At 63.0% G+C, this 112,704-nt stretch carries 110 protein-coding genes and 1 tRNA gene (2 of these 111 cut by a window edge); 49 read left to right on the forward strand and 62 right to left on the reverse strand.

Features of this window, described 5'->3' with window-relative positions; genetic code table 11:
• Positions 1-906: the 3' portion of a calcium-binding protein gene (locus OHD62_RS15330; protein WP_263783615.1), read on the forward strand. It extends 825 nt beyond the left edge of the window; the window shows 906 of its 1,731 coding nt (coding positions 826-1,731); its start codon lies beyond the left edge, outside the window; it ends in the stop codon at positions 904-906.
• Between the two features lie 607 nt (positions 907-1,513).
• Positions 1,514-3,454 carry a calcium-binding protein gene (locus tag OHD62_RS15335; RefSeq protein WP_263783616.1) on the forward strand — a complete coding sequence of 647 codons (1,941 nt, stop codon included), beginning with the start codon at positions 1,514-1,516 and terminating at the stop codon, positions 3,452-3,454.
• Positions 3,455-3,762: 308 nt separating this feature from the next.
• On the opposite strand, the gene OHD62_RS15340 is transcribed toward OHD62_RS15335, so the two are convergent.
• Positions 3,763-4,617 (reverse strand): LysR family transcriptional regulator, encoded by an 855-nt coding sequence (locus OHD62_RS15340; RefSeq protein WP_263783617.1) that lies wholly within the window; start codon positions 4,615-4,617, stop codon positions 3,763-3,765.
• On the opposite strand from OHD62_RS15340, the gene OHD62_RS15345 reads away from it, so the two are divergent.
• On the forward strand, positions 4,616-4,897 hold the full coding sequence (locus OHD62_RS15345; RefSeq protein WP_318528600.1) for an Atu4866 domain-containing protein: 282 nt from the start codon (positions 4,616-4,618) through the stop codon (positions 4,895-4,897). The two genes, OHD62_RS15340 and OHD62_RS15345, sit on opposite strands and share 2 nt — an antisense overlap.
• A 41-nt stretch (positions 4,898-4,938) precedes the next feature.
• Here the strand turns inward: OHD62_RS15345 and recQ are convergent, their stop codons facing one another.
• The 9 genes from recQ to uxaC all read right to left on the reverse strand — a co-directional run bounded on the left by recQ (position 4,939) and on the right by uxaC (position 14,128).
• Positions 4,939-6,768 carry a DNA helicase RecQ gene (recQ, locus tag OHD62_RS15350; RefSeq protein WP_263783619.1) on the reverse strand — a complete coding sequence of 610 codons (1,830 nt, stop codon included), beginning with the start codon at positions 6,766-6,768 and terminating at the stop codon, positions 4,939-4,941.
• 243 nt (positions 6,769-7,011) lie between these two features.
• Positions 7,012-7,350, reverse strand: coding sequence for a cupin domain-containing protein (locus OHD62_RS15355; RefSeq protein ID WP_263783620.1), 339 nt, complete (start codon positions 7,348-7,350; stop codon positions 7,012-7,014).
• An 18-nt stretch (positions 7,351-7,368) separates the two neighbouring features.
• Positions 7,369-8,127: a 2-dehydro-3-deoxy-D-gluconate 5-dehydrogenase KduD gene (gene kduD / locus OHD62_RS15360; RefSeq protein WP_263783621.1), complete on the reverse strand. Its 759-nt coding sequence runs from the start codon at positions 8,125-8,127 to the stop codon at positions 7,369-7,371.
• Complete coding sequence (gene kduI, locus OHD62_RS15365) at positions 8,124-8,981, reverse strand: 5-dehydro-4-deoxy-D-glucuronate isomerase (RefSeq protein WP_263783622.1); 858 nt, start codon at positions 8,979-8,981, stop codon at positions 8,124-8,126. The genes kduD and kduI overlap by 4 nt, the downstream gene beginning before the upstream one ends.
• 21 nt (positions 8,982-9,002) lie before the next feature.
• Positions 9,003-9,779, reverse strand: coding sequence for a FadR/GntR family transcriptional regulator (locus OHD62_RS15370; protein ID WP_263783623.1), 777 nt, complete (start codon positions 9,777-9,779; stop codon positions 9,003-9,005).
• 9 nt (positions 9,780-9,788) lie between these two features.
• The gene (locus OHD62_RS15375) at positions 9,789-11,069 is read right to left on the reverse strand and encodes a TRAP transporter large permease (protein WP_263783624.1); all 1,281 of its coding nucleotides are present in this window, start codon (positions 11,067-11,069) and stop codon (positions 9,789-9,791) included.
• 4 nt (positions 11,070-11,073) lie between these two features.
• On the reverse strand, positions 11,074-11,601 hold the full coding sequence (locus tag OHD62_RS15380) for a TRAP transporter small permease (protein ID WP_263783895.1): 528 nt from the start codon (positions 11,599-11,601) through the stop codon (positions 11,074-11,076).
• A gap of 102 nt (positions 11,602-11,703) precedes the next feature.
• Positions 11,704-12,681 (reverse strand): TRAP transporter substrate-binding protein, encoded by a 978-nt coding sequence (locus OHD62_RS15385; protein ID WP_263783625.1) that lies wholly within the window; start codon positions 12,679-12,681, stop codon positions 11,704-11,706.
• Between the two features lie 37 nt (positions 12,682-12,718).
• On the reverse strand, positions 12,719-14,128 hold the full coding sequence (gene uxaC / locus OHD62_RS15390) for a glucuronate isomerase (protein ID WP_263783626.1): 1,410 nt from the start codon (positions 14,126-14,128) through the stop codon (positions 12,719-12,721).
• A 178-nt stretch (positions 14,129-14,306) separates the two neighbouring features.
• Between uxaC and OHD62_RS15395 the strand changes: the two genes are divergently transcribed.
• Positions 14,307-15,821 carry a mannitol dehydrogenase family protein gene (locus OHD62_RS15395; protein ID WP_263783627.1) on the forward strand — a complete coding sequence of 505 codons (1,515 nt, stop codon included), beginning with the start codon at positions 14,307-14,309 and terminating at the stop codon, positions 15,819-15,821.
• Positions 15,822-15,870: 49 nt separating this feature from the next.
• Here OHD62_RS15395 and OHD62_RS15400 read toward each other — a convergent pair whose 3' ends face one another.
• From OHD62_RS15400 to OHD62_RS15435, 8 genes are all read right to left on the reverse strand, one after another.
• The gene (locus OHD62_RS15400) at positions 15,871-16,278 is read right to left on the reverse strand and encodes a F0F1 ATP synthase subunit epsilon (protein ID WP_263783628.1); all 408 of its coding nucleotides are present in this window, start codon (positions 16,276-16,278) and stop codon (positions 15,871-15,873) included.
• A gap of 110 nt (positions 16,279-16,388) precedes the next feature.
• Positions 16,389-17,969, reverse strand: coding sequence for a F0F1 ATP synthase subunit beta (atpD, locus tag OHD62_RS15405; RefSeq protein WP_263783629.1), 1,581 nt, complete (start codon positions 17,967-17,969; stop codon positions 16,389-16,391).
• A gap of 71 nt (positions 17,970-18,040) precedes the next feature.
• A complete protein-coding gene (locus tag OHD62_RS15410) occupies positions 18,041-18,925 on the reverse strand; it encodes a F0F1 ATP synthase subunit gamma (protein WP_263783630.1) in 885 nt (294 codons plus the stop codon).
• A gap of 33 nt (positions 18,926-18,958) precedes the next feature.
• Positions 18,959-20,488 (reverse strand): F0F1 ATP synthase subunit alpha, encoded by a 1,530-nt coding sequence (gene atpA, locus OHD62_RS15415; RefSeq protein WP_263783631.1) that lies wholly within the window; start codon positions 20,486-20,488, stop codon positions 18,959-18,961.
• Complete coding sequence (locus OHD62_RS15420) at positions 20,488-21,048, reverse strand: F0F1 ATP synthase subunit delta (RefSeq protein ID WP_263783632.1); 561 nt, start codon at positions 21,046-21,048, stop codon at positions 20,488-20,490. Before OHD62_RS15420 ends, atpA begins: the two co-directional genes overlap by 1 nt.
• A 248-nt stretch (positions 21,049-21,296) precedes the next feature.
• Positions 21,297-21,692 (reverse strand): DUF4345 family protein, encoded by a 396-nt coding sequence (locus tag OHD62_RS15425; RefSeq protein WP_263783633.1) that lies wholly within the window; start codon positions 21,690-21,692, stop codon positions 21,297-21,299.
• Between the two features lie 97 nt (positions 21,693-21,789).
• Entirely contained in the window at positions 21,790-22,485 is a 696-nt protein-coding gene (locus OHD62_RS15430) for an aspartate/glutamate racemase family protein (protein ID WP_263783634.1), read from the reverse strand.
• 28 nt (positions 22,486-22,513) lie between these two features.
• Positions 22,514-24,697 carry a primosomal protein N' gene (locus OHD62_RS15435; protein ID WP_263783635.1) on the reverse strand — a complete coding sequence of 728 codons (2,184 nt, stop codon included), beginning with the start codon at positions 24,695-24,697 and terminating at the stop codon, positions 22,514-22,516.
• Positions 24,698-24,786: 89 nt separating this feature from the next.
• On the opposite strand from OHD62_RS15435, the gene fsa reads away from it, so the two are divergent.
• Positions 24,787-25,443 carry a fructose-6-phosphate aldolase gene (fsa, locus tag OHD62_RS15440; RefSeq protein ID WP_263783636.1) on the forward strand — a complete coding sequence of 219 codons (657 nt, stop codon included), beginning with the start codon at positions 24,787-24,789 and terminating at the stop codon, positions 25,441-25,443.
• 83 nt (positions 25,444-25,526) lie between these two features.
• Here fsa and lptE read toward each other — a convergent pair whose 3' ends face one another.
• Both lptE and leuS read right to left on the reverse strand, forming a co-directional pair.
• Positions 25,527-26,117, reverse strand: coding sequence for an LPS assembly lipoprotein LptE (gene lptE, locus OHD62_RS15445; protein ID WP_263783637.1), 591 nt, complete (start codon positions 26,115-26,117; stop codon positions 25,527-25,529).
• Positions 26,104-28,794: a leucine--tRNA ligase gene (gene leuS, locus OHD62_RS15450; protein WP_263783638.1), complete on the reverse strand. Its 2,691-nt coding sequence runs from the start codon at positions 28,792-28,794 to the stop codon at positions 26,104-26,106. Before leuS ends, lptE begins: the two co-directional genes overlap by 14 nt.
• A 147-nt stretch (positions 28,795-28,941) precedes the next feature.
• Between leuS and OHD62_RS15455 the strand changes: the two genes are divergently transcribed.
• The gene (locus tag OHD62_RS15455; RefSeq protein WP_263783639.1) at positions 28,942-29,604 is read left to right on the forward strand and encodes a YggS family pyridoxal phosphate-dependent enzyme; all 663 of its coding nucleotides are present in this window, start codon (positions 28,942-28,944) and stop codon (positions 29,602-29,604) included.
• A gap of 110 nt (positions 29,605-29,714) precedes the next feature.
• Entirely contained in the window at positions 29,715-30,764 is a 1,050-nt protein-coding gene (locus OHD62_RS15460; protein ID WP_263783640.1) for an aldo/keto reductase, read from the forward strand.
• A 49-nt stretch (positions 30,765-30,813) separates the two neighbouring features.
• Here the strand turns inward: OHD62_RS15460 and OHD62_RS15465 are convergent, their stop codons facing one another.
• Positions 30,814-31,722 (reverse strand): LysR family transcriptional regulator, encoded by a 909-nt coding sequence (locus OHD62_RS15465; RefSeq protein ID WP_263783641.1) that lies wholly within the window; start codon positions 31,720-31,722, stop codon positions 30,814-30,816.
• A 121-nt stretch (positions 31,723-31,843) separates the two neighbouring features.
• On the opposite strand from OHD62_RS15465, the gene OHD62_RS15470 reads away from it, so the two are divergent.
• On the forward strand, positions 31,844-33,022 hold the full coding sequence (locus tag OHD62_RS15470; protein ID WP_263783642.1) for an MFS transporter: 1,179 nt from the start codon (positions 31,844-31,846) through the stop codon (positions 33,020-33,022).
• 40 nt (positions 33,023-33,062) lie between these two features.
• A complete protein-coding gene (locus tag OHD62_RS15475; protein WP_263783643.1) occupies positions 33,063-34,097 on the forward strand; it encodes an aldo/keto reductase in 1,035 nt (344 codons plus the stop codon).
• A 312-nt stretch (positions 34,098-34,409) separates the two neighbouring features.
• On the opposite strand, the gene OHD62_RS15480 is transcribed toward OHD62_RS15475, so the two are convergent.
• Positions 34,410-34,682 (reverse strand): usg protein, encoded by a 273-nt coding sequence (locus OHD62_RS15480; protein ID WP_263783644.1) that lies wholly within the window; start codon positions 34,680-34,682, stop codon positions 34,410-34,412.
• A 305-nt stretch (positions 34,683-34,987) separates the two neighbouring features.
• Here OHD62_RS15480 and acs point away from each other — a divergent pair, with 305 nt between their 5' ends.
• Together acs and OHD62_RS15490 are read left to right on the forward strand one after the other, a co-directional pair.
• Positions 34,988-36,943, forward strand: a complete 1,956-nt coding sequence (gene acs / locus OHD62_RS15485) for an acetate--CoA ligase (protein ID WP_263783645.1) — start codon at positions 34,988-34,990, stop codon at positions 36,941-36,943.
• The gene (locus OHD62_RS15490; protein ID WP_263783646.1) at positions 36,943-37,692 is read left to right on the forward strand and encodes an MOSC domain-containing protein; all 750 of its coding nucleotides are present in this window, start codon (positions 36,943-36,945) and stop codon (positions 37,690-37,692) included. Before acs ends, OHD62_RS15490 begins: the two co-directional genes overlap by 1 nt.
• 1 nt (position 37,693) lies before the next feature.
• Here the strand turns inward: OHD62_RS15490 and OHD62_RS15495 are convergent, their stop codons facing one another.
• From OHD62_RS15495 to OHD62_RS15505, 3 genes are all read right to left on the reverse strand, one after another.
• On the reverse strand, positions 37,694-38,962 hold the full coding sequence (locus OHD62_RS15495) for an SAM-dependent methyltransferase (RefSeq protein WP_263783647.1): 1,269 nt from the start codon (positions 38,960-38,962) through the stop codon (positions 37,694-37,696).
• A gap of 375 nt (positions 38,963-39,337) precedes the next feature.
• On the reverse strand, positions 39,338-40,816 hold the full coding sequence (locus OHD62_RS15500; protein WP_263783648.1) for a TadE/TadG family type IV pilus assembly protein: 1,479 nt from the start codon (positions 40,814-40,816) through the stop codon (positions 39,338-39,340).
• Between the two features lie 326 nt (positions 40,817-41,142).
• Positions 41,143-42,012 (reverse strand): transglutaminase-like domain-containing protein, encoded by an 870-nt coding sequence (locus tag OHD62_RS15505; RefSeq protein ID WP_263783649.1) that lies wholly within the window; start codon positions 42,010-42,012, stop codon positions 41,143-41,145.
• A 172-nt stretch (positions 42,013-42,184) separates the two neighbouring features.
• Between OHD62_RS15505 and OHD62_RS15510 the strand changes: the two genes are divergently transcribed.
• Positions 42,185-42,856, forward strand: coding sequence for an HAD-IA family hydrolase (locus OHD62_RS15510; RefSeq protein ID WP_263783650.1), 672 nt, complete (start codon positions 42,185-42,187; stop codon positions 42,854-42,856).
• 25 nt (positions 42,857-42,881) lie between these two features.
• On the opposite strand, the gene OHD62_RS15515 is transcribed toward OHD62_RS15510, so the two are convergent.
• The gene (locus tag OHD62_RS15515; RefSeq protein ID WP_263783651.1) at positions 42,882-43,103 is read right to left on the reverse strand and encodes a DUF1674 domain-containing protein; all 222 of its coding nucleotides are present in this window, start codon (positions 43,101-43,103) and stop codon (positions 42,882-42,884) included.
• 108 nt (positions 43,104-43,211) lie between these two features.
• On the opposite strand from OHD62_RS15515, the gene htpX reads away from it, so the two are divergent.
• The 5 genes from htpX (at position 43,212) to purH (ending at position 49,500) form a co-directional block, all read left to right on the forward strand.
• Entirely contained in the window at positions 43,212-44,234 is a 1,023-nt protein-coding gene (gene htpX, locus OHD62_RS15520) for a zinc metalloprotease HtpX (RefSeq protein WP_263783652.1), read from the forward strand.
• 86 nt (positions 44,235-44,320) lie between these two features.
• Positions 44,321-44,557 carry a hypothetical protein gene (locus tag OHD62_RS15525; protein WP_263783653.1) on the forward strand — a complete coding sequence of 79 codons (237 nt, stop codon included), beginning with the start codon at positions 44,321-44,323 and terminating at the stop codon, positions 44,555-44,557.
• Positions 44,554-45,900 (forward strand): RsmB/NOP family class I SAM-dependent RNA methyltransferase, encoded by a 1,347-nt coding sequence (locus OHD62_RS15530; protein ID WP_263783654.1) that lies wholly within the window; start codon positions 44,554-44,556, stop codon positions 45,898-45,900. Before OHD62_RS15525 ends, OHD62_RS15530 begins: the two co-directional genes overlap by 4 nt.
• Positions 45,901-46,049: 149 nt before the next feature.
• The gene (locus OHD62_RS15535; protein ID WP_263783655.1) at positions 46,050-47,774 is read left to right on the forward strand and encodes a heparinase II/III family protein; all 1,725 of its coding nucleotides are present in this window, start codon (positions 46,050-46,052) and stop codon (positions 47,772-47,774) included.
• Positions 47,775-47,883: 109 nt separating this feature from the next.
• Positions 47,884-49,500, forward strand: coding sequence for a bifunctional phosphoribosylaminoimidazolecarboxamide formyltransferase/IMP cyclohydrolase (gene purH, locus OHD62_RS15540; protein WP_263783656.1), 1,617 nt, complete (start codon positions 47,884-47,886; stop codon positions 49,498-49,500).
• A 169-nt stretch (positions 49,501-49,669) separates the two neighbouring features.
• On the opposite strand, the gene OHD62_RS15545 is transcribed toward purH, so the two are convergent.
• Positions 49,670-51,046: an MFS transporter gene (locus tag OHD62_RS15545; protein ID WP_263783657.1), complete on the reverse strand. Its 1,377-nt coding sequence runs from the start codon at positions 51,044-51,046 to the stop codon at positions 49,670-49,672.
• A gap of 91 nt (positions 51,047-51,137) precedes the next feature.
• Complete coding sequence (locus tag OHD62_RS15550) at positions 51,138-55,925, reverse strand: NAD-glutamate dehydrogenase (RefSeq protein WP_263783658.1); 4,788 nt, start codon at positions 55,923-55,925, stop codon at positions 51,138-51,140.
• Between the two features lie 138 nt (positions 55,926-56,063).
• Here OHD62_RS15550 and OHD62_RS15555 point away from each other — a divergent pair, with 138 nt between their 5' ends.
• From OHD62_RS15555 to OHD62_RS15565, 3 genes are all read left to right on the forward strand, one after another.
• Positions 56,064-56,627: a peroxidase-related enzyme gene (locus tag OHD62_RS15555; RefSeq protein WP_263783659.1), complete on the forward strand. Its 564-nt coding sequence runs from the start codon at positions 56,064-56,066 to the stop codon at positions 56,625-56,627.
• 137 nt (positions 56,628-56,764) lie between these two features.
• Entirely contained in the window at positions 56,765-58,591 is a 1,827-nt protein-coding gene (locus tag OHD62_RS15560; RefSeq protein WP_263783660.1) for an aromatic amino acid ammonia-lyase, read from the forward strand.
• Between the two features lie 160 nt (positions 58,592-58,751).
• Positions 58,752-59,075 (forward strand): YciI family protein, encoded by a 324-nt coding sequence (locus tag OHD62_RS15565; protein ID WP_263783661.1) that lies wholly within the window; start codon positions 58,752-58,754, stop codon positions 59,073-59,075.
• A gap of 52 nt (positions 59,076-59,127) precedes the next feature.
• Here the strand turns inward: OHD62_RS15565 and OHD62_RS15570 are convergent, their stop codons facing one another.
• Positions 59,128-59,742, reverse strand: coding sequence for a LysE family translocator (locus OHD62_RS15570; RefSeq protein WP_263783662.1), 615 nt, complete (start codon positions 59,740-59,742; stop codon positions 59,128-59,130).
• A 389-nt stretch (positions 59,743-60,131) separates the two neighbouring features.
• Between OHD62_RS15570 and OHD62_RS15575 the strand changes: the two genes are divergently transcribed.
• Positions 60,132-60,758 (forward strand): DUF1062 domain-containing protein, encoded by a 627-nt coding sequence (locus OHD62_RS15575; protein WP_263783663.1) that lies wholly within the window; start codon positions 60,132-60,134, stop codon positions 60,756-60,758.
• Between the two features lie 56 nt (positions 60,759-60,814).
• Here OHD62_RS15575 and typA read toward each other — a convergent pair whose 3' ends face one another.
• Complete coding sequence (gene typA, locus OHD62_RS15580) at positions 60,815-62,644, reverse strand: translational GTPase TypA (RefSeq protein WP_263783664.1); 1,830 nt, start codon at positions 62,642-62,644, stop codon at positions 60,815-60,817.
• 201 nt (positions 62,645-62,845) lie between these two features.
• Here typA and OHD62_RS15585 point away from each other — a divergent pair, with 201 nt between their 5' ends.
• Positions 62,846-63,124 carry a hypothetical protein gene (locus OHD62_RS15585; RefSeq protein WP_263783665.1) on the forward strand — a complete coding sequence of 93 codons (279 nt, stop codon included), beginning with the start codon at positions 62,846-62,848 and terminating at the stop codon, positions 63,122-63,124.
• A gap of 10 nt (positions 63,125-63,134) precedes the next feature.
• Here the strand turns inward: OHD62_RS15585 and OHD62_RS15590 are convergent, their stop codons facing one another.
• Both OHD62_RS15590 and OHD62_RS15595 read right to left on the reverse strand, forming a co-directional pair.
• A complete protein-coding gene (locus OHD62_RS15590) occupies positions 63,135-64,703 on the reverse strand; it encodes an alkaline phosphatase D family protein (RefSeq protein WP_263783666.1) in 1,569 nt (522 codons plus the stop codon).
• A gap of 276 nt (positions 64,704-64,979) precedes the next feature.
• Entirely contained in the window at positions 64,980-66,263 is a 1,284-nt protein-coding gene (locus OHD62_RS15595) for an MFS transporter (RefSeq protein ID WP_263783667.1), read from the reverse strand.
• A gap of 74 nt (positions 66,264-66,337) precedes the next feature.
• Here OHD62_RS15595 and OHD62_RS15600 point away from each other — a divergent pair, with 74 nt between their 5' ends.
• Both OHD62_RS15600 and OHD62_RS15605 read left to right on the forward strand, forming a co-directional pair.
• On the forward strand, positions 66,338-66,952 hold the full coding sequence (locus OHD62_RS15600; RefSeq protein ID WP_263783668.1) for a TetR/AcrR family transcriptional regulator: 615 nt from the start codon (positions 66,338-66,340) through the stop codon (positions 66,950-66,952).
• 97 nt (positions 66,953-67,049) lie between these two features.
• The gene (locus OHD62_RS15605; protein WP_263783669.1) at positions 67,050-67,640 is read left to right on the forward strand and encodes a hypothetical protein; all 591 of its coding nucleotides are present in this window, start codon (positions 67,050-67,052) and stop codon (positions 67,638-67,640) included.
• Between the two features lie 130 nt (positions 67,641-67,770).
• Here OHD62_RS15605 and ppa read toward each other — a convergent pair whose 3' ends face one another.
• From ppa to OHD62_RS15635, 6 genes are all read right to left on the reverse strand, one after another.
• Positions 67,771-68,304 (reverse strand): inorganic diphosphatase, encoded by a 534-nt coding sequence (gene ppa, locus OHD62_RS15610; RefSeq protein ID WP_263783670.1) that lies wholly within the window; start codon positions 68,302-68,304, stop codon positions 67,771-67,773.
• 113 nt (positions 68,305-68,417) lie between these two features.
• Positions 68,418-68,924: a GNAT family N-acetyltransferase gene (locus tag OHD62_RS15615; protein WP_263783671.1), complete on the reverse strand. Its 507-nt coding sequence runs from the start codon at positions 68,922-68,924 to the stop codon at positions 68,418-68,420.
• 122 nt (positions 68,925-69,046) lie between these two features.
• Positions 69,047-69,685, reverse strand: coding sequence for a TPM domain-containing protein (locus OHD62_RS15620; protein WP_263783672.1), 639 nt, complete (start codon positions 69,683-69,685; stop codon positions 69,047-69,049).
• 8 nt (positions 69,686-69,693) lie between these two features.
• Complete coding sequence (locus OHD62_RS15625; protein WP_263783673.1) at positions 69,694-70,581, reverse strand: TPM domain-containing protein; 888 nt, start codon at positions 70,579-70,581, stop codon at positions 69,694-69,696.
• Positions 70,582-70,585: 4 nt separating this feature from the next.
• Positions 70,586-71,485, reverse strand: coding sequence for a TPM domain-containing protein (locus OHD62_RS15630; protein ID WP_263783674.1), 900 nt, complete (start codon positions 71,483-71,485; stop codon positions 70,586-70,588).
• 122 nt (positions 71,486-71,607) lie between these two features.
• Positions 71,608-72,246, reverse strand: coding sequence for a LemA family protein (locus tag OHD62_RS15635; protein WP_263783675.1), 639 nt, complete (start codon positions 72,244-72,246; stop codon positions 71,608-71,610).
• A 175-nt stretch (positions 72,247-72,421) separates the two neighbouring features.
• On the opposite strand from OHD62_RS15635, the gene OHD62_RS15640 reads away from it, so the two are divergent.
• The 3 genes from OHD62_RS15640 to OHD62_RS15650 are packed head-to-tail and all read left to right on the forward strand — an operon-like array spanning position 72,422 to position 74,335.
• Positions 72,422-72,670, forward strand: coding sequence for a hypothetical protein (locus tag OHD62_RS15640; protein ID WP_263783676.1), 249 nt, complete (start codon positions 72,422-72,424; stop codon positions 72,668-72,670).
• A gap of 7 nt (positions 72,671-72,677) precedes the next feature.
• Entirely contained in the window at positions 72,678-73,562 is an 885-nt protein-coding gene (pdxY, locus tag OHD62_RS15645) for a pyridoxal kinase PdxY (protein WP_263783677.1), read from the forward strand.
• Entirely contained in the window at positions 73,559-74,335 is a 777-nt protein-coding gene (locus OHD62_RS15650; RefSeq protein WP_263783678.1) for a DUF429 domain-containing protein, read from the forward strand. Before pdxY ends, OHD62_RS15650 begins: the two co-directional genes overlap by 4 nt.
• A 198-nt stretch (positions 74,336-74,533) precedes the next feature.
• Here OHD62_RS15650 and OHD62_RS15655 read toward each other — a convergent pair whose 3' ends face one another.
• Positions 74,534-74,695 carry a hypothetical protein gene (locus OHD62_RS15655; protein ID WP_263783679.1) on the reverse strand — a complete coding sequence of 54 codons (162 nt, stop codon included), beginning with the start codon at positions 74,693-74,695 and terminating at the stop codon, positions 74,534-74,536.
• On the opposite strand from OHD62_RS15655, the gene OHD62_RS15660 reads away from it, so the two are divergent.
• From OHD62_RS15660 to OHD62_RS15670, 3 genes are all read left to right on the forward strand, one after another.
• A complete protein-coding gene (locus OHD62_RS15660; protein WP_263783680.1) occupies positions 74,694-75,338 on the forward strand; it encodes a carbonic anhydrase in 645 nt (214 codons plus the stop codon). The genes OHD62_RS15655 and OHD62_RS15660 overlap by 2 nt on opposite strands.
• A 9-nt stretch (positions 75,339-75,347) precedes the next feature.
• Positions 75,348-75,761 (forward strand): nuclear transport factor 2 family protein, encoded by a 414-nt coding sequence (locus tag OHD62_RS15665; protein ID WP_263783681.1) that lies wholly within the window; start codon positions 75,348-75,350, stop codon positions 75,759-75,761.
• Positions 75,762-75,844: 83 nt separating this feature from the next.
• Positions 75,845-77,899, forward strand: coding sequence for a M3 family metallopeptidase (locus OHD62_RS15670; RefSeq protein ID WP_263783682.1), 2,055 nt, complete (start codon positions 75,845-75,847; stop codon positions 77,897-77,899).
• Positions 77,900-77,965: 66 nt separating this feature from the next.
• Here OHD62_RS15670 and OHD62_RS15675 read toward each other — a convergent pair whose 3' ends face one another.
• Both OHD62_RS15675 and OHD62_RS15680 read right to left on the reverse strand, forming a co-directional pair.
• On the reverse strand, positions 77,966-78,280 hold the full coding sequence (locus OHD62_RS15675; RefSeq protein ID WP_263783683.1) for a DUF167 family protein: 315 nt from the start codon (positions 78,278-78,280) through the stop codon (positions 77,966-77,968).
• A gap of 7 nt (positions 78,281-78,287) precedes the next feature.
• Complete coding sequence (locus OHD62_RS15680) at positions 78,288-78,578, reverse strand: YggT family protein (RefSeq protein ID WP_263783684.1); 291 nt, start codon at positions 78,576-78,578, stop codon at positions 78,288-78,290.
• Positions 78,579-78,738: 160 nt separating this feature from the next.
• Between OHD62_RS15680 and OHD62_RS15685 the strand changes: the two genes are divergently transcribed.
• From OHD62_RS15685 to OHD62_RS15695, 3 genes are all read left to right on the forward strand, one after another.
• Positions 78,739-78,814 (forward strand) — tRNA-Ala (locus tag OHD62_RS15685).
• 211 nt (positions 78,815-79,025) lie between these two features.
• Complete coding sequence (locus OHD62_RS15690) at positions 79,026-79,298, forward strand: hypothetical protein (RefSeq protein WP_263783685.1); 273 nt, start codon at positions 79,026-79,028, stop codon at positions 79,296-79,298.
• A gap of 353 nt (positions 79,299-79,651) precedes the next feature.
• The gene (locus OHD62_RS15695) at positions 79,652-79,942 is read left to right on the forward strand and encodes a ribbon-helix-helix protein, CopG family (protein WP_263783686.1); all 291 of its coding nucleotides are present in this window, start codon (positions 79,652-79,654) and stop codon (positions 79,940-79,942) included.
• 2 nt (positions 79,943-79,944) lie between these two features.
• Here the strand turns inward: OHD62_RS15695 and OHD62_RS15700 are convergent, their stop codons facing one another.
• From OHD62_RS15700 to OHD62_RS15710, 3 genes are all read right to left on the reverse strand, one after another.
• Positions 79,945-80,241: a hypothetical protein gene (locus OHD62_RS15700; RefSeq protein ID WP_263783687.1), complete on the reverse strand. Its 297-nt coding sequence runs from the start codon at positions 80,239-80,241 to the stop codon at positions 79,945-79,947.
• Between the two features lie 371 nt (positions 80,242-80,612).
• Entirely contained in the window at positions 80,613-81,095 is a 483-nt protein-coding gene (locus OHD62_RS15705) for a hypothetical protein (protein ID WP_263783688.1), read from the reverse strand.
• 207 nt (positions 81,096-81,302) lie between these two features.
• A complete protein-coding gene (locus OHD62_RS15710; RefSeq protein WP_263783689.1) occupies positions 81,303-82,487 on the reverse strand; it encodes a Gfo/Idh/MocA family protein in 1,185 nt (394 codons plus the stop codon).
• Positions 82,488-82,613: 126 nt separating this feature from the next.
• Here OHD62_RS15710 and OHD62_RS15715 point away from each other — a divergent pair, with 126 nt between their 5' ends.
• The 9 genes from OHD62_RS15715 (at position 82,614) to OHD62_RS15755 (ending at position 92,826) form a co-directional block, all read left to right on the forward strand.
• Positions 82,614-83,516, forward strand: coding sequence for a MurR/RpiR family transcriptional regulator (locus OHD62_RS15715; protein ID WP_263783690.1), 903 nt, complete (start codon positions 82,614-82,616; stop codon positions 83,514-83,516).
• Positions 83,517-83,587: 71 nt separating this feature from the next.
• Positions 83,588-84,370, forward strand: coding sequence for an SDR family oxidoreductase (locus OHD62_RS15720; RefSeq protein WP_263783691.1), 783 nt, complete (start codon positions 83,588-83,590; stop codon positions 84,368-84,370).
• Positions 84,367-85,884: a mannitol dehydrogenase family protein gene (locus OHD62_RS15725; RefSeq protein WP_263783692.1), complete on the forward strand. Its 1,518-nt coding sequence runs from the start codon at positions 84,367-84,369 to the stop codon at positions 85,882-85,884. Before OHD62_RS15720 ends, OHD62_RS15725 begins: the two co-directional genes overlap by 4 nt.
• A 42-nt stretch (positions 85,885-85,926) precedes the next feature.
• The gene (locus OHD62_RS15730) at positions 85,927-86,841 is read left to right on the forward strand and encodes a sugar phosphate isomerase/epimerase family protein (RefSeq protein ID WP_263783693.1); all 915 of its coding nucleotides are present in this window, start codon (positions 85,927-85,929) and stop codon (positions 86,839-86,841) included.
• An 84-nt stretch (positions 86,842-86,925) separates the two neighbouring features.
• Positions 86,926-87,960, forward strand: a complete 1,035-nt coding sequence (locus OHD62_RS15735; protein WP_263783694.1) for an ABC transporter substrate-binding protein — start codon at positions 86,926-86,928, stop codon at positions 87,958-87,960.
• Positions 87,961-88,067: 107 nt separating this feature from the next.
• A complete protein-coding gene (locus OHD62_RS15740; RefSeq protein WP_263783695.1) occupies positions 88,068-89,609 on the forward strand; it encodes a sugar ABC transporter ATP-binding protein in 1,542 nt (513 codons plus the stop codon).
• A complete protein-coding gene (locus tag OHD62_RS15745) occupies positions 89,606-90,580 on the forward strand; it encodes an ABC transporter permease (RefSeq protein WP_263783696.1) in 975 nt (324 codons plus the stop codon). Before OHD62_RS15740 ends, OHD62_RS15745 begins: the two co-directional genes overlap by 4 nt.
• Before the next feature lie 10 nt (positions 90,581-90,590).
• Complete coding sequence (locus tag OHD62_RS15750; RefSeq protein WP_263783697.1) at positions 90,591-91,577, forward strand: ABC transporter permease; 987 nt, start codon at positions 90,591-90,593, stop codon at positions 91,575-91,577.
• A 268-nt stretch (positions 91,578-91,845) separates the two neighbouring features.
• On the forward strand, positions 91,846-92,826 hold the full coding sequence (locus OHD62_RS15755) for a lipid kinase (RefSeq protein WP_263783698.1): 981 nt from the start codon (positions 91,846-91,848) through the stop codon (positions 92,824-92,826).
• A 613-nt stretch (positions 92,827-93,439) separates the two neighbouring features.
• Here the strand turns inward: OHD62_RS15755 and OHD62_RS15760 are convergent.
• Complete coding sequence (locus tag OHD62_RS15760) at positions 93,440-93,880, reverse strand: hypothetical protein (protein WP_263783699.1); 441 nt, start codon at positions 93,878-93,880, stop codon at positions 93,440-93,442.
• A 380-nt stretch (positions 93,881-94,260) separates the two neighbouring features.
• Between OHD62_RS15760 and OHD62_RS15765 the strand changes: the two genes are divergently transcribed.
• Positions 94,261-95,220, forward strand: a complete 960-nt coding sequence (locus tag OHD62_RS15765) for a DMT family transporter (RefSeq protein WP_412177375.1) — start codon at positions 94,261-94,263, stop codon at positions 95,218-95,220.
• 7 nt (positions 95,221-95,227) lie between these two features.
• Here the strand turns inward: OHD62_RS15765 and OHD62_RS15770 are convergent, their stop codons facing one another.
• Together OHD62_RS15770 and OHD62_RS15775 are read right to left on the reverse strand one after the other, a co-directional pair.
• Entirely contained in the window at positions 95,228-95,701 is a 474-nt protein-coding gene (locus OHD62_RS15770; RefSeq protein WP_263783896.1) for a VOC family protein, read from the reverse strand.
• Between the two features lie 214 nt (positions 95,702-95,915).
• Positions 95,916-96,104, reverse strand: coding sequence for a hypothetical protein (locus OHD62_RS15775; RefSeq protein ID WP_263783701.1), 189 nt, complete (start codon positions 96,102-96,104; stop codon positions 95,916-95,918).
• Positions 96,105-96,163: 59 nt separating this feature from the next.
• On the opposite strand from OHD62_RS15775, the gene OHD62_RS15780 reads away from it, so the two are divergent.
• From OHD62_RS15780 to OHD62_RS15790, 3 genes are all read left to right on the forward strand, one after another.
• Positions 96,164-96,328: a hypothetical protein gene (locus OHD62_RS15780; protein ID WP_263783702.1), complete on the forward strand. Its 165-nt coding sequence runs from the start codon at positions 96,164-96,166 to the stop codon at positions 96,326-96,328.
• Between the two features lie 236 nt (positions 96,329-96,564).
• A complete protein-coding gene (locus OHD62_RS15785; protein WP_263783703.1) occupies positions 96,565-97,584 on the forward strand; it encodes an LLM class flavin-dependent oxidoreductase in 1,020 nt (339 codons plus the stop codon).
• Between the two features lie 67 nt (positions 97,585-97,651).
• Positions 97,652-97,801, forward strand: a complete 150-nt coding sequence (locus OHD62_RS15790) for a hypothetical protein (protein ID WP_239369110.1) — start codon at positions 97,652-97,654, stop codon at positions 97,799-97,801.
• A gap of 113 nt (positions 97,802-97,914) precedes the next feature.
• On the opposite strand, the gene OHD62_RS15795 is transcribed toward OHD62_RS15790, so the two are convergent.
• The gene (locus OHD62_RS15795; protein WP_263783704.1) at positions 97,915-98,208 is read right to left on the reverse strand and encodes a hypothetical protein; all 294 of its coding nucleotides are present in this window, start codon (positions 98,206-98,208) and stop codon (positions 97,915-97,917) included.
• 107 nt (positions 98,209-98,315) lie between these two features.
• Here OHD62_RS15795 and OHD62_RS15800 point away from each other — a divergent pair, with 107 nt between their 5' ends.
• Complete coding sequence (locus OHD62_RS15800; RefSeq protein WP_412177376.1) at positions 98,316-99,281, forward strand: GlxA family transcriptional regulator; 966 nt, start codon at positions 98,316-98,318, stop codon at positions 99,279-99,281.
• An 84-nt stretch (positions 99,282-99,365) separates the two neighbouring features.
• Here OHD62_RS15800 and OHD62_RS15805 read toward each other — a convergent pair whose 3' ends face one another.
• Positions 99,366-99,890, reverse strand: a complete 525-nt coding sequence (locus OHD62_RS15805) for a hypothetical protein (protein ID WP_263783706.1) — start codon at positions 99,888-99,890, stop codon at positions 99,366-99,368.
• A 296-nt stretch (positions 99,891-100,186) separates the two neighbouring features.
• Between OHD62_RS15805 and OHD62_RS15810 the strand changes: the two genes are divergently transcribed.
• Entirely contained in the window at positions 100,187-100,738 is a 552-nt protein-coding gene (locus OHD62_RS15810; RefSeq protein ID WP_263783707.1) for a cupin, read from the forward strand.
• Between the two features lie 70 nt (positions 100,739-100,808).
• Here the strand turns inward: OHD62_RS15810 and OHD62_RS15815 are convergent, their stop codons facing one another.
• On the reverse strand, positions 100,809-101,957 hold the full coding sequence (locus OHD62_RS15815) for an amidohydrolase (protein WP_263783708.1): 1,149 nt from the start codon (positions 101,955-101,957) through the stop codon (positions 100,809-100,811).
• A 27-nt stretch (positions 101,958-101,984) separates the two neighbouring features.
• Positions 101,985-102,404, reverse strand: a complete 420-nt coding sequence (locus OHD62_RS15820; protein WP_263783709.1) for a hypothetical protein — start codon at positions 102,402-102,404, stop codon at positions 101,985-101,987.
• Positions 102,405-102,564: 160 nt separating this feature from the next.
• Between OHD62_RS15820 and OHD62_RS15825 the strand changes: the two genes are divergently transcribed.
• Entirely contained in the window at positions 102,565-103,008 is a 444-nt protein-coding gene (locus OHD62_RS15825; RefSeq protein WP_263783710.1) for an SRPBCC family protein, read from the forward strand.
• A 69-nt stretch (positions 103,009-103,077) separates the two neighbouring features.
• Here the strand turns inward: OHD62_RS15825 and OHD62_RS15830 are convergent, their stop codons facing one another.
• From OHD62_RS15830 to OHD62_RS15880, 11 genes are all read right to left on the reverse strand, one after another.
• A complete protein-coding gene (locus OHD62_RS15830) occupies positions 103,078-104,082 on the reverse strand; it encodes a murein L,D-transpeptidase catalytic domain family protein (protein ID WP_263783711.1) in 1,005 nt (334 codons plus the stop codon).
• 184 nt (positions 104,083-104,266) lie between these two features.
• A complete protein-coding gene (locus OHD62_RS15835; RefSeq protein ID WP_263783712.1) occupies positions 104,267-105,538 on the reverse strand; it encodes a flavin-containing monooxygenase in 1,272 nt (423 codons plus the stop codon).
• A 229-nt stretch (positions 105,539-105,767) separates the two neighbouring features.
• The gene (locus OHD62_RS15840) at positions 105,768-107,267 is read right to left on the reverse strand and encodes an ATP-binding protein (RefSeq protein WP_263783713.1); all 1,500 of its coding nucleotides are present in this window, start codon (positions 107,265-107,267) and stop codon (positions 105,768-105,770) included.
• 137 nt (positions 107,268-107,404) lie between these two features.
• Positions 107,405-108,631 (reverse strand): MFS transporter, encoded by a 1,227-nt coding sequence (locus OHD62_RS15845; protein WP_263783714.1) that lies wholly within the window; start codon positions 108,629-108,631, stop codon positions 107,405-107,407.
• The gene (locus OHD62_RS15850; protein WP_263783715.1) at positions 108,628-110,016 is read right to left on the reverse strand and encodes an NAD(P)-binding protein; all 1,389 of its coding nucleotides are present in this window, start codon (positions 110,014-110,016) and stop codon (positions 108,628-108,630) included. Before OHD62_RS15850 ends, OHD62_RS15845 begins: the two co-directional genes overlap by 4 nt.
• Before the next feature lie 46 nt (positions 110,017-110,062).
• Entirely contained in the window at positions 110,063-110,383 is a 321-nt protein-coding gene (locus tag OHD62_RS15855; RefSeq protein ID WP_263783716.1) for an ArsR/SmtB family transcription factor, read from the reverse strand.
• A 69-nt stretch (positions 110,384-110,452) separates the two neighbouring features.
• Positions 110,453-110,875 (reverse strand): arsenate reductase (glutaredoxin), encoded by a 423-nt coding sequence (arsC, locus tag OHD62_RS15860; RefSeq protein WP_263783717.1) that lies wholly within the window; start codon positions 110,873-110,875, stop codon positions 110,453-110,455.
• Positions 110,872-111,561, reverse strand: coding sequence for an MIP/aquaporin family protein (locus tag OHD62_RS15865; RefSeq protein WP_318528601.1), 690 nt, complete (start codon positions 111,559-111,561; stop codon positions 110,872-110,874). The genes arsC and OHD62_RS15865 overlap by 4 nt, the downstream gene beginning before the upstream one ends.
• 5 nt (positions 111,562-111,566) lie before the next feature.
• Positions 111,567-112,073 carry an arsenate reductase ArsC gene (locus OHD62_RS15870; protein WP_263783718.1) on the reverse strand — a complete coding sequence of 169 codons (507 nt, stop codon included), beginning with the start codon at positions 112,071-112,073 and terminating at the stop codon, positions 111,567-111,569.
• Positions 112,074-112,089: 16 nt separating this feature from the next.
• Positions 112,090-112,422 (reverse strand): ArsR/SmtB family transcription factor, encoded by a 333-nt coding sequence (locus OHD62_RS15875; protein ID WP_263783719.1) that lies wholly within the window; start codon positions 112,420-112,422, stop codon positions 112,090-112,092.
• 127 nt (positions 112,423-112,549) lie between these two features.
• On the reverse strand, positions 112,550-112,704 hold the end of the coding sequence (locus tag OHD62_RS15880) for an efflux transporter outer membrane subunit (protein ID WP_263783720.1). Its footprint extends 1,330 nt past the window's final position; the window shows 155 of its 1,485 coding nt (coding positions 1,331-1,485); its start codon lies off the right edge, out of view; its stop codon occupies positions 112,550-112,552.

Below are 112,704 nucleotides of genomic sequence, written 5' to 3' on the forward strand. Positions count from 1 at the left end.
ACGACCGACAAACTCTACGGCACCAGCGGCGCCGACGTGTTCCACGGAGATGGTGGCCATACGATGATCGGCTATGGCGGCAACGACGAATATTATGTCGAACACGTCGCCGACAAGGTGGTCGAGGCCGCTGGCCAAGGCCAGGACAGGGTGTGGACCTCTGTGAACTATGCGCTCGACGCTGGCCAGTCGATTGAAGTCCTTGGCACCACGAAGGATGCCGGCACCACGGCAATCAACCTGACTGGCAACGAGTTGGCCCAGACCATCCAGGGCAATAATGGTAATAACATCATCAATGGCGGCGGCGGTGCCGACAAGATGAGCGGCCTTGGCGGCAATGACGATTACTATGTCGACAATGCCGGCGACAGGGTGATCGAGGCCGCTGGCCAGGGTCAAGACAGGGTGTGGACCTCCGTGAGCTATGCGCTCGCGGCCGGCTCGTCGATTGAAGTCCTTGGCACCACCAAGGACGCCGGCACCACCGCAATCAATCTGACCGGCAACGAGTTGGCCCAGAGCATCATAGGGAATGCCGGTAACAACGTCATCAACGGCGGCCGCGGCGCCGACAAGTTGACCGGCTTTGGCGGCAACGACATTTTCGTCTTCAATAGCGCTCTTGGTAACGGCAATGTCGACAGGATCACCGATTTCAACGCGTCCCAGGACAAGATCCACCTCGAGAATGCCATTTTTGCCGGGCTGAGCGCGGGCGCGCTCACATCCGCCGCTTTCTTTGCGGGCACGGCCGCGCACGACAGTTCCGACCATATCATCTACAACAGTTCAACCGGAGCGCTCTCTTTCGACAGCGACGGCATTGGCGGCGCGGCTCAGATACAGTTCGCCACTCTTTCCCCAGGCCTCTCGCTTACGGCAAACTCATTCTTTGTGACTTGACCTAAGCACCGGGCAGGGGACAACGTCCCGCGAGGGCTGCCGTGGTCAAGCAAGACGGGCGAACAGACAGTCCTCGTTGCCTGCCTCAGCCTCCTGCGAGGGTAATTCCAGGAAAAGTCTGTGGCGGTTTCCTGTCCGGAATTGCTTAAAGCAACACTTGGAGCGGGTCAGCGGCTTTATCAAAAGCTGAACCGCTCGAGCCATGTGTGGCTGGCGCTTTCCGCTGTCTTGGCGCCGTGATGGTGGTTCAACTCACCTTGGTGGCGCGGGGCACAAACGGCCTGGCCACGGCGACAGTATCAGTCTGACGACCAGGCATCCGCCCTGGCTAAGTGTGGTTCTTCGTCGACGCCAATCGCAACACGAAAGAGCAGTTGCAGAAGCGCTCAGGAAAGCCAGCTAATCCAAACCGGCCAGCTCCTGGTTATCCAACACTTGCCGCCGTTAAGGTTCTGGTAAGGCCGTACAGTCAAATCGCATGACAATTGCTGATCCATCGAAGATCAATGATTCTATCAACACATGTCACTAATTGATTTGGCGCTAATATAGGCCCTCGCGTAGGCAGGGGTCGGGGCGCTTGCAGAATCATACGAGGGACATTTGCATGGCCACGATGCACTACACTTGGGGCGCCTCAGCTGCCCAGGCCCAGGCCTATGGCTTCAACCTGGTTGATCTTCAATACGCCTCATCGGTCAACGCGTTGCCGGCTGGTTCGAAGGCCCTCATCTGGCTCGGCGAGAGCAATGGCGTCACCCAGTCCTTTATCGACAAGGTAACGCCGCTCCTCAACAATCCGAAGGTTTTTGGGTTTTTCCTGACTGACGAGCCCGATCCGACCGGCAGATACCACACCCAGGTGAGCGCCGCGACGCTGAAGGCGGAATCAGACTGGATCCATTCCCATTTTCCCGGCGCCAAGACCTTCATCACCCTGATGGACATGGGGCCGTACACAGCTTCGAATTATTCCAATACCTACAATCCCGCCAACACCGGCATCGATTATTACGGCATTAATCCCTATCCGGTGCGCACGACCGCGGTCGACTTCAACTACATCGATCGGGCCGTGGCCGCGGCGTTGGCGGCAGGCATCCCGCAGAGCGCGATCGTTCCGGTCTATCAGACGTTTGGCGGTGGCGGCTGGGCGACCAATACGGGCGGCTCGTATGTCATGCCCACGACGTCCCAGATGCAGACCATGATGGATCACTGGGAACGGCTGGTTCCCAATCCTGCCTTTGACATGGCTTATAAATGGAGCTCGCAGAACGGCGAAACCTCGCTTGGCAACACTCCGTCAATGCAAGCCTTTTTCCGGGAACATAACACCACCACGACCACCCCGCCGCCAACCACCCCGCCGCCAACCACCCCACCTCCGACTACCGATACTATCTATGGCACCAGCGGCGCCAATGTCCTTCGGGCCGCCGGTGCTCACACAATGATAGGCTATGGCGGCAACGACGATTACTATGTCGACCATGCCGGCGACAAAGTGATCGAGTCCGCTGGCCAAGGCCAGGACAGGGTATGGACCGCTGTGAGCTATGCGCTTTCAGCCGGTTCGTCGATTGAAGTCCTTGGCACCACGAACGACGCCGGCACCACGGCAATCAACCTGACCGGCAACGCGCTGGCCCAGACCATCCAGGGCAATGCCGGCGCCAATGTCTTCAATGGCCAGGGCGGCGCCGATAAGATGGTCGGCCTTGGCGGCAACGACGGCTACTATGTCGACAATGCCGGCGACAGGGTGGTCGAGGCGGCGGGCGGCGGTCGCGACAACATCGTCACTACGGTGAGCTATGCGCTTGCGGCCGGCTCGGAGATCGAGGTTCTTGCCACGAGGTATTCCGCTACCACGGCAATCAACCTCACCGGCAACGAGTTCGCCCAGACCATCCAGGGTAATGCCGGCGCCAATGTCATAAACGGCGGTGGTGGCGCCGACACGATGGTCGGCTATGGCGGCAACGACGGCTACTATGTCGACAATGCCGGCGACAAGGTGGTCGAGGCGGCGGGCGGCGGTCGCGACAACATCGTCACTACGGTGAGCTATGCGCTTGCGGCCGGCTCGGAGATCGAGGTTCTTGCCACGAGGTATTCCGCTACCACGGCGATCAACCTCACCGGCAATGAATTCGCCCAGACCATCCAGGGCAATGCCGGCGCCAATGTCATCAATGGCGGTCGTAGCGCCGACATCTTGACCGGCAACGGTGGCAACGACACCTTCGTTTTCAACTCCGCCCTTGGCAATGGCAATGTCGACAGGATTACCGACTTCAACCCGTCCCAGGACAAGATCCACCTCGAGAATGCCATTTTTGCCGGGCTGAGCGCGGGCGCGCTCACATCCGCCGCTTTCTTTGCGGGTGCGGCCGCGCACGACAGCTCCGACCATATCATCTACAACAGCTCAACCGGAGCGCTCTCTTTCGACAGCGACGGCATTGGCGGCGCGGCTCAGATACAGTTCGCCACTCTGTCTCCAGGCCTCTCGCTTGCGGCAGCCTCGTTCTTCGTGACCTGAGCACCGGGCAGGGACTACGTCCCGCGAGGGCTGCCGTGGTCAAGCAAGACTGGCAAACAAACAGCCCTCGTTGCCTGCCTCGGCCTCTCCTGCGAGAGTAATTCCAGGAGGAGTGTGTAGCGGTTTCCTGTCCGGAATTGCTTAAAGCAACACTTAGAGCGGGCCAGCACCTCTATCAAAAGCTGAACCGCTCGAGCCAGGTGTGATTGGAACCCCGCTGACGACCAATCTGCTGCTGAGCGTCTCGCAACACCATCGATCGCCGCACGCGTTCAACCACCGTAATCGGCTGCGTGGATTTTTAGAAATTAAGGTCGCCATTCGTAGCGCTTCAAGTGATCGATGAGGGCGCGCAACTTTGGCGCGATATTTCTGCGGCTTGGATAGTACAGATAGAATCCCGCAAAGCGCGGGCAATAGTTCTCAAGGATTGGAACCAGTTCTCCCCGTTCGATGAAGGGACGGAAGCTCTCTTCCATGCCGAAGGTGATACCGGCTCCGGCTACGGTCATCCTGATCATCAGCTCCATGTCGTTCGTCGTGATCTCGGGAGCGACCGCGACCCGAAATTCCTTGCCATGCTCAGCGAACTCCCATCGGTAAGGCGCTGCCTTCGGCCCCGGGCGCCAACCAATGCAGCGATGCGCGACCAGTTGGGTCGGATGCCAGGGCAGGCCGAAGCGGTCGCGATAGGTAGGCGAACAGACGGCCAGTTGCCGCTCGTCGCCCGCAACCGGCACAGCAATCATGTCCTGCTCGATGACCTCTCCCAACCGGACCCCGGCATCGTAGCCTTCGACCACGATGTCGAAATCATCGTCAGTCACCGTGACATCGAGTTGGATCTCGGGATTGGCTTCGGAAAACACCGCAAGAAACGATCCCGACAGGAACCGTTCGGCAATTGACGATACGGCCAGCCGCAATTGCCCGCGCGGACGGTCGCGCAGCGATTGGGTTGCATCGAGGGCCCCGCGCATGTCGGCAATGGCCGGCCCCACTTCGGCATGAAGCCTTTCCCCGGCCTCGGTCAGGCTGAGGCTGCGCGTTGTGCGCCGTATCAACGCGATGCCGAGGCTCTCCTCCAGCCGCCTGATCGTCTGGCTGACGGCCGACCGGCTCACGCCACTGATGCGTGGATCAGTCATCGCCACGTCGCTCATGGCGCTCATTGGCTCAGCAATTGCCGAGGACCAGATGAACAACCAGACTCATCCCTATGTCGGTATGTGGGTCACTGCCGACCGTTACATCCGCCACGAACTCTTGCGGGACGGCCGCTACGTCGAGGCCCGGGGGAAACGCGAGCGTGCCTATCTGGGGCGCTATCGCGTGACGGGGAACCACATCGACTACTGGGACGATACCGGCTTCACTGCGGACGGAGAGTTCATCGACGGGGTGCTGCGCCACGCTGGCATGATCCTCCACCGGGACAAATGAGCCGCGCGGTCCAGCCGTGATCCTTGGCTTGGGCCACTCACCTATTGGTGCGCGGCGATCGCGCTGAGGAACATCTCTCCAAATTCCCGAAGCTTCGCAGCGCCGACGCCATTCACTTCGGCGAAGGCGTCGAGGTCGCGCGGGCGGCGTTCGGCCATGTCGATCAGCGTGCGGTCGGAGAAGATCACATAGGCCGGCACCTGGCGTTCTTTGGCAAGGCGCAGCCGCAACGCCTTGAGCGCGGCCAGCAACGAAGCATCGAGGCCTTCAGTATCAGCGGCGGCACCCCCTGCGGAACGCGGCTTGCCGCGCGCGGCGCGATGCCGCGTCTCGATGCGATACTGGAACGGGATCTCGCCACGGCCGAGCGCATGGCCCTTTTCGGCGATGGCGAGACCGCCATGGCCGGACGGATCCGGCTCCAGGAACCCGCCCGCGACAAGCTGTCGGATCAGCGACAGCCAGAAATCCTTCTTGTGCGCCACTCCGCTGCCGAAGCTGGCGAGCCTTTCATGGCCTCTGGCCAGCACCTTCTCGGTTTCATGGCCGAGCAGAATGTCGATGACATGGGCTGCACCGAAGCGTTCGCCGCTCTGCGCGACCGCCGCCAGGATGAGGCGCGCTTCAGCAGTGCCATCCGCGCGCGGCACCTGATCAAGGCAGTTGTCGCAATTGCCGCACGGCGACGCTTCCTCGCCGAAATAGCCAAGCAGCACCTGGCGGCGGCACTGCGCCGTCTCGCAATAGCCGATCAGCGTATCGAGCCGGCGATGCGCCCGCCTTTTGTGTTCCGCCGATGCGTCCTCGTCGTCGATGAATAGCCGCCGCATGCGGATGTCGCCAAGCCCGAACAGCATATGCGCCACCGCCTCCCGCCCGTCGCGGCCGGCACGGCCGATCTCCTGGTAGTAGGCCTCCAGGCTGCCCGGCATATCGGTGTGGAAGACATAGGCGACGTCAGGCTTGTCGATGCCCATGCCGAAAGCGATGGTCGCCACCATCACCACGCCGGACAAGGTCATGAAGGCGTTTTGATTCGCTTCACGCGCGTCCTTGCTCATGCCGGCATGATAGGCGAGCGCGGTGACGCCGTTCTGTTCGAGGAACGCCGCCATCTCTTCCGTCTTCTTGCGCGACAGGCAATAGACGATGCCGCTGCGACCGGCATGACGCTGCACGAAATCCAGCAACTGGCGCTTGCTGTTCTGCTTGGCCTCGATGCCAAGCTTGATGTTCGGCCGGTCGAACCCCAGCACCAGGCTCTCGACGCGCCCCGCAAACAACCGCGCGGCGATGTCGGTGCGCGTGGCCTCGTCCGCTGTCGCCGTCAGCGCGATGATCGGCACATCGGGGAAAATGCCGGAAAGCCGCGACAATTCCTCATATTCGCGCCGGAACGCGGGCCCCCATTGCGAAATGCAATGCGCCTCGTCGATGGCGATCAAGCTTATGTCGAGCCTGGCCAGCGCCTCGAGCATCCGCTCGGTCATCAGCCGCTCCGGCGCGAGATAGAGCAGGCGTGTCTGACCCGCCGCGACGCGGCGCCATGCCGCGACATTGGCATCGCGGTCGAGCGATGAATTGATCGTATCGGCCGCGACGCCGGCAAGGCGCAGTGCGGCGACCTGATCCTGCATCAGGGCAACCAGCGGCGAAACGACAATGGTGAGCCCACCCAGAACCAGCGCTGGCACCTGGTAGCAGAGCGATTTGCCCGCCCCCGTCGGCATGACGGCCAGCACATGCCCCCCGGCCAGCAGTGTCTCCATCACGGATGCCTGACCGGGACGAAAATCGTCGAAGCCGAACACGTCCTTCAAGACGCGCCGCTTGGGATCCTCTGCCGGGACGCTCATTGGCGATATCTGCATCAGGGAATTTCTACAATCGGCACCGCCCGGAAAGGCGGCCTGGGAACGGTCTGAAGAACATTCCCTTCATTGGCGGATATGGGGCCGTGATTCCAGCCCCTATGGCCGGTTAATCCTATCTTCACCAAGATTCGGCAGGTTCAAATTCTGCGGTGATGTTTCGAGTACCGCGGCGCCCAAAGCGCCCAGGCAACAACCCGCGTCTCTCCGGAGGCGCGGGTCTTTCGTTTGCGCGAAGTGCCGTCAGTCGAGAAAATCGGCGCGGTGCGGCGTAAAGCTGTCGACCAGGCGACCCGCCTCGAGCGCCTTGACGCCGTGGACAAGGTTGGAAGGGACGATGAAGCTGCTCCCGGCTTCCAGGATTTCCGTCCTGCCGTCGATGGTGACCTCAAAGCGACCTTCGGCGACGTAGCTTGCCTGGACATGCGGGTGCGAATGCAGCGCGCCGACCCCGCCCTTGTCGAAGCCGAACTCGACCACCATCAGCTCGTCTGTGTAGAGGACAACGCGCCTGCGATTGCCGTCCGGCGTCGGCGTCCACCCGCCCTGACTGGCATGGGAGAAAATCTTCGTTCCAGTCATCGCCAGATCCTCATCCTCTCATCGCGCCAGCCAGCCGCCGTCCACCGGCATTACCGCACCATGCATGTAGTTCGACGCCGGTGCCAAGAGGAAGACGGCCGCGTCGCCGATGTCTTCCGGCGCGCCCCAGCGTCCGGCCGGAATGCGCGCCAGGATCGAAGCACTGCGTTCCGGGTCGGCACGCAACGCCTCGGTGTTGTTGGTCTCGATATAGCCGGGCGCGATGCCGTTGACGTTGATGCCCTTTGGCGCCCATTCGCAGGCGAGCAGCCGCGTGATGCCGAGCACGCCATGTTTCGAGGCAGTGTAGGAGGCGACGCGGATGCCGCCCTGAAAGCTCAGCACCGATGCGATGTTGACGATCTTGCCCTTGCGTCCGCCGGCAAACGCCCGTCTGGCAAAGCTCTGGCAGAGAAAAAAGACCGTCTTCAAATTGATGTCCATCACCTCGTCCCAATCGGCCTCGGTCAATTCGACCGCATCGGCGCGCCGGATGATGCCTGCATTGTTGACCAGCCCGTCGAGCGGTCCATTCTCGTCCCAGGCGTGCTCGAGCATGTCGGCGGCAGCAGCGGGCTCGCCAAGGTCGGCAACCACCGCCGCGAACGACCCGCCCAGCGCCGCGACCTTTGCGGCCGTGTCGTCCATCGCCGAGCGGCCGACGCCGACCACCATGCCGCCGGCACGCGCTATCGACAGGGCGATGCCCTGGCCGATGCCGGTGTTGGCTCCGGTGACGAGGATGCGCTTGCCGGCCAGGCTGAAAGCGGCGCTCACCGCAGCTCTTCCATCGCCACCGGATCGACATCGGTATAGTCGACATTGTCGCCGGCCATCGCCCAGATGAAGGCGTAGTTGGAGGTGCCGGCGCCCGAATGGATCGACCAGCCTGGCGACAGCACCGCCTCCTCGTTGCGCAGGACGAGATGGCGTGTCTCGTCGGGCTCGCCCATGAAATGGAACACGCGCGCCGCGTCGGCCAAGTCGAAATAGAGATAGGCCTCCATGCGCCGGTCATGCACGTGGCACGGCATGGTGTTCCAGACCGAACCGGGGGCAAGTTGCGTCATGCCGACGACGAGCTGGCAGGTTTTCACGCCGTCGGCATGGATGAACTGGAAGATCGAGCGTTCGTTGCAGGTCGCCTGACTGCCGAGATCGAGCCGTTTGGCGTCACTGATGCGGATCAGCCGGCTGGGATGGTTCTGATGCGCCGGCGCGCTGAGTAGATAGTATTTAGCCGGCTCAGCCGGATTGGCAGAGGCGAACGACACGTCGCTGGCGCCCATCCCGAGATAGAGCATATCGCGCGCCTGCAATTCGTAGGACTGGCCGCCAGCCTTCACGGCACCGGTGCCGCCGATGTTGACGGCGATCATTTCGCGGCGGTCGAGAAAATTCCTGGTCCCCGTTGGCTTGATCGCTTCGAGTGGCAGCGGCGTTTCGGCCGGCATGGCGCCGCCGACGATCATGCGATCATAATGAGAGTAGGTCAGGCTGATGCGGCCGGGCTGAAACAGGCCTTCGATCAGGAAATTGTGACGAAGCTCATCCGTTCCCATCGCCGAAGCGGCGGTTGGATCGATGGCGAAGCGCGAAGTGAAATCCGTTTGATTATGAGTCTGATTCATTGCTGCCCTGACTGGAGATGATCATTCGGTTGCCGCGGCCTTGACGGAGTCGGCATAAAAAACCTGCCTTGCATGCAGGCGCTCGCGATAGCGCTGCTGGCTGGCGCTGAGATGCGCGCGCATAGCCTCGCGCGCGACCTCGGCATCGCCGGCCGTAATGGCATTCAGGATCGCCAGGTGCTCGCGTTGCAGGCCGCGCTGGTAGACATCGGATTGGGCGAGTTCGGTGGACCAGGGCGAGGTCACGTCGCAAGGGATGGCGCGCCGCCCCAGCACGTCGAGCATCTCGACATAGAACGGGTTGTTGGTGGCGCTGGCGATCGCCCGGTGGAAGGCAAGGTCGGCTGGACCGGTCGGCTCGCTGTTGAGCAGCAGCCGCTCGAATTCGAAGAAGGCTTCCTGGATCGCCGCTTCCTGCGCGGCGTTGCGGCGGACGGCAGCAAGCCCGGCGGATTCGATCTCGATCGCCAGCCGCACCTCGAGCACGTTGAGCGCGATCGAATCCTTGGCTCCCATGTCGGCGGCCAGCGCACCGAACATCGTCGAGATATGCTCGGTGGCGAAGACGCCGGCGCCCTGGCGCGGTTCGACCAGGCCGTCGGCGGCAAGCTTGGCCAGCGCCTCGCGGACGACGGTGCGGCTGACGCCGAAGGTTTCGGTCAGCTGGCCCTCGGTCGGCAGCTTCTGCCCCGGCTGGATCTCGCCCGCATGCAACTGCTTTCGAAGCGCCGCTACCACGGTTTCCGAAAGCTTTGGCTTGCGTTCGACCTTCAGGCTGGTCGCTGTATCCGATGCCATTGCCAACCCCTATTTGAAGACGCTCGGCAGCCATAGCGAGATGGCCGGAATGTAAGTGACGAGCCCCAGTACCACGAGGCCGGCCCCATAGAACGGCCAGATCGAGCGCATCGCTTCCCACACCGTGATCTTGCCGACGGCACAGGCTACGAACTGCACCGCGCCCACGGGCGGCGTGTTCAGCCCGATGCCGAAGTTAAGGATCATGATGACGCCGAAATGCACCGGATCGACCCCGTAGGCCTGCGCCACCGGCAGGAAGATCGGCGTGCAAATGATGATCGTCGGCCCCATGTCCATGAAGGTGCCGAGGAACAGCATCAGGACGTTGAGCAGAAGAAGCACCACCAGCGGATCGTCTGAGATCGCGTTCATGGAGGCTATGAGCGCTGCCGGCACTTTCAGGAAGGCCATCAACCACGAGAACGCCGCCGCCATGCCGATGATGAGCAGCACCATGGCCGTGGTGCGCACGGCACCATGGGTGGCATGCACGAACCCTTCCCAAGTCATCTGCCGGTAAACGAAGACGGTAACGAGCAACGCATAGATGACGGCGATGCAGGAGCTCTCGGTAGCCGTGAAAACACCCGATCGTACGCCACCGAAGATGATCGCGATCAGCAGCAGGCCGGGCACCGCGACAGCGAACAGATGCGCGACGGCAGTGAAGCCCGGAAACGGCTCGGTCGGATAGCCGCGGGAGCGCGCCACGAGATAGGCGGTAATCATCAGTGCCAAGGCCAATAGCAGGCCCGGGATGATGCCGGCGGTGAACAGGTCGGCGATAGAGATCTTTCCGCCTGCCGAGATCGAGTAGATGATCATGTTGTGCGACGGCGGCAGGAGCAGCGCGATCAGCGCCGCCATCGACGTGACGTTGACGGCGTAATCCGCTCCATATCCGCGCGCCTTCATTTGCGGGATCATCAAGCCGCCGACCGCCGCTGCCTCAGCCACTGCGGAGCCAGAAATGCCGCCGAACAGTGTAGCGGTCGCGATGTTGACCTGTCCGAGGCCGCCGCGCAAATGGCCGACAAGCGAGCCGGCGAAGGCAACGATCTTGCTAGCGATGCCGCCGCGCACCATCAAGTCGCCGGCGTAGATGAAAAAGGGAATGGCCAGCAGCGAAAAGACGCTCATGCCGGAATTCAGGCGCTGGAAAACGATGAGCGGCGGCAGGCCCATATAGAGGACGGTGGCAAGGCTTGCGACGCCGAGGCAGAAAGCGATCGGCGTGCCGATAAGCATCAGAAGGGTGAAGACGCCGAAGAGGATCCAGAGTTCCATGGCGTCAGACCTTCACGTTCGCTGTGTCGAGTTCGGCTGCGACTTCCGCCGGCGGCAGTTCATCGAGCACATCGTCGATCGGCGCACCAGAGAGGCGAAGCACGATGCGCTCCAGCGTGAAGAGCACGACGAGCACGCCTCCCGCGACAAGCGGAACGTAGTCCCAGCCCCCCGATATGCCGAGCGACGGCAAGGTAGCGCCCCAGGTCAATGCGACCAGCTGGCTGCCATACCAGATCATGCCGACGCCGAAGGCGAGCGCGACGAGGTCCGAGATCATCCTCAGCCAACGCTTGCCGCCTTTCGGCAGCACGTAGAGCAGGACGTCGAAACCGAGGTGATAGTTCTCGCGCACCCCGACGGCAGCGCCGAGGAAAATGAACCAGCTCATCAACATCACCGAGCCCTGCTCGGTCCAGCTCGGCGAGCGATTCAGGACATAGCGGCCGAACACCTGCCAGGCGACGAAGGCGGTCATCAGCACCAGCCCGATGCCGGCGATCCACAGCGCCGCCGTGCTGACGCGCGACATCACGCGCGCAACGCCGGACAGGGGCGGTCTCTGTTCTGGGCTGGAGGTCACCGGTTCTCTCCGCAAGAGGATGGCGGCGCGGGATGCCCGCGCCGCCGCTGATCACTGCACGGCCTTGATGGCCTCGACCATGGCCTTCAGCTTGTCGTCCTTGACGTGCTTCTCGTAGACCGGACCCATCGCGTCGATGAAGGGCTGCTTGTCCGGCGTCGTGATCTGCGAACCGGCCGCCTCGACCTTGGCACGCGATTCCTTGACCTTGGCGGTCCACAGCTCGCGCTGCTTGGCGACGCTTTCCTTGGCGGCCGCCTTGAAGATCGCCTGATCTTCCGGCGTCAGCTTGTCCCAGCTCGACTTCGCCATGACGAAAGCTTCCGGCACCATCGTGTGCTCGTCGAGCGAATAGAACTTGGCGACTTCCGCATGCTTGGCAGTGTCGTAGCTCGGAAAATTGTTCTCCGCGCCGTCGATGACCCCGGTCTCGATCGCCGAATACACCTCACCATACGGCATCGGCGTCGCGTTGGCGCCGAGTGCCGCCACCATGTCGACGAAGATGTCGGACTGGATGACGCGGAACTTCATGCCGGCCAGATCGGCTAATGAGTTGATCGGCTTCTTCGAATTATAGAAGGAGCGCGCGCCGCCGTCATAAAAGGCGAGCAGCACCAGCCCGACCTGTTCGAACGCCGCCGCGATCTGATCGCCGACCGCTCCGTCCATTACCTTGTGCATATGGTCTTCCGAGCGGAAGATGTAGGGCAGCGAGGGCACCGTGGTTTCAGGGATGAGCCCATTAAACGGTGCCATCGAGACGCGGTTGAGGTCGATCACGCCGGCGCGCACCTGCTCGATCGTGTCCTTTTCCTCGCCGAGTTGCGCGGAATGATAGAGTTCCACTGCATAGCGGCCAGCCGTACGCTCCTTCACCAGTTCGCCGAAATATTTGACCGCCTCGACCGTTGGATAGCCGTCCGGGTGCGTGTCGGACGAGCGCAGAACCGTCTCGGCGCTTGCCGTTCCGGCCATCAGTGCGGCGGCAAGTAGCGTAGCTCCCGCCAGTTTTGAAAAATGCAACATGGTTTCCTCCCTTTTGCATTACGGGCGAGTTGCCCCTTCAGAGCCGATAAGCTTTTTTCGCGAGCGTGTAGGCAAGCTCCCGCGCCAGTTCATGCGCCTCGTCTTCACGCAGCCGATGCTCGGCGACGAGGCGCGCCAGATAGGCGCAGTCGACCCGGCGCGCCACGTCGTGGCGGGCGGGTATGGACGGGAAGGCGCGGGTGTCGTCGTTGAAGCCGACGGTGTTGTAGAAGCCGGCGGTTTCCGTGGTCATCTCGCGAAAGCGGCGCATGCCCTCCGGGCTGTCGTGAAACCACCAGGCCGGTCCGAGCTTCAGCGCCGGATAGACGCCGGCAAGCGGCGCCAATTCGCGGGCATAGCTGGTCTCGTCGAGCGTGAAGAGGATGACGGTGAGGTCGCGTTCCAGCCCGACGCAGTCGAGCAGCGGCTTTAGCGCCGTCACATAGTCCGTCCGGGTCGGGATATCGAAGCCCTTATCCCGGCCGAACTTCTGAAACATGGAAGGCGAATGGTTGCGCCAGGAGCCGGGATGGATTTGCAGAACCAGCCCGTCGTCGCGGCTCATCTTGGCCATTTCGGTCAGCATCTGGGCGCGAAACAATTTGCGCTCGCGCTCGTCATCCGAACCCCGGCGGATGCGGTTGAACAGCTCTTCGGCGGCGGCAGCCGACAGATTGGCGGTCTCCGCCGTCGGATGACCATGATCGGATGAGGTCGCACCAAAGCTCTTGAAAAAGGCCCGCCGCTGGCGATGCGCATCGAGATAGCCGGCCCAGTTGCCAGTGTCGCAGCCGGTGATTTCCCCGAGCCGGTCGAGATTGGCCGAGAACCCTTCGAAGTCGGGATCGACCACCGCGTCTGGCCGATAGGCGGTGACGACGCGGCCCTCCCAACCGCTGTCGCGGATCATCTGGTGCCAACTGAGATCGTCGAGCGCGCCCTCGGTCGTCGCGATAACCTCGATGTTGAAGCGCTCGAACAGGGCGCGCGGGCGAAAATTCTCCCACTGCAGCAGCGTCGCAATCATATCGTAGTGGCGGTCGGCCGTCGCCGCGTTCAGCGGCTCTTCAATGCCGAACAGATGGGCAAGCACATGGTCAAGCCACAAACGGGTCGGCGTGCCGCGAAACAGATAATAGTGCTCGGCAAAGCGCCGCCAGATCGCCCTGCCGTCGGTTTCCACCGGTGCGCCGTCCAGGCTCGAAATGCCGAGCTCCTCCAGGCGGACACCCTGGCTGAACAGCATGCGGAAAATGTAATGGTCCGGCACGACAAGCAACTGCGCCGGATCGGGAAACGGCTCGTTCAGCGCATACCAGCGCGGATCGGTGTGGCCGTGCGGGCTGACGATGGGCAGATCCTTGACCCCGGCATAGAGGTCGCGGGCGAGCGAAAGCGGACGCCCCTCGACCGGAAACAGCAGATCCGGATCAGTCAATCCAGTCACGTTGATCCTCCCAATTCAACCATCGGTAGGACTGGAAAGAAATAATGTCAACATACAAAAATTAGATTGTTGTATGATGACTTTTCGACCCATTGTGTAGCAGGAAATCGGGTGATACGCCGCTTGCCGACCCCACCCTTGGGACGATTTCATCCCGCCGGATCGGACATGCCACGTCATGACAAAAAGCCGCCTTTCCAACGCCACTGTGCAAGGCCTGCCAGCTGCCACCGCGGTCCCCTTGTATGACCGCACCGGCGTCGCGCCTGGCATCGTCCATCTCGGCATCGGCGCCTTCCATCGCGCTCACCAGGCCGTCTATGTCGACGATTGCCTGGCGGCGGGTGAGACGGATTGGGGCATTGTCGGCGTCTCGCTGCGCAGCGCCGACACACGCGATGCGCTGGCGCCGCAGGACGGGCTCTACACGCTGGCGGTCAGGGACAGCGGCGGCGAAAGCTTGCGCGTCATAGGTTCGATCCTCTCGTTACTGGTGGCGCCGGACAATCCTGGCGCGGTGCTGGCCGCCCTGACCGATCCGCGCACCCGCATCGTCACTTTGACGATCACCGAAAAGGCCTATCTTCGGGCAGTCGGCGGCGGGCTCGACGCGGCTCATCCCGACATCGTCCACGATTTGGCGAACCCGCAAATGCCAAAGACGGCGCATGGTTTTCTCGCCGAATCGCTTGCGCGCCGCCGCGCCGCCGGCACGCCGCCCTTCACCGTGCTCTGCTGCGACAATCTGCCGGCCAATGGCGCGACGCTGCATCGGTTGCTGGTCGAGTTCGCCGCGTTGCGTGATGCCAGACTCACTAGTGATGCCCGGTTCGCCCGCGAGCGCGATGCCTCGCTCGCCCAACATATCGCCGACGAGGTTGCGTTTCCGTCGAGCATGGTCGATCGCATCGTGCCGGCAACCACCGATACCGACCGGACGCGGATATCTGGCCTGCTCGGCGTCGACGACGCCTGGCCTGTCATGACCGAGCCGTTCTGCCAGTGGGTGATCGAGGACGATTTCCCGGCCGGCAGGCCTTCCTGGGAGAGGTTTGGCGTCACCATGGTCGGCGATGTCGGACCCTTCGAGGACATGAAGCTAAGGCTGCTCAATGGCGCGCATTCGGCCATCGCCTATCTCGGCCTGCTCAGCGGCCACGCGACCGTCGACCGCGCCTTTGCCGATCCGGCGATCCGGCAATTCGTCGATCGATTGTGGGCCGAGGCCATCCCGACGCTGCCGCAGGATGCCGGGCTCGACACGACAGACTACACCGCCCAGCTCGCTCAGCGTTTTTCGAACACCGCCCTCGCTCACCGCACGGCGCAAATCGCCAATGATGGCAGCCAGAAACTGCCGCAGCGTATTGTCGCTTCCGCGATCGAGCGAGCCGAAGCCGGCTTGCTGCCCGAGCATCTGACGCTGGTGATCGCCGCCTGGATCGCGGCGTGCGAGGCGCGCGGCAAGACCTTGCCGGAAAATCATTTCACCGATCCGTTGGATGCGGCACTGGCGGCGCTCGACAGTCGGCATCTGTCGGCCGAGGAGACCGCGACAGCAGTGTTCGATCTGGCTGGTTTCGCCAGGGACTTTGCCGAGCGACAGACACTGATCGAGGCCGTGGCCGCCCATCTCGAACGTCTGCGGCAAGGCGGGCCGGCAGGCGCCTTCGCCGCCCTTGGTATCCAGTAAAAAAGCGGGGCAAGCCCCGCTTTCTCAATCGCTAAATGACAGCGAAACCCTACGCCGGCAGAATAGCGCCTTCGAGCGTGGTGAGCTGGCTAAGGAACTGTTCGGCCTTGCTGCGGGTCTGGTCGTCCTTGGCGTCGGCTGCGTCTTCCTTGGCTTCCTGGATGCGGCGGGCAAGGTCGGCGCGGTCGATGTCGCCGACGGCGACCGCCGATTCGGCGAGCAGCGTGCAGCCTGAAGGAACGATGTCGGCAAAGCCGCCGAACACCACATAGCGTTCTTCCTTGCCGGTAGCGGTCTTCACCGTGACGACGCCCGGCTTGATCGTGGTCATGACCGGCGCGTGATGCGCCATCACGGTCATCTCACCTTCCGCGCCCGGAATGACGACGGATTCGACCTGCTCGGAAACCAGCAGACGCTCCGGCGAGACCAGTTCGAATTGGAAAGCTTCAGCCATGTCAATTTAGTGAGTAGGGAATAGGAATTGGGCAGTAGCAAGTGGCCCTAATCGGCCCATCACGCAGCTGCTATTCCCTACCCACTACTGACTACTCCCTATTCTCTAAATTAAGCCGCTTCAGCCGCGAGGCGCTGCGCCTTCTCGACCGCTTCCTCGATGCCGCCAACCATATAGAAGGCAGCTTCCGGCAGGTGATCGTAGTCGCCGTTGCAGAGGCCCTTGAAGCCCTTGATGGTGTCGGCGAGGTCGACCAGCTTGCCCGGCGCGCCGGTGAACACTTCGGCGACGAAGAAGGGCTGCGACAGGAAGCGCTCGATCTTGCGGGCGCGGGCAACCGTCTGCTTGTCCTCTTCCGAGAGCTCGTCCATGCCCAGGATGGCGATGATGTCCTGCAGCGACTTGTAGCGCTGCAGGATCGACTGCACTTGGCGGGCGACCTGATAATGCTCCTCGCCGACGACCATCGGGTCGAGCATGCGCGAGGTCGAATCGAGCGGATCGACGGCCGGGTAGATGCCCTTTTCCGAGATCGCGCGGTTTAGCACGGTCGTCGCGTCCAAGTGGGCGAACGAAGTCGCCGGCGCCGGGTCGGTCAGATCGTCGGCCGGCACGTAAATCGCCTGCACCGAGGTGATCGAACCCTTGGTGGTGGTGGTGATGCGCTCCTGCAGCGCGCCCATGTCGGTGGCGAGCGTCGGCTGATAGCCCACGGCCGAAGGAATACGGCCGAGCAGCGCCGACACTTCCGAGCCCGCCTGCGTGAAGCGGAAGATGTTGTCGACGAAGAACAGCACGTCCTGGCCCTGGTCTCGGAAATATTCGGCGACCGTCAGACCGGTCAGACCGACGCGGGCGCGCGCGCCTGGCGGCTCGTTCATCTGGCCATAGACGAGCGCCGCTTTTGAGCCTTCGCCGCCGCCCTTCTTGTTGACGCCGGACTCGATGAACTCGTGGTAGAGATCGTTGCCTTCGCGGGTGCGCTCGCCGACGCCGGCGAACACCGAGAAGCCGCCATGCGCCTTGGCAACGTTGTTGATCAGTTCCTGGATCAGCACCGTCTTGCCGACGCCGGCGCCGCCGAACAGGCCGATCTTACCGCCGCGGGCGTAGGGTGCCAGCAGATCGAGAACCTTGATGCCGGTGACGAGGATCTGCGCTTCCGTCGACTGTTCGACATAGGTCGGAGCCGGCTGGTGGATGGAGCGCATCTCGATGCCGTTGACCGGGCCTTCCTCGTCGACCGGCTCGCCGATGACGTTGATGATGCGGCCGAGCATGCCCGGGCCGACCGGCACGGTGATCGGCGCGCCGGTGTCATAGACCTCCTGGCCGCGGACCAGGCCTTCGGTCGAGTCCATGGCGATGCAGCGCACGGTATTTTCGCCGAGGTGCTGGGCAACCTCGAGCACCAGGCGGTTGCCGACATTGACCGTTTCCAGCGCGTTCAGGATCGCCGGCAGATGCTCGCCGAACTGCACGTCGACAACGGCGCCGATGACCTGGCGAACCTTGCCGGCAAGGCCGGTTTTCTTGATGGAAACGCTCGGCGTCTTGGCTGCGGCGGCCTTGGCGGGTGCGGCCGCCTTCTTGGCCGGAGCCGCCTTCGCCGCTGCTGCCGGAGCCTTTGCCGGTGCCGCTTTTGCGCCAGTCTTCGGGGCTGCGGTCTTCGGGGTCGCTGCTTTCGCCATCGTCTTTGCCCTTTTTCGTCTCTCTGTTTCTGACACGATCCGCTCGAAGGTCTCCCCGAGCGAAATCGCGCCTAGAGCGCCTCGGCGCCCGAAATGATTTCGATCAATTCTTTGGTGATCTGCGCCTGCCGCTGGCGGTTGTAGGTGATCGACAATTTGTTGATCATGTCGCCGGCGTTGCGCGTCGCGTTGTCCATGGCGCTCATCTTGGCGCCCATCTCACCGGCTGCGTTTTCGAGCAGCGCGCGGAAGACCTGGACCGAGATGTTGCGCGGAATGAGGTCGGAGAGGATTTCGCCCGGCTCCGGCTCATATTCATAAACGGCGTTGCCGCCATTCGTCGTCTCGGCGGCGGCCGACGGCGCGCCGGCCGGAATGATCTGCTGCGCCGTCGGGATCTGGCTGATCACCGACTTGAACTGCGAATAGAACAGTGTGCAGATGTCGAAGCCGCCCTCGTTGAAGAGATGGATCACCTTCTTGGCGATCGCGTCGGCATTGACGAAGCCCAGCGTTTTCACCTCGCGCAGATCGACACGGTCGATGACCTGCGCCGCGTAGTCGCGCCGCAGTATGTCGTAACCCTTCTTGCCGACGCAGATGATTTTGACCTGCTTGCCGTCGGCCAGGAGCTTGCGGATATGGTCGCGGGCAAGACGGGCGATCTGCGAGTTGAAGCCGCCGCACAGGCCACGCTCGGCGGTGCAGACAACGAGCAGATGCACGTCGTCCTTGCCGGTGCCGGTCATCAGCGCGGGAGCATCGCCGCCGCCGCCGATCGCCTGGGTGATGTTGGCCAGCACCGCGCCCATGCGCTCCGAATAGGGGCGCGCGGCTTCCGCGGCTTCCTGCGCGCGCCGCAGCTTCGCCGCGGCGACCATCTGCATCGCCTTGGTGATCTTCTGCGTCGCCTTGACCGAGGCGATGCGGTTACGAAGGTCTTTTAATGAAGGCATGCTTCAAACCTGATCCCGTGCGTTCGGCTTGTCTCAAGCAAAGGTCTTGGCGAAGGCGTCGATCTCCGCCTTCAGCTTGGCGCGCAGATCGTCCGACAGCGCCTTCTCCTTGCGGATGCCGTCCAGCACGTCCTTGCCGGCCGAGCGCATGTGGCTGAGCAGCCCATGCTCGAACTTGCCGACCTGGTTGATCGCCAGCTTGTCGAGGTAGCCGTTGACGCCGGCGAAGATCACCGCGACCTGCTCTTCGACCTTGAGCGGCGAGAACTGCGGCTGCTTCAAGAGCTCGGTCAGGCGCGAGCCGCGATTGAGCAGGCGCTGCGTGGCGGCGTCGAGGTCGGAGCCGAACTGCGCGAAGGCCGCCATTTCGCGGTACTGCGCGAGCTCGCCCTTGATCGAGCCGGCGACCTGCTTCATCGCCTTGATCTGCGCCGAGGAGCCGACACGCGACACCGACAGGCCGACATTGACGGCCGGGCGGATGCCCTGGAAGAACAGGTTGGTTTCCAGGAAGATCTGGCCGTCGGTGATCGAAATCACGTTGGTCGGGATATAGGCCGACACGTCGTTGGCCTGCGTCTCGATGATCGGCAGTGCTGTCAGCGAACCATTGCCATTGTCGTCATTGAGCTTGGCGGCGCGCTCGAGCAGACGCGAATGCAGGTAGAACACGTCGCCAGGATAGGCTTCGCGGCCCGGCGGGCGACGCAACAGCAGCGACATCTGGCGATAGGCGACGGCCTGCTTCGACAGATCGTCATAGCTGATCAGAGCGTGCATGCCATTGTCGCGGAAATATTCGCCCATCGTGCAGCCGGCGAACGGCGCCAGGAACTGCATCGGCGCCGGATCGGACGCGGTGGCGGCGATGATGATGGAGTAGTCGAGCGCACCGCGCTCTTCCAGCACCTTGACGAACTGCGCGACGGTCGAGCGCTTCTGGCCGACGGCGACGTAGACACAGTAGAGCTTTTCCTTCTCCGGGCCGTTGTCGTGCACCGATTTCTGGTTGAGCATCGTGTCGAGGATGATCGCGGTCTTGCCGGTCTGGCGGTCGCCGATGACCAGCTCGCGCTGGCCGCGGCCGACCGGGATCAGCGCGTCGATGGCCTTGAGGCCGGTCGACATCGGCTCATGCACCGACTTGCGCGGAATGATGCCGGGCGCCTTGACGTCGACGCGCTTGCGTTCGGTCGCCTTGATCGGGCCCTTGCCGTCGATCGGGTTGCCGAGCGCATCGACGACGCGGCCGAGCAGGCCCGGACCGACCGGAACGTCGACAATGGCGCCGGTGCGCTTGACGGTGTCGCCTTCCTTGATGTCGCGGTCGGCGCCGAAGATGACGACGCCGACATTGTCGGCTTCGAGGTTGAGCGCCATGCCGCGGATGCCGCCGGGGAATTCGACCATCTCACCGGCCTGGACGTTGTCGAGGCCGTAGACGCGGGCGATGCCGTCACCGACGGACAGCACCTGGCCGACTTCGGAGACCTCGGCCTCCTTGCCGAAATTCTTGATTTGGTCTTTCAGAATTGCGGAAATTTCCGCGGCGCGGATGTCCATCAGCCGACCTCTTTCAGTGCAAGCTTGAGCGAATTGAGTTTGGTTTTGAGCGACGTATCGATCTGGCGCGAGCCCATCTTGACCACCAGCCCGCCGAGCAGCGACGGATCGACGGTGACGGTGATCGCCACATCCTTGCCGGCAACGCTTTTCAGCGCGGCCTTGAGTTCAGTCTGCTGGGCCGCCGTCAGCGCATGCGCGGAGGTGACCTCTGCAGCGGCCTCGCCACGATGCTCGGCGGCAATCTGGCGGAACGCCTTGATCATGCCCGGCACCGCGAACAGCCGGCGATTGCCAGCCACGACGCGCAGGAAATTGCCGGTCAGGCCAGTGATCCCGGCCTTGTCGGCGATTGCCGCGATGGCCTTGGCCTGGTCCTCGCTGGAAAACACCGGGCTCTTGATCAGCCGGGCAAGGTCTGCGCTGCCGTCGAGCATAGCTTCGAAGCTATTGAGGTCGGCCTCGACCTTGGCGACCGAATTTGCCTGCTGGGCGAGTTCGAACAGCGAACCCGCATAGCGTTCTGCGACACCTGAGATTGGCGATGACGATTGGGCCACGGACCGTCTTTTCTCTTGTCTGACAGGCCGCAGATTGTTGGCGCGAGCAATAAACTCTGGCTAAATCTTTGACCTTACTGCATTTTTCTAAGCACGGAGGCGCGGCTTCCGCTATCCCCGGCCGAAAGTCGATTGCCGTCTAGCACAGGCATTTTAAGACCGCAATGCGTCGTTCCGCATGGTTTTCAGGCACTATTGTCGCATCGGGCCGCTGAGTTTGACCGAAGCCCTTGGATTAGCCTTTGGATTCAGGGCAAAAAGCCGAAGGCGAAGGCAAGCGGCAGCGCCGCCAGCACCAGTTCCACCACGATCGAAACCCAGTTGAAAGGCGTGTTGGCGCCGTCCGACATCATCGACAGCAACCGGCCGAAAGCGGTGAACAGCCAGGAGAAGCCGAGCGCCATGTAGAGTAGCGGCTGCGCCAACAGGATGCAGCACAGGCTGACGCCGAGATAAAAGCCGGACATCCTGCCGCGCCCTTCCGCGATTGCCGCCGCCTTTTCGGGCTTGACCTGCAGCCTGAGAATCCGGAAGGCCAGCCCCGGCGCCAGGAACAGCAGCAAGCCGAGCAGCAAGGTCACGACGGCGCTCGCCCACGCCAGCCACTCGCCCTGGCTCATCGGCCATGGAAACGCAAATTCCATCCTTGTCCCCTCGTAAATCGCTGTCTCGAAATTTCGGGCATTCTAGCGGAGGAAAGGCCACGCGCCAGATGGCGGCCGGCACTTTAGCAAGAACGCATCAACCCAGCGCGAACCCGACCGCGGCCTCGGCATGGATGCGCGTCGTGTCGAACACCGGAATGTCGAAATCCTGCTGGCCTATGAGCATGGTGATCTCGGTGCAGCCCATGATGACGCCGTCGATCTTTTCGTCACGCCGCATGCGGGCGATTTCATCGATATAGGCCGCCTTCGATTCCCCGGTGACGACACCCTGACAGAGTTCCTCGTAGATGACGCGATGAACCATGTCTCGTCCGGCTTGATCTGGCACCACCGGTTGAAGTCCGTATGTGTCGGTGAGCCGACCCTTGTAGAATTCCTGCTCCATGGTGAAGCGCGTCGCCAGCAGCGCCGGGCGGTTGACGCCGGCGCCCCTGACCGCGACGGCGGTGGCGTCGGCGATATGGATGAGCGGTATCGACACAGCTGCCTGCACGGCGTCGGCCAGTTTGTGCATGGTGTTGGTGCAGATCAGGAGGCCTTCCGCGCCAGCAGACTCCAGCTTGCGCGCCACATCGATCAACAGAACGCCGGCACCCTGCCAGTCACCGGCGTGCTGCCGTTCGGCGATCTCGGCGAAGTCGAACGACCACAAAAGCAATCTTGCCGAATGCAGCCCACCCAGACGCTCGCGCACGATCTCGTTGAGCAGACGATAGTAGATCGCTGTCGATTCCCAGCTCATGCCGCCGATCAGGCCAAGGGTTTTCATACGTTCACCGCTCCAATCATGGTCGGTCTCACAAAAAGCTCTGCGGGTCGATATCGACCTGCACCCGGACCGAACCGCGCTGTTTCGGCCCCTCGGCCAGCATGGCGCGGATGAAGCCTTGCATGTCGGCGCGCCGCTCGCCCTGGATCAGCAGCCGGAAGCGATGGCGGCCACCGAGTAGTGACAGCGGTGCTTCTGCCGGTCCCAGCACGAACAGGTCGTTGGCCTCGGGCGCGGCGCGGCGCAGGCCGCGTGCATGGCCCTCGGCTTCCGCGCGCGTCACCGCGCTGACGATGACGCCGGCCAGCCGGCCGAAGGGGGGCAATGCCGCCCGCTCGCGCTCGGCGATCTCGCGCTCGTAGAAAGCTTCGGCATCGCCGGAGACGATTGCCCGCATCACCGGGTGATCGGGTTGGAAGGTCTGCAGCAGGCCCAGGCTCTTCTTGCCGGTGCGGCCGGCGCGGCCGGTCACCTGGCTGAGCAGCTGGAACGTGCGCTCGGCGGCGCGCGGGTCGCCATTGGCCAGGCCGAGATCGGCATCGACCACCCCGACCAGCGTCATGTCGGGGAAATTATGGCCCTTGGCGACAAGCTGCGTGCCGATGACGATGTCGGCCTCGCCCTTGGCGATGGCTTCGAGTTCGAGCCTCAGCCGTCGCACGCCGCCCATCAGGTCGGATGACAGCACGATGGTGCGGGCGTCGGGAAAATGCGTCACCACCTCCTCGGCGATGCGCTCGACACCCGGCCCGCACGCCACCAGATGATCGAGCGTGCCGCATTCCGGACAGGCTTCCGGGCGTTTCTCATTGTGCCCGCAATGGTGGCAGACGAGCTGGCCGCGAAAGCGGTGCTCGACCAGCCAGGCCGAGCACACCGGGCAGCCGAAGCGGTGGCCGCAGACCCGGCACAGCGTCAGCGGCGCATAGCCACGCCGGTTGAGGAACAGCAGCGACTGCTCCTTTCTCTCCAGCGTCTGTTGCATATGGCCAAGCAGCAGCGGCGACAGGAAGCCGCCGCGCGCCGGCGGCGCGCGCCGCATGTCGATCGTCTTCAGGTCAGGGAGAGCCGCCTCGGCGAAACGCGCCGAAAGTACCGCCCTGCTATAGCGGCCCTGTTGCGCATTGACCCGGCTTTCGACCGACGGCGTCGCCGAGGCGAGCACGACCGGGAAGCCGCCAATATGGCCGCGTACCACCGCCATGTCGCGGGCATTGTAAAAGACGCGGTCCTCCTGCTTGTAGGCAGGGTCGTGCTCCTCGTCGACGACGATCAGCCCAAGCTCCTTGAACGGCAGGAACAGCGCCGAACGCGCGCCGGCAACGACGCGCACGCTACCTTCTGCCACTTGCCGCCAGACACGCTCGCGCATCCTTGGCGGCAGGTCCGAATGCCATTCCGCCGGCTTGGCCCCGAACCGCTCCTGGAAGCGCTCGAGAAAGGCATGCGTCAGCGCGATCTCCGGCAAAAGGATCAGCACCTGCTTGCCCTGGCCGAGCGCGGCGGCCACTGCCTCGAAATATACCTCCGTCTTGCCGGATCCGGTCACGCCATCGAGCAGGGTGACGCCGAATGCGCCGGCCGCGACATTGGAGCGCAGCATGGCGGCCGCATCGCCCTGGTCCGGCATCAGCGAAGGCCGAGCAAAGTCCTGATCGGGTGCTGCCACCACCGGCCGTGGCGGGATCATGACGGTCTCGAACACGCCTTGCGCCTTCAGCCCGTCGATCACGGTTGATGACACGCCAGCCGCGTGCGCCAGCCCGGACCGCGTCCAGGCGAGCCCACCTTCGGCCGTCTCCAGAACACGCATCCGTGCGTCCGTCATCCGATCGGGTTTGGCAAGGGTGCGTTGCAGCCCTTCGATCCACGGTTCCGGATCGAAAGCCTCCGGCGCCCTGAGCAGCATGCGCGCCACCATGCCCGGCGCAGACAGCGTATATTGTGCGATCCAGTCGACGAAACGGCGCATTGCGCGGTCGATCGGCGGACAGTCGAAGACCTGCTCGATCGGGCGCAATTTCTTCGCATCGACCTTTTCCACGGCGCCGTCCCAGACGATGCCGGCCACCTGGCGCGGACCGAGCGGTACGCGTACGATCGAGCCCGGCACCACGCGCATGCCGGCGGGCACGGCATAGGTATAGGGCCGTTCGGCCGGCATCGGCACCAGCACCGGTGCGGCTGCGACAAAGGGCGAATCTTCGATCATCAGGCGTGACCTTGCCCCGACTTTGGTCTAGAGCAAAGGCCGACCCCAAATGTGCATGGCATGCACGTGAAAATCTTCAGGAGACCGCCATGAAATTTTTTGTCGACACAGCCGACGTCAAGGATATCCGCGAGCTGAACGATCTGGGGCTGCTTGACGGTGTCACCACCAACCCTTCGCTGATCCTGAAATCCGGAGGCAAGATCGCCGACGTCACCAGGCAGATCTGCGATATCGTCAAGGGCCCGGTCTCGGCTGAAGTCACCGCCACCGAATATCAGGAAATGATGCAGCAGGCCAAGGTTCTTGCCAAGATCGCCGACAATATATGCATCAAGGTGCCGCTGACGCTGGACGGGCTGAAGGCCTGCAGGACGATCCGCACCGAGATGAACCGGATGGTCAACGTCACGTTGTGCTTCTCGGCCAACCAGGCGCTGCTTGCGGCCAAGGCCGGCGCCTCCTTCATCTCGCCCTTCGTCGGCCGCATCGACGATATCGGCATCGACGGCATGGAACTAATCCAGGAGATCCGCCAGATCTACGACAATTACGATTTCCAGACCGAGATCCTCGTGGCTTCGGTGCGCACCGTGAACCATGTCAAGCAGGCTGCTCTGATCGGCGCCGATGTCGCGACCGTGCCGCCGGCGACGCTGAAGGCCTTGGTCAAGCACCCGCTGACCGACAAGGGCCTGGAGCAGTTCCTGGCCGACTGGGCCAAGACCGGCCAGACGATCGGCTGAGATCGAGACACTGTTTTTTCGTAAGAAGGCCGGGCAACCGGCCTTTTTATGTGCCGGGAATGACCGGACCTTCTCCGTCCTGTTTAACCCGCCGCCGCGGTCTTGCCGTGCTTGACCAGATCCTGGGCGATCGACAGCCGCAGCAGATCGGCCAGCTCGCGCGCTGCGCGATTCTCGGCATCGATCTGCGCCCTGTAGGAGGCGAACTCCTGGCGCGGCCTGTCGAAGGACGACGCGATCGAGCGCCTGCCGGTGGCGATCCTCGTTCCGGTCTTGGCGTCGGTCAGCACATAGTTCGCGGTCAGCGTCACCGTGCCTGCCGTCGGTTCGTCCTCGTCGGTCTGGATCTGTACGATGGCCGCGGATTCGACGAGTTCGGTGACGCCGAGATCGAGCGAATAGACTGGCGAAGCCGGCTCGCCCCCACCCTGGCCGAGCGCGAAGATCAGATTGTTGCGGACCTGCTGGGCGTAGCGTGTGTTGACCGGCTTGACCGAGATCGACGCCAGTTCGACGGCGGCGCCGACTTGCGAGCCGGCGGTGAGCGGCGCGCTCGAATAGAGCGGGCGCACCGTGCACGCCGAAAGCAGCGCAGCCGAGACGACCAGGCCGCAAAGTGCCCCACGGCGCAGCAAACGCGTCACATCTGTCTTTTCCGGATCAGGCAACGACATTGACGATCCTCTGCGGCACGATGATCACCTTGCGCGGTGCCTTACCTTCGAGCGCTTTCTGCACGAAGTCGAGAGCCAAAACCGCTTTTTCGACCGCACCTTGGTCCGCGTCGCGGGCAATTGTCAAATCGCCGCGTTTCTTGCCGTTGACCTGGACCGGCAGCACGATCTCGCTGTCGACGACGAGCGCCGGGTCATAGACCGGCCACGGCCGTTCGGCGACAAATCCTGTCCCGCCCAAGGTCGACCAGCATTCGTCAGCCAGATGCGGCATCATGGGCGCGATCATGATGACCAGCATTTCCAGCGCCTGACGCAATGCCGGAGCGTTTTCCGGGTTCAGACTTCCGCCACCCAAAACATTGGACCCGCTGGGCTCACTTTTGCCAGCCGTGAAGGCGCCGGCGGGCGCAAGCGTCTGGATAGCATTGACCAATTCATAGAGCCGCGCGATGCCTTTGTTGAAAGCGATCCTCTCGATATCCTCCGCTACCTGCTTGGCGGCACGATGCGCCATACGCGACAGTTCAAGCGCAGGACCGGAAACGCCTTGTGCAGGTGATACCCCTGCCAGCGCGGGCGCTGCCTCCGACACCTGACGCCAGACGCGCTGCACGAAGCGGTGTGCGCCCTCGACGCCAGCTTCCGTCCAGATCACGTCGCGGTCGGGCGGCGAGTCGGACAGTACGAACCAGCGAGCGGTATCAGCACCGTAGTTTGCCAGGATATCATCGGGATCGACGACATTCTTCTTCGACTTCGACATTTTCTCGATCGCGCCGATCTCTACCGGCGTACCGTCGCTGATCAAAGCCGCCTTTCGCTCCCCATCGATCATGTCAACCCTGACCTCCGCCGGAGTGACATACTGGCCGTTGGCGCCGCTGCCGATACGGTAGGTCTCGTGCACAACCATGCCTTGGGTAAACAGGCCATCGAACGGCTCTTCGACCACATTGAGATGGCCGGTCGCCTTCATGGCGCGGGTGAAGAAGCGCGAATAGAGCAGGTGCAGGATCGCATGCTCGACACCGCCGATGTATTGGTTGACCGGCAGCCAGCCGTTCTTGCCATCGACCACGGCCATCGTTGTCGGCGCAGCCTCGTTCCACGGGTCTGTGAAGCGCGCGAAATACCAAGATGAATCAACAAACGTGTCCATCGTATCGGTATCGCGTCGTGCGGGCTTGCCACATTGCGGACAGTCGACATGCTTCCACGTCGGATGATTGTCTAGCGGATTGCCTGGCTTGTCGAAGGACAGGTGATCCGGCAACTCGACCGGCAAATTCTCGGCGCGCACGGGCACGGCGCCGCAATCGTCGCAATAGATCACCGGGATTGGCGCGCCCCAGCAACGTTGGCGCGAGACCAGCCAATCGCGCAGCCGGAACTGCACCTTGCGCTCAGCCTGCGGCCGATTGCCAATAGCGATGCCTGACAGCCTGGTCGCGACCTCATCGAATGCGGCCTGTGGCGTCATACCATCAAGGAAGCGCGAATTGATCATCACGCCGTCGTCGGTATAGGCCTCCTCAGTGATCTGGAAGGTCCTGGCGTCGGCGCCTTGCGGCATCACTACCGGAATGACCGGCAGCCCGTATTTATTGGCGAAGTCGAGATCGCGCTGATCGCCAGACGGACAGCCGAAGATGGCACCCGTGCCATAGTCCATCAGCACGAAATTCGCGACATAAACCGGCAGCGTCCAGCTCTCGTCAAACGGATGAACGACTCGGATGCCAGTATCAAATCCCTTCTTCTCGGCGGTCTCGATCTCGGCAGTCGCCGTACCGCCGCGCTTGATATCCTTGATGAAGGCGGCCAGCTCGGCATTGTCTTCCGCAGCCCTTTTCGTCAGCGGATGGTCTGCCGCAATTGCCATGAACGAGGCGCCGAAAATAGTGTCGGGCCGGGTCGTGTAGACCTCAAGCTCGCGCTCGCCAGCGGGCGCCGTAGCGGCAGCCAGCGGCCAGCGTATCAGCAGGCCTTCCGAGCGGCCGATCCAGTTGGCCTGCATCAACTTGACCTTGTCCGGCCAGCGCTCCAGCGTCGACAGGCTGTCCAGCAATTCCTGCGCCATCGAGGTAATCTTGAAGAACCATTGCGTCAGGTCGCGCTGCTCAACCAGTGCCCCGGATCGCCAGCCGCGCCCGTCGATGACCTGTTCGTTGGCGAGCACCGTCATATCGACCGGATCCCAGTTGACCTTCGCCGATTTGCGCTCGGCCAGCCCGGCCTTCCAGAAATCCAGGAACATCTTCTGCTGGTGCTTGTAGTAGCTCGCATCGCAGGTGGCAAACTCGCGGGCCCAGTCCCAAGACAGACCCATCGACTTCAACTGGCCCTTCATCGTTTTGATATTGGCGTAGGTCCAGTCGCGTGGATTGACATTGTTGTCGCGCGCCGCGTTTTCGGCCGGCAGGCCGAACGCATCCCAGCCGATCGGGTGCAGCACGTTGAAACCCTTGGCCCGCTTGTAGCGCGCCACCACGTCGCCCATCGTATAGTTGCGCACGTGGCCGATATGGATGCGCCCCGACGGATAGGGGAACATCTCCAGCATGTAGTATTTCGGGCGCGGGTCGTCGTTGTGCGCTTCAAACAGCTTCTTTTCAGCCCAGGCTTTCTGCCATTTGGGCTCTGACGCGCGCGGATTGTATCGTTCGGTTGCCATCGGATGTTTTTCACTTAAAAGCAGGCACGAGCCGCCGGACAATGGCCGGCGGCCAGGAAAATGTCGTCGCGGTGTTCACCATGGATTGCCGGACCCGTCAACTGCGGCGAGCCGGCCGGCAACGATAAAGACAGGCAGGATATAGGCATGGCGAGCTCCGTCGAACAGCTTTTCACGGTCAAGGCGAAGATCGCCGCCGCCGAGCAGGAAGCCGGACGTGACGCCGGCGCCGTCACGCTGGTCGCGGTGTCGAAAACCTTTGACGCCGCCGACATCCGTCCGGTCATCGAAGCCGGCCAGCGCGTCTTCGGCGAGAACCGCGTCCAGGAAGCGCAGGCCAAGTGGCCGGCGCTGAAGGCGGCCTTCCCCGATATCGAGCTGCATCTGATTGGCCCGCTGCAATCGAACAAGGCCAAGGAAGCGATCGCGCTGTTCGACGTCATCGAGACGGTCGATCGCGAGAAGATCGCGGCGGAATTGTCCAAGGAGATGGAGAAGCAGGGCCGGTCGCCAAAACTCTACGTCCAGGTTAACACCGGCTCGGAGCCGCAAAAGGCCGGCATCGAGCCGCGCAACGCCGTCGCCTTCGTCGCCCGCTGCCGCGCGGTGCATGGCCTCACCATCGAAGGGCTGATGTGCATTCCCCCGGCCGACGAAAACCCCGGCCCGCATTTCGCGCTGCTGGAAAAGCTCGCGCAGGAAGCCGGGCTCGAAAAGCTCTCGATGGGCATGTCGGGCGACTACGAGACAGCGATCGCCTTCGGCGCCACCAGCGTCAGGGTTGGCTCGGCGATCTTCGGCACCAGATAAGACAGTCGGGCCTTGGGCCAATCCGGAAGGCTCATTGCGCCACCACTGGAAACGAAACGTACCGTTCCTATTTGGTAGAGCGTCATCACCAAATCCTCTGGAGCCGCATCATGCGCTACAATCAACTCGGAAATACGGGGATGTTCGTCTCCGAACTGTGCCTCGGCACCATGACCTTCGGCGCCGCCGGCGAAAATGCCCAATGGGGCCTCATCGCCAGCCTCGACCAGAAAGGCGTCAACGAGATCGTCTCCCGCTCGCTCGCCGCCGGTGTCAACTTCTTCGATACGGCGGACGTGTATTCGTTTGGTCAGTCCGAGCGCCTGCTCGGCCAGTCGCTCAGGGATCTCGGCGTTGTCAGGTCGAACGTGGTCATCGCCACCAAGGTGCACGGCGCCATGGGCGACGGGCCGAACCAGCGCGGCTCCTCGCGCGGCCACATCATGGATTCGGTCGACGCCAGCCTCGAGCGCCTGCAGCTCGACCATATCGATCTCTACCAGCTGCACGGCACCGATACAGTGACGCCGATTGACGAGACGCTGCGGGCGCTCGACGATCTCGTTGCCAGCGGCAAGGTCCGCTATGTCGGCGTTTCGAATTGGCAGGCCTGGCGCATCGCCAAGGCGCTGGGCATCGCTGAGCGCAAGGGCTTTGCCCGCTTTGAGACGGTGCAATCCTACTACTCGATCGCCGGTCGCGATCTTGAGCGCGAGATCGTGCCGCTGCTCAATGAGGAAAAGCTCGGGCTGATGGTGTGGTCGCCGATGGCGGGTGGCCTGCTCTCCGGCAAATACGGCCCCGGCGCGCCTGGCAATGGCGAGGGCCGCCGCGCCTCCTTCAACTTCCCGCCCGTCAACGAGGACCGCGCCTGGGCGGCGGTTGCCGTCATGCGCGACATCGCCAAAAAGCACGGCGTCAGCGTCGCCACGGTTGCGCTCGGCTATGTCTTGGCCAAGCCGTTCGTGATGAGCGTCATCATCGGCGCCAGCCGCATGGAGCAGCTCGAACAGAACCTCGCAGCCACCGAACTGAAGCTCGATGCCGACGATCTGGCCAGGCTCGATGAGGTCAGCGCGCTGCCCGCTGAATATCCCGGCTGGATGCTGGAACGGCAGACGGTGGGCCGCCGGCCGGCGCCATTCACAGCGAAGAAGTAGCGACATCCTCGCCTTGACAATCGGGAGCCGGCGGCTCCCGATTTCGACCTCAGCCCAGCCGCACGACCTCAGCAAGGAAGTCGAGAAAAGCTCGCACCCTGGCCGGCAGGTGCTTGCCTTGACCGACATAGACCGCGTGCGTCGGCTCCTCATCGCCGGGGTTGAACTCTTCCAGCAGCGGCACCAACCGGCCGGCGGCGATATCGGGCTCGACATGCCAGCGCGCCAGCCGCGCAATGCCCGCTCCTGCCAACGTCGTCAGCCGCATCGCTTCTCCGTCGCTGACCGTCGTATTTCCCGCAATCGGGACGATGGTTGGCGCGCCTTTCGCGTCCACGAATGGCAGGCCGTCGATATGTCGTACGAAGCCGAAAGCAAGCAGATTGTAACGGATGAGATCGGCGGGCGTTTGCGGTTTGCCACGCTCTTCAAGGTAGGCGGGTGCCGCGACGACCACCATTCGGCTCTGACCGAGCTTGCGCGCCACCAGCCGTGACTCGCGCAGCGGCCCGGCGCGGATGGCGACATCGGCGCGCTCCTCCATCAGGTCGATGACGCTGTCGGTCAGCACCGCCTCGACCGAAATCTCCGGATAGCGTTCCAAGAAACGCGGCAGTAGCGGCATCAGCCGGTGCTGGCCGAACGGCACATAGCTGTTGACCCTCAGCCGTCCGCGCGGTGCCGCGCCCGCCGCCGCTTCGCGTTCGGCCGCATCCAGGTCGGCGAGGATGCGCACGCCGCTGTCGTGAAAAGCGATACCCTCCGGGGTGAGCTGCAACCGGCGTGTCGAACGGCTGACGAGGCGTGCGCCGAGCCGCGCCTCCAGCCGTGCGATCAGCTTGCTCACCGCCGATGGCGTCATCCGCAGCGCCCGCGCTGCCGCTGAAAAGCTGCCGGCCTCGACGACACGAACGAACACTTCGATCTCGCCGGAACGATTGATGTCTGGTCTCGCCATTCGTGAATCTATTTCACAGAAAATATGCCTTGGGCAAGTCTGGTTCACAGACGGCAGCGACACGATCTTCTGGATCGGGACGCGGGGACAAGCGTCTTCCGCAACCGACAGGACGATCGCCATGCCTCTTGCTCTCTACGCCCTCGCCGCCGGCGCCTTCGGCATTGGCGTCACCGAATTCGTCATCATGGGCCTGCTGCTCGATGTCAGCAAAGATCTCGGTGTGTCGATCTCGGCTGCCGGCCAGTTGATTTCGGGCTATGCGCTGGGTGTTGTCGTCGGCGCGCCGCTTTTGACGATCGCCACCGGAAGCTGGCCACGCAAGACGGTGCTTTTGGCGCTGATGGCGATCTTCACGCTGGGCAATCTGGCCTGCGCACTCGCGCCTGACTACTGGACGCTGATGGGCGCCCGCGTCATCACCGCCTTTGCCCATGGCACCTTCTTCGGCGTCGGCTCGGTCGTCGCGACCGGGCTGGTTGCGCCCAACAAGAAGGCCTCGGCGATCGCGCTGATGTTCACCGGCCTGACCATCGCCAACATCCTCGGCGTTCCCTTCGGAACCTGGCTTGGCCAGGCCTTCGGCTGGAGAGCGACCTTCTGGGCGGTAACCGCGGTTGGACTGGCGGCCTTCGCAATCATCCTGCTGCTGGTACCACGCAGCCAGGTCGCTCCCGAGAAAAGCAACCTGCGCGCCGATCTCGCCGTGCTTGCCCGCGCGCCTGTCCTGCTTGGCTTCGCCACCACCGTGCTCGGCTATGCCGGCGTGTTCGCCGTCTTCACCTACATCGCGCCTCTGTTGACCGAGATCGGCGGCTTTCCGGAAGCTGCCGTATCGCCGATCCTGCTCGTCTTCGGCGGCGGCCTCATCGCCGGCAATCTGCTGGGCGGCAAGTTCGCCGACCGCTGGCTGGTGCCGTCCGTTCTCGGCAGCCTCGTCGTGCTGGCGCTGGTGCTCGGCACGATGACCTTCGCCCTGCACAGCCAGACGATGGCCGTCATCTATGTTGGCCTGCTTGGCGCCGCCGCCTTCGCCACAGTGGCGCCGCTGCAGATGTGGGTGCTGGAAAAGGCCGAAGGCGCCGGCCAGAGCCTCGCCTCGTCCTTCAACATCGCCGCCTTCAATCTCGGCAATGCCGCCGGAGCCTGGCTTGGCGGCGTGGTCATCGCCCATGGCCCCGGCCTCGGCGCCGTCTCTTGGGTCGCCGCGCTACTGCCGCTCTCAGCACTGGCCGTGGCGGCACTGGCGCTGCGTCTCGATCGCCAAACGCTTGGTGAACCGGCAACCGCCCGCTCGTAGCAACCCCGACGAATCCCATTAGACATCACAGGAGAAAACGATGGATTATCGACGTCTTGGCGCCTCGGGCCTGAAGGTCCCTGCACTCTCGTTCGGCGCGGGAACCTTCGGCGGCTCTGGGCCACTGTTTGGCGCCTGGGGCAACAGCGATGCGCAGGAAGCGCGGCGGCTGGTCGACATCTGCCTCGAGGCCGGCGTCAACCTGTTCGACACTGCCGACGTCTATTCGAACGGCGCTTCGGAAGAGGTGCTCGGCCAGGCCATCAAGGGCCGCCGTGACGCCGTGCTGATCTCGACCAAGACCTCGCTGCCGATGGGTGACGGGCCGGCCGGCTACGGCTCGTCGCGTTCGCGGCTGATCAGAGCCGTGGAGGACGCATTGAAGCGTCTCGGCACCGACTATATCGACCTGCTGCAACTGCATGCTTTCGACGCTGGAACGCCAATTGAGGAGGTGCTGGGGACGCTGGACGACCTCGTGCGCGCCGGCAAGCTGCGTTATGTCGGCGTCTCCAATTTCTCCGGCTGGCAAGTGATGAAATCGCTCAGCCTGGCCGACAGACACGGCTATCCGCGCTACGTCGCCCATCAGGTCTATTATTCGCTGGTCGGGCGCGATTATGAATGGGAGTTGATGCCGCTCGGCCTCGACCAGGGCGTCGGCGCACTGGTCTGGAGCCCGCTCGGCTGGGGACGCCTGACCGGCAAGATCCGTCGCGGCCAGCCTTTGCCTGAGAAGAGCCGGCTACACGACACGGCGAGTTTCGGCCCGCCGGTCGAGGACGAGCATCTGTTCAAGGTGGTAGAGGCGCTCGACGCCATCGCCGAGGAGACCGGCAAGACCGTGCCGCAGATCGCCATCAACTGGCTCTTGCAACGCCCGACCGTCGCCTCCGTCATCATCGGCGCGCGCAACGAAGAGCAGCTTCGCCAGAACCTCGGCGCCGTTGGCTGGTCGCTGGCGCCAGAGCAGATGAAGAAACTCGACGCGGCAAGCGAGGTCACTGCGCCCTATCCCTATTTTCCCTACCACCGTCAGGAAGGCTTTGCCCGGCTCAACCCACCGGCGGTTTGATCGTCGCGATCGGTCGTTTCGAATGACCATCATAAACATTCGGGATTAGCCGAAGTCTCCCAACTTCGTCATCCCAGGGCGAAGCAGGAGCGAAGCTCCGTCGCGAAGACCCTGGGATCCATGCCATCACCTTGGCCGCAGAGTGCGGCAGAGCAGAATTCGGCACCGCAGCGGCGCTTTGAAGTCACGGCATGGATCCTGGGGTCTGCGCCGCGTCGCTTCGCTCCTTGCTACGCCCCAGGATGACGAAGTGATGGACGTTTCCGCCAATCGCCAAGGCATGCGAGCCCGTCAAACTTCAGCGCCGGCGCCCTAATGCAGCACGAACTCGCCATCGACCTTCCGCCACTCGTTCGGCGCGATCAGCTTCTGGTGCGTATAGCTCACCGAGTGCAGCGGGCCGTCGAGCCTGGCCTTCCAGAACTCGATGAACCTTATCAGCACCGGGAATTTCGGCGCGATGTCGTAGTCCTGCCAGATGAAGCTCTGTAAGAGATGCGGATGGTCGGGGAAGTGATAAAGAATCTTGGCCGTGGTCAGGCCATAACCCCTAAGCATCAGGTCCATTTCTGAATGGTCACGCATTGCAGCCCCCAGGTTGATTCTCCTTTCCTCCCAATGCGAAATTGTGCGCGCTATTTGCTTAATCGTCTATTGATATTTCGTGATCTAGACCGAGTTTACTACGCAAAAACATGTAGTTAGCAGCGATCACACCCGAGTGCTGACAGTCTTGGAAAAGACGGCTGCGGCATCCCGCCGCGCAAATCCAACGTCTAATGTTGCCGTCACGGCGGAACTGTTAATAATGCGCGCGAATTCGCGGCCGTGGCGCCGCGAGCCCGCTGGCGCGTCAAGCCGGCGGCATGGTTTGGGAGGAAAGCGAAGAAATGTCCGATGTTCATGTCCATCGCGTCCGGCCGGCGTGGAAGAAGAACGCGCTGATCGACAATGACACCTACCAGAAATGGTACGCCGACAGCGTCAAGAACCCGGACAAGTTCTGGGGCAAGCATGGCAAGCGCATCGACTGGTTCAAGCCTTTCAGCAAGGTCAAGAACACCTCCTTCGACGGCAAGGTCTCGATCAAATGGTTCGAGGACGGCGAGACCAACGTCTCCTGGAACTGCATCGACCGGCATCTGAAGAAGCGCGGCGACCAGACCGCCATCATTTGGGAAGGCGATAACCCCTATGACGACCGGAAGATTACCTACAACGAGCTCCACGCGCATGTCTGCCGCCTCGCCAATGTGCTGAAGAAGCACGGCGTCAAGAAGGGCGACCGCGTCACCATCTACATGCCGATGATCCCGGAAGCCGCCTATGCGATGCTCGCCTGCACGCGGATCGGCGCCATCCATTCGGTTGTCTTTGGCGGCTTCTCGCCGGACGCGCTGGCCGGCCGCATCGACGACTGCAAATCGACCTTCGTCATCACCGCCGACGAAGGCCTGCGCGGCGGCAAACATGTTCCCCTGAAGGAAAACACCGACAAGGCGATCGAGATTGCCGCCAAGGCCGGGACGAAAGTCGAGAAGGTCGTCGTCGTGCGCCGCACCGGCGGCAAGACCAGCTGGGTCACCGGTCGCGACGTCTGGTATCACGACGAGATCGCCACGGTTAAGGCCGAATGCAAGCCCGAGAAGATGAAGGCCGAGGACCCGCTGTTCATCCTCTACACGTCGGGTTCGACCGGCAAGCCGAAGGGCGTGCTGCACACCACCGCCGGCTATCTCGTCTACGTCTCGATGACGCACCAATATGTCTTCGACTACCATGATGGCGACATCTACTGGTGCACCGCCGATGTCGGCTGGGTTACCGGCCACAGCTACATCCTCTATGGCCCGCTCGCCAACGGCGCCACCACGCTGATGTTTGAAGGCGTGCCGAACTATCCCTCGCAGTCCCGCTTCTGGGAGGTCATCGACAAACACAAGGTCAACATCTTCTACACCGCGCCGACGGCGCTGCGTGCGTTGATGGGCGCCGGTGACGGCCATGTCGCCAGGACGTCGCGCAAGTCGCTGCGCGTGCTGGGCACGGTCGGCGAGCCGATCAATCCGGAGGCCTGGGAGTGGTATTTCAACGTCGTCGGCAACGCCAAGGTGCCGATCGTCGACACCTGGTGGCAGACCGAAACCGGCGGCATCCTGATCACGCCGCTGCCCGGCGCCACCGACCTCAAGGCAGGCTCGGCGACGCGGCCCTTTTTCGGCGTCAGGCCGCAACTGGTCGACGGCGACGGCAAGGTGCTGGAGGGTGCGGCCGACGGCAATCTTTGCATCACCGACTCGTGGCCCGGCCAGATGCGCACCGTCTATGGCGATCACGAGCGTTTCGTGCAGACCTATTTCTCGACCTACAAAGGCAAATATTTCACCGGCGACGGCTGCCGCCGCGACGCCGACGGCTATTACTGGATCACCGGCCGCGTCGATGACGTCATCAATGTCTCGGGCCATCGCATGGGCACCGCCGAGGTCGAGTCGGCACTCGTCAGCCACGACAAGGTCTCGGAGGCCGCCGTCGTCGGTTATCCGCACGACATCAAGGGCCAGGGCATCTATTGCTACGTCACGCTGATGGCCGGCGAAAAGCCGAGCGAGGAGTTGCGCAAGGAACTGGTCGCCCATGTCCGCAAGGAGATCGGCGCCATCGCCACGCCCGACAAGATCCAGTTCGCGCCGGGCCTGCCCAAGACCCGCTCGGGCAAGATCATGCGGCGCATATTGCGCAAGATCGCCGAGGACGATTTTGCCGCGCTTGGCGACACCTCGACGCTGGCCGATCCGGCGGTGGTCGACGATCTCGTCGCCAATCGCCAGAACAAGAAGGCTTGATGTCGGCCCCGGCCGGGATCGGCACTGTCAGCGAACTCTGGCGTTATCCGGCGAGCTCGCTCGCCGGAGAACGCCAGGAGGTGATCGCTGTCGGGAAAGAGACCATCGATGGCGACCGCCTGTTCGGCCTTGTCGATGCCTCGAACAACGAGATCGCGAGACCCGATCGCGAGGCGAAATGGCACAAAGTGCCGCTGATCCGCACCCGGCTGACCGGTGACAGAGAACTCGAGATCGCTGTTCCCGGCGGCGATTGGCTGGCCGCACCCGGCGCCGAAAGCGACCGCGTCGTTTCCGCCTATCTCGGTTTCGACGCCTCGATCCGGCCGTTTCGCCAGGAAAATGCTGCGCCGGACTACGCCGGCCCGCTGACCGCGGAGCGCTATCGCAAGGCGCCCGTCCACCTCCTGACCACCGCTTCACTGGCGCGCCTGAAGGCGTTGCATCCTGAGGGATCGCCCGATCCGCGCCGCTTCCGCCCCAATATCGTTGTCGACATGGCGGCGATCGAGGGCTCGTTCCCGGAAACGGATTGGATCGGGCGCAAGCTGGCGATTGGCGACCTGCTGTTGACCATATCGGAACCGTGCCGGCGATGCGGCTTCACCATCATCGCCCAGGACGGCTTCGACCACGATCCGGCGATCCTGCGCAGTCTGGTTCGTCACAACGCCCACAATATGGGCGTCTACTGCACGGTCGATCGGCCTGCCCGCGTCGAAATCGGCGCACCGATGCGCTTCGTGTAAATTACAGATACAAATCCGCCCGCGTCGGCGGCAGGCCGCTCGGGCCGCGCGCCCGCTTGGTGACGACGGTCTGGAAAATCTGCGCCGAGGCGCGTTCGAAGGTGATCGAGCAGCCGGTGAGATAAAGCAGCCAGAGCCGCGCCTTGGCCTCGCCGACCTCGGCAATCGCCTCGTCGAAGCGCGCCTCCAGGCGCTCCGCCCACAGCCGGCAGGTGCGGGCGTAGTGCTCGCGCAGATTTTCGACATCGTAGACGAGGAAGCCGTGCGCTTCGAAATTGCCAAGCGTCATGCCAATCGTGTCGAGTTCGCCGCCGGGGAAGATGTATTTGAGCAGCGCCTTGTATTCCGGTCCCTTGCGCAGGGTTTTCTTGATGCTGCCCTTGTCGCGCCGGGTGATGGCATGGTGCAGGTAGATGCCACCCGGCTTGAGCAGGCGATGGATGGTCTTGAAATAGGTGGCGTGGTTGGCGAGCCCGAGATGCTCGAACATGCCGATCGAGGATATCTTGTCGAAGGAGCCGGACAGTTCGGCATAGGATTTTATCTCGATGGTGATGCGGTCCTCCAGCCCCTCGGCGCGGATGCGCTCGCGCGCAAGCGCGGTCTGGGCTTCCGACAATGAGACGCCGTGGCCGGTAACGCCGTAATTCTTCGCCGCATGGATCAGCATCGCTCCCCAGCCGCAGCCAATATCGAGCAGCCTCTCGCCAGGCTTCAGCCTGAGCTTGCGGCAGATATGGTCGAGCTTGTCCTTCTGAGCCTGATCGATGCCGTTGGCGAAATCGGTGAAGTAGCCGCAGCTATAGACCATGCGCTCGTCGAGAAAGAGCCGGTAGAAGGCGTTCGAAATGTCGTAATGGTGCTGGATCGCTTGCCTGTTCGAGCCGCTGACGAAAGGGTTGCGGCCGGAAAGGTCTGTCCGCGTCGTCATCTGTTTTCTCGAAAACAGCACGGCAGGCAGGTCGCGCAGGACCGCGAGCTTCGGCAATGCCTTGAGCTTCGTGCGAAGCTTGCCTTGCGAAGGCAAGGCATAGAAGTCGAACAGCGATCCGTCTTCGACGTCGATCGCCTTGGAAATCCACATCTCGATCAGTGTCGACAAAGTGGGGCGGCGGACCACCTGCCAGACAATATCCTGGTCGTTGATGGTGAGCACGGGGCCGGTGGCGGGCCCGATCCGCTCGCCGGTCCACAGTCTGACCGCAAAACCCGGTTTCAGCGTTTCGATGACGGTTCGAACGATCCGTGCTGCCTTGTTGCTGGCTTCCATTTCCTTCCCCGACGCGCCGGATGCCGGCAGTCCAGTGCGACAATGTTGTCCGGTTGGCCGGTAGACCGCAACCCGCCCCGGTGCCGAAAAACATCACACGCGGCTTTTTCAACAGGACGCCTTGCCATTTGCTGCGGCGCACACCATCATGAGGGTGTGTTCAACAAATCGAAAGGAGGTGATCCGATGTCGAGTGATTTCGTTTTCCAGAACGTGGCCTCAGCGGATTGCACTTTCGGGAAGCAGTCTTCCCGTTAAGGCGCGAGATGCGCGGCAGGCGATGCGACAGCATCGCCGCCAAGAGACCGCGCCATGGACGGAAACACGGAAGGCCGCCGGCTTCGTTAAGAAGCGGCGGCCTTTTCCGTTTGAGGATTAGTGGGTGAGCGCAACCTTTTCGGTATTTCGGATGATTTCCTGGAAGGCGGCGTCCAATTCTATTCCAGTGGACACCTCGAAATAATGTCTGTTGGCGGCAGAGGCGTCCTTCGACGAACAGTCCATCAGCACCGCCTTCGCCTGGTCCCGCTCGGTTGGCGACATATCCTTGTCGTTCAGATCAAACCCAATAGTGAAAATCTCGATGCCGTCGCTTTTCATGTTGCCGCATAGCGTTTCAGCGTTGCCGCGCGCAAGATTGCCCTGGCTGTTGTAGCTGCCCCCCGCACTGGCGAAGGCCGTATTGAACTGGCCATCGGTCATCAGGATCGCGACCTTGGCAACCTTCTTTGCATTGGTATCCGAAGGGCCGCTGCCGAGACCGACATCCTTGATCGCCGCGCGCCATTGCGGCGACAGCATATAGTAGGTCCACTGAATGGCGATCGCGCCGGCCGTATAGCCATCTGCCCGAAAGTCGTCGATCGAATCAAGCAAGGCGCCGGAATCGGCGGTCAGCGGGATCACCGCCGCGTCAGGGCACTTGTTCATTTGTCCGCCACCCAGATGATCATCCCGGTTGACCAGGGCATAATATTCCTTGCCGTTCCCGTCCGTGCGAACCGTGTCGGGGCCGTCGGCGCTAAAATCCGGATCGCTGTTTTTGTTCTTGCGCTCCGTGGCGCAATTATCCGAACGAGGCATCGCCGCGCCAACAATGGAGATGTAGTCGCTGAAGGACGGCAGCAGCTTGTTGCCCGTCTTGGCGACGAGCAGCGAGCTGCCGGCGACGGGCGGCAGGTCAGAGCTCCCCTGCTTCTCGGCATAAACGTTCTCCGCCAGCTTGCCGGCGTTCACGGCGGAAGCATAAGGTATAAGCGCGACGCGGACGCGGGGGTTTTTCGGATCCTGGTTCTGAAGCATCGTCTGGACGGCGTTTTTCGCCGCTGCTTTCAGATCGCCGATCTTGTCTTTCGTGCCGCTCTTTTTCATCGACCCCGTGATGTCGAGCATCATCGCCACCTCGACCGTCTTGTCCGAATAGAGGGCGCTGGTGGAAGCGGTGACGCGCCGTGCATTTCCCGAGCCGAAGATCGGGAAATAAAGGCTGACATCGACATGGGCGTCCGCCTGGACCGTCTTGGCGGTCTTGTCGACCGTCAGCTTGTCGAGGACGATCTGGTCGGCCTGCAGGATGCCGGCCGTGCTGTTGGCGTCGAGGAAGGCTTGCACCGATTTGTTGGCGTCGGCCTCCTTGATGACACCGGTGGTCAGGTCACGCGCCGTCGAGGTCACCGCCGCATCGACCACGCCTTGCAGGCTCGATCTGGCGTTGTAGAGCTGCGACACATTGACGGCAAAGCCGGCGCCCAGCGCCAGAACCGACCCGACAACACCGAACAGAACAGCGAAGTTTCCGCTGCGATCCCTGCCGAAGCTGCCGATCGCCTGAACAGGACCCTCAAAATGCCGCATGCTTTTCGCCTCCATCGTCACAGCCTCGTAGCCGTGTGAAGGCGGGATTGCAGGATTCCGGCCGGATGGCCTTACCATGAAGTGGAAAGCCAACCACTCACTGCGAAGCCATTGTTTTTGCTTGGTTTCAAAACACGGCATGGTAAACAGTCGGTTAACGAGAAGGCCCGGTGGCCGTTTCGTTTACGAAGCGCTTACCATGATCCGCTCGCGGCCGCGCCGCCCAGAAATTCGGTCCCTATCCGGCACAGAGATGCTGTGCCGAAGCGGATCAGGTGCACCCGGCTCGGGAGACGCCTTCGCGACGGCGCCATTCGCGCCCGCGCCTATGCCAGCATATGCGCGCCGACGGTCCTGTTGATGCCGTGATGAGGAGGATTGAACAGATTGCGTTCCTGCTCGTAGGTCCAGACCTTGAACAGGCTGAGCCGGTGCGGGCCGAAACTATGCAGCAGCGGCACGTCGGTCGCGTCGCGGCCGCGGGCGATGACCACACGGCCGATCCTCGGTACATTGTGGCGAGGATCGAACGTGTACCATTTGCCATCGAGGAAGACTTCCACCCAGGCCGAGAAATCCATTGGCGCCGGGTCGATCGGCACGCCGATGTCGCCGAGATAGCCATTCACGTAGCGGGCGGGGATGTTCATGCAGCGGCAAAGCGTGATCGCCAGATGGGCGAAGTCGCGGCAGACGCCGACCCGCTCCTCATGCGCTTGCGCCGCCGTGCGGGTCGAACGTGCATAGCCATAGCCGAAGGACAGACGGTTGTGGACATAGTCGACGATCGCCTGCACCCGCCCCCAACCGGAGGGCAGATGGCCGAAGCGCTGCCATGCGAGATTGCTGAGGTGATCGGTCTCGCAATAGCGACTGCCGAGCAGATAACCGAGAACCTCGTCTGGCAACTCCGCCACCGGCAATTCCTTCGCCAGCGTATTGACCTCGTCCGGCTCGCCGCTGTCTTCGACAACCGCATCGTAGAGAATGCGGAAACCGCCGGCCGGCGCGGTGAACCGGCGGCAGGTGTTGCCATATAAGTCATGGTAGACCGTGGTGGGCACCGAAGGTGACGTCAGTACGCGCGTCTGCCGCTTGATATTGGCTTGGCGGTCATTGTGTATCTCGAGCAGCGAAATCACCGGCGTGGCTGCAACACAGTCGATGGCGATTTCGTAGCCGAGCCGGATCAGCATCGCGGTTCCCCCTTCAATCATCGTGGAAAACAGTTTTGTTCAAACGCAAGAGGGAGCGCCCTGGTTCCCGGCGGTCGTCGAAAAGGTGGCGTTGCACCTTCCCATGCGGGTGCCGCGACGCTACGGTCGATCGACAATCTTTGATCCTCCCGAAACAGCTCCTAGGAAACCGATGTTCGCAGGCAGAAAATTCGCAGCCTTCCTGTTCGATATGGATGGCACGGTGATCAATTCGATTGCCGCGGCAGAAAGGGTCTGGACCGAGTGGGCGCACCGGCAAGGTCTCGACGTCGCGAAATTCCTGCCGACGATCCACGGCGTGCGGGCGATCGAGACCATCGGCCGGCTGGCGCTTCCAGGTGTCGATCCGGTCCGCGAAGCCGATGCGCTTTTGAAAGCCGAGGCCGCCGATCTGGATGGTATTCATCCGATCGCCGGCGCCGTGGCGTTTCTGGCGTCATTGCCGCCCGAGCGCTGGGCGATCGTCACCTCGGCGCCGCGCGAGTTGGCGCTGCTGCGCATGAAGGCTGCCGGCATTCCAGTCCCCTCTGTCCTCGTCGCGGCGGAGGATGTTAGCTTCGGCAAGCCAGCGCCTGACTGCTTCCGGCTCGGCGCGGAACAGCTCGGTGTCGATGCACGCGATTGCCTTGTTTTCGAGGATGCGCCGGCAGGCATTGCGGCAGCCGAGGCCGCCGGGGCTGCGGTCATGGTGATCAACGCCACGCATCAGCATGCGCTGGAAACGCCACATGCGGCGATCGTCAGTTACGACACGGTCAGCATCGCGGTCGACGAGAGTGGCTGGATCGCTCTCAGGCCGGAGCGTGCCGTCGAGGCCTGCTGAGCTTCGCTGACTGGCGATGCCTAGGCTAAAAGTCGCTGGTCAGGCCTTTCACTTCCCAGTCGCCATAGCGGCCAGGTTCCTTGCCGCCCCGGCCACCAACCTCCTTCGGCAACGCTGCTTCCTTCGCGCGATAATTTTCGCGCCGTTCTTGCGCCTCGGCGAGCGCGCGCCTGGCGGCCGGCGTCAGCGTCTTTTGTGGCGCCTCGTCGGTCGAGCCGGCATCTGTTTTACTGGTTTCGTCGATCATGCGATAATCCCGGCGGATTGAAACAGTGGCAGCTGTTTCCCATCATATAGCGATGAGCCTACAACGATCGACCCCTTTTCCGCAGCGCGGGCAGAAACGGAGCAGATGATGAACACCCTTCGCACCGCCATGCTTCTTGCCGCCATGACCGCGCTGTTCATGGGTGTCGGCTTTCTGATCGGCGGCTCGGGCGGCATGATGATCGCGCTGCTCATCGCCGCCGCCACCAATCTGTTCAGCTATTGGAACGCCGACAAGATGGTGCTGTCGATGAACCGCGCCGTCGAGGTCGACGAGAAGAATGCACCCGAATATTACGCCATCGTGCAGGCGCTCGCCAAAGAGGCCGGCCTGCCGATGCCGAAGACCTATCTGATCGACAATCCGCAGCCCAACGCCTTCGCCACCGGCCGCAATCCTGAGAATGCCGCGGTGGCCGCCTCGACCGGCCTGCTCCAGCGGCTCTCGCATGAGGAAGTGGCAGCTGTGATGGCGCACGAGCTCGCCCATGTGCAGCACCGCGACACGCTGACCATGACCATCGTCGCAACGCTTGCCGGCGCGATCTCGATGCTCGGCAATTTCGCCCTCTTCTTCGGCGGCAGCCGCGACAACAACAATCCGTTCGGCTTTGTCGGCGTGCTGGTGGCCATGCTGGTCGCCCCCTTCGCCGCCATGATCGTGCAGATGGCGGTGAGCCGCACGCGTGAATACGAGGCCGACCGGCGCGGCGCCGAAATTGTCGGAAACCCGCTCTGGCTTGCTTCGGCCCTTGACAAGATCGCCCGCGGCGCCGAACGCATCCCCAATCCGGATGCCGAGCGCAACCCGGCCATGGCCCATCTCTTCATCGTCAACCCGCTTTCCGGCGAGCGCATGGACAGTCTGTTTTCCACCCACCCGAACACCGACAACCGCATCGCCGCCTTGCAGGCGATGGCGCGCGAGATGCGCGGCAGCGAAACCCAGGTCTCCCCGCGCCAGGCCCCGTCGCCGCGGCAGACGGACGAACAGCAGCCGTCAGGCCCGTGGGACCAGGTCGCGCAACCCAAGCACCCGGCGGAGCCAGCCAAGCCGAAAACCAATCCGTGGGGACGCAATCCGACCGGACCCAAGGGCCGGTGGTCGTGAGCGTGGCAACTGACGGGAAAAGGCCAATCCAACTCAAGGAACTGCGCATCCTTTGTGCCAGGCTCTGGAACCCCATCGGAATACCGATGGAAAACGTAGCAACATCCAGCCAGCTAGGGTTTCACCCGCTTCCTGAAGACGAGTATGATACCTACCTGCAGCAGGTCATGCGTCTCATCGTGGAAGATGCCTCTGCAAGACAAATCTCCGATTATCTCGGCAAGGTAGAGAGTGAATATTTGATGCTGTCCTCCCCCGCAGGAAGCAAGGACGCTTTCATCAGCGCCGTCTTCAGACTAGCCAAACGAACATCGACACAATGAAGCCGCTTCCAAGCCAGGCTTCAGAGGTGGCAGGCCTTGCCGCCCGCAAGGCCGCGGCCCGCCTGCTGGCCGCCGTAATCGATGCCAGAACGCCGCTTGACGGGCTGACCGACCATGAGAACGGCCACCCGCAATACAAGGCGCTCGACTTGCGCGACCGGGCGCTGGTGCGTGCCATACTGGTCACAGCACTTCGTTATCGCATGACGATTGCGGGGCTGCTGACGCGCCGCCTGGAAAAGCCGCTGCCGCCCAACGCCACCGCCCTGTCGCACATATTGCATGTGGCGGCGGCGCAGATCCTGTTCCTCGACATTCCCGACAGCGCCGCCGTCGACCTTGCTGTCACCCACGCCAAATCCGATCCGCGCACCGTGCGTTTCTCGGGTCTGGTCAACGGAGTGCTGCGCACGCTGGCACGTGGCAAGGAAATAGAATTGCCTGCCGCCCTTGCCGCCACTGACGAAGCGCCAAAATGGTTTTCCGACCGGCTGAAGGCGACCTACGGCGTCGACAAGGCCAAACAGATTCTCGCTGCCCACCGCGTCGAGGCGCCGGTCGATTTCTCGGTCAAGTCCGACCCAGTGCTGTGGGCGGAAAAACTCGGCGGCATCGTGCTGTCGACCGGCACGGTGCGCGTCCAAAAACTCAGCGCATCCGTCACTGAGCTGCCCGGCTTCGCTGAGGGCGCCTGGTGGGTGCAGGATGCGGCGGCCAGCCTTCCGGCCAGGCTGTTCGGCGATGTCAGGGGGCTTCGCGTCGCCGATCTCTGCGCCGCGCCCGGCGGCAAGACCGCCCAGCTCATTCTTGCCGGCGCGCATGTCACCGCCGTCGACACATCGAAGAACCGGTTGGCCCGGCTGGCGCAGAATCTCGAGCGCCTCGGCCTCGCCGCCGAGATCGTTCAAGCCGATCTGCTCGCCTATGAGCCGAACGAATTGTTCGATGCCGTTCTGCTCGACGCGCCCTGCTCCTCGACCGGCACGGTGCGGCGGCATCCCGACGTGCCCTGGACCAAGACACCGGCCGACGTCGAAAAGCTTGCCGCCCTGCAGGCAAGGCTGCTGGCCCGCACTGTGACCCTGGTCAGGCCAGGTGGGCGCATCGTCTTTTCCAACTGTTCGCTCGACCCGCTCGAAGGCGAGGCGCTTTACCGCGCCTTTCTCGCCGGGACGGCTGATATCGTCGACGATCCGCTGCGCCCAGGCGAAGTCGCCGACATCGATCCGTTCCTGACGCCGCAAGGCACGCTGCGCACCACGCCCGCCGATCTCGATCTCGGTCCGGCGGAGCGTTCAGGTCTGGACGGCTTCTTCGCCGCCCGCATGCGCAGGACCGGCTAAAGACTACGGTCCTGAAAAAGGGGGGACTTTTTTTGGGGAGAACCATACGGAAAACGGGCTGAACTCCCGGGCTTCCATGGAATTCGCCTTCGCATAAGTTCTTGAATCACATAAGCTTGTCTTCGGGTCGAGGGCGATGAGGAGGGGTTTTGGCACTCGCTGCCGGCAGCACGACGCGTCTATGGACGCTTGTCGCGAGGGAGTTCTGGCGCAAGGCGCGCCGGCGCCTGCGTGCCGGGCCTGTCTATCGCTGGCGCTATTCCGGCCGCACGCCGGAACGCGTTCTGATCGCGCCGCCGGACCTGCGCCTCGCCGATCCGCAGATCGCGCTTGAAATCTACTATGGCCGCTATCCGCTGTCAGGGCATATGGTGGAGACCGGCGGCAAGTCGCCCTTCCAGATCGCGGTGCCCAATCCCGGCTGGCAGAAGACGCTGCACGGCTTTCGCTGGCTGCGCCATATGCGTGCTGCCGGAACCGAGCTCGCCGCGGCCAATGCCCGCGCGCTGGTCTCCGACTGGATCACCATGCATGGCGGCCAAATTTCCGGCGTTGGTTGGGAGCCCGGCACGACGGCCAAGCGCGTCATCGCCTGGCTGCAGCATTCCTCGGTGGTGCTGCAAGGCGCCGAATTTCCCTTCTACCGGGCCTTCCTGAAATCGCTTGCCGTGCAGATCCGCTATCTCAGGGCGATGGCGCGCGAGATGCCGGACGGCAAGGACAGGCTGCGCGCCCGCATCGCGCTCGCCTTTGCCGCTCTGTCGCTGCCGGCGCCGGCATCGGCGCTGCGCAATGCGACGCGCAACCTCGCCGAGGAGCTCGATCGCCAGATCCTGCCCGATGGTGGCCATATCTCCCGCAATCCGATGGTCGTTCTCGAGCTGCTTGCCGACCTCCTGCCTTTGCGCCAGACCTACGCCAATCAGGCAGAAACGCCGCCGACGGCCTTGATGGGCGCGATCGACCGCATGCTGCCGGCGCTGCGTTTCTTTCGCCACCAGGACGGCAGCCTCGCCCGCTTCAACGGCATGGGCGCGACCATCCACGACCGGATCGCCACCATCCTGCGCCATGACGATACGGCCGGCGCGCCGCTGCTGCACGCACCGCATTCGGGCTATGAGCGCCTCTCCATGGGCGGCGTGACGGTCATCGCCGATACCGGCCCGCCGCCGCCCGTCGATGTTTCCAACGCCGCGCACGCCGGATGCCTGGCTTTCGAACTGTCCTCCGGCCGCCAGCACTATATCGTCAATGCCGGCGTCGACACCTATGGCGCCGCCGAATTCCGGCCGCTGGCCCGCGCCACGGCCGCCCACTCGACCGCCACAATCAACGACACCTCGTCGGCGCGCTTCAGCCATTCGCTGCGCGTCAACGACCTGCTCGGCACGCCATTGATCGGCGGCCCACACCAGGTGCCATGCAAACGCACCGACCAGCCGGGCAGCCAGGGCTTTCTGGCCCGCCATGACGGTTACGTCGCGCGCTTCGGCTTGTTGCATGAGCGCGAACTGAAGTTGACGACCGACGGCAATGTGCTTGCCGGCAGGGACCGCTTTCAGCGGCCGGGCAATGCTGCCATCCGCAACAATGGCCGCGATTTCGTCACCGTGCGTTTTCACATCCATCCCGACATAAGTCTGCTGCAAGACGAGCATGACCGCCTGGTGCTGACCGCCGACCAGGCCGATACCTGGGTTTTCACCTGTACCGAAGTTGCGCCCGACGTCGAGGAATCGATCTATTTCGCCGGCCTTGGCGGGCCGCGCCGCAGCCGGCAGATCGTGCTGGCCTTCAAGGCCTCGGAGATTGCCGAAGTCCACTGGCAACTGACGCGGACCGTGATCGCCGGTTATCCCCAGAAAAGCTGACTGTGCCTGCCGCAACCAAGCGCCCGGCTTGATTGAGCTTCCATCTTGATTTCCTGATGTCATGTGCTACGGCGCGCGGACACTTTCCAAACCGAAAGGCCGCCAGCCCATGGCCGTCGCCGCCAAGAACATCCCCGCGCCCGACCTCGTTCCCGTGCGCCGCGCGCTGCTCTCCGTTTTCGACAAGACCGGCCTCATCGATTTCGCCAGAGCATTGGCCGCGGCCGGCGTCGAGTTGGTCTCCACCGGCGGTACGGCAAAGGCGATCGCCGAGGCCGGCATGGCTGTGCGTGACGTGTCCGAGCTGACGGGCTTTCCAGAGATCATGGACGGCCGCGTCAAGACGCTGCATCCCTCGGTGCATGGCGCGCTGCTCGGTGTGCGCGACGACCCCGACCACGCCAAAGCCATGCACGATCACAACATCGAGCCGATCGATCTCCTCGTCTCCAATCTCTACCCTTTCGAGGAAGTTCGCCGCTCCGGCGCCAGTTACGCCTCGATCGTCGAGAACATCGACATAGGCGGCCCTGCGATGATCCGCGCCTCGGCCAAGAACCACGCTTACGTCGCCATCGTCACCGACCCCGGCGACTATCTCTCGGTGCTCAATGCGCTGGAGATGAATTTCGGCGCGCTGTCGCTGGATTTCCGCAAGAAGCTGGCGGCCAAGGCATTCGCCCGCACCGCCACCTATGATGCGGCGATCTCCGGCTGGTTTGCTGAGACGCTCGAGATCGAACACCCGACCTGGCGCGCCTTTGGCGGCAGGCTGGACCAGGTCATGCGCTATGGCGAGAACCCGCATCAGGGCGCCGGCTTCTACGTCAATGGCGACAAGCGGCCGGGCGTCGCGACGGCACGCCAGCTTCAGGGCAAGCAGCTTTCCTACAACAACATCAACGACACCGACGCTGCCTTCGAACTGGTCGGCGAGTTCGATCCGGCCAGCTCCGCCGCGGTGGCTATCATCAAGCACGCCAACCCGTGCGGCGTCGCCGAAGGCGCTTCACTGAAGGCGGCCTATGCCAAGGCGCTGGCCTGCGATCCGGTCTCGGCCTTCGGCGGTATCGTCGCGATGAACCGTCTGCTCGATGCCGAGGCCGCCGTGGAGATCGTCAAGACCTTCACCGAGGTCATCATCGCGCCGGGCGCCTCGCAAGAGGCAATCAGCATCGTCGCCGCCAAGAAGAACCTGCGTCTGCTGGTCACCGGCGGCCTGCCCGACCCCCGCGCCGCCGGCACCACCGTTAAATCCGTTTCCGGCGGATTGCTCGTCCAGGGCCGCGACAATGCGGTGGTTGACGACCTGGAACTCAAGGTCGTGACGAAGCGCGCGCCGACCCCGGCCGAAATGGCCGATCTGAAATTCGCCTTCCGCATCGCCAAGCACGTCAAGTCGAACGCCATCGTCTATGCAAGGGACGGCGCCACCGTTGGCATCGGCGCCGGCCAGATGAGCCGCGTCGATTCCTCACGCATCGCCGCGCGCAAGGCGCTTGATGCGGCCGAGGCCGCCGGTCTGGCCGAGCCGCTGACCAAGGGCTCGGTTGTTGCCTCCGATGCTTTCTTCCCTTTCGCCGACGGGCTCCTGTCGGCCATCGAAGCCGGCGCCACCGCCGTCATCCAGCCAGGCGGCTCGATGCGCGACGACGACGTCATCGCCGCCGCCGACGAACACGGCATCGCCATGGTGTTTACGGGCGTGCGGCACTTCCGGCATTAAGCGCCCCCTTTTCCTTCTCCCCCTGTGGGAGAAGGTGGATCGGCGCGCAGCGCCGAGACGGTTGAGGGGTGTCCAGCGGAATGGGACGTTGGCGTTCCCTGGAACACCCCTCATCCGACCGAGCTTCGCTCGGCCACCTTCCCCCACAAGGGGGGAAGGGAAAACGGAGTTATTCCACCGGCCGGTCCGCCGGATATGGCGTGCGGGCCAGGATCGCCATGCCGACGCCGAGGAACAGCACGATCGCCGCCATGCCAAGCCTTGCCGAGCCGCTGGCCAAGGTGATGGTTGCCACCATGAAAGGCGCGGCGAAACTGGTCGCCCGCCCGGCCAGCGCATAGATGCCGAAATAGCGGCCCGACTCCGCTGCGGTGACGCTGCGCGCCATGTAGGAGCGCGACGATGCCTGCACTGGCCCGAAGGCCAGTCCGATCAGCAGCCCATAGAAGATGTAGGCTTTTTCCGCCGCTGTGCCAAACAAGCCGCCGCTGTCCGTTTCGGGCATGATCCAGGCACCGAACAGCGTATAGCCGGGGCCAGTTGAGACGATGCCGATCGTAGCGATGCTGAGCAGGACAAGCGCAATCATAACGATGATCTTGGAGCCAAGCGCGTTGTCGAGACGTGCGGCAGCCAGACACCCGAATATGGCGACGACATTGAGGATGATGCCGAACATGCCGATCTCGGTGATCGACCAGTGGAACATCGCTGCCGCAAACGTGCCACCCAGCGCCAGCAGCGCATTGACGCCATCCTGATAGATCATGCGCGCGACGAGGAAGCGGAAGATGCCGCTGCGCTGGCGCACCTCGGCCAGCGTCGACTTCAATTCCGACAGCCCTTCGCGAACCGCCGGCCCGATCGAAAGACCTTTGACGGCGTCGGGCGTGAAGAAGAACATTGGCAGGATGAACAGAAAATACCAAGCTGCCGACAGCGGTCCGGTTGCGCGCGCGTCCTCGCCGAGCTTCGGATCGAGGCCGAAAAGCGGATCGAGACCGATGATCGTCTTGCCGGTTTCCGGCGAGCCCGCCAAACAGGTGACGACGAAGATCAGCGCGATCATGCCGCCGAGATAGCCAAGGCCCCAGGCCATGTTGGAGACATGGCCGATCTCGCTCTTCGGCACCAGCCGCGGCATCATCGAGTCATTGAAGACCGTGGAAAATTCCGCCGCCACCGAAGCGAGCGAAAAGAACAGCACGACCAGGAAAAGGTTGGAGCCAGGCGCCGCGAACCAGAGCAGGCAAAGACTGATGATCTGGATCGAGGCGAAGAAGGCGATCCATGGCTTGCGCGGTCCGGTCTGGTCGGCGATCGAGCCGAGGATCGGCGACAAAATGGCGATCACAAATCCGGCCGCCGCAATGCCGTAGCCCCAGGCCGCCTGGCCTGTCTCCGGGTCGCTCGCCATGCGCGAGACGAAATAAGGACCGAAGATGAAGGTGGTGACGACCGTGAAGAAAGGCTGCGCCGCCCAGTCGAACAACATCCAGCCCCAGATGCCGCGCCCAGACGCCCGCTGCACTGCTACCTCGGCCATGTCCCCTCCTGGAAACGACGCCCCGAAGCAGGGCGCCGCTTTGCTCTATAGCGCAGTTTTTGCCGGCAATCTCGGGCGATGTGGAAGACTGTCACATCCCCGTCAGGTCGCTCATCAGCCCCGAGGCCACCGACAGCCTGGACACGGTGATGTCGCCGCCCTCGGTCAGCGCCTGCAGCCGCTCGCGGATGCGCGCGACCCGCTCGCCCCCGGCCTCCAGCCATGCGGCGACCGGGTCCGCCATGTTGGCATGGCCGGTGAGTGCCGCCACCGCGATGCCTCGCCGGGCAGCACCGATCGTGTCGGTGGCGCGCGACAGCGCCATCTGATCGTAATAGTCAGACGGCATGATCGAGCGCGCAGCCTCCTCGACGCGCGAGATGCGGAAGGCATCGCTGACAGCGAAAAATGCCTTCGCGGTGGCAACGATGTCGGCATTCGCCGTCCGTGCCGCTAGCGCAATGTCGGGGATGAGTTCCCCCACCTCGGTCAATGCCAACTGTGCAGCCAGCCTTTCCGGCGCACCGGCCTTGAACAGGCTGTGCCGCCGCTCCTCGATTCGTTCGCGCGAATAGGTCGGCAGCAGCGAAACCAGTTTCGGCTCGAGCGCCTTGCGCGCCTCCTGCAATTCGGCGATCCGTTGGCCGAGCGCAGCAGTGCCGGCATCGTTCTTCAGATACCAGCCGCTGGTCACATAAATAAGCCGGCTAACGGACTGGTAGAGATCGAGCTGCACCTGGCCGTCGATCTGGTTGTCGAGCGCGTCGATCTCCCGGTAGAGCGCCGGCAGCGCAAAGCCGTCGTGGACAACCGCGAAGGTGCGAACGACATCCGCCGCCGTGCGCCCGGTCGCTTCCTGCAGCCGGTTGACGAAGGACGGACCGCCGCGATTGACCAGATCGTTGGCGACGACGCGGGCGATGATTTCGCGGCGCAGGCGGTGGCCGTGGATCTCGGCCGCATATTTCTTCGCCATGCGATCCGGGAAATAGCCCATCAGGTCGCTGTCGAAATGCGGATCGTCCGGCGCGTCGCTGGCAACGATATCGGAGAAGAGAACGATCTTGGCATAGGCGAGCAACACACCGAGCTCGGCCCTGGTCAGTGGCTCGCCGCGCGCCTCGCGCTCGGCAAGGGCGGCGGGAGACGGCAGCGTCTCGACAGCACGGTCGAGCAGGCCGCGCGCTTCCAGCGCCGTCATGAAGCGGCCCTGATGGGCAATGTCGGCCAGGCCGCGCTTGCGGGCGACAGACAAGGCTAGCGTCTGCTCGTAATTGTTGGACAGCACCAGCGAGCTGACTTCATCGGTCATCTCGGCCAGCAATTTGTTGCGTGACGGCCGGGTCAGCGCCTCCTTGCGCATCGCCGAGGCCAGCGCGATCTTGATATTGACCTCGACATCGGAGCAGTTGACGCCGCCCGAATTGTCGATGGCATCGGAATTGCAGCGTCCGCCAGCAAGCCCGAACTCGATGCGGGCCCGCTGCGTCACGCCGAGATTGGCGCCCTCGCCGATGACCTTGGCGCGCACGTCGAGTGCGGTCACCCGAATGGCATCGTTGGCGCGGTCGCCGACATCCTGGTTGGTCTCGGTCGATGCCCGCAGATACGTGCCGATGCCGCCGAACCACAAAAGGTCGACCGGCGCCTTGAGGATGGCGCTCATGATCTCGACCGGCGAGGCGGTGGTCTTGGCAAGACCGATCGCCGCGGCCGCGGCCGGCGGCAGCGTGATCGATTTCTGGCTGCGCGAGACGATGACCCCGCCTTCGGAGAGCTTGGTCTTGTCGTAGTCCTGCCAGCTCGAACGCGGCAGATCGAACATGCGTTTGCGCTCAGCCATCGAGGCCGCCATGTCAGGATCGGGATCGATGAAGATGTCGCGATGGTCGAAGGCGGCGATCAGCCTTGTCTGCTCCGACAACAGCATACCGTTGCCGAACACGTCGCCCGACATGTCGCCGACGCCGACGACGGTGAAGGGCGAGGTCTGGATGTCGCGGTTCATCTCGCGGAAATGCCGCTTCACCGCTTCCCAGGCGCCCTTGGCGGTGATGCCCATCTTCTTGTGGTCGTAGCCGGCCGAGCCGCCGCTGGCGAAGGCGTCGTCGAGCCAGAAGCCGTGCTTTTCGCTGATCGCATTGGCGGTGTCTGAGAAAGTCGCCGTGCCCTTATCGGCGGCGACGACGAAATAGGGATCATCCTGGTCGCGCCGCACCACACCGGCGGGCGGGACGACGCCATCCAGACCGATATTGTCGGTGATCGACAACAGGCTCGAGACAAAGTTCTTGTAGGCCGAGGTGCCGGCCTCGAAGATGGCGTCGCGGCCAGCACTCATCGGCAGCTTCTTCGGGTAGAAGCCGCCCTTGGCGCCGACCGGCACGATCACCGCATTCTTGACCTGCTGCGCCTTGACCAGGCCGAGCACCTCGGTGCGGTAGTCCTGGGCGCGGTCCGACCAGCGCAACCCGCCGCGCGCGACCGGGCCGAAGCGCAGATGCACGCCCTCGACCTCGGAACCGTAGACGAATATCTCGCGCCACGGCCGCGGCGCCGGCAAGCCGTCGACCGCCTGCGAGTCGAGCTTGATCGCCAGCGACTGGCCTTTCGCCTTCGTATCGGCAACGAAATGATTGGTGCGCAGCGAGGCTTCGATCAAATTGAGATAGCGGCGGATGATGGTGTCGTCATCGATGTTGGGCACCTCTTCCAGCGCGTCCCTGATCTTGGCCTTGAGATGCTTGGCCGCCACCGCGCCTTCGCCCTCGGCCGTCGGCCCAAGACGGGCGACGAACAGCGCATGCAGGCCGCGCGCGATGTCGGGATAGCGGTTGAGCGCTGCCGCGATGAAATCCTGGCTCTGCGGGATGCCTGCCTGCTGCAGATAACGGCCATAGGCGCGCAGGATGGTGACCTCGCCCGACCACAGGCCGGCGGTCTGGGCAAGCCCGTTATAGCCGTCATTGTCGATATCGCCGCGCCATACGGACAGGAACGCGTCCTCGAACAGCGCGCCTCCGTCGCTGAGGTCGATCGGCTTGCCGTAGCTGTTTTCCAGCTCCATGTCGTGGATGAAGACCATGCCTGAGCTATCGTCGCCGACCTCGAAAGTGCGCTCGCTGATGACGCGGAAGCCTATATTTTCCAGCACCGGCACACGCCTGGACAGCGCCACCGGGGCGCCATGGTGATAGATCTTGAGCGCCGCCTGATGCGGCTTCTGGTCGGCATGGCGGTAATAGTCGATGGCGATCGGATTGCCGGCATCGATCCCGGCAATCCGCTTGGCATCGGCCAGCGCCACGGCCGCGCTGAAGGAATCGCGGTAGCTCTCCGGAAGCCGTGCGGCGATGCTTTTCAGCGATTGATCGCTACCGCCGGCTTCCGCCGCCTCGGCCAGCGCATCGTCCCAGGTGCGCACGATGTCGCGGACCGCCGCCTCAATAGCTGCCTGCTCGACCTTCGGCGTCTTGCCGCCGGAACGGCCGATGATGAAATGAACGCGCGTCAGCCCGCCCTCCGGAAAGGCCGGGTAATAGGCCGACAGCCGGCCTTCGAACGCGGTCTTCAGATAGGTGCCGATCTTTTCGCGCACCACGCTGTCGTAGCGGTCGCGCGGAACGAAGACGAGGATCGAGACGAAGCGGTCGAACTGGTCGGCGCGCACCAGCGCCCTGACGCGGGGCCGCTCGATCAGGCCGAGAATGGCTGCGGCGTGTTTTTTCAGGATCGGCACCGGAACCTGGAACAGCTCGTCGCGCGGATAGCTTTCCAGCACGTTGATCAGCGCCTTGCCCGAGTGGTCGTGTCGGTCGAAGCCGGACTTGGCTATGATGGTTTCGGCCTTCGACCTGAGATAGGGAATCTTCATCACCGAACGCGTATAGGCGGTCGAGGTGAACAGGCCGACGATGCGCAGTTCGCCCGCGAGTGCACCCTTGGGGGTGTAGGTCTTGATGCCGATATAATCGAGATAGATGCGGCGGTGGACGGAAGACTTGGCATTGGCCTTGGTGACGATCAGCGGTTCCGGCCCATGCAGGAAGGCGCGGATTTCCGGCGTCGTCGTCACCGCTTCGGTGCCGCGCCTCAGCACCAGCACATCGGGGTCGGAAAGGATGCCGAGCCCGGGCTTTTCGGCGCGCTCCAGCGTACCGCTTTCCTCGCCGCCGATGTATTTGAATTCGCGCATGCCGAGGAAGGTGAAATTATCGTCACGCAGCCACTCCAGGAAGGCGATCGCCTCGGCGACGCTCTTCTTGTCCAGCGGCACCGCTGAATAGCGGAATTCCGAGATTGCCTGGTCGAGGCGGGCCAGCATCGGCTTCCAGTCGCCGACGGCGGCGCGGACCTGGTCGAGTATCTTGCGCAGCCGCTCCGCCAATGCGTCCGCCTGCTCCGCAGCGAGGCGGGGAATGTGGACATGGACCACGCTCAGCCGATCGTGATTGCTGTCCTCCTTGACGCTGCCATCGCCGAGGATTTCGTCGACGCCGTCCTTGCCGTGGCGCACGACGATGACGGGGTGGGTGACCAGGGTCGGCTCTCCGGCAGTCTCGGTGATCTCGCCGAGGATGGAATCGAACAGGAACGGCATATTGTCGTTGACGACGGTGATGACCGTGATCGGACGACCGTCGCGGGCAACGCCGGAATCGGCATCGACGGCGACGACGCATTCGCCCTTCTTGTGCCGGGCGACCGCATGGCCGGCCAGATCCGCGGCGCGTTCGAGGTCGGCGCCATCGTAGGCAGCAATGTCTTCCGCCGGGGCGCGGGCAAGCAGATAGTCGGCAAGCCTGGCCGGCCTTTCGTCTGGTTTTGCCGCTGCGGTGGTTTTTTTCTTCGACTTAGCTGCGGATTTCACGCTAGCCATGATGCCAATCCCTCCCGTCACATGCTTTTGCAACTATGGTAGCAGATGACCGGTGTTTGGCGACAAAGGTTTGACGGCTTGCGACGAAATGTCGGAATTCGGCGGCAAATCACGGATGAATGATGAGGAGGCGTGTCCATGACAGGCAAAATTACGGCGCTTGACCTCGATCAGGCGGAATTGAGCGAAGCGACGAAAGCCTATTTCGCCAAATGCGAGGAGAAGCTCGGCCTCGTTCCCAATGTGCTTCTGGCCTACGCCTTCGACGAGAAAAAGCTGCGCGCCTTCACCGACATGTACAATGATCTGATGCTGGGCGACTCCGGCCTGTCGAAGCTGGAACGCGAGATGATCGCGGTCGTCGTCTCCTCCATCAACCACTGTTATTATTGCCTGACCGCCCACGGCGCGGCGGTGCGCCAGCTTTCCGGCGACCCCTCCTTCGGCGAGATGATGGTGATGAATTTCCGCGCCGCCGACCTTTCCGACAGGCAAAAGGCGATGCTCGAATTCGCCGTCAAGCTGACCGAAGAGCCGGCTAAGATCGTCGAGGCTGATCGGGCAGCACTTCGCGAGGCCGGCTTTTCCGACCGCGACATCTGGGACATCGCCTCGACCACCGCCTTCTTCAACATGTCGAACCGGGTGGCGGCGGCGGTCGACATGCGGCCGAACGACGGATACCACGCCATGGCGCGATAGGGCCACATTGGTCCCCATTATCGGTCCTGCACCAACAATCGTTTGACAGGCGAGCACTGACAGCTAGTTTTTCAGGAAACAAAATTTCCGGGGGTGAAACTCGTACCTGAAACCTAGCTTCAGAGATGGGAACCACAATGCTGGACCGAATTGCCGCTTACAAGCCCAAGATATTTCTCTGCGCCCTGACTATGACATGGGCGTTCGTCGCAGCCCCTGCCCTCGCTTTCGAGGCGACGACCACCTACCAGCCCATTTTCGAGGCAGCCGCCAGCAAGACGATAACGCTCACCGGCCACGACCTGACCATCGACCAGGTCATCGACATTGCTCGTAGCGGCGCCAAGGTCGAGCTCAGCCCCGAGGCCTTGCAACGTTCGGCGGATGCCTATGGCCTGCTGCTGGAGGGCGCGGCCGAAGGCGTCACGATCTACTGGTTCAACCGGGGCGCCGGCGACCAGCGCGAAACGGTGATCTTCTCCGGCGATCCGACGACGCCGGAAAACACCAAGCTTCTCAAGGACCAGCAACTGGCTCGCTTCAAGGGCGGTGTGACGCGCGGCTACGGGCCGGAGCTGCAGGAAGAAGCGCTGGTGCGCGCCATCATGGCGATCCGCGCCAACACCATGTCCTATGAAGCGGCAAGTCCACAACTGACGCATATGCTTGTCGACATGCTGAACAAGCGCGTGACGCCCGTCGTGCAATCGCGCGGCACGCTTGGCGAAGGCGATCTGGCGACGCTCGGCAACATCGGCGCCGCCATGGTCGGCGAGGGCGATGCCTATCTCAACGGCGTTCGCATGCCCGCCGCGCAGGCCCTTGCACAAGCAGGGTTGAAGCCGCTCGAACCCTTCGCCGCCGACCAGGCGGCGCTGATCAGCACCAACGCCTATGCGCAGGCGCAGGCCGTGCTTCTGGTCGAGGATGCGCGCAAGCTCCTGGAATGGACCGATCTGAGCTATGCCATGGGTCTCAACGGCATGAATTCCAGCGTCACGCCGATCTCTGTACCGGTGCAGGCGATGCGGCCTTATCCATGGCTGACATGGGACGCCGCCCGCATCATGGACATGATCAAGGGCAGCTATCTCTTTGACGAAGACCCGGCCCGCATCATCCAGGACCCGGAAAGCATGCGCGCCTCGAGCCAGCGCCAGGGCTCGGCCTGGCAGGCCTGGGCTGATCTGCGCGATTCCGTGCTTTTGTCGATCAATTCGTCGGATCACAATCCGGCGGTCCTGCCCGGCCTGACGCCGCAAAGTTCTCCGGAGCTGAGCACGCCGCAATTCATGCAATATTACATCAAGGGCGGGAAGCTGAGTAACGGCAAGTCCGGCTACATCTTCTCTAACGCCAATTGGGACCCCTATCCCCTGGCCAACCAGGTCGAGGCCTTCACTCTCTCCCTGACCAATCTGGGCGTCGCCGTGGCCCAGCGCATCGAGCGCTTCCGCAATCCCTTCTTCACCGTGATCAAGCCCGCCGATGTGCTGAGCGCCGACCAGCGCAAGGACATCCCGTCCTTCGACGGCTATCTGCCGACCGATCTGTGGCAGGAATTGGCTGACCTCGGCACGCCGGTGACGCCGAACGGACAGGCAATCGTCGCCACCGTCGAGGATCTGGAGGCGCAAACCCGCATCAAGACGCAACGCGCCCGCGAGGCGGTCGACGTGTCGTTCCATCTGGTGGCGCAGGATCTTTTGACGGCGAGCTACTGGATGGAGATCCGCAAGGCGCAGAAACCGGAGCGAAAGTTCGGCGAGGCACCGACGGCGGCTCTCGCGGCGCTCCGCCAGGTGATCCCCTGGCAGCAGTCTGCGTCGGCTCGGCCAAAGCGGCCGCTCGGTATGGTCGCCTATGATTTCATGCAGCAAAATCCGGCGACCAGGTTCTATCCAGGCGGACCGCTGGCGCCGAGGAGCCCAACAGCGCCGACAGCCGGCGTGCTGCCCAATTAGGACGCGACCGAACGATACCCCCTACTCGATGGAGCGGTGAGGCATCGCGCTTTATATTAGCTGTTTCGCATTCTCGTTGCTTGTTTGCCGGATTGGCCCGATGATCGGCACGCGGCGTGACCGCGTGCCGGTTCGATGCCGCCGATCAAGGGAGGAGAACATGGCGAAATTTCTCTACGTCTATCACGGCTCGGGCAAGATGCCGACCGACGAGGCCGAGCGGAAAGCAGCGATGGATGCCTGGACCGGCTGGTACGCCAAGCTTGGCTCGGCCGTTGTCGACGGCGGCAATCCGGTCGGCATGTCGAAGACGGTGCTGCCTAGCGGCAAGGTCGAGGACAATGGCGGCAGCAATCCGACCGCCGGCTATACGATCATCGAAGCGAAAGACATCGACGATGCCGTCGCCAAGGCCAAGGATTGTCCCATCCTGACGAACCCGGGTTTCAGCGTCGAGATCGCGCCAATCGTCGAAATGATGTGACGCGCCGTTTGTTTGAGCATGATCTTTCCGAACCGAAGGTTCGGGATCATGCTCAGGATCGCGCCGCGATCGCCGCCGCAGCACCTGCCATGGTGCCGGCGCTGACGCGGTTAGCGATCTTCATCGCCCGCTTGCTCCGCAGTAATTTTCGCGCCTGCGATGCGGCCAGCACCCAGGCCAGATCGATGGCGATGAGAACCACCGCCATGGTCGCCGTCAGCTCGACCCAGCCGACGATGCTGACCGAAGCGAGGTCGATGATGGTCGGCAGCAGCGCCAGATAGAACATCATGATCTTGGGGTTGCCGAGCGTCACCGCCATGCCGGCGAAGAACAATTTCGCCGGCGAATCTTCGCGCGGCATCTCGCCTTCCTTCGCCTCGACCGGCGCTGTCCACATCTTCCAGGCAAGGTAAGCGAGATAGGCGACGCCAACCCATTTCACGACGAAAAAAGCGAAGTGAAACGTCTGCGCCACCACCGCCAGCCCGAACACCGCCAGCGACAGCCAGATGCCCTCGCCGATCCACATGGCAAGCAGGAACGGGAACACATCGCGAAAGCCCTTTGAGATCACCCGCGCCACGAGAGCGGCGATCGAAGGGCCGGGCGAGCCGGCTGCGACCAGCAAGGCGCCGGCGAAGATGAGGAGCGAGGTGAGGTGCATGACCGGTCTCAATGTTTGGGACGTTCAATCACTCAACGCTAGCGCAAATGGTCCGACGACGGTAGCACCAACGAGGGATAGACTTGTCGGCCAAACACCTCGCGGCTAGAAGTACCGTCCCGACACCCATTTCGAGCTTCACTTTGCCTCAGTAACCGCCGGTCTCGTCAACTCCCCCGACACAATGCAAGGCGTTGCATTCGCGATGCCTGCTTCATTTAATGTGTTCCTCAGGGTGGCGGTTCGAGACCGGTTTGGCACTGCTGAACCGCTGTCGCGCTCCGCGACGCCTGATTTCCAACTGCCGCAGCCTCTCGCCACGCCGTGCCCGCATGGGCATCTCGACATCGCCGATCTGATGAACTTCCCGACGGGAAGGGCTTATCGGCATGTTCGGACTGCTGCGTATCCGCTGGGCGATCGCGCCTAAAATCGCGCCTCGACCGATCATCAACTGCAATCGCTGCGGCACTCTCAAAGCCTATCAATGCAGCGGGAAATACCGTGTGAACGCCAACGGCAAGCGCATCGACGCCTGGCTGATCTACCGCTGCATCGATTGCGATAACTCCTGGAATTTAGGCATATTGGAGCGCTGCAATCGCCGCGACATCGAGCCGGCATTACTCGCAGCGCTCGAAAGCAACGATCCCGCGCTTGCCCGCCGCCATGCCTTCGATGTCGTGGCGCTGCGCAGTCGGATCGGGCGCGTCGAGGAGTTTCCCGACGTCGCCATTCGCAAGGAGGCACTCGATGACAGGCAGGAAAAGACAACCGCCCTGGAAATCCAACTTGAACTGGAAATGCCGACATCGTTGCGCCTCGATCGTCTGCTGGCCGCTGAACTCGGCATCTCCAGGTCGAGGCTTCAGGCGTGGGAAGACAGACGATTGCTGGTCGTGGCACCCGATGGGACCAAGGCCCTGCGCAGGCCGGTCCGCGAGGGCACGGCGATCCGCATCGATCTGGCCGGCGAATCCGACCGCGACGCCATCGTCTCGGCCGCCGGCGGGTAAAGCAAAAAGGGAGGGAGCACTGCTCCCTCTCTCGATAATTGTTTCCGGAGAAAAGCTTACGCCGCGCCAACCACCTTGGCCGACTTCTCGAAACGCTTGCGCTCGTTCGGGTCGAGATAGAGCTTGCGCAGCCGGATGGTCTTCGGCGTCACCTCGACCAGCTCGTCATCCTGGATCCAGGCCAGCGCCCGCTCCAGCGTCATGCGGATCGGCGGGGTCAGCTTCACCGCCTCGTCCTTGCCGGCGGCGCGGATGTTGGTGAGCTTCTTGCCCTTCAGCACATTCACTTCGAGGTCGTTGTCGCGCGAATGGATGCCGATGATCATGCCCTGATAGACCTTGACGCCCGGATCGATGACCATAGGCCCGCGATCTTCCAGGTTCCACATGGCGTAAGCCACCGACTCGCCCTGCTCGTTGGAGATCAGCACGCCATTGGTGCGGCCCGGCAATTCGCCCTTGTAAGGCTCATAGGCATGGAACAGCCGGTTCATGACGGCGGTGCCACGCGTGTCGGTCAACAGTTCCGACTGGTAGCCAATCAGGCCGCGCGTCGGCGCGTGGAAGACGATGCGCTGGCGGTTGCCGCCGGACGGGCGCAGCTCGACCATCTCGGCCTTGCGTTCCGACATTTTCTGCACGACGACGCCGGCATGTTCCTCGTCGACGTCGATGACGACTTCCTCGACCGGCTCCAGCAATTCGCCATTGTCGCCCTTCTGCATGACGACGCGCGGCCGCGACACGGCGATCTCGAAGCCCTCGCGGCGCATCGTCTCGATCAGCACGGCCAGCTGCAATTCGCCGCGGCCGGAGACGAAGAACGAATCCTTGTCCGGCGATTCCTCGATCTTCAGCGCGACATTGCCTTCCGCCTCGCGCAGCAGCCGGTCGCGGATGACGCGGCTGGTCACCTTGTCACCTTCGGTGCCGGCGAGCGGCGAGTCATTGACGAGGAAGGACATGGTCACGGTCGGCGGATCGATCGGCTGCGCATGCAGCGGCTCGCTCACCGCCGGGTCGCAGAACGTGTCGGCGACCGTGCCTTTCGACAGGCCGGCGATGGCGACGATATCGCCCGCCTGCGCTTCGTCGATCGGCTGGCGCTCGAGCCCGCGGAAGGCGAGGATCTTCGAGATGCGGCCGGTTTCGACCTGCGTGCCGTCATGGTGCAGCACCTTGACCGCCTGGTTGGATTTCAGCGTGCCGGACTCGATACGGCCGGTGATGATGCGGCCAAGGAACGGATTGGCTTCCAGGATGGTGCCGATCATGCGGAACGGGCCGGGATGCACGGTCGGCGCCGGCACATGCTTGATGACGAGGTCGAACAGCGGCGCCAGGCCCTGGTCCTTCGGGCCTTCGGGGTTTTCGGAGACCCAGCCATCGCGGCCCGAACCGTAGAGGATCGGGAAGTCGAGCTGCTCGTCGGTGGCGTCGAGCGCTGCGAACAGGTCGAACACTTCGTTGACCACCTCGACATGGCGGGCGTCCGGCCGGTCGATCTTGTTGATGACGACGATCGGCTTCAGGCCGACCTTGAGCGCCTTGCCGACGACGAACTTGGTCTGCGGCATCGGCCCCTCCGCGGCGTCGACCAGCACGATGGCTGAATCCACCATCGACAGGATGCGCTCGACCTCGCCGCCGAAATCGGCGTGACCGGGCGTGTCGACGATGTTGATGCGGGTGTCCTTCCAGTCGACCGAGGTCGCCTTGGCCAGGATGGTGATGCCGCGTTCCTTTTCGAGGTCGTTGGAATCCATGGCGCGTTCGGCGACGCGCTGATTGTCGCGGAACGAGCCGGACTGCTTCAAAAGCTGGTCGACGAGAGTGGTTTTTCCATGGTCGACGTGCGCGATGATCGCGATATTACGAATTTTCATGTTGTGGTCTCGGGAGCGTTGCAGGCAGCAGGCCAAAAGGCGCCGCCTCTTTCAGTTGCGCGGCTCATACAGGGTTTTTCGCATTTGCGAAAGAGGATGCCGATACCCAAATATCTGGTCACCAATTCTTAAGCCTCTTCGTGTCAAATGTTTTTTGTTAACCAAGGCGGAACCGTATGGGCTCCGAGCAGTTCAATTTTCATGATCGATCCCCTCAGCAGATTGCGTCCGATCCTGGCATGGGCAGCCCTCGCCGTGATTCTCGCGGCGGGCGCCGCGCAATCTGCGGCGAAGATCAATGACGCGCCTGCCCTGAAGTCCGACACGCAGACTGCCGAGCAGATTTTCGCCGACGCCCCCTATGGCGTCGACCCGGTGGTGACCGGGCCGGTCAGTGTCTCCTTCAAGCAGAAGCAGCAGGCCGCTGGCTGCGATAGCGCGGTCTGGCCCAACATTCCGACCGTCTGCTACCCGGACTGACCAGCAGCCCTCACGCCGATCGCACCGGGTCGAGCGTCACCTTGTAGAGCTCGTTGTCGTCGCGATCCATCAGCCGCACCGTCATCTGTTCGGTGGCGCCGTCGATATCGACAAGGCCGAAGAACTGCAGGCCGGCCGACGGCGGCAGGTTCTGGCCCTGCTCGGCGGTCGGCGCCTTGATGAATTTCAGCTCCGGCCCGAAGGTCATGTCCAAATCGTTGGGACCGAACGTGCCGGCGTGAATCGGGCCTGAGACGAACTCCCAGAACGGGTTGAAATCCTGAAACCGCGCCTTTTCGGGATTGTAGTAATGCGCGGCCGTATAGTGGACGTCGGCGGTCAGCCAGACGGTGTTGTCGATGCCGGCGTTCTTGATATAGCGCAGAAGGTCGGCGATTTCGAGCTCGCGTCCCTTGGCCGGGCCGTTGTCGCCATTGCTGACCGCTTCGGCCCCAGCCTTCTTGGCGCCGTCATCCCAAACGACAAGGCCGAGCGGCATGTCGGCGGCGATGATTTTCCAGGTCGCCTTGGAGTTTGCCAGTTCGCGCTTCAGCCATTTCGTCTGCTGCTCGCCGAGAATGCGCGATTGCGGCGTCATGGTCTCCTCCATGCCCGGACCGTTGGGACCGCGATAGGAGCGCATGTCGAGGAAGAACACGTCGAGCAGCGGCCCATAGGCGATCTTGCGATAGACGCGGCCGGGTTCCGACGGCTCGTAGCGGATCGTCGTCATCTCATGGAAGGCGCGCGCCGCGCGGGCCGCCAGCACATGGATTGATTTTTCCTTGTAGCGGTCGTCGGCGCTGAGGTCCTTGGAATCCGACCAGTTGTTCAGCACCTCGTGGTCGTCCCACTGGTAGAAGGTCGGGCAGATGGCGCTCAAGCCCAGCACATTCCTGTCCATCATGTTGTATTTCCACTGGTCTCTGTATTCGTCCAGCGTCTCGGCGACCTTGCGCTTGCCGTCGATGAGCACGACGTTCTTCCACTTGCCGCCGCCAGGCAGATCGACCTCGTCCTTTATTGCGCCGTCGGCATAGATGGTGTCGCCGGAGTGCAGGAAGAAATCGGGCGTGTGCTTGCCGATCGTGGCGTAGGTCTTCATGCCGGTCTCGTCGATGCCCCAGCCCTGGCCGGCGGTGTCGCCCGACCAGGCGAAACGGATGTCGCGCTTGGAGGCCGGCGCCGTGCGAAACCGGCCGACGATCGGCTCGGAGACGGCGTTGATGTCGGCGAGATCGGCGGCAATCATTCGATAGAAGATGTCCTGGTCGGCGGCGAGGTCGGTGAGCAGCCGCTTCGCCGTGTAATCGCTCGCCGGCGAGGTATCGAGCGGCGCAAGGCGGGTGGCGTTGGCGAAGTTTTCCGTCGACGAGACTTCGAACATGACGCGCGACGGGCGATCGGTACGCGTCCAGACCATGCCGCTGGTTTCATCGATATCGCCGGACTGGACGCCATGGGTGAAAGCCGGCCGCTGGCTGGCGCGGGAATAATAGGGAAGTGCCAGACCCGAGGCGCCGACCAGGCCGATGGCGCTGGCCGAGGTGACGAAAACGCGGCGTGAAATCTTGTTCATGGCTGTCTCCTGGGTGGCTTTGAACGTTGCCACCAAGGTCCGGCCTCAATGTTTCAGCCGCATCTCGAAACCATGAAGGTTTGATAACAGTGAACAGGTGATCTCCCCCCTCGAGGAGGGAGATGTCGCCGGGGGCGACAGAGGGGGTCGTCTCGCGTGGAACACCGACCTCCTGCGTCTGCGATAGAGAGCCGAGCCCGGTCGGACCGACCCCCTCTGGCCGCTTCGCGGCCATCTCCCCCTCAAGGGGGGAGATTAGCGCTCAGCCGTCGAGCCTCAGGCCGCTTGCGGTTCCGGGTCGAACGCCGGCTTACTGGTATTGATCAGAAGCGAGATACAGGCCGCCGCGATCGCCGTCATGCCGGCAATGAGGAAAGCCAGTTCGTAGTTGCCTTGCAGCTCGCGCATGGTGCCGCCGAAGAAAGCGGCGGTTGCTGCGCCCACCTGATGGCCGGCGACGATCCAGCCGAAGACGATCGGCCCGCTGCGGTCGCCGAACGCTTCGTTGGAGAGCCTGAGCGTCGGTGGCACGGTGGCGATCCAGTCCAGTCCATAGAGCACGGCAAAGATAATCAGGCTGGTCGCCGAGAAGCCGGAATAAGGCAGATAGATCAGCGACAGGCCGCGGATCGCATAATAGACGCCGAGCAGCTTGCGCGGGTCGAAGCGGTCGGTAAGCCAGCCAGACAGCGTCGTGCCGATCAGGTCGAATATGCCCATCATCGACAACAGGCCGGCGGCCTGCACCTCGCCGATGCCCATGTCGCCGCAAAAAGCGATCAGATGCGTGCCGACCAGGCCGTTGGTGGTGAAGCCGCAGACGAAGAAGGTGGCGAACAGGTACCAGAAGACGCGGGTGCCGGCGGCGCGCCGCAATGTGGTGAGCGTGTGGGTGAGGAAATTGCCTTGCGCGGCCGGCGGCGTCGGCGGCACGTCATCCGCATCGGCGCCATAGCGCACCATGCCGATCGCGGCCGGGCGCTCCGGCACCAGCAGCCACACCAGCGGCACGAGAGCGGCGGTGGCGACCGCGATGGCGATGGCGACCGGCTTCCAGCCACCAGACTGGGCGAGCGAAGCGAGCAGCGGCAGGAACACCAGCAGGCCGGTGGCGCTGGAGGCCGACATCAGCCCCATCACCAGGCCGCGATTGGTCTTGAACCAGCGGTTGACGATGGTGGCGCCAAGCACGGTGGCGACAGCACCCGAGCCGACGCCGGAAAACACGCCCCAGGTGAGAAGCAGGTGCCACGGCTTGGTCATCAACAGGCTGAGCGCCGTCGAAGCCGACATCAGCACCAGCGCCGCCAGCAGCGTGCGGCGCAGCCCGATCCGTTCCATCAGCGCCGCGGCAAACGGCCCGGTCAGACCGTAGAGGAAGATGCCGATGGCCGCGGCCAAGGAGACGACGTCGCGCCGCCAGCCGAAACTCTCCTCCAGCGGCAGCATCATAACGGCCGGCGCGGACCGCAGGCCCGCTGCGATCAGCAGGCAGAGGAAAATAACGGCGACCACGACGAAAGCGTAGCGCTGGCCAAACGGACGGGACTGAGCTATCATGTTACTGACCGGTACGTTGCAGTTGGGGGCAAAGGTATACGTACCGATCGGTAACACGTCAAGCAGGCCACGGCATGTCGACCATGAAAAGCATTGAACCAACCATCAATCCGGATGAAGTGACGCCCCCTCGTGCCGGCGAAAAGATCCTGCGTGTGGCGGGCGACCTGTTCTACCGGCGCGGCATCAGGGCGATCGGTGTCGACGAGATCGTCAAACGCGCCGGCGTCACCAAGCCCAGCCTCTACCGCAGCTTTCCGTCCAAGGACGAACTGGCCGCCTCCTATCTCAGGCAATACGACCTCGAATTCTGGGACCGCTTCGACGAGGCGGTCAACGCCCATCCCGGCAATCCGCGCGCGCAGATCGCCGCCTTCCTGACCCGGATCGGCAAGCGCACGCAAAAGCCCGACTATCGCGGTTGCGGCATGACCAATGCGGCGGTCGAATATCCCGAGCACGGCCACCCGGCCCGCCTTGTGAGCGAGGCCAACAAGCAGGAATTGCGCCGCCGTCTGCGCGCCATGGCGGTCGCCATGGATGCTCCGGATGCCGATACGCTCGGCGATGGCCTGCTGCTTCTCATCGAAGGCGCCTATATCAGCGGCCAGTTGTTCGGTCTCGGCGGACCGGCGCAGTCGGTCGCCCGCAACGCCGATTTGCTGATCGAAGCAAGTTTGAAGAAATAGCGTTCCGTTTACCAGATCACTCAGAGCAGCCTGACTTCTTCTAGGCCGCTGCCACATTTGACGATAGGCTGCGGCGGCCGAAACGGAGATGTCCGCCATGCGCGCGCTTTTTATCCCGCTAGCCTTTGCTGGCTTCTGCGATGCCGCCCAGGCCGGCGACATATCCAGCGCCTATACCGATCTCGACTCGAAGAAGGACTGCGTCACCTATTCGCAGGCCGAGGAAGGCGAAGGCGACTGGGCGAGCCTCACCTGTTCGGGCTATCGCGGCTACCCTGTGCTGATCGCTTACGACGATGCCCGCGAATCACTGTTCTACGGTTTTCCTTCCAGCGACATGACCACGGTCTGGGAAAGCTTCGTCGGCTTCAATTCGGCCGGCCCCAAGCTCGAATGGCGTGTCGAGACGAATGGCGATCGCGTCGTTCCCTTCGCGGTCATCCACCGCCGCTCGATCAGCAATCCCGAGGACGAGAGCAAATCGACCGAAGTGCTGGTCGTCGCCAAGGTCGCCCAGCCGGAGAAGTATGAGGGCTGCACCGTCGGTCTGGTGCTGGCCACCGGCAATCCGGCCGCCAATGATGAGGCGCGCAAGCTCGCCGACGAGAAGGCACGGACCTTTGCCTGCGGCAAGGACATGCGCGTGACAGTCGGCGACGTACCCGCTTTCGGCCGCGTCGATAACTGACTTCGTCATCCTTGGGCGGAGCAAGGAGCGCGGCGACGCAGCGCAGACCCCAGGATCCATGCCGTGACGTCAAAGCGCCGCAACGGTGCAGAATTCTGTTCCGCCACGCATTTCGGCGAAGCTGAGGGGCCTATTTGCTTTTCTTCGCCCGCTCGATCGCCTCGACGATCATCTTCTTGGCAAATTTGGAATCGTGCCAGCCCTCGATCTTGACCCATTTGCCGGGTTCGAGATCCTTGTAGTGTTCGAAGAAGTGCTGCACCTGCTGGCGCGTGATGTCAGGCAGTTGCGTATATTCGGTGATGTTCTCGTAGCGCAGCGTCAGCTTGGGCGACGGCACCGCGATAACCTTTTCGTCCTGGCCGGCATTGTCTTCCATCACCAGCACGCCAATCGGCCGCACATTGATGACGCAACCCGGCACAAGGGCGCGCGTGTTACAGACCAGCACGTCGATCGGATCGCCATCGCCCGACAGCGTGTGCGGCACGAAGCCGTAATTGCCGGGATAGCGCATCGAAGTGTGCAGGAAGCGGTCGACGAACAGCGTGCCGGCCTCCTTGTCCATCTCGTATTTGATCGGCTCGCCGCCGATCGGCACCTCGATGATGACGTTGATGTCCTCGGGCGGGTTCTTTCCGGTGGCTATGGCTTCGATACGCATGGCTTTGGTCCCTCTCTCGAATTGGAGACCGATAGCGGGCGAAGACGCATGGTGCAATGCGGCAATAGTGCAGAAAATCGAACCGAATCATCGACGGCGAAGCCGCCTGACTGTCATTCCCAGACGAAGGCGACCTTCTTCAGTGCCTTCTGCTCGAAGATCTCGACGCCTTCAGCGATGTCGCGGCCGCCTGCGCCGGCATAGAAAGCGAGCGCGTTCTGGTTGTCCTCCAGCGCCCACACCACCATGCCTTTCAGGCCGTGGTCGGCCAGTCGCGCCCGTGCGGCCGAGAACAGCCGGCTGCCAAGGCCGATTCCCTGGTATTCCGGGCGCAGGTAAAGTTCGTAGATCTCGCCTTGCTGCCTGAGCTCGCGCGCCCGATTCTTGCCGATGGTGGCGTAGCCGGCGATCTTGCCGCCGATCTCGACGACCAGCACGGTGGCGGCGCGACGGATGGCATTCGCCCACCAGTCGGCGCCGCGGCGATTGATCATCGATGTCAGCGTGCGATGCGGGATGATGCCGGCATAGGCGCCACGCCAGGCCTGCAGGTGCACGTCGGCTATTGCCGCGGCGTCGCGCGGTTCGGCTTTCCTGATGTCGATGCTCAACGTGTTCATGATTTGTTAACCATAAACCCGCTTCGCCCGATTGCAAAGAGTCCGGTCGACAGGGCGCGATGCTTTCGCACAGGTGATCGCGCACCGCGGGGGACGGTGGTCAGGGCATGCTTTGAACCGACTTAAATCTCGACCAGATGATCGTCCAACTCGTTGCTGTCGCCGGCAGAGACCGGAAAATGCTCGGCCAGCACCACGCCGACCGACTCTATCGCCTTGACAAAGCCGTCGGCGAGGCGGTCGTCGCCGGCATGCGCGGTCAGGTCGCGGACAACGCCGTCCCAGACATGCTGGCCGACTTTTTCATCGATGCCGGCGTCGGCGACCACCTCGGCATAGCGTTCGGCGATCGACACGAAGATCAGCACGCCGGTGCGCGCCGTGGTGCGGTGGACGTTGCGGGCAAGGAACTGCTTGACCGCATTGGCGTGCGCCGCCTGGTAGCGCAGCCGCCGCGGCACCAGATGGATGCGCAATCCGGGCAACGCCCACAACAGGGCAAGCACGCTGGCCAGCGCCAGAAGCTGGGCGAGCACGAAATGCGGCAGGCGGATCGACAGCCACCAGGCCTCCAGTCCGTAAGCGACCGCAAGGCTGACGACGAGCATGGCCACCGTCGCCATGAAGGCGGCCGGAAAGAAATAGCCATCGCTGGCATGCGCCACGACGCAGTAGATTTCGCCGTCGGTCTTTGTCTCGGCGGCGCGGATCGCCGCGGCGATCCGGTCATGATCCTCGGGGCTGATCGGTCGTGTTGCCATCTTCTGTCTCACCAGCTTCCTGAAGAACCGCCACCGCCGGACGAACCGCCGCCACCTGAAAACCCGCCGCCACCCGACGACCAGCCGCCACCGGAACTTCCCGACGACCAGCCGCCGCCGGACGAAGTGCCAGACGCCCAGACTCCGCCGCCCGTGCGCGTGTAGCCCGACCTTTGGCCGTAGCGGAAGGTCATGCCCAGCCATTTATACACGCCCGGCGCCAGCTTGGTGCCGAAGATCGGTGGCAGGAACGCCATCGCCAGGCCGCCAAGGAACATCGTCGCCCACAGGATGATGAACAGCGTGACGATGGGATCGATGGAACTCTCGTCAGCCGGATTGCGTTTGCCGCGCGCTTCCAGCTCTTCGGGATTGCCTTCCAGCACCATCACCATATCGTCGACGGCCTTGCTGATGCCGCCGGAAAAATCCCCGGCGCGGAAAGCCGGCACCATGTCGTTTTCGATGATCAGCTTGGTGTGCAGATCGGTCAGCGTGCCTTCCAGCCCATAGCCGACCTCGATGCGCATCTTGCGGTCGTTCGGCGCCACCAGAAGCAGGACGCCGTTATTCTCCTTCGCCTGGCCGAGCTTCCAAAAGCGGAATAGCCGATTGGCGTAGGGTTCGATCTCCTCACCGTCGAGGCTGGGAATGGTGGCGACGACAATCTGGTCGGAACCCTTGGCCTCGAAAGCGGCAAGCTTCTGGGTCAGCGCCGCCTCGGTCGCGGCGTCTATGATGCCGGCGTCATCCACGACCCTTCCGGTCAGAGCAGGCAGGTCGGCGGCAAGAGCTGCGAAGCCGGCGAGCAGTAGCACCGCCATCGCCATCAAGGCGGCGCCGATCGGGGTGGCGAGATGGCCGGGCTTCGAGGGACTGATGATGCGCGTCGTCATGTCTTCACCAGCTCCCCGAGGAGCCGCCGCCGCCGGACGAACCGCCGCCGCCGGAAAAGCCACCACCGCTTGAACCCGACGACCATCCGCCACCACCGGACGACCAGCCGCCGCCAGACGAATCGCTGGAAGACCGCCGGCTCGGCTCGAAGGTCATGCCCAGCCAGCGATACCGGCCGGGGCCGATCTTCTGGCCGAAGATCGGCGGCAGGATGGAAGCAGCGATGCTGCCGAAGAAGATGATCGCCCAGATCGAGATGAAGATCGCGAAGAACAGATTGTCGGCGTTGAATGGCGCCTGCTGGTTACGCTCGCCGCGCGCTTCCAGCTCCTCGGGATTGCCTTCCAGCACCATCACCATGTCGTCCACGGCTTTGCTGATGCCGCCGGAGAAGTCTCCGGCCTTGAAGGCCGGCACCATGTCGTTCTCGATGATCAGCTTGGTGTGCAGATCGGTCAGCGTGCCTTCAAGTCCGTAGCCGACCTCGATGCGCATCTTGCGGTCGTTCGGCGCCACCAGAAGCAGGACGCCGTTGTTCTCCTTCGCTTGGCCGAGCTTCCAGAAGCGGAACAGCCGATTGGCGTAGGGCTCGATCTCCTCGCCATCAAGGCTGGGGATGGTCGCCACCACGATCTGGTCAGAACCCTTGGCCTCGAAGGCGGCGAGCTTCTGGGTCAGCGCCGTCTTGGTCGCGGCATCGATGATTCCTGCATTGTCGACGACCCGACCCGTCAGCGCGGGGAGATCGGCGGCAAGGGCGATGAGAGGAAGGAGGAGAAGGCTTAGAAGGGCGTACAGCACGGCGAGGCTGGCGCTCCTTCGCGCCCCCCTCTGTCCTGCCGGACATCTCCCCCACTTGGGGGGAGATTGGATGTCACGGCTGTTTTCGCCAATCTCCAACATTGCAGTATGGGCGGTGAGGCTAAAGCTGCCGATCTCCCCCCAAGTGGGGGAGATGCCCGGTAGGGCAGAGGGGGGCGCGACGGAGTACAAGGCCAATGGAGACTGCGCTCACTAAGCGCCGTTCACCCGCCCTGTTTCGTGCCGAAGTCGACCTTCGGCGTCTGCATCTTGTCTTCCTCGATGGTGAAGTTCGCGAATGGCTGGTTGCTGCGGAACCACAAGGTTGCCCAGATCACAGATGGGAAGGTCCGCAGCGTCAGATTGTAGTCCTTGACCGCCTGGATATAGTCGCGGCGGGAAACCGCGATGCGGTTCTCGGTGCCTTCGAGCTGCGCCTGCAAGGCTAGGAAATTCTGGTTGGCCTTGAGGTCCGGATAATTCTCCACCACCGCCAGCAGTCGCGACAGCGCGCTGGTCAGCCCGGCTTGGCTGTCCTGGAATTTCTTGAAGGCTTCCGGGTTGTTCAGCGTCTCCGGCGTGACCGTCACCTGCGTCGCCTTGGCGCGCGCCTCGACCACGGCATCGAGCGTGTCCTTTTCGTGCGAGGCATAGCCCTTGACGGTCTCGACCAGATTGGGGATGAGATCGGCGCGGCGCTGGTACTGGTTCAGCACCTCGCTCCATGCGGCCTTGGCGTTTTCCTCCGCCGTCGGGATGGTATTGTAGCCGCAGCCGGCGAGCAGCGGCAGCATGATCGCCATCATCAGGAAGGCTGGCAGGTTACGGAAAGCGGACGGTGAAGAAAGGCGTTGGGCAAACATGGTTATGTCCCTCGATAGGATTTGCACGCGAAGCATTACCACAATCCGAGCGTAAGAAAATGACCGCGGACGAGAAGCGTTACTGGTTCTTTATCATTCACCGCCGGGCCCTGTGATTGCACGGGTGAACGGGTTAAGGTCGCCACGAGAACAGGGCATCGCCCAGGATATCGCAATGGCGGAACGCCAGGACAATGACAGCGAATCGCGCCGCACTATCGAACGCGTAGAGCGCGAGACCGACCCCGGCGGCACCTCGTTCATCGCGCGGACCGTGAAAGGCGCGCGCGATCACGTCGCAGCAGCGGACGCCGACCGGTCGGACCCGCTCGAATATTGGGGCACCCGCATCGGCCGGGCGCTGGGATTGCTCATCGCCATCGGCCTGTTGGTCTGGCTCGTGTATTTCGTCACTCAAACTTAGGAATCCCGTGAGCACCGAACAAAGCGACGCGCCGCGCGCGGTCATCGTCATCTCCAGCCATGTCGCGCGCGGCTCGGTCGGCAACCGCGCCGCTGTCTTTGCGCTGGAGACGCTGGGCTTTCCGGTATGGGCTGTGCCCACCATCATCCTGCCCTGGCATCCAGGCCATGGCAGGGCGACCCGCATCGTGCCGCCGCTCGACCAGTTCAAGGCGCTGCTGGCCGATCTCGAACGCGCGCCATGGCTGGGAGAAGTCGGCGCGGTGCTGTCCGGCTATCTCGGCGAGGCCGGCCAGGCCGACGCCGTCGCCTCGCTGGTCGGCGCGGTCAAGGCCAGGACGCCGGACGCCGTCTATATCTGCGATCCGGTGATGGGCGATTCGGGTGGGCTCTACGTGCCTGAAACAACAGCCATCGCCTTGCGCGACCGGCTGATGCCGATCGCCGACATCGCCACCCCCAACCGCTATGAGCTGGAATGGATGGCGGGAGCACAGCTCCCCGATCTGAAATCGGTGATGGCGGCCGCCCTTCATGCAGGGCCGTCGACCATGCTGGTCACTTCAGCGCCGTCGATGATGGCCGGCGGCACCGGCAATCTGCTGCTCGACAGCAATCAGGCACTGCTTGCCGAACATCGCCTGATCGACAAGCCGCCCAACGGGTTGGGCGACCTGACGGCGGCCGTCTATCTGGCGCGCATCCTGTCCGGTCAGCCGGCTGTCAAGGCGCTGCAGTCGACCACGGCGGCCGTCTACGAGATCCTGGCGCGCACCGCCAAGCGCGGCGGTGACGAACTGCAGCTCGAAACCGATGCGCAGAGCCTGTCGAACCCGATGGCGATGGTGCAGCTTCGTCACCTCCTGCATCCGGGGCGGGACAAAAGGGCGTGATCTTCGTCGGCGTCGACGGCTGCAAGGCTGGCTGGATCGCCGTCCACCGCGATTCCGGTTCGACACCTCGTAACTCCAGCGCGTCACCTTCGGTCGATATCTTTCCAAGCTTTTCAGCACTGGTTGACGCCCTGCCCGCCGACGCGACGGTGGCCGTCGACATGCCGATCGGCCTGCCGGATTTTTCGCAAAAAGGCGGACGCGGACCGGAGGCGCTGGTGCGGCCGCTGCTCGGGGCACGCCAATCCAGCGTCTTTGCCATTCCCTCGCGCGCGGCGCTCTATGCCAATACGGATGACTTCACCACGATCGAGGCCTGGTATGCCGCGCATCGCCGGGCAAGCGAGGTGGCAAAGGCAACCTCCGATCCACCGCGCGGCGTTTCAATTCAGGCCTTTGGCATCTTTTCCAAGATCCGCGAGATCGATGCCTTGCTGATCGCGCGGCCGCAATTGCGCGGCCGCGTTTTCGAATCGCACCCGGAAGTCGCCTTCTGCCGCTTGAACGGCGGCCAGGCCATGTCCTTGCCGAAGAAGATCAAGGGCGCGGTCAATCCTGCCGGCATGGCTGAGCGCAAGGCTCTGCTTCGCCGGCATGGCTATGAGCAGAGTTTTCTCGACCGGGCGCCGCCAAGAGGCGCTGCCGCCGACGATTTCCTCGATGCAGCGGCAATGATGCTGATTGCGGGCCGCATCGCCAATGGCGAGGCAAGGCCGTTTCCCGACCCGCCGCTTTCCGACCGTTTTGGTATTGCCGTGGCGATTTGGGCCTAATGCATGTCGCCCAAAAGCATGCCCTCGGGCTTGACCCGAGGGTGCGCAGCGGTTTTGGGACAACGACATGCATCAAACAAAGCCCAGCCATGCGCGTCGCATCGCGATTGCGACGGAGCGATCCGCAATTCGGCATTGCTCGCGACGGCCTTTTGCCGTTACAGCCTTTTCCCAGAGTTAGGTCTGCTGAGATTCAGGTCAGGCCGAGCCGAGAATGGCGGTTTCCGAGAACCGGAACGGCGCGTACTTGAAGTACGTGAGCACCGGAAGCGCAGGAAGCTGCCGTTCGCGGGCCGGCATCACCTGAATATCAACAGGCCGTGCCGCATCCAACCCGGAAAGGGTCCAGACGCCGCCCATGTCTCACCTCCCCGAACACCTTCTCGCCGGCTACCGCAATTTCATGAGCGGGCGCTATCCCGCCGAAAGCGGGCGCTATCGTTCGCTTGCCCGCGAGGGCCAGGCACCTGAAACGATGATCGTCGCCTGCTGCGATTCGCGCTCGGCTCCCGAAGCGATCTTCGACGCCGGCCCGGGCGAGCTCTTCGTGCTGCGCAATGTCGGCAATCTGGTGCCGCCCTATGCGCCGGATGGAGAATTCCATTCGACATCCGCCGCGCTTGAATTCGCCGTGCAGAGCCTGAAGGTCAAGAGCATCGTGGTGATGGGCCATGGCCGCTGCGGCGGCATCCGCGCCGCGCTCGACACCAATTCCGCGCCGCTCTCGCCCGGCGACTTCATCGGCAAATGGATGAGCCTGATCGCGCCGGCCGCCGAGACCGTGTCGTCCAGCACCTTCATGACGGCGACAGAACGCCAGACCGCGCTGGAGCGCATCTCGATCCGTTATTCGATCGCCAATCTCAGGACCTTCCCTTGTGTCTCGATCCTGGAAGGCAAGGGACGGCTGTCGCTGCACGGCGCCTGGTTCGACATCTCGACCGGCGAGCTCTGGGTAATGAACAAGGACACCGGCGATTTCGAGCGACCGGAGATGGCATAGGAGGTGGCAATGCGAGATTGGCGTGCGATCACTTTCATCGTGGCAGCGCTGATGTTAACGCTCACCTCTGCCCACGCCGACGACGGCGCGATCATCAGCCGCTGGTATTCGGCACTTCTGGTCGCCGATCGCACCGAATTGTCGGACCTGCTTGCCGACGACGTCCGCATCAAACTCAACGACCTCGGCGTCGTGCAGAACAAGCAGGAATTCATCGCCTCGATCGACGATTGGCAAGGCGCCGTCGCCGGGGCGACGATCCGGCACCGGATCGAAAAGACCGAGGGTGGCGTCACCACTGTGATCGCCTGCTATGACTTCCCCAACAACGACATGCTGATGCAGGAGACCTTCGCGGTCACCGACAACCGCATCACCGCCAGTTCGCAGGCGGCGATCGCGGAGAACTGCGACGGCTACTGAACACCCGCGCTGTTGCGTGCCGCGAGCCAGCGCCCTACATCGGTGACGACCCCCCTTTCCCGCCAATCAGCGAAAGATTGCCCATGCCGTCCACAAAAGCCATCGACCTCGCCGCCCATCCGCTGACCACCTGGCAAGGACCGCTCGGCTTGCCCGATTTCGCCCGCATCGGCGACAGCGATTTTTCGCCGGTCTTCCACGTGGCTCTGAAGGCGCACGAGGTCGAGATCGAGGCGATTGCCGGCAACAAGGAAGCACCGACCATCGACAACACACTCGCGGCCCTTGAGCTCGGTGGCGAGGCGCTCGACCATGTCTCGTCGATCTTCTGGTGCCGGGCCGGCGCCCATACCAATGAAGCGATCCAGGCGCTGGAACGCGAGATTTCGCCAAAGATGTCCAGGCATTTCTCGGCGATCTCGATGAACGAGAGACTGTTTGCCCGCATCGACGACCTCTACCAGCGCCGCGAAACCCTGAAACTCGATGCCGAAACGCTGCGGGTGCTGGAAAAGACCTGGAAAGGTTTTGTCCGTTCCGGTGCAAAACTCGACGCCGACGGCAAGAAGCGGCTGGCGGCCATCAATGAGGAATTGTCGTCGCTCGGCACCACTTTCGGCCAGAATGTGCTGGCCGACGAGCGCGACTGGGCATTGTTCCTTGACCAGGCCGACCTTGCCGGCCTGCCGGATTTCCTGAAAAGCGCGATGGCCGAAGCCGCCGAGATGCGCGGTCAGAAAGGCCGCTATGCCATCACGCTCTCGCGCTCGATCTACGAGCCGTTCACGACTTTCTCCGAACGCCGCGACCTGCGCGAGACCGCCTATCGCGCTTTCACCATGCGTGGCCAGAACGGCGGCGCCACCGACAACACCGCAGTGGTGCGCGATATGCTGCGCCTGCGCGCCGAAAAGGCGAAGTTGCTCGGCTACGCCTCCTTCGCGGCGCTGAAACTCGACGACACCATGGCCAAGACACCGAAGGCCGTGCATGCGCTGCTCGATCCTGTCTGGGAAAAAGCCTTGGAAAAGGCAGCTTCCGACCAGACGCAATTGCAGCGTCTGGCGGCTGAGGCTGGCAGCAATGAGAAATTCGCCGCCTGGGACTGGCGCTTCTATCAGGAAAAATTGCGCGCCGAGAAATTCGCCTTCGACGAGGCCGAACTGAAACCATATCTGCAGCTCGACCGCATCATCGATGCCTGCTTCGACGTCGCGACACGCCTGTTCGGCATCACCTTCGAGGAGAAGAAGGGCATCACCGCCTGGCATCCCGACGCGCGCGTCTTCGTGGTGAAAAATGCCGATGGCAGCGAGCGCGGCCTGTTCCTTGCCGATTATTTTGCCAGGCCTTCAAAACGCTCCGGCGCCTGGATGAGCGCGCTGAAATCCGGCTATCGTCTAGGCCACGGTGCGAAGCCGGTGATCTACAACATCATGAACTTCGCCAAGCCGCCAGCGGGCGAGGCCGCCCTTCTGTCGGTCGACGAGGCGAAGACCCTGTTCCATGAATTCGGCCATGCGCTGCACGGCATGCTGACCGACGTCACCTGGCCGTCGGTCTCGGGCACCTCGGTCAGCCGCGATTTCGTCGAGCTGCCCTCGCAGCTCTATGAGCACTGGCTGACGGTGCCGGCGGTGCTGGAAAAGCATGCGCTGCATGTCAAGACCGGCAAGCCGATGCCGAAGGTTCTGCTCGACAAGATGCTGGCGGCGCGTACCTTCGGCGCGGGCTTTGCCACGGTTGAATTCACAGCGTCGGCGCTGGTCGACATGGCCTATCACGCGCGACCCAATGCGCCAGAAGAGCCACTTCGTTTCGAAACCGAAACGCTCGAAAAACTCGACATGCCCGATACCATCGCCATGCGCCACCGCACCCCACATTTCGGCCATGTCTTTTCCGGCGACGGCTATTCGGCGGGCTACTATTCCTACATGTGGTCGGAGGTGCTCGACGCCGACGCGTTTGCTGCCTTCGAGGAGACGGGCGACCCGTTCAACCCGGCACTGGCCGAGCGTCTGCGCGAGAACATCTACGCCGCTGGTGGCTCGAAGGACCCGGAGGAGCTCTACACCGCCTTCCGCGGCAAGATGCCCTCACCCGAAGCGATGATGGTCAAGCGCGGGTTGGTCTAAACAATGAAGCTGCCAATCTCCCCCCTTGTGGGCAGGACAGACGGGGGCGCGAAGGAATGAGACGACTCAAGCGCTGCTGAGCAGCTCGATGCTTCTCGCCAGCGCCGCCGGATCGCCGGAAATGCGCAGCGTCTTCAGCCTTGCAGTTCCGCCGGCGGTGATTGAAACGGCTGATGCCGGCACGCCCAGCGCCTTGGCGACCAGCCTTTCCAGCGCTTGATTGGCGGCGCCGTTTTCCGGCACGGCGCGGACGCGGGCCTTGAGGTGGCTTCGCCCGTCCGCCGAAATCTCGATGCCCTCCAGCCTGTCCATCGCCGCTTTCGGCGTCAGCCGAACGAACAGGTCGACGCCGTCGTTACGCGTGCGAAACGGCGCGCTCACCGAACGCTCAGACGACCAGCGACACCACGGTGGTGAGCAGAAACTGCCGGATGAAGAACAGGATCAGCAGCAGGATGATCGGCGAGATGTCGATGCCGCCGAGGTCGGGCATGAAGCGGCGGATCGGCCGCAACGCCGGTTCGGTCAGCCTGAAGAGCATGTTACCGACGCTGCCGACGAACTGGTTGCGCGAGTTGACGACGTTGAAGGCATAGAGCCAGGAAAAAATCGCCGAGGCGATGATGATCCACCAATAAAGGTCAAGCGCCATGACGATGGTTTGAATGAGGGCGATCATGCCGGTCTCCAATTGTTGCCGACATGTAGCCATTGCGCGCCAAACCGGCAAGAGGAGCCTTCCGTCGCATGCCGGATCGATGGCTGAAACGAGGCCTTTTGCGCAAAACCCAGCCTTGACAGCAAACCGCCGCGCCCGATAAATGCGCCATCCGCTGGACGGGGCTGTAGCTCAGCTGGGAGAGCGCGTCGTTCGCAATGACGAGGTCAGGAGTTCGATCCTCCTCAGCTCCACCAGCGGATTTTTCATAACATCATGATTTTAAATGGTTTTGCAAAGTGGGTGAAGCCTATCCCCCACTTACTTCCCCACTTCTACGGAGCGGGCGAGCCGTCGCCGCAGCGCACCGAGCCTGGGCTGCGAGAAAACCATGTGAGGTATGTCATAGATTATTGAAGGAGGAAGGCTAGGCATAGTACCCGTTCGTTCAGGCGGGAGGAAAAATCGGTGCTTAATCCCCAGCGCGATGTCCGTGGTTACCTGGCCAGCTTTGGCGGGGGAATCCGTGTTGAAATGTTCGAGTCCGACGGCGAATGGGTTGTTCGCGTGATTGAGGATGACGAAGAACGCACATACTCATTCGTGCTGAAAACCTTCGCCCTCGCCTTCGCTGAGGGCCAGCGAAGCCGCGTAAGACCGCCTGCGATCATGCAGCTAGAGCGCAATCCACCCCGCCTGTTCGGCTATACCCGTGTCAGGGCGGCAAACGACCGGTACTAGAGAAGTCCCTCGGCGATCACGGCATAATCGCCGGCTACCTGTCTGCTGGGTATTCGAGCGACGGAGCTGAAATTGATCCGCCTGGCCGGCGCGAACCCCAAGCTTCCACCCCCAGCTGGTGCCGGCGGACTTTTTAGTGAAACTTCTGCTCTTTGCCACCGTATTTGAGAATGACGGCGAGCTGCTCAGCGCTCTCCGAAAAGATCGTTTACCTGCACATTCTGCCTGCTCCTGTGCCAGAAATTCGATCACGCGTTACAAAAATAGAGAGGTTCCGGAAGCAAATCCGTCGAATCTTCGTTTGACTGACAGCATCATGCGCATCGAAACACGCAACTTGACTGGACATCGACATGATCCGCCTGTCCACTGCCGAAGAACTGGAAAGGACTGCAGATCGCATCACTGAGGTCTCGCGTGGGGATTTGCAAATTATCCTTCGCCGCGCAGCACTGGTGCTCAGGAACGTCTCCGGTATTTCGCTTGAGCCCGCGACAGGGGATGCACTCAACTCCATCGCCGCCGAGATGAAGATCAGTCGAACGGAGCTTATTCAAATCGCGTTGCGCGAGTGGCTGGAAACCAACCCCTATTCGTCAGTCCGGACGCAGGATAAGGAAAGTGAGACGGACGGGACCGCTTAAAGCTACAGGGGTCCTCGCTTGTCGTATCTCAGGGCGCCGGTGAAATTCCTTGTCCAGTTCGCGATTTGCAACCCACATGCCATGCCGACGCAGCCGGCAGCCCAGTCCCAAGCATCCCGGTAGCGCCCAATCGGCTGCAAGCCTTGAAGAACTTCGATCGCCGCGGCGGTCAGAACGAGCAACACAGTCAGCTTTGCCCTGTGGTCCGGCCAGGCAAAAAATCCGATGACCGCCAACACGGCAAACGCAGCGACGTGATTGAGTTTGTCATGACCAAGGGTGATGGAGATGCCAAGCATCTGCAAAAGCCACCCTGGCGAAAGGGTTAGCAGGAGGACGACAGCCAAGATGGCCAGAAAGCCAATTCTTGCTGTGACGATGGGTGATCCTACATGTGACAAGGTTTTGTCAGTCTTTCATCCAAAAAGATCGGTGGGGCCTACGGCCGCACTTGCTAATTGTAAGTTTCACCTCCCAAGATTCGGCGCATCGGTCAAACGGATGAAGGATAATGCTTTTCTGACGGCGCAGGAACTGCCAAGCCCCTTTGATGCGGCCGCGAATGCTGTATGTGACCATCTACCAATTGGTGCGCGCTCCATCTCCCTTGGCCGCCCAAGCTGTCTCAGCCCTTGTTCGCGATGCTGCACTGGATCCCGGCCACGCTCCGTCACCTGAACCTGGCCGCCTTTTGACCGCGTTGGCGAGCATATGCCACGCAGGCGTCTACCGTGCTGACACAGAGCGCATTGCGATCGTTCGGCAGGTTGTTGTCGCCTGCGTAGGCAACCTCGGCAACATGGCCGTCAACCATTCGAATTTGCGTGTTGCAATAGCCACCAGGAGCGACATTGAGAGAACCTCCAACCGCCGGGATCGCGCCCACGGCCAAAGTTGGAACCACGATGTTGAGATTGCCGCGCTGAACAACGCGCTGATAGGTCCAGATCTGGCCTGATTTATTCGCATCAGCAGTGGCAGTAGGAAAGCCGGCGCACATTCGAACGTCTGCCTCGCTTAGGCCGATCATCTCTTTGCGGGCTGCCGCTGCCGTGGCATCTTCCTTCGCAACGCTCGACGTGTCGTCAGGGATGACGCAGGAAGACAAGACGGAAGTGCTGGCCAACAGAAAAATCAGGGCGAGCTTTCGCATGCGGGAAGATCTCATACCGTCTATCGGATTTTGCGCCCCAGCATCCCGCCTCGTTACCTAGGCAATCAGACAATCGAGTCAACCCATGTCGGTTCACGACATCGTTGTGCCGCTGCTTGCTCGGCACATTGGCAGAACTAATTGATTTGAAGCCAGACTCTGAGAAAGGACTTCAGTGGCGGTCCTCGCACTCGACCGTCACCAAATTCATGAAAACAAGGCAGGCGTCCAGGTTCCACCGGCGGAACTTGAAGCGACGGCCGCCGCGACGAACTTCACGCCGCGGGCGCCATCGACGACGTCGGGCACCTGGGCGGCCTGCGCCGGATCGACCACGCCGCCCGAGCGATGGGCGCGGATGATGTCGGCGGCATCGCGGTAGAAATTGGCGAAGGCCTCGATATAGCCTTCAGGATGGGCTGCCGGCATACGCGACACCCGCCGGCTTGCCTCGGTCGAGCCATGGCCGCCGCGCACCAACGTGCGCGTTTCTTCGCCATACCTGGAGAAGCGCAGCTCTTCCGGCTGCGTGCCAGACCATTCGAGCCCGGCCTTGTCACCATAGATGCGCACGGAGAGATCGTTGTAGTGGCCGGGCGATGTTTGGCTGGCCAGTATGGTGCCGCGCGCCCCGCCCGACCAGCGCACCAGCACATGCGCATTGTCGTCGAGCCGCCGCCCCGGCACGGCGGTGAACAGGTCGGCCGAAACCGCCTCAGCCTCGCAGCCCGAGATAAAACTCGCCAGGTTGAATGCATGCACGCCGATGTCGGCCAGCACCGCCGATTGCCCGGCCCGCGCCGGGTCGGTGCGCCATTCCGCCTGTTTCTGGCCCTGCGCATCGATCGGCAGGGTCAGCCAATCCTGGATGTAGGCAGCATGCACCGAAACGATGCGGCCGAGTTCGCCCGCCGCCACCATTTCGCGCGCCTGGCGAACCATGGCGTAGCCGGTGTTGTTCAGCGTGACGACGAATTTGCGGTTCTTCGCCCGCGCCAGCGCCACCAGCGCTTGCGCCTCGTCCAGCGTCGTCGACAGCGGCTTGTCGCAGATCACGTCGATGCCGGCTTCGAGGAACGCGGTGGCGATCGGCGCGTGCAGATGGTTGGGCGTCACGATGACGACGGCTTCGATGCCGTCGGGCCGCGCCGCTTCGGTACGCGCCATCGCATAATAGTCGGCGTAGCTCCGATCCTGGGCGATACCGATCTCGGCGGCGGACGCGGCCGCGTTTTCAGGATCCGAGGACAGCGCGCCGGCGACCAGCGCGATCTGATCGTCGAGCCGCATGGCCAGCCGGTGCACGGCACCGATGAAGGCATTGCGGCCTCCCCCCACCATGCCTACCCTCAAGCGTTGGCGCATCGATCCGTCCGCGATTGCATAGACCATGATTTCAAACTCCTCCCGGGCAGCCGATTTCTAGGGCGCGCAAAGCTTTCAAATGCCGCTAGCATTTTCGAACAGGATTTCCAATTTCCATTTTGTAAAACGATCGTGCCGCGCTAGCGTGACGCCATGACGGGAACACAAAAATCATCGCAACGGTCCGGTGTCGACGAGGCCGCGACGAGGAAACGGGGCCGATCGCTGGCGGCACTCGGCCACACCAAGCCACAGACCTACGAGGAACTGCGCGCCGTGCTGTCGTCCGGCACGGTTCATTTTCCAAAGCGCCTGCGCCAGGTCGCCATCTTCCTGTGGCAGCATCCGAGCGATGTCGCGCTGGGCACCATCGCCCAGGTCGCCGAGCAGGCCGGCGTGCAGCCTTCGACGCTTGTGCGCTTCGCCCAGATCTTCGGCTATGCCGGCTTTTCCGATTTCCAGGGTCTGTTCAAGGACCATGTCAAGGGATCCTGGCCCGAAGGACGGGCGCGCGACGGGCAGGAACAGGCCGCCGCCGAGCCCACCGCCAGTCTGCATTTCCTGAATGGAATGGTCGGCGCCTCACAGGCCTCGCTCGGCCGCATCGACAAGGACTTCGACATCGCCAGTTTCGAGCGGATGGTCGATCTCCTGGCGACTGCCGAGCTTATCTACGTGATCGGCTCCAAGCGCGCCTTTCCCGTCACCACCTATCTCTCGCTCACTCTGTCGCAGCAGGGCGTGCGCAATGTGCTGGTCGACAATGTCGGCTCCACCGCACTTGACCAGGTCGGCTGCATCGGCAGCCGCGACGCGGTGATGGCGGTTTCCTTCAGCCCCTACAATTCGATCACGCCGGATCTCGTGGCCGTCGCCCATGAGCGCAAGGCGCGCATCGTCACCATCACCGACAGCACGTTTTCGCCCCTGGTCAAGCTCTCGGACACATGGCTGGAGGTGGTCGAGCAGGATTTCGCCGGCTTCCGCTCGCTGGCCGCCTCGCTCGCCGTCGGCATGGCTTTGGTCCACGGCGTGGTCGCGCGCCGGACAGAATGACCGGCGCGGTTGACTAAAGGGAATTGGCATTCCATATTCTGAAAAATAGAAACTTTGTTCCGGGAGGAGGAATGGAGCTTCAACTCAACGGCAAGGTGGTGCTGGTCACCGGCGCCACGCAAGGCATCGGCCGCGCGATCGCGCAGGAGCTCGCGCATTCCGGCGCCGGCGGCTTGCTGATCACCGGTCGCGACGAACAGCGCGGCACGGAGGCCGCGGCTCAGCTTTCCGACATGGGCACGCCGACCGCCTTCGTCGCTGCCGAGCTTGCCGACCCTGCTGCTCCGGCGCGGCTGGTGGAAGCCTGCATTGCCCGCTTCGGACGCATCGACGGGCTGGTCAACGCCGCTGGCCTCACCGACCGCGCTTCCTTCGTCGATGCCAACCTCGACGATTGGGCTTCGCTTTTTGCCGTCAATGCCCGTGCCCCTTTCTTCCTGATGCAGGCGGCCATCGCCGATATGGTCAAGCGCGGGCAAGGCGGCGCCATCGTCAACATCCTGTCAATCAACGCGCATTGCGGCTCGCCGGAACTGGCCGTCTATTCCGCCACCAAGGGCGCGCTCGCTACACTGACCCGCAACGCCGCCAACGCGCACCGCTTCGACCGCATCCGCGTCAACGGCATCAATGTCGGCTGGACCGACACGCCGGCCGAACGCAAAATGCAGGCGCAGACGCTTGGGCTTGGCCCCGGCTGGCTGGAAGCCGCCAATGCCTCGCAGCCCTTCGGCCGCCTGCTGGCGGCGCAAGAGGTGGCGAACCTCGCCGTCTTCCTGCTCTCCGATGCTTCAGGGCCGATGACCGGCGCGCTGATCGACCAGGAGCAATGGGTCGTGGGAGCGAATCGGTGAGGGTCGCTTCCGCGCCCCTCGAAACGCTCGGCCCGCAACTGATTAGCCGGCTTCCTTCTGCCGTCCAGAAACCGTCCTACGACCGGGCTGTGCTTGCGCCTGGCATGGCTCATATCGGTGTCGGCGCCTTCCACCGCTGCCACCAGGCTGAGTACACCGACGATCTCCTGTCGCACCGTCTGGAGTTCTGGGGCGTGGTCGGCATCAACATCCGCCCGCCTTTCCTCGCCGAGACGCTGGGCAGCCAGGGCGGCCTCTACACGCGCCTGATCCGGCAGGACAATCATGTCGAGCCGCGCGTCATCGGCAGCATTGTCAGGGTCGTCGACAGCCAGGAAAGTACTGCCCCGGCGCTCGACGTGCTGGCCTCATCCGGCATCGACATGGTCACCTTGACCGTGACCGAGAAGGGTTATTGCCACATTCCCTCAAGCGGCGCGCTCGACTTCAACCATCCCGATATCGCCCACGATCTCGCCAACCCTGAGGCGCCGCGCAGCGTGCCTGGCATATTGGCGCGGGCGCTGGAACTGCGCATGGCCTCGCACGGGCGTCCGGTGACGTTGCTCTCCTGCGACAACATCCCGACCAACGGCGTCATCCTGGAAACTGTCGTGCAGGCTCTTGCCAGCCAGCGCAACAATGGCCTGGCCGACTGGATATCAGCCAACGTCGCCTTTCCCTCGGCCATGGTCGATCGCATTGCGCCGGCGACCACGCCAGCCGATATCGAGTTGGTGGCGCAGCGTTTCGGCTACCACGACGCCGCCGTTGTCGTCGGCGAACCGTTCCGGCAGTGGGTGATCGAGCAGAAATTCGCCGGCCGCGTGCCGCGCTGGGATCTGGTCGGCGCGACTTTCGTCAGCGACGTCACGCCGTTCGAGCACCTCAAGATGCGTGTACTGAACGGCGCCCAGACCACGCTTGCCACGCTCGGCGTGCTGGCCGGCCTCGAACACACATCGGACGCGATCGCCGACCCTTTGCTTGCCGATTTCGTTCACCGCATGCTGGTCGAGGAAACGCTCCCGACCCTGATGCCAGTGCCAGGCGTGGCGCCGCTGGCCTATGTCGAGCAGAGCCTCGGGCGTCTTCGAAATACCGCCATCCGCCACCGCAATCACCAGATCGCCACCGATGGTTCGCAAAAGATCGTGCAGCGCCTGCTCAACCCGATCCGCGACCGCCTGGCGAAAGGCGAGAGCATCGCGCTTCTATCGGTGCCCGTCGCCGGCTGGATGGCCTATCTGATTCAGGCCTCGGCACGGTTCGGCAAGAGCTGGCCGGTATCGGACCCCTATGCCGGCAAGGTCGCGGCAATCGCTGACGCAATCGGCCATGACCCGGAAGTGCTGGCCGCCAGCATCCTTGCCATCGACACGATTTTCGACCCCGAACTGGCCACGAACCCGAAATTCCGCGCGGCCGTCATATCGGCGCTCGACGGCCTGCTGTCGAACGACACGATGGCAATCGTCAGGCGCAGTTTGCAACAAGCGGCGCCCACAGGTTGAAGCGGCTCGCACAATCGGCATAGTAGAAACTAGGGAGGCACTATGAAGCTTGGACTGCTCACCGCACCTTTTCCGGAAACCCCGCTTGGCGAGGTCGCAGTCTGGGCAAGCTCGGTCGGTTTCGAGGCGCTGGAAATCGCCTGCTGGCCGAAATCCTCCGGCGCCAGCCGGCGCTATGCAGGCACCAGCCATATCGATGCCGCCTCCACCTCGGCCACGCAGGCCAAGGAGGTCGTGGCTTCTCTGGCGGAGAAGAACCTGTCTGTGTCCGGCCTCGGCTATTACCCCAATCCGCTGCACCCGGATGCCGCGCATCGCCAAACCGTCATTGATCATCTGAAGAAGGTGATCGTGCTGGCCGCCAATATGGGCGTGCCTGTCGTCAACACCTTCTGCGGCGGCGATGCTTCCAAGACCGTCGACGTCAATTGGGAGGAAGCGCTCAACGTCTGGCCCGCCATCGTCGCCCATGCGCGTGACCATGGCGTCAAGCTCGCCTTCGAGAACTGCCCGATGATCTTCAGCTATGACGAGTGGCCGGGCGGCCACAACATCGCCTATTCGCCGCTGATCTGGCGCCGCATTCTCGAAGCCTGGGGCGGCGATGTCGGCATGAATTTCGATCCGTCGCACTTGGTTTGGCAGATGATCGACCAGGCCCGCTTCATCAGGGAATTCGGACCCTACATGCTGCATGCCCACGCCAAGGACCTGATGATTGATCATGATGGGTTGTATGAGCGCGGAATCCTTTCGGCTGGCATAGGCTGGCAGGTACCGCGCATGCCGGGGCTCGGCGATGTCGACTGGAATGTCATCTTCTCCGGCCTCTACCGCGCCGGCTATGACGGACCCATCATTATCGAACACGAGGACCGGCGGTTTGAAGGGAGCGACGAGAACGTCAAGCGGGGTTTCCTGCTCGCCCGCGACGTGCTGCGCCCGTTCGTCAAATGACGGGCGAAACGACTTGGCTTGATCCTGCCGCAGGTCGGCAGGATCAGGCCCTGAAACTGGAAATCAATGTGGAGGAAGTCTGAAATGAAAAAATACCTGACAATGGTCCCGCTGCTTGCCGGCGCGGCCTTCCTGGCATCGGGGGGCGTCTCGTCCGCCGAGGGCAAATACACGATCGGCATCTCCAACACCGTGCAGGGCAATGGCTGGCGCGAGGAGATGGTCTGCGCGATGAAGGCGCAGGCGCTGGCTTCCGGCGAGGTCGCCAAGCTCAACATCGCCCACCGCAACACCGACGCGGCCGGCCAGCTCGAGGACATCCGCAATCTGATCAGCGCCAAGGTCAACGCCATTGTCGTCAACCCGGCCGATCCGGCCGGCATCAAGGCGGGCCTCGAGGAGGCCACCAAGGCCGGTATCGTCGTCGTCGCCGTCGACCAGGCGGTCACCGAACCGTCGGCTTACATCATCTCCAACAACCAGGAACAATATGCCTATCTCGGCGCCAAATGGCTGTTCCAGCAGATGGGCGGCAAGGGCGAGGTGTTCTATATGCGCGGTGCGGCCGGCGCTTCCGCCGACTCCGACCGCGACAAGGGCTTCAAGAAGGCGCTTGCCGAATTCCCCGACGTCAAGGTCGCGCAGGAAGTCTTCACCGGCTGGCAGCAGGACCAGGCCAAACAGCAGATGCTGTCCTTCCTGGCGACGGGAACGCCAATCAACGGCATCTGGACCTCCGGTATCGACAACGTCATCGTCGACGCGCTGGTCGAATCGCAGGCGCCGCTGGTGCCGATCGTCGGTGCCGACAATGCCGGCTTCGTCGGCCAGCTGAGCTCGGTCAAGGATCTCGTTGGCGCCGCGGTCACCAACCCCGGCTCGATCGGTGGCGCCGGCGTGACGCTGGCGCTTCAAATCCTCGACGGCAAGAAGCCGGCGCAGCAGACCGTGCTGGTCGAGCCGCAACTCTGGGAGAATGCCACCGAGGAAGGCAAGGCCAAGCTCAAGGCCGCGGCCGACCCGTCGCTCAGCCCGGAATGGCCGGTCTCGATCTCGATCCCGGACTGGACCACCTACACCAAGGAGCAGATCGTCGCCTGCAAGGGCCCGGGCGAATAATCGTCCATCCGAACTGAACCACGAGGACGGCGGGTATCAACCCGCCGTCCTCGACGCTTAATCAGAGAACACCTGTTTTGACGACGAACCCTCTCCCGCAAAGCCCGTTGCTGGACGCTACCGGCGTCGCCAAGAATTACGGCGCGGTTGCAGCCCTGCGCAACGCGTCGCTCTCCGTCCTGCCGGGCGAGGTTCACGCGCTGATGGGCGCCAATGGCGCCGGCAAGTCGACGCTGGTGAAGATCCTGACCGGCGCCATCCGGGCGGACGCCGGACGCATCCTGATCCGAGGCGAGGCCCGCGACGTGCGCTCGCCCGCCGCCGCGCGCCGCGCCGGCCTGCTGCCCGTCTACCAGGAGCCGTCGCTGATCCCCGATCTCGACGTGCTCTCCAATTTGCGCCTGACCGGCACGCCGGTCGAGCCGTTCCGCGCCTGGGTACGCGAGCTCGGCATTCCCGACCTCGACATACGCGACACCGCACGCGACATCCCGCTGGCAGTGCTGCGCGTGCTCGATCTGGCGCGCGCGCTGGCCGTCGAGCCAGACGTGCTGCTGCTCGACGAGATGACGGCGGCACTTCCCGCCAACCTTGCCGAAAAGGTGCTGGAGGTCGTGCGCCGCCAGGGCGACAGCGGCCGCGCGGTGATCTTCATTTCGCACCGCTTCGTCGAGATCTCGGCGCTGTGCGACCGCGCCACCGTGCTGCGCGACGGCGAGACCGTCGGCGTCGTCGACATCGTGCCGGGTGTGGAGGAAAAGATCGTCGAGCTGATGCTCGGCGCCCGCATCGTCAAGACCCATGTCGCCGCCCGCACCGCCAGCCAGAACGCCGCGACTTCGGCCAGCCGTCCGCGCCTCGGCGTGCGCAACCTGCGCGTCGGCACCAAGCTCAACGATGTCTCCTTCGATTTGGCTGATGGCGAGGTCGCCGGCGTCGTCGCGCTCGAAGGCCAAGGCCAGGACGAGCTGTTCGCCGCCCTTGCCGGTTCGATCCGACCCTCCGGCGGCACCATCGAGGTCGACGGCCAACCGGTGAAATTCTCGCACCCGATCGACGCCATCCGCGCCGGTCTCGCCTATGTACCGGGCGACCGCGCCGAGGCGCTCGCCATGCAGCGCTCGGTGCGCGAGAACATCGCGCTGCCCTTCAGCGCCGCTTTGCGCAACTGGGGGCCGATCCACATGCGCCAGGAGCGCACAAAAGTGATCAGCGCCATTGAGCGGCTGCAGATCGACACTCGCGCGCAAGGGGAAGTGCAACGTCTGTCCGGCGGCAACCAGCAGAAGGTGACCATCGCCCGCTGGATCGCCGCGGACGCCCGCACCATCCTGTGCTTCGACCCGACGCGCGGCATCGATGTCGGCACCAAGCAGGAGATCTACAAATTGCTGCGCGAGCTCGCCGGCCACGGCAAGTCCGTGCTGTTCTACACCTCCGAGCTGGAGGAGGTGCAGCGTGTCTGCGACCGAGTCATCGTCATCTTCGGCGGCCGCGTCGTCGATATCTTCCGGGTCGAGGAGGCCGACGAGCCGGCGCTGATGCGCGCCGCCTATGGCCTGCCGCGCGGCGCCAAGGCCGATGTCGGCATCCTTGCCGACCCGACATCAAGCTCTTCGGATTCGACCACGCCGGGGGCGACGCCATGAACCATCTCTTGCGCCGCCAGGGCTGGGTCGCCGGCCTGTTCGCCCTGCTCATAGCCCTGTTCATCATCACCAAGCTGATCCAGCCGGGCTATGGCAGCGGCGACTTTGGCTCGCTCGCGCGGGCCGTCTTACCCTACGCTTTCGCCGTGGCGGCCCAGACCGTCGTCGTCATCGCCGGCGGCATCGACCTGTCGGTCGCCGCCATGATGGCGCTGACCAGCGTCACCGCCGCCTCGATGATGAACGGCGCCAGCGAGGAATACGCGCTGTTCGTGGTGCCGTTCGTGCTGGCCATGGGCTTTGTGCTCGGTGCCGTCAACGGCATCCTTATCGTCGTCACCCGCGTGCCCGACATCGTCGTCACGCTGGCCACGCTCTTCGTCCTTCAGGGTGCGGCCTTGCTGGTGCTCGATGCACCCGGCGGCGCGGTCGCCGAATGGTTGAAGGGCCTGATCTCAGGCACCGTGCCAATCCCCGGCCTGCCCGACGCCATCGATGCCTGGCTGCCGAAGGCGCTGCTGGTGCTGATCATCTGCCTCTGCATCATCTGGATCCCGCTCCGGCGCTCAAAGCTCGGCCTCTCCATCTACGCCATCGGCTCAAGCGAGTTGGCGGCCTTTCGCAGCGGCGTACCCGTGGCGCGCACCCGCATCATCGCCTATGCGCTGTCGGGCCTGTTCGCCGCTTTTGGCGGGCTGGCGCTGACCATGAGCACCGGCATCGGCGCGCCCATCCCCGGCCCCTATCTGCTCGCCAGCGTCGCGGCCGTGGTACTGGGCGGTGTGGCGCTCGGCGGCGGCAAGGGCGGCCTGCTTGGGCCCATCGTCGCCGTCTTCGTGCTGCGGCTGGTACGCACGGACCTGACGCTGCTTGCCATCGACCCCAACGTCACCGCCATCATCGAGGGCGCCATCATGGTCGCCGTGGTGATGTTCGGCGCCTTCATCACCATGCGGAGCCGGCAGTCATGAGGATATGGGCATGAGCAACGCCGCAACGATCTCCAAGCCCGTTCCCATCGGTCGCCGCGTAAAACGCTTCATGGCCGACCGGCCGCTGATCCCGCTGATCATCCTGCTGGTTATCCTGGTGGTGATCCTGCAGATCCTGCGCCCCGGCATCGTCAACGAGCGCTGGATCGCCAACACCATCAAATTCGCCATACCGCTGGCGATCCTCGCCGGCTGCCAGACCATGACCATGCTGACCGGCGGCATCGACCTCTCGGTCGGCACGGTGGCGACGATGAGCGCCTTCATCATGGCCACGCAAGTCGTCAACCAGGACCCGGCGGTGGCCTTCCTGCTGGCGATGATGCCGGCGGTGCTGATCGGCCTGGTCAACGGCATCGGCGTCGGCGTCTTCCGCGTCCACCCGCTGATCATGACGCTGGGCACCAGCCTGATCGGCACCGGCTGCCTACAGGTCTACCAGCGCACGGTGATTGCGTCCGGCGCCAAGATTCCCGACTTCCTCGCCTGGCTGGGCACCGGCGTGACCTATGGCTTTCCCAACGCGCTGCTTTTGTTCGTGCCGCTGGCGGCCCTCATCGTCTTCACGCTTGCCCGCACCGGCTTCGGCCGCCTGCTCTACGCCGTCGGCGACAATGAGCGCGCAACGCGCCTGTCGGGCGTGCAATACTGGCAGGTCATCACGGTGCTCTACGTCATCTCCAGCGTGCTCGCCGGCATCACCGGCCTGCTCTATATCGGCCTGATCAAGGCGCCGTCGCTGTCGCTCGCCGAACCACTGGTGCTGCCTTCGGTGGCCGCCGCCGTGATCGGCGGCACCTCGATCTTCGGCGGCCGCGGCGGCTACACCGGCACCATCATCGGGGCGCTGATCCTCACTGTGCTGACAACGCTGCTGACCATCCTGCAAATGCCAGAGGGGGCAAGGCGGATACTGTTCGGGCTGATCGTGCTGTTTGTCACGGCGGCTTATTTGCGCATTGTGGAGGAGAGGTAGGAGGGTGGCGCAGGAGCGAATGACTTCGTCTGACCCAATGCTTGCGGGCTGACGCCAATAGCGCCTCTCCTGACAATCCTCCTGGCGCTTTGAAACTGTGCGTGATGACCAGTGTCGGAGGTCGTGCGCCTATCTCACTACCCGCTTGGCGGGGCCAGACCTGCGTGGCGCTGGTGTCCGAATGGTGTCAAAAGCGTCGGTTGCGGTCGAAATCTGGACGCCGCCACCTTATCTGCGTTGAACCCATGAACCTCGGACCGATCTTTGAATGAGCAAATCAGCTAAAAGGCGCGCATTGCTGCTCCTCAATCCCAAGGCGCGGCGCGGCCAGGAGCTGATCGCGCCCATTGTGGAGCGGCTGGAGCGAGGTCGGCTTTCCGTCACCGTCGAGACGTTCGAGGCGTTGCCTGAGATCGCGCGTGACATCGTTCGCTTGCGCCATATGGCCGATCTTGTGGTTGTGTGCGGTGGCGATGGTTCGGTGTCGTCGGCGGCGATGGCGGTGATGGAAAGTGGCCTGCCTATGGGCATTATTCCCATGGGAACGGCGAATGACCTCGCTCGCACACTCAATATTCCGATGGATCTCCTGCAGGCCGCCGATGTGATCGCGCGGGGTCAAACCCGGCTGATCGATGTCGGCACGGTTAACGGCCATGCCTTTTTCAACGTCGCGAGTATCGGTCTCAGCACCGAACTAGCGCAGGGTCTCGACCCCGCTCTGAAGAAGCGTTTCGGCAGGCTTGGCTATGCGCTGGCGGCGGTGAAAGTGTTGACCCGGGCCGCGCGGTTTCACGCCAAGATCACCGAGAAAGGCGCGACGATCGAAGCCGAAACCTACCAGATCGCGGTTGGAAACGGTCGGCACTACGGCGGCGGCAACGTCGTGGAAGAGACGGCCGAGATCGATGACGGACATCTCGATCTCTATAGCCTCGAAATGACCAACCTCTGGAAGCTAGCGCTGATGCTCCGCTCGTTCCGTTCTGGAACGCATGGCGCCTGGCGTGAGGTGCGCACGGCCAGGTGCGTCGAGTTCGACATCGAGACGAAGAAGCCGATGCCGGTTAACACCGATGGTGAGATCGTCACCTCGACACCGGCCCATTTCAAGGTTCACCCCAAGGCGATCTCGGTCTTCGCGCCTCCGACCGCAGGCATTCCAGGCCGCACGGAAATGTTTCGTCGAGCAATCGGCGCAGACCTCGCATTGTCGGGCGATCATCCCGGCGCTGGCGCTACGCGATAGCTTGTCGCCGACGGGACAAAACGCAGCGACCTAGCGTGGGCGAAGTAGAGAGACCTTTGCACGCGGTGCGAAAAAGCAACGCAGATACAGCTGATTGGTTATGACGTATTTATTCTCGCAGATATGGTATTGGTCGTCTTCGGATTCCTGTACACGGTCACGTGGGATGGTGAAATCATGCGGCAAATAGGTGTAACCACCGTCGATCCTGGACCGCACCGAAGACCGAGGTATGGCGCGGCAATCAGAACCACCGCAACACTTGAATTTCGTCTCTGGGTCAATCCTGTCTTCGTACCAATCATGGGCGTTAGTGGCTGTTGCGGCGGCGATACACATTGCCGTGAAGATGAACCTTCGCATGGCATACCTCATGTATTTGGCAGGCGCTGCTCGCTCGAGTGTCTATGTATATTAGCGTTTCATCAAAAATACCATTGGCCTCGACCGAAGCGGCCGTGGCCAATGTCCGCTTTGACCCATTGCGGACATTGGCGTCAGGCCGCTTTGAGCGGTCGACACGCCTGTCCGGCGTGCTTACCATCGCCATCATTCCTGGGCCAAGCCTCCCATCCAAGCCGGGCTTGCCCACCCAGGACGTGACGGACTGGGCTTACTTCAACGAGATGGCCATGCCGCTGAGATCGGCGTTGACCTGCAGGCCCACCTGCCTGCCCGTGAGTTCGAGCTGGGCGCCCTTGTCGTTGGTCATGACGATCACCTGGGCGCCTTTGCCGAGCGCGCCGCCACCTCCCGCCGCCCCGTAGACCCCCGTGACATCCCGGACACTGCGAATGTGGCGCACGGTCCCCCGGAAATAGGTCTTGGAAACCCCGAAGGCGAAGCCGCCCGAGACACCGCCGACTGAGATGGGATAGCGGCGGCCATGGAAGGTGAGCGTGCCCTCGCCTCCGGAGCCACCGACGAAGAAGGCCGCCTTGTAGACGGCGAAGCGGATCGTGCCGCTGTCGGCATGCGCAGCACTTGCAGCGCTGACAGCGCCTGCGGCGATGACGGCAACCGCGAGGGAACGAAACCTGGACGAAATTGTCATGATGAGAGCTCCTCAAGATCACCGCTTACCCAACAGGCAGGGTTCGTCAGCGTCGAATCAAACTTGAACAGTCTAGCCCGTCATTTGGTTCCAGGCCTGAAGCTGGCTGCGAACGTTGTGTGCGTGGCGTCAACAAGCTGTCGCCGAACGGCCACCGCGGCCATCGCGGCGGGCGTTATCCCTAAAGTCTGACGATGAGAGCCTGGAAGGCCCAAAAGCCGGTGCGTTCGGTTGTTGTGCCACTTGCCCTCCATCGAGTGACACAAGGCGGCCGGCTACCGTTCGCTTTTCGACCTCACCATTTCAAAACGAGATGCAGGATCCAACGACCAAGGATATATTGCGCCCTCAGGCCAACGTATTGAAGGGGAGGGCATGACATGCAGGCAGTGCCGATAGCGCATCCAGCAGCGCAACCAGCTGTCGTGTCCACATCTTCCATGACCGGCTATCCAGCCGCCGTCCTGTGCTGGCTGCTTTCGGCCGGTGTCTATATCGCGGCCAAGTGGGTGGCGCCTGAAATGCCGCCCTGGGGGCTCTGCTTCTGGCGGCTGGCGCTGGCCTGCGCCATCCTGCTGCCGATCGTGCACCGTCATCACGAGGCGATGATCGGGCTTTTGCGAACGCGCGCCGTGGAGGTCGTCGCCGTGGGGGCGATCGGCCTGACGCTGTGCCAGGGCATGATCTACCATGGCCTCAATGACACCGACGCCACCACCGCCGGCATCATCATGGCGCTGTCGCCTGTGATGACGATGGTGCTCGCCCGTTTCGTGCTTGGCGAGCCGCTCGGGCTGTGGAAGTCGCTTGGTGCGCTGGTTGCGCTGGCCGGGATGGTTTTCATCGTCGCGCACGGGAACCTGGCGGCGCTGCTGCAACTCCGGTTCAATGCCGGCGAGTTGTGGATCGTCGGCAGCGCGTTCTGCTGGGGCCTGTACACTGTTCTTTTGCGCCGTGCCAAATTCGGCATCGAGCTTCTGCCGATGGTCGTGCTGCTGCTCGGCGCCGGGGCGCTGGTCGCCCTGCCTTTCCATCTGTGGGAATTGTTTAACGACGAACGCTCCACCTTGGACGTCAACAGCATTCTCGCGCTCGCTTATTTGGCAGGCCCCGGCGGCGCCTTGATGTACTATCTCTACAACAAAAGCGTGGAAACGCTTGGTGCGAGCCGGGCGAGCATGCTGCTCTATCTGCAAACGGTGTTCGTCGCCATACTCGCCTATCTGCTGCTCGGAGAGAGCTTGCACGACTACGATCTGGTCGGTGCGGCCTTCATCGTCACCGGCATCGTGCTCGCCACCGTGCTCAAGCCCAAGCCGGCTCAACCACGCGTGGCGTAGCGGCCCGTCAGCCGCGCCGCGCCGCGTCGATCGCTGCCACGTCGATCTTCTTCATGTCCATCATCGCATCGAAGGCGCGCTTGGCTTCCTCGCCGCCGGCCGCCATCGCCTCGGTCAGCGTGCGCGGCGTGATCTGCCAGGACAGGCCCCATTTGTCCTTGCACCAGCCGCACGCGCTCTCCTGGCCGCCATTGCCGACGATGGCATTCCAGTAGCGGTCGGTTTCCTCTTGATCGTCGGTGGCGATCTGGAACGAGAAGGCCTCGCTCTGCTTGAATACGGGACCGCCGTTGAGGCCGAGACAGGCAACGCCGGCAACAGTGAATTCGACCGTCAACACGTCGCCCTTCTTGCCCGACGGATAGTCGCTGGGGGCACGGTGGACGGCGCTCACTTTGCTGTCGGGAAAGGTCTCGGCATAGAAGCGAGCCGCGGCCTCCGCGTCCTTGTCGTACCAGAGGCAGATCGTATTCTTCGGGATTGGCATTGCATCTTCCTTTCCGTTCAAGGCCAGATTTCCATCATCGTGCCTCTTCCGAAATAGGTCGCCGACCGCTTTTCTCCACCCTGGCGGAAGCCAGTCGCCAAACGCAGCTGCCACTTCTCGCCACAATCCAAAATTCCGGGGATGATCCTTGCATGGCGAACCAGCGGTTCCGTCACTAGATGACACACAGGTCGCTAGACCACCTTGATCAATTGAAGTTCACGGGCAGGCCCAACAGCTTGGAGTCGCGCTCAACAGCTAGCAGGCGCTCCCTCTCGTAGGCTTCACCGGGCAGCTTGCTGAGGTGTTCACGCTCCTGGTGCATCCGATCAGCGCTCGCTTCCATGCGCTCGCATAGCCGATCGTAGACCTGACGGATCTTGGCAAATATGCTCATTAGCCCAACTCCTTGTCCTCTACCTTGCGCAGCCGGTCGTTCATCCTGGAGATCTGGGAATGGACGCTCCTCACCTCGGTCAGCAGGTTGCTGTGGCTGTTGTCGAGGCGCTGCAGGATCGCCGCCAGTCGTCGCGCAGGCTGGCGACCTCGGTGGTCAGCCGCTCCAGGGTGTATTCCGATGAATGCGAGGTCACATTCTCTTCGGCCATGGCTCAGATATAGCACAGATTTTGACATTCCGCACGAAGCGGCGTGCGCTTCTATCGGCCTGGGGGGAGCGCCATATGCGATTGCCCTGCTGGCGGAAGCAAATCGCCAGGTGCGGCTAGGCACTTCGCGTTACACCCAAAAATGTGTTCAGGAATCATTGCAGTCTGGACCGAGGATGGTTTTGCATGGCGAACCGACGGTCTCGTCACTAGATGACGGACACCTCCCATATTGAAGCGGAACCATTCATGAAGAAAATCGGCTTTCTGTCGTTCGGACACTGGACCCCCTCGAACCAGTCGCAGACACGATCCGCCTCCGATACGCTGCTGCAATCCATAGAGCTCGCCGTCGCCGCCGAGGAACTTGGCGCCGACGGCGCTTATTTCCGCGTGCACCATTTTGCCCGCCAGCTCTCGTCGCCGTTCCCGCTGCTGGCCGCGGTCGGCGCCAAGACCAGCCGCATCGAGATCGGCACCGCCGTGATCGACATGCGCTATGAGAACCCGCTCTATATGATCGAGGATGCGGGTGCTGCCGATCTGATTGCCGGCGGGCGCCTCCAGCTCGGCATCAGCCGTGGCTCGCCCGAGCAGGTGATCGATGGCTGGCGCTACTTTGGCTACGCACCGGCGGAGGGCGAGAGCGACGCCGACATGGCGCGCCGTCACACCAGTGTTTTCCTCGATCTTCTCCAGGGAAAGGGCTTCGCCCAGCCGAACCCGCGGCCGATGTTCCCGAACCCGCCGGGCTTGCTGCGTCTGGAGCCGCATTCCGAAGGCCTGCGCGACCGGATCTGGTGGGGCGCTGCCACCAACGCGACGGCGGAGTGGGCTGGGAAACTGGGGATGAACCTGCAGAGTTCCACCCTGAAATTCGACGAGAGCGGCAAGCCGTTCCACATCCAGCAGGCCGAGCAGATCCGCGCCTTCCGCGCCGCCTGGAAGGCGGCCGGACATCCGCGCGAGCCGCGTGTCTCGGTAAGCCGCAGCATCTTCGCCCTGGTCGACGATCGCGACCGCGCCTATTTCGGCCGCAGTGACAGCCAGGATCATTTTGGCTACATCGAGCCCGAAAAACTCGCCGTCTTCGGCCGCAGCTACGCCGCCGAGCCGGATGTGCTCATCGAGCAGTTGAAGGGCGACGAGGCCATTGCCGAGGCCGACACGCTGCTGCTCACTGTACCGAACCAGCTTGGCGTGGAATACAACGCCCACGTCATCGAGGCGATCCTGACCCACGTAGCCCCGGCGTTGGGCTGGCGGTGACCGCCAGCGCGGGCTCGTACGGAACCGGCGCGGCCCGCACGGATTTATACCGGCGCAGGAGGTTGCCATGATCCGCAAGCTGAAGTCCGGCGAGTACCGTCTCTATTCCCGCAAGGTCGACCCGAAGACCCACAAGCGCAGAAATCTCGGCACTTTCAAATCGCGGGAGGCCGCCGAGAAGCACGAGCGCGAGGTCCAGTATTTCAAGCGGCATTAGCCAGCCCGCAACCAACCAGCCTTTATTGGGCTGGCTGGTCAGGTCGGCGATGGGAACTTGTCGTTGACCAACGTCGGCCTCTGGGCGGCTCCTCGCGCTCATCTGTCTTCTGCTCAATTGCCCTGGATCAGCAGGCCGAGCGGGGCGAGCGGGCCGACATGCATCAGATCATAATTCGCAAAACCGCCTTCTGTGAGCGGCAGCGCCTCCACCGCCGCCTTGGCCTCTTCGACGGACTCGACGTTCATGAGAAAGATCACGCCGGGCTTGTCCTGGCGGAACCAGAACTGCTCGATCTTGCCGTCGAGATAGAGCTTGAGCGTGGCTGGCACCTCGCTCGGCATGATCTGCTGCCGCTGTTCCGGCGTGAGCGGCTTGGCGATCGCCGCGATGGCTAAAACCTTCATGAGAACACTCCTTGTCTGTTGTTTTTGATGTCCGACGAGGCGCAATCTAGCGAGCGGACCGCAAAGCTGGTATTGTCGTAAATGCCAACTATAAGGTCATTTGCGCCATGCGGATTTCCGTGCTCGCTCTTGAGGGACTGTTCGACACGGGCCTGACCGTCATGCTCGACGCGTTCACCCTTGCCAACAAATTCTCGGCCAGGCTGATGGGTGGAGCCCCCCATTTCGATATGTCGATCGTCGGCGTGCGAAGCAAGGTTCGGTCGGGTCTGGGGCTGGCGATACCGGTGCGAGCCGTGACGCCGGATTTGAAGCCGGACTGGGTGATCGTCCCGGCACTCAGCACCGGGACGCCGGAGCAGTTGATCCCAGCGCTCACGCGGCTGGATGTAAAGCAAGCCAAGGCGCAACTGCTGCAATGGCATGGAGAAGGCGCGCATATCGCCGCGTCCTGTATCGGGACTTTCCTTGTGGCGGAAACCGGACTTCTCGATCATCGCCAAGCCACGACGACATGGTGGCTCGCGCCGTTGTTTCGACAACGCTACCCCAGTGTCTTGCTCGACGAATCACGAATGCTCGTGCCGACAGATGTGGGCGTTACGGCCGGCGCAGCGATGGGACATCTCGATCTGGCGCTGTGGCTGATACGCAAGGCCAGCCCGGAACTGGCAGCCATCGTTTCACGCTATCTGCTGGCCGACATACGCTCTTCGCAAGCGCCCTACATCATCCCCAATCATCTGGCGCAGGCGGATCCCCTCGTGCTGCGCTTCGAGCGCTGGGCGCGAGAACATCTCCGGGAGGGTTTCTCGCTGCAGGAAGCCGCCAGCGCGCTGGCGACCAGCGCACGCTCATTGCAGCGCCGGTGCCAGGCGGTGCTCGGCAAATCGCCGCTTTCGTATTTCCAGGACTTGCGTGTCGAACACGCGCAATCTCTGCTGCACGGCAGTGGCCTGGACATCGACGCCATAGCAGCCGAAGTCGGTTACATAGACGGAGCCACGCTGCGCACGCTCTTGCGCCAGCGCCTGGGACGCGGCGTACGCGATCTTCGCGCCGACCTGCGCTGACGGCTCGCCTCCGGCGGGTAGACGACGTGGAAGCTGGAGACCGGGGCCGATCTAGGGCGGCGAGGTGCCCGCCAATCGACGATCTCACTGGTCGGGAAGCATGGTCCACAGCTCCTTTGCAAAGCCGCGCTTATCGAGCTTCCAGGGATTGCCGGCGACCTCGGCCTTGCCGTTCTGGCATTTGTAGGAATAGACGGCGTCGTGGCCTGTGGCCACAGCCGGCACGACGTCGTCATTCGGGTTGGCCTTGCAATACTCGTCGGCGCCGGGATTGTCGCGCGCAGCGTTCATTTTGGCGCAAGGCAGGTTGGCGCCGACGAAACAGACCTGCACCTTGCCGTTCATGCAGCGATAATTGGCCTGTGTCTGCAACCCGGACTCCTCCGGCGCGCCGTTGGCGTCCGGAAAGAGCTTTTTGAACGCCTTGACCGTGCCGCTGTAAAGATCGTGCGAATAGGGGCGGATCGTGTCGTCGTTCTTCACCTGGCGGCACAATTTGTAGAGGTTCTGCGCTGGTGCCGCAGAGGTGCCACCCATGGTGATGGCAAAGAGTGTGAACGCCGACAGCAGCATTGCTGCGACGATCGTCGAAAGCTGAAATGCACGCATTTTTGACCTCCTCGTGAAATACGCGGCCCAGCGCCGCATGCAAGACGCTCGGGGTAGATGCGGATGATCTGCCCGCAGCTTGATCGCCACGGCGTCTGGATGCAATGCGGATCGCGCGCCAATCCGACGCCTGCTCTGGATTGCTTGCCGACCGATTACGAGGTCGCCCGGAACAAAGGATGCTCCGGCAGGTTAAGATCGGTCTGCTGTCGGACTGAAGATCGGAGATGGCTCGGATGAGTTCTTCTTGCCGACTTCGATCGCTGTTGGGAGCATGAAGAAAGCGGAGTTCGGCGGTGTCAAAGGCAGCAGGAAAAGTGGCGCAGATCGTCAATCAGCGAAAACCGCTTACCTTCCGCTTCGCGGATGACGGCTTGGTGCCCAACCACCCGCGCTGGCCGATGATCGTCTATCCCGGGGCCGTGGAGCTGCCGGGCGATGTCGATCCAGCTTCCGTGTTCGAGGCGCTTTTCGGGTCGAATGGCTGGGACGGCAGCTGGCGCAACGGCATCTTCAATTACGTTCACTACCATTCACGCATCCATGAGGTGCTGGGCATCGCGCGCGGCACGGCCGAAGTGCGGTTCGGCGGCGACAAGGGTGAGGTGCTGTCGGTCAAGGCCGGCGACGTGGCGATCCTGCCAGCCGGCACCGGGCACCAGCGCCTGTCCTCGTCCGCCGATCTTCTCGTCGTCGGCGCTTATCCGCCCTTCGGCACCTACGATCTCTGCACCAGTGCCGAACAGCATGAGGAAGCACTTCGGACAATCCCGAAGGTTGGCCGCCCAGCGAAGGATCCGGTCTATGGCAGCGAAGGTCCGTTGCTCATCGCATGGAGTGAGGACTGAGCGGCCAGCGCCCCCGCTCGGAACCCGCGCCTGACATAGAGCGACCAGGACGGCGTCAGCGTTCAGCCGCTCAACCCAGCAGATTGCGCGCCGTGCGCATGAATATTTTCGAGCCGATCGGGATCAGATCGTCCGGAAAATCATAGTCGGGATTGTGCAGCGCAGGGTACCGCTCGCCGGCACCGAGGAAGAACATGGCGGATACAGCGCTGTGGCCAAACACGCCAAAATCCTCCGAAGCGCGCATCGGCAGGCTGTCTTCGGTGCGCGGCACACCTTCCTCGTCGAGCGCGCGGTTGAGATGCTCCACCGCATCCGGCGCGTTGACGCTGGCAACAAATATCTCGTGATAGTCGCAGCGCACGGAAAGGCTGTGCTCGCCGGCGATCTTCGCAGCCAGCGCTTCCGCGGCGGCGACGAGCTCCGCCATGCGCTCGTCGCGCCGGGTGCGCAGCGTCGCCCACACCTCTGCATGACCGGGCGCGATGCCGAACACGGCTTCGCCCATCAACGCATGGGTGACGGTCACCATGCTGAAATCGTCATCGGCGAAGGTTCCGCGCCCGAGCGCAGGAAGCGCCGGCATCAGCTGGCTGATAGCCAGCATCGGCGAGACGCCCGTTTCGGGCATGGACGAATGCGCGGTCTTGCCTTCCAGCACGATGCGCATGCCGCGCGAGGCGCAGTTGACCACGCCAGGTTTGACCCGCACCTCGCCGAATGGCACGCCCGGCAGATTGTGCAGCGAGAAGGCGAAATCCGGCACGATCTCGCCGAAGCGCGGATCGGCGACGACGCCGGCCGCGCCATTGCCGGTCTCTTCCGCCGGCTGGAACATCAGCACGACGCGGCCGCGCGCGGGTCTTTCGCGCCCCAACTGGCGGCCGAGCGCTGCCAGGATCGCGGTATGCCCGTCATGGCCGCACATATGCGACTTTCCCGGCACCTGCGATGCATGCGGCACGCCGGAAAGCTCATGGATCGGCAGCGCATCGAGCTCCGAGCGGAACAGCACTGTCGGCCCCGCCTGACCGCTGTCATAAACCGCAGCGACGCCGTGGCCGCCCAACCCTGTCAGCACCTTGTCCGGTCCTGTATCGGCGAGGAAGTCGACCACCTCTTTTGCCGTCTTCTCCTCTTCGTTGGAGATTTCCGGCTGCTGGTGCAGCTTGCGCCGCCATGCCGTAAGCTCGACAATGTCTCGATTGGTCAGGGTCATTGTGTTGGGCTCCGCTGGCGCTACGGGTTACACAAACACGATAGGGTTTTTTTCGCGCCGTGCCATGCCGATCAATTTCGCCAGTCCATCGGCGAATTCCCTAACCCATGCGTCGGGGCTGGATTCGATGAGCGTCAATTCGCGCTCGAGCTCGCCGAAGCTCGGCTCCTCGATGACGTCTCCGACACCCCAGGTTGAAAAGAGGACAATCCGTTCCAAGGCCGACCCTTCGCCGAGATGGTCGGCAATCAGCTCCCGAAGCGCGGCGATGTGGAGGATGTTTCCGACACGCCAGTCGCACGCCACGACGTCGTCCCAGGTGAGATTCAAGCCCTCGGGATGGATCACCTCGCATTCGCCGTTTGTCGGTTCCCGCTGAAAGCGATAGCCGGGGAATTCCCGCTCCATGGTCGAAGCGCTTTTGAAAACTGCCAGGTCGAGACCCATTCCAATCCTCCAGCTAGCCCAAGCCAAAGCAGGCACGCAGCATTACTCTGGTCGCCCCGCCAGCCGCATGGCTCTCAAAAAAATCTGAGGGCATGTGTCGGGCTGGCCAAGGTTTCTTCGTCCTTAGGGCATCGATACGCAATCAGAAAGGATATACGATATGCCAAGCACCGTACGTTTGCACCGCGTTCTGGCGACCAGCCCGGAGAAGGTCTACCGCGCATTCACCGAGGCGGATGCGCTGGCGAAATGGCTTCCGCCGAACGGCTTCACCTGCACGGTGCACAGCTTCGACGCGAAAGTCGGTGGCGCCTTCAAGATGTCCTTCCGCAACTTCACCACGGGCGATAGCCATTCCTTCGGCGGCGAATATCTCGAACTCGTTCCCGGTGAGCGCCTGCGCTACACCGACAGGTTCGACGATCCCAACCTGCCCGGCGAGATTGAGGTGACCGTGAGCTTGAAGAAAGTGTCGGTCGGCACCGAACTCGATATCACCCAGGCAGGCATTCCGGACGCCATTCCGGCCGAGGCCTGCTATCTCGGCTGGCAGGAGTCGCTTAAGAATCTGGCAAGGCTCGTCGAACCCGAGATCAACCAATAAGGCCCGGGCGCAGCGACGGCCGGACGATTTTCTCGAATACCGTCCGGCCGTTCGATAAGCGACAAAGGCTCACGGCTCCTTACAGATCGGCACAGGCTGGGGCGGCGGTGCCGGATGATTCTTCTTGTATTGGGTGATGATCGGCTCAAGGATCTTTCTCGGCCAGAATTTTGGAGCGCCGATCTCCTTCAGGCAGGAGGCGTTCCAATAGGGGCCAGCGCCCGACAGCGATCCACCGCTCGCCACTGTTTTCGCGACGGCGGCGATGTCGCGTGATTCAGGGTAGATGTAGAGCGTCGTCGGGTTGTCCTTCACCATTGGGATGATTTGCTCTGCGTCGGCCGGCGACCAGCTGGTGCAGCCATTGCTGCGGCCGGCGGCGTAGTTCACCAGTCTGCCAAACGGCACGTAACCATCATGGTCGGCATATGAGCTGTTCGGATTTTTTCGCAGACACATCCCCCTCAGCAACGCGGCCGCGTGTCCGCCAATCGCTCGTTGCCTGGCGTTCGCGGCTTCACCTTCACCATCAAATTGCACGAAGGTGCGCAACAAAGCTGCCTGTTTCGCGCCGATACGGTAATAGCCTTTGAACGACGTTTTCGCCTCGCCGGTCATATAGGCCCCGCCGGCCGTCAATTCCGAATCCATCGCGTTGCCGAAGTTCTTCGCACACCGTCTCCCATTGGCGAAATTCGCGACCCCTTTCAAATTGCGGCCGCCGCCATGACCCGACGACACCGCGCGAAATGACTGCTTGGCTTCGCAGATGACGTAATAGCGGCGCCCCAGCACGCCATTGCCCAGATCGCCGGGACGGGTCGCATCCATGGCAAAATAGCAGGGGTTCGTGACGGCACCCTCGCTCACCTTTTCCAGGTAGAGCGCGCGTGCCCTCTCCAGCACCACTTGCGCGATTTGCCCCTCGCCTTTGCCGACATGCGCCTGCAGCCAGGCCGGGACATCGGACCGTTGCAACGCGGCAAAGGATCGGGCCGACGCCGTCAAGGCGATGACGATGATGAGCAAGCTGAGGATGTTGATGATACCGAGAGGAACAGATCTCAACCGCACCGGGTCAATTCTCCTGCCAAAGCCGTTTTGCGATTCCTTGCGGGTGTTGCCGCCGCGAATCGATCATAAATGGCCGCGCACCGATCGGCGAAACACATCTTGTTCAGCGCCCGCCAGCAAACCTGCATGAAGACCGGACCTACACGGTTGTGATTGGTGCGACAGTGGTCGCGAAGGAAAGTCACTACGTGACCTCGCGATCCACTCCAGGCGTTGTTGACTGTGAGCCTGCTCGTCCTTTGATGATGTCGTCCACCATCTGGCGCGCCTCCTCGGCAACGGCCGGTATGGTGCCTGATTTCCGCGTTAACGCAAAATCGAGGCCGGCGAAATAGAGCCCCGGAACGGTGCCGATACCATCCTCATGTATGGGTTGGCCGGCCGCATTGAGGGCACCGGGAAGCTTCACCCATGAGAAGTCGCCCGAGAAGCCGGTACACCAGATTATCGAGGAGATGCCGCTTGCGGCCAGGTCGATCGAGCGGATTGGCGGGCTCGGCACGCAGGGCGCAACCGTTTCGGCTGGATCATCCTCGGCCGGCGGCGCATCGAGGCCGGCACGCTCGATGTATTCGTCGATCACTCGCTTCAAGTCGGCCGAGGCCTCGTCTGCGACGCGCATGTGCTCGCCGACCTCGTCGCCGAAGGCGAGGCTGCCGTTCACAACGCCCGTGAAACGGCCGAGCAGGGTCACCCCTTGCGCGCTCAGCGATTGCAGGCTGATCGTGTGGGTCGCTCCCAGCAGCGGGCGCGGCGGCGGCCTGCCGTTTTCCAGGATGAGCTCCCGGCGGGGGACGTCGGCAAAACCCGATACAGTGAGCCAGTTGAACGAGTCGCCGCCGCGATAGCGGCGTACCAGGCGGCCAGTGCGGCTCGTCGCCAGAAACACCCGACGTCCGGCATGCACCAGATCCTCTGCAATCTGGCCGCCCGACTGGCCGCTCCCGACCACCAGCACGGCGCCGTCAGCGAGCTCGGCCGGGTTGCGATAGGCAGAGGAATTGACCTGGCGAACTGTCGTCGGCAAGTCGAACGACCAAGGCGGCCGGACCTGGCGGTTCTGATTGCCGGTTGCAATCACGATCGTGCGAGCCAGAAGCGTCTCGCCGTCAGCTGCGACTCGGTAGGCTCCGTCCTCGAGATTCAGCTGCTCAACAGCCACTCCGGTGCGCACCGGCAAGCGGTGCCGATCAACATAGCCTTCCAGATAGGCGACGAGTTCGTGGTGCGTTATCGCACCCCAGGGGTCCGGACCGTCGTAGGAATCGCCGGGCAGCATGGTGCGTATGTTCGTCGAGTTCAGCCGGAAGGAGTCCCAGCGCTGCGTTCGCCACGTCTCTCCTATGCAACCTCGCTCGAGAACATGGTGCGCGCAGCCATGTTGCTGCAGGAAATAGCTGACACCAAGCCCGGCCGAGCCGGCGCCTATGACGACCGCATCAAGAACCCCTCTCATGCGCCCCCCGCCAAAATTGAGGGCGATCGACACTGCGTTCACCCCGCAATTCGGCAGAATACTGCAAAGAGCCAATTCCGGGAATTCCAAAGGACGGAAGGCCACCCCCGAGGGCTGAAACCGGCCACTGACGAGCGCGGCACAATTGGCTGATCTTGCCAAACGAACCTATGCTGGCTCGGACTGGACAGAAGTCCTTTGGTTGTCCTTTGTGAGTCCTCTCCCATCCTCACAGCGCCAAACTCCCCTGCTCCGCCTCCCCGGCATTGGGGTCGCCCGGGGCCGTTGCCCAGGCGAGTTCCACCAGCGTCACGGTGCGTCGCCCGGTTCCATCGAGCTGGCAGACAATGAGGCCTTGCTCCTCGATATAGGTCAGCAAACGCCGGGCGCGGCGCAGCGAGTGCGAGCCATAGGCGCGGGCGATCGCCGCGTCGCTCGGGCAAGGCCAGCCCTCTTTCGCCGCGCGCGCGATCATCATGAACACGCCTTGCATGTCCTCGGGCAGAAGCGAAGCGCGCACCGAGACATCCTGCCAGGCGTCATCCCCCGCCATGTCGGAGCCGAGGCCGGCGCGCGCCCGCGTCAGCATGCGGCGGAACTCCGGCAGATCCGGCACGGCCGAGGCGAGACCCTCGATCCGGCAGCGGACGACGAACTCCTGATAAAGCACGCCGATAACACGAAAGCCCGCGTCGGGTTGCGCCAGAATGGCGCGCAGAACACGGTCGACACGCTCACGCCGCTGCGCCAGATCCTCGGCGCTGATCGGCGCCTCCATTGGTTCAGGGCGGATTTCCAGCGCCGCCGACTTCGCCGCCATCAGTTGGTCGAGCAGGTCCGGCGACGACCGGCGCTGCGGCCGGACAGTTTCGGGCGGCGGCGCCGCCAGGATGATGGCTCGTGCGTCCTCAAGTGCGGCTTCCGGCAACGGCATCAGGCGCGGAGTGCCATTGCGCGGACTTGTATCCGTCGGGCCGATGCGCACGCCCAGCGGACGGCGCGACAGCGCCGGGCCAAGCGCCATGAATTGTCCGCGCTCCAGGTCGCGAAAGGCCTCCGCCTGCCGCCGCTCCATGCCGAGAAGGTCGGCCGCGCGCGCCATGTCGATATCGAGAAAGGTCCGGCCCATGAGGAAATTGGAAGCCTCGGCGGCGACGTTCTTGGCAAGCTTGGCCAGCCGCTGCGTGGCGATGATCCCGGCAAGCCCGCGTTTGCGGCCCCGGCACATCAGATTGGTCATGGCGCCGAGCGAGAGCTTGCGCGCCTCGTCCGAAACCTCGCCGGCGACCGCCGGCGCGAAGAGCTGCGCCTCGTCCACCACCACCAGCATCGGGTACCAGTGATCGCGGGCGACCTCGAACAGCCCGCCGAGGAAGGCGGCGGCGCGCCGCATCTGGTTCTCGGCGTCGAGCCCTTCGAGATTGAGCACCGTCGAGACGCGATGGATGCGCGCCCGCTCACCGGCGCTCTGCAGACCGCGCTCGGTATGCTCCTCGGCATCGATAACCAGATGGCCAAAACGGTCGCCCAGCGACACGAAATCGCCTTCGGGGTCGATGATGGTCTGCTGCACCCAGGGCGCGCTCTGTTCCAGCAACCGCCGCAGCAGATGCGATTTGCCGGAGCCCGAATTGCCCTGCACCAGCAGGCGGGTCGCCAGCAGTTCCTCAAGATCCAGCGCCGCCGGAGTACCCGCGCTCGTGTGCCCCATCTCGATCGCAACGGTCATGTCTCGACTCTCCTTGGCCGAGAGGGCTTATCAACCCGATCGCAGCCCGTCGAGCACTCATGGCCGACAGCTCCCGTCTGCGCACAGGCTGTACGCGGATGGCCATTGTGACGTCGCGACTTCGTAGCGCTCGGCGATTATGAAACAGACTCGATTCCCGTGGCTCCGGGCCGGAAAAGCAGCAGCGCGAGTCCGCCGACCAGAACCACATTGACCAATGCAAGTGCTGACAGCACCGCAAGCATGCCATGCGCACCGGCTTGTTCGATAAGCAGCGCGCCCATGGAAGGGGCGGCGGCTTGAGCAATCAGGCTTGGCATGGCCAGACGACCCATAAGCCTGGCATAGCCGGAGGCGCCGAACAGGGCGAGTGGCAACGTCCCCCTGGCAATTGATTCCAGGCCGATGCCGGCGCCGTAAAACGCCAGGGCTAACGGGACGATCGGCATTCCCATCCAGAGAGCCAACACCCCGATCGCCACACATCCGACCGATACGACCTTTGTCCATATCGGGTGGTGATAGCGGGCAATGACCATCTCGACTGCGCGTGCGCCGACTTGCGACGGACCAACAAGCGCGCCCAGGCCTACCGCGGCGGCCAGCGCCATGCCGCTCGACTGGAGAACAGTCAGAAGGTGGACCGAGAGGGTGGAGGATATGACCGCTGCGAGCGTTATGGTTATGGCCAGGATGACCATGACCGGCGTCGATCTCGTCCTTGGTGTGGAAGCCATGACCATATTCTGGTCGGCTTGGCCGGCGGAACCGGCAACGCCGCGCGGCAGGATGAGGAGATATAGCGGCAGCGCGATCAGCAATTGTACGGCGGCATAGGTCAGGCATGTTCCACGCCACCCGATCTCCCCCATCAGAAAGGCCGAGAGCGGCCAGCAGATGGTGCTTGCAAAGCCGCCGAAGAGCGTAAGGCTGGTGATGGCGGATCTTGCCCCATGGCCGTAGAGGCGACCCAGGGTCGCGAAGGCGGCGTCATAAAGACCGGCCCCCATCCCAAGGCCAATCACCAGCCATGCCGCTATATAAACGATCAGGTTGGGAGCGGCAGCCAACCCAATCTGTCCGATCCCGATGAAAAGCGCGCTGGTCGCCAGGACATTTCGCCCGCCACGCTTCTCGATGGCAATCCCCACATAGGGCGAGATCAACCCGGCAATCAGCAATCCGAGGGACAGCCCTCCAACAACCCATGCCAGTGGCCAGCCTGTCTCGGCCGCGACTGTCGGCGCAATGACGGCCGGGAGATAGTAGGACGACCCCCATGCCATGATCTGCGTTACGCCCAATGCCGCGACGATCGTGCGGCGGCGGCGCATGACGGCCGTGGAAGGCGGCACAAGGCTCATGCCGCGACGCCACAGCCGCATCCCGCCTTGCCGCCCGCCTTTGCCTCGGCGTCCGCGACGCAGCAGGCATCGACCGCCGCCGGCGCCGGCCCGCCGCAGCAACCTTGCGATGAAGTGTCTGAAACAGATACCGGCACCACGCAAACGCCGGTCTCGGGCAATGCCAGTTGCACGGCATCGGCCGCCGCCATGTCGCCGGCGATCACAGCTGCGACCGAGCGGACCTGCTCGTAGCCCGTCAGCAGCAGAAACGTCGGTGCCCGGCCATAGCTCTTGATTCCAACCGTATAGAAATCCTGTTCCGGGTGGCTGAGTTCGCGATGCCCATGCGGCGGCACGTCACCGCATGAATGTTCGTTGGGATCGATGAGCGGCCCCAGCGCCTTGACGCTTTCGAGCCACGGATCGAGATCCAATCGAAGCTCCCGAGTCAAGGCGAGGTCGGGGCGCTGGCCCGTCGCGGCGATGATCCGGTCGACAGGGCCGAGCCTGCGCAATCCGTCCGTCGTTTGCCCCTCGACCACCAGGCGGCCGTCGACCTCGCGGATGGCAATTGTGGCAAAGCCCGTCACCAGCCGGACGCGGCCGCTCTCGACGAGATCGCGTGTATCGGAACCAAGCTCGCCCCGCGCCGGCAAGGCATCGGCATCACCGCCGCCATAGATGCGCACAAGATCGGTGCCGCGCGTCACCCATAGTGCCGAGGTGCCCGGTTCGGTTTCCGCTAGCCTGTCCAGGTCCAGCAGGGCATTTGCGGCGGAGTGGCCGGAACCGGCCACCAAGGTCACCCGGCCCGCATAGACCTGACGGTCCCGGCCGAGGACATCCGGTATGCCATAGGCAATCCGGCTGCCGAACTCGATCTCGCCTTCGGCCGCAATACCGCCCGCACCGAGCGGGTTCGGCGTCCGCCATGTGCCGGAGGCATCGATGACCGCGCGGGCGTTGTCCCGGCGCATGCCATTTGCGGTCTCGACCACAAGCATGAAGGGTTTTTGTTCGCGCCCCTTGCTCGGAACCTTGTCGGCGCCCCAGCGGGAAACGGCGACGACACGGGCATTGGTCTCGATAGACGGCGCCAGTTCGAAAAGCCTTGCGAGCGGAGCGAGATATCGCTCGACGATTTCATCGGCCGTGGGGAAAGCCTCCGGCTCCGGCATGTGCCAGCCATGGCTTTCGAGAAGTTTTCGAGCGACCGCATCGACACAGTAGCGCCACGGCGTAAAAACCCGCACATGGCCCCAGTCCCGCAGGTTCGATCCGACCTGTGACCCGGCCTCATAGAGCTTGACCGGCAGACCGCGGCTGATGAGTTGCGCCGCCGCTGCCAGTCCGACCGGTCCGCCGCCGATGATGGCGACCGGGAGAGTGCTGTCAGAAACCATAACACACCTTCTATATTTCTAGGACTATGGAAATAGTCGGCAAAAATTACGCGGCTGCCTCGCCGGAAGTCGGGGCGCACGCGGCATCGGCGCAGCATTCATCGGCGAGAAAACCGAGTAGTTCGTTCATGACAGGATAATTGGCGCGGCAGATCAGCGTCGTTGCCTGGCGTTCCTGGGTGACCAGGCCGGTCAGGATGAGCCGGTGGAGATGATGCGACAGGGTCGACGCGGCGATGCCCAGCGTCTCTTGCAGATAACCGACCGGTCGCCCGGCCTCGCCTGCCCTGACCAGCGTGCGATAGAGATTGAGCCGCCTCGGATTGCCGAGCGCCTCGAGCTGTCTTGCTGCTTGTTCGAGTTTCATGGAAATAGGCTAGCGCCTACTCGCGCGTGCCGTCAAGTGCTATTTCCATGATTATCGAAATAGAGGTCTTCAGATGAGGCGCCGCCCCGACGCATCGATCACCACTTCGCCGTCTTCCTTGGTGAACGGCCCGATATCGGGATTGGGCAGGATGTCGAGAACCACTTCAGACGGCCGTGCCAGGACGACACCGAGCGGGCTCACCACGATCGGCCGGTTGATCAGGATTGGATGCGCCAGCATGAAATCGATGATCTCGTCATCGCTCCACTTCGGGTCGCCGAGCTTGAGTTCGGCGTAAGGCGTACCCTTCTCGCGCAGCAATTCGCGCGGCGTCATCCCCATTGCGGCGATAAGCTCGACCAGCCGTTCTCGCGACGGCGGGTTTTTCAGATACTCGATCACCTCCGGCTCCTCGCCGGACTGTTTGATGATGGCCAACGTGTTGCGCGACGTGCCGCAGTCGGGGTTGTGGTAAATGGTAACGGTCATTCGGCAGCCTTCATCTGTTCGATTGGCTTGGGTTCGGCGAGCAGCCATCCTGCCAAAATCATTGCAAGCAGTGCGCCGAGAAATTCGGCGAGGATGAATCCCGGCAGGTCGACAGGACGGATGCCGGCGAAAGTATTGGAGAAGGCCCGCGCGATGGCGACGGCCGGATTGGCGAAGGACGTCGATGCCGTGAACCAGTAGGCTGCGGTGATGTAGAGCCCGACCAGCCACGGAATTGCATCCAAGCGGAAGCGAAGACCCGCAAGGATGGTGAAGACCAGGCCGAAGGTGGCCACCACTTCCGCAAGCCATTGTCCGCTTCCCGTTCTGGCCGTCTCGGCTACTTGCAGAATTGGCTGCTCGAACATGGCATGCGCCAGAAACGTCCCGGCAAGGCCGCCCGCGACTTGCGCCAGGAGATAGGCCAGTGCGGCGTTCGCCCCTATCTCCCGCCTGAGCGCAAAGACCAGCGTCACCGCCGGATTGAAATGCGCGCCCGAGATCGGGCCGAGTATGGTGATCAGCACCACAAGGATCGCCCCTGTCGGCAAGGTGTTGCCGAGCAGGGACACGGCGACGTCATCGCTCAAACGGTCCGCCATGATGCCCGAACCGACCACCGTGGCGACGAGCATCGCCGTGCCGAGCGCTTCCGCGACGATGCGACGGGATAGGTCAGCTGCCATGATCTCTAGCCGGCTATCGGAAGATTGCGGCCGATTTCATCGAGCCGCTTCTGCAGGGCGAGCTTGTCGATCATGTTCATCGGCAGGCTGACGAAGATCGAAATCCGGTTGTTGAGCATGCGATAGGCTTCGGCGAAGGCCAGATGCTTTTCTGCGTCCGTGCCCTCGACGGCGGCAGGGTCGGGCACGCCCCAATGCGCCGTCATCGGCTGGCCCGGCCAGATCGGGCAGGATTCATTGGCCGCGTTGTCGCAGACCGTGAAAACGAAATTCATTTCAGGCGCGCCGGGAACCGCGAATTCCTGCCAGTCTTTCGAACGGGCGAAGGACGTATCGTGGTTGAGGGTTTTCAAAAGCTGGAGCGTATAGGGATGGACCGCCCCCTTCGGGTGCGAACCGGCCGAATAAGCCTTGAACTTGCCGGCTCCGACACGGTTTAGAATGGCCTCGGCGAGGATCGAGCGAGCCGAATTGCCGGTGCAAAGGAAAAGAACATTATATGTTTCGCTCACGGTTCATGCCTCCCTTCTAACATTTGCAAGTTACAGCCTGGATGGCGGGCTGACAGAGTTCCGGCGCGCCGTTGCAGCAATCCTCCATGAGATAGGCAAGCAGATCGCGAAAGCCGGTCATGTCGGCGACATAGCGGATCGTTCGGCCCTCACGCTCGGCGCGAACGAGCCCGGCATGGTCAAGAACCTTGAGATGCGCCGACATGGTGTTCTGCACCGTACCCAGGCGCGCGGCGACCTCGCCGGCCGGCACACCGTCTGCGCCCGCCCGGACCAGCAAGCGAAAGACTTCGAGCCTGGTGTCCTGGCCAAGTGCTGCCAATGCACGGAGAGCGGCGTTCTTATCCATATATCTATGAATCCAGATGCAAGGATGTTTAGGGAAAACATATGACAATTGGATGACGACATGCAAGCGACCCCCGATCCAGATATCCGATTTCGTCGATTTCCTCTCCGTGATGAATGGAGCGGCCTCAGGGTTTCGACGCCAGCCGCGGGCCGGTCTTGGTGTCGACCACCTCCGGCTTGCTCGCATCGATCATACCGTCCCAGCCGCCGCCGAGCGCCTTGTTGAGGGCGATGTAGTCGGTGGCGATGGCAATGCGGCTTTGCAGCAGATCGTCCTCGG

This window comes from Mesorhizobium sp. YC-39 (assembly GCF_025753795.1).
GTDB lineage: Bacteria > Pseudomonadota > Alphaproteobacteria > Rhizobiales > Rhizobiaceae > Mesorhizobium.

Excerpts from the sequence above, each read along its gene's own strand:
- OHD62_RS15545 (WP_263783657.1), bottom strand. The coding sequence starts at position 51,046 with ATGGCCGAGGTAGCAGTGCAGCGGGCGTCTGGGCGCGGCATCTGGGGC.
- OHD62_RS15615 (WP_263783671.1), bottom strand. The coding sequence starts at position 68,924 with ATGAACACGTTGAGCATCGACATCAGGAAAGCCGAACCGCGCGACGCC.
- OHD62_RS15605 (WP_263783669.1), top strand. The coding sequence starts at position 67,050 with ATGCGCGCGCTTTTTATCCCGCTAGCCTTTGCTGGCTTCTGCGATGCC.
- OHD62_RS15510 (WP_263783650.1), top strand. The coding sequence starts at position 42,185 with ATGTTCGCAGGCAGAAAATTCGCAGCCTTCCTGTTCGATATGGATGGC.
- OHD62_RS15380 (WP_263783895.1), bottom strand. The coding sequence starts at position 11,601 with ATGTCGCGCGTCAGCACGGCGGCGCTGTGGATCGCCGGCATCGGGCTG.
- OHD62_RS15505 (WP_263783649.1), bottom strand. The coding sequence starts at position 42,012 with ATGCTGATCCGGCTCGGCTACGAAATCGCCATCGACTGTGTTGCAGCC.
- OHD62_RS15700 (WP_263783687.1), bottom strand. The coding sequence starts at position 80,241 with ATGCTTGGCATCTCCATCACCCTTGGTCATGACAAACTCAATCACGTC.
- OHD62_RS15410 (WP_263783630.1), bottom strand. The coding sequence starts at position 18,925 with ATGCCTTCATTAAAAGACCTTCGTAACCGCATCGCCTCGGTCAAGGCG.
- OHD62_RS15845 (WP_263783714.1), bottom strand. The coding sequence starts at position 108,631 with ATGAGCCTTGTGCCGCCTTCCACGGCCGTCATGCGCCGCCGCCGCACG.
- OHD62_RS15815 (WP_263783708.1), bottom strand. The coding sequence starts at position 101,957 with ATGACCCTGACCAATCGAGACATTGTCGAGCTTACGGCATGGCGGCGC.
- OHD62_RS15660 (WP_263783680.1), top strand. The coding sequence starts at position 74,694 with ATGTCTCACCTCCCCGAACACCTTCTCGCCGGCTACCGCAATTTCATG.
- OHD62_RS15345 (WP_318528600.1), top strand. The coding sequence starts at position 4,616 with ATGGCGCTCATTGGCTCAGCAATTGCCGAGGACCAGATGAACAACCAG.
- OHD62_RS15575 (WP_263783663.1), top strand. The coding sequence starts at position 60,132 with ATGTTCGGACTGCTGCGTATCCGCTGGGCGATCGCGCCTAAAATCGCG.
- ppa (WP_263783670.1), bottom strand. The coding sequence starts at position 68,304 with ATGCGTATCGAAGCCATAGCCACCGGAAAGAACCCGCCCGAGGACATC.
- htpX (WP_263783652.1), top strand. The coding sequence starts at position 43,212 with ATGAACACCCTTCGCACCGCCATGCTTCTTGCCGCCATGACCGCGCTG.
- OHD62_RS15560 (WP_263783660.1), top strand. The coding sequence starts at position 56,765 with ATGCTGGACCGAATTGCCGCTTACAAGCCCAAGATATTTCTCTGCGCC.
- OHD62_RS15470 (WP_263783642.1), top strand. The coding sequence starts at position 31,844 with ATGCCTCTTGCTCTCTACGCCCTCGCCGCCGGCGCCTTCGGCATTGGC.
- OHD62_RS15395 (WP_263783627.1), top strand. The coding sequence starts at position 14,307 with ATGACAAAAAGCCGCCTTTCCAACGCCACTGTGCAAGGCCTGCCAGCT.
- OHD62_RS15775 (WP_263783701.1), bottom strand. The coding sequence starts at position 96,104 with ATGAGCATATTTGCCAAGATCCGTCAGGTCTACGATCGGCTATGCGAG.
- OHD62_RS15460 (WP_263783640.1), top strand. The coding sequence starts at position 29,715 with ATGCGCTACAATCAACTCGGAAATACGGGGATGTTCGTCTCCGAACTG.
- leuS (WP_263783638.1), bottom strand. The coding sequence starts at position 28,794 with ATGGCAACCGAACGATACAATCCGCGCGCGTCAGAGCCCAAATGGCAG.
- OHD62_RS15800 (WP_412177376.1), top strand. The coding sequence starts at position 98,316 with ATGCGGATTTCCGTGCTCGCTCTTGAGGGACTGTTCGACACGGGCCTG.
- OHD62_RS15525 (WP_263783653.1), top strand. The coding sequence starts at position 44,321 with ATGGAAAACGTAGCAACATCCAGCCAGCTAGGGTTTCACCCGCTTCCT.
- OHD62_RS15455 (WP_263783639.1), top strand. The coding sequence starts at position 28,942 with ATGGCGAGCTCCGTCGAACAGCTTTTCACGGTCAAGGCGAAGATCGCC.
- OHD62_RS15435 (WP_263783635.1), bottom strand. The coding sequence starts at position 24,697 with ATGATCGAAGATTCGCCCTTTGTCGCAGCCGCACCGGTGCTGGTGCCG.
- OHD62_RS15430 (WP_263783634.1), bottom strand. The coding sequence starts at position 22,485 with ATGAAAACCCTTGGCCTGATCGGCGGCATGAGCTGGGAATCGACAGCG.
- OHD62_RS15600 (WP_263783668.1), top strand. The coding sequence starts at position 66,338 with ATGTCGACCATGAAAAGCATTGAACCAACCATCAATCCGGATGAAGTG.
- typA (WP_263783664.1), bottom strand. The coding sequence starts at position 62,644 with ATGAAAATTCGTAATATCGCGATCATCGCGCACGTCGACCATGGAAAA.
- OHD62_RS15495 (WP_263783647.1), bottom strand. The coding sequence starts at position 38,962 with ATGGAAGCCAGCAACAAGGCAGCACGGATCGTTCGAACCGTCATCGAA.
- OHD62_RS15500 (WP_263783648.1), bottom strand. The coding sequence starts at position 40,816 with ATGCGGCATTTTGAGGGTCCTGTTCAGGCGATCGGCAGCTTCGGCAGG.
- atpA (WP_263783631.1), bottom strand. The coding sequence starts at position 20,488 with ATGGACATCCGCGCCGCGGAAATTTCCGCAATTCTGAAAGACCAAATC.
- OHD62_RS15400 (WP_263783628.1), bottom strand. The coding sequence starts at position 16,278 with ATGGCTGAAGCTTTCCAATTCGAACTGGTCTCGCCGGAGCGTCTGCTG.
- kduI (WP_263783622.1), bottom strand. The coding sequence starts at position 8,981 with ATGAATCAGACTCATAATCAAACGGATTTCACTTCGCGCTTCGCCATC.
- OHD62_RS15475 (WP_263783643.1), top strand. The coding sequence starts at position 33,063 with ATGGATTATCGACGTCTTGGCGCCTCGGGCCTGAAGGTCCCTGCACTC.
- OHD62_RS15480 (WP_263783644.1), bottom strand. The coding sequence starts at position 34,682 with ATGCGTGACCATTCAGAAATGGACCTGATGCTTAGGGGTTATGGCCTG.
- OHD62_RS15620 (WP_263783672.1), bottom strand. The coding sequence starts at position 69,685 with ATGGCAACACGACCGATCAGCCCCGAGGATCATGACCGGATCGCCGCG.
- OHD62_RS15705 (WP_263783688.1), bottom strand. The coding sequence starts at position 81,095 with ATGCGAAAGCTCGCCCTGATTTTTCTGTTGGCCAGCACTTCCGTCTTG.
- OHD62_RS15785 (WP_263783703.1), top strand. The coding sequence starts at position 96,565 with ATGAAGAAAATCGGCTTTCTGTCGTTCGGACACTGGACCCCCTCGAAC.
- OHD62_RS15565 (WP_263783661.1), top strand. The coding sequence starts at position 58,752 with ATGGCGAAATTTCTCTACGTCTATCACGGCTCGGGCAAGATGCCGACC.
- OHD62_RS15425 (WP_263783633.1), bottom strand. The coding sequence starts at position 21,692 with ATGGAATTTGCGTTTCCATGGCCGATGAGCCAGGGCGAGTGGCTGGCG.
- OHD62_RS15825 (WP_263783710.1), top strand. The coding sequence starts at position 102,565 with ATGCCAAGCACCGTACGTTTGCACCGCGTTCTGGCGACCAGCCCGGAG.
- recQ (WP_263783619.1), bottom strand. The coding sequence starts at position 6,768 with ATGCAGATATCGCCAATGAGCGTCCCGGCAGAGGATCCCAAGCGGCGC.
- OHD62_RS15490 (WP_263783646.1), top strand. The coding sequence starts at position 36,943 with ATGTCGGCCCCGGCCGGGATCGGCACTGTCAGCGAACTCTGGCGTTAT.
- OHD62_RS15780 (WP_263783702.1), top strand. The coding sequence starts at position 96,164 with ATGGACGCTCCTCACCTCGGTCAGCAGGTTGCTGTGGCTGTTGTCGAG.
- OHD62_RS15720 (WP_263783691.1), top strand. The coding sequence starts at position 83,588 with ATGGAGCTTCAACTCAACGGCAAGGTGGTGCTGGTCACCGGCGCCACG.
- OHD62_RS15585 (WP_263783665.1), top strand. The coding sequence starts at position 62,846 with ATGATCGATCCCCTCAGCAGATTGCGTCCGATCCTGGCATGGGCAGCC.
- OHD62_RS15850 (WP_263783715.1), bottom strand. The coding sequence starts at position 110,016 with ATGGTTTCTGACAGCACTCTCCCGGTCGCCATCATCGGCGGCGGACCG.
- OHD62_RS15670 (WP_263783682.1), top strand. The coding sequence starts at position 75,845 with ATGCCGTCCACAAAAGCCATCGACCTCGCCGCCCATCCGCTGACCACC.
- OHD62_RS15805 (WP_263783706.1), bottom strand. The coding sequence starts at position 99,890 with ATGCGTGCATTTCAGCTTTCGACGATCGTCGCAGCAATGCTGCTGTCG.
- OHD62_RS15755 (WP_263783698.1), top strand. The coding sequence starts at position 91,846 with ATGAGCAAATCAGCTAAAAGGCGCGCATTGCTGCTCCTCAATCCCAAG.
- OHD62_RS15760 (WP_263783699.1), bottom strand. The coding sequence starts at position 93,880 with ATGACAATTTCGTCCAGGTTTCGTTCCCTCGCGGTTGCCGTCATCGCC.
- OHD62_RS15340 (WP_263783617.1), bottom strand. The coding sequence starts at position 4,617 with ATGAGCGACGTGGCGATGACTGATCCACGCATCAGTGGCGTGAGCCGG.
- OHD62_RS15875 (WP_263783719.1), bottom strand. The coding sequence starts at position 112,422 with ATGGATAAGAACGCCGCTCTCCGTGCATTGGCAGCACTTGGCCAGGAC.
- OHD62_RS15795 (WP_263783704.1), bottom strand. The coding sequence starts at position 98,208 with ATGAAGGTTTTAGCCATCGCGGCGATCGCCAAGCCGCTCACGCCGGAA.
- atpD (WP_263783629.1), bottom strand. The coding sequence starts at position 17,969 with ATGGCGAAAGCAGCGACCCCGAAGACCGCAGCCCCGAAGACTGGCGCA.
- OHD62_RS15765 (WP_412177375.1), top strand. The coding sequence starts at position 94,261 with ATGCAGGCAGTGCCGATAGCGCATCCAGCAGCGCAACCAGCTGTCGTG.
- OHD62_RS15335 (WP_263783616.1), top strand. The coding sequence starts at position 1,514 with ATGGCCACGATGCACTACACTTGGGGCGCCTCAGCTGCCCAGGCCCAG.
- purH (WP_263783656.1), top strand. The coding sequence starts at position 47,884 with ATGGCCGTCGCCGCCAAGAACATCCCCGCGCCCGACCTCGTTCCCGTG.
- OHD62_RS15715 (WP_263783690.1), top strand. The coding sequence starts at position 82,614 with ATGACGGGAACACAAAAATCATCGCAACGGTCCGGTGTCGACGAGGCC.
- OHD62_RS15665 (WP_263783681.1), top strand. The coding sequence starts at position 75,348 with ATGCGAGATTGGCGTGCGATCACTTTCATCGTGGCAGCGCTGATGTTA.
- acs (WP_263783645.1), top strand. The coding sequence starts at position 34,988 with ATGTCCGATGTTCATGTCCATCGCGTCCGGCCGGCGTGGAAGAAGAAC.
- OHD62_RS15750 (WP_263783697.1), top strand. The coding sequence starts at position 90,591 with ATGAGCAACGCCGCAACGATCTCCAAGCCCGTTCCCATCGGTCGCCGC.
- OHD62_RS15820 (WP_263783709.1), bottom strand. The coding sequence starts at position 102,404 with ATGGGTCTCGACCTGGCAGTTTTCAAAAGCGCTTCGACCATGGAGCGG.
- OHD62_RS15385 (WP_263783625.1), bottom strand. The coding sequence starts at position 12,681 with ATGTTGCATTTTTCAAAACTGGCGGGAGCTACGCTACTTGCCGCCGCA.
- OHD62_RS15515 (WP_263783651.1), bottom strand. The coding sequence starts at position 43,103 with ATGATCGACGAAACCAGTAAAACAGATGCCGGCTCGACCGACGAGGCG.
- OHD62_RS15550 (WP_263783658.1), bottom strand. The coding sequence starts at position 55,925 with ATGGCTAGCGTGAAATCCGCAGCTAAGTCGAAGAAAAAAACCACCGCA.
- OHD62_RS15640 (WP_263783676.1), top strand. The coding sequence starts at position 72,422 with ATGGCGGAACGCCAGGACAATGACAGCGAATCGCGCCGCACTATCGAA.
- OHD62_RS15630 (WP_263783674.1), bottom strand. The coding sequence starts at position 71,485 with ATGTTGGAGATTGGCGAAAACAGCCGTGACATCCAATCTCCCCCCAAG.
- OHD62_RS15655 (WP_263783679.1), bottom strand. The coding sequence starts at position 74,695 with ATGGGCGGCGTCTGGACCCTTTCCGGGTTGGATGCGGCACGGCCTGTT.
- OHD62_RS15555 (WP_263783659.1), top strand. The coding sequence starts at position 56,064 with ATGACAGGCAAAATTACGGCGCTTGACCTCGATCAGGCGGAATTGAGC.
- OHD62_RS15530 (WP_263783654.1), top strand. The coding sequence starts at position 44,554 with ATGAAGCCGCTTCCAAGCCAGGCTTCAGAGGTGGCAGGCCTTGCCGCC.
- OHD62_RS15745 (WP_263783696.1), top strand. The coding sequence starts at position 89,606 with ATGAACCATCTCTTGCGCCGCCAGGGCTGGGTCGCCGGCCTGTTCGCC.
- OHD62_RS15790 (WP_239369110.1), top strand. The coding sequence starts at position 97,652 with ATGATCCGCAAGCTGAAGTCCGGCGAGTACCGTCTCTATTCCCGCAAG.
- OHD62_RS15730 (WP_263783693.1), top strand. The coding sequence starts at position 85,927 with ATGAAGCTTGGACTGCTCACCGCACCTTTTCCGGAAACCCCGCTTGGC.
- OHD62_RS15855 (WP_263783716.1), bottom strand. The coding sequence starts at position 110,383 with ATGAAACTCGAACAAGCAGCAAGACAGCTCGAGGCGCTCGGCAATCCG.
- lptE (WP_263783637.1), bottom strand. The coding sequence starts at position 26,117 with ATGTCGTTGCCTGATCCGGAAAAGACAGATGTGACGCGTTTGCTGCGC.
- OHD62_RS15635 (WP_263783675.1), bottom strand. The coding sequence starts at position 72,246 with ATGTTTGCCCAACGCCTTTCTTCACCGTCCGCTTTCCGTAACCTGCCA.
- arsC (WP_263783717.1), bottom strand. The coding sequence starts at position 110,875 with ATGACCGTTACCATTTACCACAACCCCGACTGCGGCACGTCGCGCAAC.
- fsa (WP_263783636.1), top strand. The coding sequence starts at position 24,787 with ATGAAATTTTTTGTCGACACAGCCGACGTCAAGGATATCCGCGAGCTG.
- OHD62_RS15695 (WP_263783686.1), top strand. The coding sequence starts at position 79,652 with ATGATCCGCCTGTCCACTGCCGAAGAACTGGAAAGGACTGCAGATCGC.
- OHD62_RS15835 (WP_263783712.1), bottom strand. The coding sequence starts at position 105,538 with ATGAGAGGGGTTCTTGATGCGGTCGTCATAGGCGCCGGCTCGGCCGGG.
- OHD62_RS15590 (WP_263783666.1), bottom strand. The coding sequence starts at position 64,703 with ATGAACAAGATTTCACGCCGCGTTTTCGTCACCTCGGCCAGCGCCATC.
- OHD62_RS15375 (WP_263783624.1), bottom strand. The coding sequence starts at position 11,069 with ATGGAACTCTGGATCCTCTTCGGCGTCTTCACCCTTCTGATGCTTATC.
- OHD62_RS15625 (WP_263783673.1), bottom strand. The coding sequence starts at position 70,581 with ATGACGACGCGCATCATCAGTCCCTCGAAGCCCGGCCATCTCGCCACC.
- OHD62_RS15735 (WP_263783694.1), top strand. The coding sequence starts at position 86,926 with ATGAAAAAATACCTGACAATGGTCCCGCTGCTTGCCGGCGCGGCCTTC.
- OHD62_RS15680 (WP_263783684.1), bottom strand. The coding sequence starts at position 78,578 with ATGATCGCCCTCATTCAAACCATCGTCATGGCGCTTGACCTTTATTGG.
- OHD62_RS15865 (WP_318528601.1), bottom strand. The coding sequence starts at position 111,561 with ATGGCAGCTGACCTATCCCGTCGCATCGTCGCGGAAGCGCTCGGCACG.
- OHD62_RS15710 (WP_263783689.1), bottom strand. The coding sequence starts at position 82,487 with ATGGTCTATGCAATCGCGGACGGATCGATGCGCCAACGCTTGAGGGTA.
- OHD62_RS15595 (WP_263783667.1), bottom strand. The coding sequence starts at position 66,263 with ATGATAGCTCAGTCCCGTCCGTTTGGCCAGCGCTACGCTTTCGTCGTG.
- OHD62_RS15355 (WP_263783620.1), bottom strand. The coding sequence starts at position 7,350 with ATGACTGGAACGAAGATTTTCTCCCATGCCAGTCAGGGCGGGTGGACG.
- OHD62_RS15840 (WP_263783713.1), bottom strand. The coding sequence starts at position 107,267 with ATGACCGTTGCGATCGAGATGGGGCACACGAGCGCGGGTACTCCGGCG.
- OHD62_RS15370 (WP_263783623.1), bottom strand. The coding sequence starts at position 9,779 with ATGGCATCGGATACAGCGACCAGCCTGAAGGTCGAACGCAAGCCAAAG.
- OHD62_RS15465 (WP_263783641.1), bottom strand. The coding sequence starts at position 31,722 with ATGGCGAGACCAGACATCAATCGTTCCGGCGAGATCGAAGTGTTCGTT.
- OHD62_RS15570 (WP_263783662.1), bottom strand. The coding sequence starts at position 59,742 with ATGCACCTCACCTCGCTCCTCATCTTCGCCGGCGCCTTGCTGGTCGCA.